Source organism: Ruegeria sp. THAF57 (assembly GCF_903914075.1).
Classification (GTDB): Bacteria; Pseudomonadota; Alphaproteobacteria; order Rhodobacterales; family Rhodobacteraceae; genus Ruegeria.
In genome coordinates, this window is the sequence record NZ_CAIWNQ010000002.1 from 560,706 (window position 1) to 673,063 (window position 112,358).

Consider the following 112,358-nt stretch of genomic DNA (forward strand, 5'->3'; position numbering starts at 1 on the left):
GAAACGCCTTTCCGATCACCGGGGTCGAAGGTTCGGCCATATCGCGCGCCTCGATCGGATCGGCCTCATGCGCCAGTTGCCCCGCCTCAATCGCCAACATCATGGCCCGCGCCATCGCCACCGGGTCTCCCGCCCGTGCCACCGCCGTGTTGAGAAGCACGGCATCATAGCCCAGTTCCATCGCGTGTGCCGCGTGACTTGGAAGGCCTATCCCCGCATCAATCACCAAAGGCACATCGGCAAATTCAGCCCGCATCGCGCGCAGTGCGTATTCATTGTTCAGCCCGCGGCCTGACCCAATCGGCGCGCCCCAGGGCATCAACACCTCGCACCCGGCCCCAAAAAGGCGTTCCGCCACAACCAGATCGTCAGTGGTGTACGGGAAGACCTGAAACCCATCGTCGGTCAGGATGCGGGCCGCCTCGACCAGTTGAAACACATCCGGCTGTAGGCTGTCGGTATGGCCTATCAGTTCAAGTTTGATCCACTTGGTGTCAAACACCTCGCGCGCCATATGCGCCGTAGTCACGGCCTCTTTAACGGTATGACAGCCAGCAGTATTGGGCAGAACCAAAACGCCAAGGTCGCGGATCATTTGCCAAAACGTCTGCCCGGCACCGGATTCGCGCCGCAAGGACACGGTGGCGACCCCGGCTCTACTTTCCCTGAATGCCTTCTCTAGCATCGCCGGGCTGGGATACTGCGCCGTCCCCAGCATCAATGGATTCGGCAGCTTGGTGCCATAGAACGTCTTCATCTTCAGCCCCCCTGCATCGGCGCGACAACTTCGACCCTGTCGCCGTCAGTCAGTTTATGGGCGACGCGTAGGGTCGACGGCACAAAGTCTTCATTCACCGCCGTCGCGACACGTCCGGTAAACCCACATTCCAGCAGCAGGTCCGACAAGGTTTCGGCACGCACCTCACGCGGTTCACCGTTAAGCACGATCTTCATCGACCATCTCCGAATGTTTGTTCTCAAGCGCCAGATCCGCCACACCCTGCGCAAGTGCCGGGGCCAACAGGTAACCATGACGATACAGGCCGTTCGCATAGATCACATGCCCCCGACGCCGGATGCGTGGCAGGTTGTCAGGGAAAGCCGGGCGCAAATCGACCCCGATTTCCAGCACCTCGGCTTCTCCGAAGGCTGGGTTCAGCGCGTATGCGGCGCTCAACAATTCCAACATGGACCGCGCGGTGATGCGGCTGCTGTCCTCAGATTCGATCATTGTCGCGCCTAACATGTAGACGCCATTGCCGCGCGGCACGATGTAAAGCGGCATCCGCGGGTGCAACAGGCGCACAGGTCGGGTCAGAGTAACGTCGGGACACCGGATCACCAACATCTCGCCCTTAACCCCGCGAAGATCATGCAATGTCTCGCGCGCGTGCAAACCTCGACAATCAATGGTGTTTTTCAAACCAGATGGGGCAAGTTTCTGATGAAATACCACACCCTCTGATTGCAACTGCTGATACAGGTCCAGCAGCGCACGACGCGGATCCAGATGCGCCTCGTTCGAAAAAAACAGACCCTTAGGAAATCCCATTAAATCAGGCTCTAATTCGGCTATTTCTGGCTGATCGACGTCCTTAAATCCATGCGTCCGACGCGAGAACCGGCGCAGATCAGGCAAATCTCTTGAATTGGCAACAACCAGAGTACCGCACCGATGTACCACGGTGCGCGTGCCCCACCAGTCCAAAGCGCCTTGCCCTAGGCGCAGCACTGGCTCCTCGGCATTTTCATACTCGCACCAAGGGGCCAACATACCACCGGCCCACCATGAACATCCATGCGCACCCGGAGGTCCACCGGGGTCAAAAACCTGCACCTTCGCGCCACGCGACACAAGCTCGCTGGCGATGGTTAAACCGGCAACACCGGCCCCTATGACCGACCATAGCGTCACGCCGTCCATACCCGATGAAAGTGATGAACCGGCCCATGGCCCTCTCCGATATTCAGCTCATCCGCTTTGGCGATTGCCCCCTGAAGATACTCATGCGCCTGCGCGACCGCATCGGGCAGCGCCAGACCTTTGGCCAATCCTGCTGCAATCGACGACGACAACGTGCAACCGGTGCCGTGTGTGTTGCGAGTATCGAGACGGGGGGCCGTGTATTCGCCAACAACGCCCGAAGCGTCCAACAAGATATCGTGGCAAGTATCCCCGGCACCATGCCCGCCTTTCATTAATACGGCCTTTGCCCCCATTTCACACAAGCTGCGCCCCTGTTCCGCCATTTCCGCAGGCGACGTAGCCAGGGTGCAGTCCAACAGACACGCAGCTTCCGGCATATTGGGCGTCAATACCGAGGCTCGGGGTAAGAGTACATCCCGCAAGGTCTGAACCGCGTCCTGCGCCAACAAGGCATCCCCCGACTTGGCGATCATCACGGGATCCAAAACAATCGGACCTTCAAAAGCTGCAATGCTGTCGGCCACGGTATGGATAATCTCAGGCGTCGCCAACATTCCAATCTTGATGGCACCAACCTTCAGATCAGTCAGAACGGCATCAATTTGCGCCGCGATAACCTCCAGCGGTATTCCATGCACGGCGGTGACCGCACGGGTGTTCTGCGCCGTAACCGCCGTAACAACACTCGCGCCAAACACACCCAAGGCCGACATCGCCTTCAGGTCGGCCTGTATTCCAGCCCCGCCACCGCTGTCCGATCCCGCAATTGTCAATGCAATAGGCACCATTTGGTTGCTCCGGTTCAGTAGGGGCAACAGTGGCGTGGATAACGTCAGTAAACTGTACGACCGTTCCCTCCGCCGGCATTGCCCGGATCAGGTTCGATGGGTTGGCGCATTTGCACCTCTCAGCCCCATGATCAGGGCACCCCAACGGTTGGCGCAGAACATCTCAGGCGCGGTCGGATTAATCAAGAGGATTCTGCGAGGCTCTGCCTCGCGCTCCGGGATATTTCTGGCCAGATGAAGAACGGATCCCCTGCTTCATCTGGCTAAAAATATCCCGGGGGAGTCGCCCGAATGGGCGGCGGGGGCAGAGCCCCCTGACTGAAGGCTTCAGCTCTTCATCCCGTCCCAGAACGATTTCACGGAAGAGAAGAAGCTTTTGGATTCGGGATGATTGTCTTCGCCCAAGTCGTCGAACTCTTTCAAAAGCTCTTTCTGACGGCTGGTCAAGTTCACCGGTGTTTCCACCGCCAATTCGATGAACATATCGCCGACACCGCCACCACGCAGCGCAGGCATACCCTTGCTGCGTAGACGCATCTGTCGGCCCGACTGACTTCCAGCCGGAATCTGCACGCGACCACGGCCACCGTCGATCGTCGGCACTTCGATCGACCCACCCAGCGCAGCCTTTGCCATGCTGACCGGTACGCGGCAATAAAGGTTTACGCTGTCACGTTCGAACAGTTTGTGGTCCGAAACCTCGACAAAGATATAGAGATCACCAGGAGGGCCACCACGCATCCCGGCCTCACCCTCGCCTGCCAGACGAATGCGAGTGCCGGTTTCAACACCGGCAGGGATGTTCACGGACAATGCGCGCTCTTTTTCGACGCGACCTGCGCCGCCGCAGGATTTACAGGGGTTCTTTATGATCTGGCCGAGGCCCGAACAGGTCGGGCAAGACCGTTCAACCGTGAAAAAGCCCTGTTGCGCGCGGACCTTGCCCATGCCGGAACAGGTGGGGCAGGTCGTAGGCTCGACGCCACTTTCCGCACCCGAACCGTCACAAGCAGAACAGGCAACCGCAGCGGGGACATTGATGGTTTTCTGAAGCCCCGAGAACGCCTCTTCCAGCGTCACGCGCAGGTTGTAGCGAAGGTCTGATCCACGCGCGGCACGGCGGCCACCACCAGCCCCGCCACGCTGACCACCCATGAAATCGCCAAACAGGTCGTCAAATACGTCAGAAAAGGCACTGGAAAAGTCGCCCTGACCAAACCCACCACCGGGACGGCCACCACCACCCATGCCGTTTTCAAACGCGGCATGGCCAAAGCGATCATAGGCGGCCTTTTTCTCGGCATCGCGCAGAACGTCATAGGCTTCGTTCGCTTCCTTGAACTGCGCCTCGGCATCCGGGTTGTCCTTGTTGCGGTCGGGATGCAATTCCTTGGCTTTCTTGCGAAAGCCTTTCTTGATCTCGTCCGCTGATGCGCCCTTTGATACGCCGAGCACATCATAGTAGTCGCGTTTTGACATCAGTATTTCCTTCTGCCTCAACGTAATCGGGCCGGCCCGACAACCGGACCGGCCCGAATTGGCCCGGTTACCCGTTAGTTACGCTTGTCGTCGTCCAGATCTTCGAACTCGGCGTCGACAATATCATCATCGCCCGGCGCTGCGTCTGCCGCTGCAGGCTCATCCTCACCTTCTTCGGCTTGCGCCTTGTAGATGGCCTCACCCAGCTTCATGGCCGCTTCGGTGACATTCTGGATGCCCGACTTGATCTTGTCGGCATTCTCGGTTTCCAGCTCGTCTTTCAGCGCGGCAATCGCCAGCTCGATCGCTTCGATGGTGGTCGGGTCGACCTTGTCGGCATGCTCTTCCATCGACTTCTCGGTCGAATGGATGAGGCTTTCCGCCTGGTTCTTGGCGTCCACCAGCTCGCGGCGTTCCTTGTCGGCCTCGGCATTTTCCTCGGCGTCCTTGACCATCTTTTCGATGTCCGCGTCGGAAAGACCGCCCGAAGCCTGGATAGTGATCTTTTGCTCTTTGCCGGTGCCTTTGTCTTTGGCCGAAACCGAGACAATGCCGTTGGCGTCGATGTCAAAAGTCACCTCGATCTGAGGCATACCGCGCGGTGCGGGCGGGATATCTTCCAGGTTGAACTGGCCCAGAATCTTATTGTCCGCAGCCATTTCACGCTCACCCTGGAACACGCGAATGGTCACGGCGTTCTGGTTGTCCTCGGCGGTCGAGAAGACCTGAGACTTTTTCGTCGGGATGGTCGTGTTGCGGTCGATCAGGCGGGTGAACACGCCACCCAGCGTTTCAATACCCAGCGACAGCGGGGTCACATCCAGCAGAACCACGTCTTTTACGTCGCCCTGCAAAACACCTGCCTGAATGGCAGCGCCCATGGCAACAACTTCGTCCGGGTTCACGCCTTTGTGCGGCTCTTTACCGAAGAACTTGGTGACCTCTTCGATCACTTTCGGCATCCGGGTCATACCACCGACCAGAACAACCTCATCCACATCGCCAGCCGACAGACCCGCATCTTTCAGTGCGGCCGCGCAAGGCTTCATCGACTTCTTGATCAGATCGCCCACCAGCGATTCCAGCTTGGCACGCGTCAGTTTCATGACCATGTGCAGCGGCTGGCCGTTTGCACCCATCGAGATGAACGGCTGGTTGATCTCGGTCTGCGAGGTCGAGCTGAGCTCGATCTTGGCTTTCTCAGCGGCTTCTTTCAGGCGCTGTAGGGCCATTTTGTCGCTGGACAGATCGACGCCGTGTTCCTTTTTGAACTCATCCGCCAGGTAGTTGACGATGCGCATGTCAAAGTCTTCACCACCCAGGAAGGTATCGCCATTGGTCGATTTGACCTCGAACAGGCCGTCGTCGATTTCCAGAATGGTCACGTCGAAGGTACCGCCGCCAAGGTCATAAACCGCGATGGTTTGGGTTTCTTCTTTATCCAGACCATAGGCCAGCGCAGCAGCCGTCGGTTCGTTGATGATCCGCAGCACTTCCAGACCGGCGATTTTACCTGCGTCTTTGGTCGCCTGACGCTGAGCGTCGTTGAAATAGGCCGGAACGGTGATAACGGCCTGCGTGACTTCCTCACCCAGATAGCTTTCTGCGGTTTCCTTCATCTTGCCCAGAGTGAAGGCTGAGATCTGGCTTGGGGAGTACTTTTCACCACGGGCTTCAACCCAAGCGTCACCATTGCCGCCATTGACGATGGCATACGGCACCATCTTCTTGTCTTTTTCGACTTCTGCATCATCCACACGACGGCCGATCAGACGCTTGACGCCAAAGATCGTGTTGTCGGGGTTGGTGACCGCCTGACGTTTTGCAGGCTGACCGACCAGTCGCTCATCTTCGGTGAAGGCGACGATCGAGGGCGTGGTCCGCGCCCCTTCGGCGTTTTCGATGACCTTCGGCTGCGAGCCGTCCATGATGGCCACGCACGAGTTGGTGGTTCCGAGGTCAATCCCGATTACTTTACTCATATGTTCAATCCCTTTCTCTTCAAGGCGATGTCCGAGGTCCGGACCCGTTATGGCACCCGCCCCCGATCTGATTTGCGCAATAGCTCTACACCATCACGCGTCCCGGCGTATATAAGGGCGGGACCAAAAGCCTGCAAGCGGTGTAAATCGCAGGTTTTGGGGATTTTGTGGCCTTTTTTCGCAAGGTTTTGGCAAGGATTGAGGATTCTGCGATGGCGCGGCTGGTTTTGCGCGATTTCGACATCAGAAAAGCCTATCTGGACAGCACTGAACAAACAGGGCTGGTCGAAGTATTGCGCCCGGTTCTGAAATCCGCGCCTTTGTTCCGGCCTGTTACGCCCTCGGGCAAGGAAATGTCCGTTCGTATGACCTCGGCCGGATCGTTGGGCTGGGTGACAGATCGCGCGGGCTACAGGTATCAGTCGCAGCATCCCAAAGGGGTCAGTTGGCCGTCAATCCCCGAACCCATTCTTGCTGTCTGGCGCGATCTGGCCAGCGCGGAACGTGACCCCGATTGCTGCCTGATCAACTATTACGGCGAAGATGCCCGAATGGGGCTGCATCAGGACAAGGACGAAGCAGATTTTTCCTGGCCGGTTCTGTCAATTTCGCTTGGTGATGACGCCTTGTTCCGCATTGGCAACAACACCCGAGGCGGCAAGACCGAGTCGATCTGGCTGAACTCGGGCGATGTCGTGATTATGGGTGGCCCTGCGCGCCTGACCTATCACGGCGTGGATCGCATCCGGTTCGGGTCATCCAAGCTGTTGCCGAAAAGCGGACGGATCAACCTGACCCTGCGCGTGGCCAGTTAGCGGCGCGCGTTCCAACTCTGCGAGATTTGCTGGCGCGTGTAGAATATTCCCAGCAGGCCGATCAGCAATAACGTCAAGCCAACCCAGATTGGATATTCCCAGTTGGTATTACGCGGAAAATAGTTCCGAAACACAAATCCGCGGCACTGGTCGATGATATGAAACAACGGGTTCCACGCAAACATCGTCAACATAAAACCGCCCAGCGCGTTTGCCACGAACATCTTTCCCGAAAAGACCATGTTCAATCTGCGATAAATCGTGCTCAGAATCGTCGAAGTCGTTGGAAACCACGGCTTCAGGGCCATGAATACCACACCTACAGAGCACCCCGTAAACCAGGCCAATATCAGCATGTAGAACGCACCGCCTGGATCTTGAATCTCCAACGGGGCAACAAGAACCACGTACCCGAATAGGATCACGAAAATGGATACCATTTGCGTGTAAAGCGTTCCAAACGCGGCAGCCAGCAGAACCACCATCATGTTCATCGGTGAATGCAGCATCATCGGGTTGTCGCCGGTACCAACACCGGACACAGCACCAACCGCTTTGACATGTGTGATGAACAAAAAGATGCCTGAGAGCAGAAACAGGATGAACTCACCCCGAACCTTGGCAACACGGGTCCCAAGGAAGGACATGATCAGATAAAAGACGGTGACCAGTGCCAGAACCTGAATGATATTCTTAACAATTGCGATAATTGCGTTGGAATGACCCGCGCGGATGTTGCGCACGACAGCGTGAAACACGAGTTCAGCCGTTGTGAACGCGCCACCCAAAAGAGTCTGATTTCGCTTAAAATAAAACACGCGTGCGTCGTTTCCTGCCCAATCGCTTCTAAATTGCCACGAAATTCTTGCCGATCCGTAACTGGCACATCATAAGGCCGGCAGAATATTCAATCAACAAATCACAGGAACGGAGCATTTTTGTGACTTACGACGCCCTTATCCCCGTCATCCGCCGATTGGCTTTGGAAGCTGGCGACAAAATCATGGAAATCTATAATTCGGATGATTTCGACGTGAAGGTCAAATCCGACTCCAGCCCAGTGACCGAAGCAGATGAGGCCGCAGACGTCCTGATCTCGGCGGGTTTGCGCGACGCTTTCCCGGATATTCTGCTGGTAACCGAGGAACAGGCAGACTCGCACTCGGAAAAAGGCGACACGTTCCTGATCGTCGACCCATTGGACGGGACCAAGGAATTCATCAACCGCCGAGGCGATTTCACCGTGAACATCGCACTTGTTGAAAATGGCACGCCGACCCATGGCGTTGTTTATGCCCCAGCCAAAGGGCGCATGTTCTACACGCAGCCTAACGGACAATCGGTTGAGGAAACCGGCGCGCTTGATAAGGACAATATCGGCGAAACGACTTCGATTTCAGTCTCTAAACCGGACAATTCCGCACTTTTGATCGTGGCTTCGAAATCACACCGGGATCAGGCGACCGAGGATTACATCAATAAGTATCAGGTGCAGGACAGCAAAAGCGCCGGCTCATCGCTGAAATTCTGTCTGGTGGCAACGGGTGAGGCCGATCTGTACCCCCGCGTCGGCCGCACGATGGAGTGGGACACAGCCGCAGGTCACGCCGTTCTGGCAGGCGCTGGCGGTAATGTGGTCCGCTTTGACGATCATACACCACTGACCTACGGCAAGGACGGCTATGCAAACCCGTTCTTCATCGCTTACGCTCCGGGTGTTGACCTGAAGGAGGCCTGATGTCCGTTCTGATCGCCATTCCCGCCCGCTATGCCTCGACCCGCTATCCGGGCAAACCCCTGGTTCCCCTGACCGGCGCAAGCGGCAAAGCAATGACCCTGATTGAACGGTCATGGCGCGCAGCCGGTTCCGTATCCGGTGTGGACAAGGTGGTTGTTGCCACCGATGACGACCGCATCCGTGACGCCGCCGAAGAATTCGGGGCCGAGGTTGTCATGACCTCGGAATCCTGTGGCAATGGGACCGAACGCTGCGCCGAAACCCACGCCAATCTGGGCATGGGCTTTGACATCGTGGTCAACTTGCAGGGCGACGCACCGCTGACCCCGCATTGGTTCGTCGAAGACCTGATCGAAGGGCTACGCGACGCACCAGATGCAGGTGTCGCCACACCGGTTCTGCGCTGTGATGGCGATGCGCTTAACAGCCTTCTGAATGATCGCAAGAACGGGCGCGTCGGCGGCACGACCGCCGTCTTCGCCGCAGATCACAGCGCCATGTATTTTTCGAAAGAAGTGGTTCCCTATACCGCCCAGACCTATGCGCCGGCGGACGACACCCCAGTTTTTCACCACGTCGGCGTTTATGCCTATCGTCCTGATGCTCTGGCCGCTTACCCCACATGGCCCGTTGGCCCGCTGGAACAATTGGAAGGTCTGGAACAACTACGCTTCATGGAAAACGGGCGCAAGGTTCTTTGCGTCGAGGTTGAAGCCAAGGGTCGTCAGTTCTGGGAACTGAACAACCCGCAGGACGTGCCGAAACTGGAACAGATGATGGCCACCATGGGGCTGGACTGACCGCAGTGTTTATCACAAGTAACCGACCTTTTTGGGCGGCAAGACAAATTGGACTATTAAATGACTAATATTCTTGTGACCGGCGGTGCCGGCTACATCGGGTCGCATGCCTGCAAAGCGTTGTCGCAAGCAGGATACACGCCTGTGACCTTTGACAACCTGATTACCGGTTGGCAGGACGCTGTTAAATTTGGCCCATTTGAACAAGGCGACCTATTGGACCGCGCCCGGCTAGACGAGGTTTTCGCCAAATACCAGCCCGCCGCCGTGATGCATTTCGCGGCCCTCAGCCAGGTGGGTGAGGCGATGTCGGAACCGGGCAAATACTGGACCAACAATGTCACCGGATCGCTGTCTCTGATCGAGGCCGCCGTTGCCGCCGGGTGCCTGAACTTCGTGTTTTCGTCGACCTGCGCTACCTATGGCGAACACGACAATGTCGTGCTGGACGAAAACACACCGCAGGAACCGCTTAACGCGTATGGCGCATCCAAACGGGCGATCGAAGACATTTTGCGCGACTTTCAGGCGGCGCATGGTCTGAACCACGTGATTTTCCGGTATTTCAACGTGGCGGGCGCGGACCCTGACGGTGAAGTTGGCGAATTCCACCGCCCCGAGACACATCTAATCCCGCTGATGCTGGATGCCATCGACGGCAAGCGCGACGGCCTGACGGTGTTTGGCACCGATTATGACACGCCGGACGGGACCTGCATCCGCGACTATGTCCACGTCTGCGATCTGGTCGATGCGCATGTTCTGGGTCTGAACTGGCTGGAACAGAACAAGGGCAGCCGCGTGTTCAACCTTGGGACAGGCAGTGGTTTTTCCGTGATGGAGGTTATCGGACACTCCAAGTCCGTCACCAATCGCGACGTGCCCTATTCCGTGGGGCCGCGCCGGGCCGGAGACTGCACCAAGCTGGTTTCGGGGTCGGTGCGCGCCGGTGATGAACTTGGCTGGGCACCGAATAGATCTACGTTAGAGACTATGATCGCGGATGCATGGCGCTGGCACCAAAACGGCCATTACGAGAAATGAGCTCCCTGTGACCGGTACCGAGGATACTCTGCCGCCCCTGTCATGGGTGCAGAAGTACCGGTTGCGCCTGAAACGACGGCGGCTGCTGTGGAGATCATTTCGCAGCCGCCATCAGCTGACCCCGCTACAGGATCGAACCCGCGCTATCAAACCGGGCGACATTCTGGCCTTTACCACCCTTCGGAACGAGATTACCCGCCTGCCCTGGTTTCTACGGCACTACCGTGCCTTGGGTGTGGATCAGTTCCTGATTGTGGATAACGGCAGCGATGATGGAACGGTCGCCTTTCTTCGCAACCAGCCGGACGTGTCGCTGTGGCAGACACACGACAGCTATCGCGATGCGCGGTACGGGCTGGACTGGCTGACATGGCTACAGATGCGGCATGGGCATGGGCACTGGACGCTGATGGTAGATGCCGATGAGCTGTTGATTTACCCAGAGCATGATACGCGATCGCTGCGCGATCTGACGTCCCTTCTGGACCGACAAGGCCGCAACGCCTTTGGCGCGTTGATGCTGGACCTTTATCCCAAAGACCCGCTAGGGGTTCAGGGATATGAACCCGACACTGACCCAACTGCCGTTCTGAGCTGGTTTGACCCCGGTCCTTACCGCGTAATACGGCAGTCTCCTCTGGGAAATCTATGGGTTCAAGGCGGGGCCCGCGAACGAATGTTCTTTGCCGACACGCCGCGACAGTCCCCAACGTTGAACAAGCTTCCTCTGGTTCGGTGGTCCCGGCGGTATGCCTTTGTAAATTCGTGCCATTCGGCCTTACCGCGAAAATTGAACGCGGCCTATGACGGTCCGGGGGACAGCAGGCCGTCGGGCGTTTTGCTGCACACCAAGTTTCTGCCCGAGGTGATCGAGAAATCGAAGGTCGAGAAAACCCGGCGACAGCATTTCCACAACCCCGATCAGTTCGCGGACTATTATGACGGGATAATTAATCGCCCCTTAATGTGGACACCTCAGTCGGAGCGTTACACAGGCTGGAGGCAACTGCAGCAGCTTGGGCTGATGGGCAATATTGAATGAAAATTCGGCCTCTTCGGCTAACGGCTTGTAAATGCGTTGCCTCGATAGATGGAAAAGTGGCATAACCCGATAATGACCCGGCACCACTCTGGCTGATCCAGGCCCCGGGTATGCTCGCGTATATCAAAAAGGTAGGGCAGTCACGTGAGCCTGTTGGATTCTTACCGAATGAGATTGCGGCGCAAGCGCCGTATTTTTCGCTGCGTTCGGAAACGGCGTGATCTTACGGCCGTTTCGACAAAAACACAGAACATAGAACGACGTGATGTTCTGTTGACGAGCGTCGTGCGAAACGAAAAAATTCGCCTGCCGTTCTTTCTGGAATATTACCGCCGCTTGGGGGTCAATCACTTTCTATTTGTCGACAATGGCAGCGATGACGGAACGGGCGCATTTCTGGCCGATCAACCGGATGTTTCGGTCTGGCGGGCTGATGCAAGCTATAAGCGGGCCACGTTCGGTATCGACTGGTCGAATTACCTGCTGCGCAAATACGCGCATGGTCACTGGGTTCTGACAGTCGACCCGGATGAGTTCTTTATTTACCCGTTCTGCGACACCCGCCCAGTGCGGGCATTGACCGATTGGCTGGACAGTTGCGCCGTGCGCAGTTTTGGGACGATGCTGATCGACATGTACCCGCGCGGCCCCGTTGAGGCCGAACCTTACACTGAGGGTCAGGACCCGTTCGAAATCGCCCGCTGGTTTGACTCGGGCAACTACATGATCACAAAGAACCACGACTACGGGAACTTGTGGATTCAGGGCGGACCCCGCGCGCGGGTGTTTTTCCGGGACAACCCATCCAAAGCCCCCGCGCTGAACAAGATACCGCTGGTCAAGTGGGACCGGCGTTATGTTTACGTCAGTTCAACCCATTCTTTGCTGCCGCGCGGCCTAAACCAGGTTTATGACGAATGGGGTGGCGAAAAAACCAGCGGAGCACTACTGCATGCCAAGCTGATCGACACTTTGGGAGATAAGGCCCGAGAGGAAATGGAGCGCGGCCAACACTATCGAAGATCGGGTGAATACCGCGCCTATGCCCAAGGATTGGACGACCAGCCCGTCTTTTGGTGCGACTGGTCCGAGAAATACATCAACTGGCGGCAGCTCGAAATTTTGGGGCTCATGTCCAAAGGAAACTGGGCATGAGCAAACTTGGCATCGTCATGCTTGTTCATTCTGCCCTGCACCGGGTCGAGCAGGTTGCGCGCCATTGGGCCACCGCCGGGTGCCCTGTTGTTATTCACGTCGATCAAAAAGTCTCGGACGAAGCATATTCAGAGCTGGCCGCATCCTGTGCGGACACGCCACTGATCCGATTTTCCGAGCGCCACACGTGCCAATGGGGTGGGTGGAGCATCGTGGCAGCCTCGCAATCCGCGGCCGAACTGATGCTAGACACGTTCCCGGATGTTCATCACGTCTATTTGTCGTCGGGTGCCTGCCTTCCACTGCGACCGGTTTCCGAACTCGTTGACTATCTTGCGGAACGTCCACGCGTGGATTTCATCGAAAGCGCGACCACTGCCGATGTTAGCTGGACCATCGGAGGGCTGGATCAGGAACGGTTTACGCTTAGGTTTCCGTTCTCATGGCGCAGGCACCGCAAGCTGTTCGACCTGTACGTCCGGCTGCAACGAGCGCTTGGGATGCGGCGTCGCATCCCCAAAGGATTGGTGCCGCACATGGGCAGCCAATGGTGGTGCCTGACCCGTCAGACGCTGTCCGCCATTTTGCAGGACCCCAAGCGCAAGGTGTATGATCGGTATTTTCGCCGGGTCTGGATACCCGACGAAAGCTATTTCCAGACATTGGCGCGCCTTTATTCGACCCATATCGAAAGCCGGTCGCTCACCCTGTCCAAATTCGACTATCAGGGGCGCCCGCATATCTTCTACGACGACCACCTGCAGCTTTTGCGCAGGTCTGATTGCTTTGTGGCCCGTAAGGTCTGGCGCGACGCGGATCGGCTGTATCAGTCCTTTCTGTCCGATCAGGCGGGCAAAATGAAACCGGCGGAACCCAATCCGGGGAAGATCGATCGCGTATTCTCGAAGGCGGTCGAGCGCCGCACGCGGGGACGGGATGGGCTGTATATGCAAAGCCGTTTTCCGCGTCATGGCAGCGAGAATGGCCTGACATGTTTCCCCTATTCCGTCTTTCAGGGTTTTGCCGAACTGTTTGAGGATTTTGAGCCTTGGCTGACTGAAACAACAGGCGGGCGCGTGCACGGCCACCTTTTCGCACCCAACCGGGCAGAGTTCTCGGGCGGTGAAACCATCATTAACGGCGCGTTGAGTGACTGTGCGAAGTTACGGGACTATAACCCGACCGCCTTTCTATCCAACTTGGTCTGGAATACCCGAGGCGAGCGGCAGTGTTTTCAGTTTGGGCCGCGTGACACGCAAAAGATCAACTGGTTTCTGGCGCGTGACAAGAATGCCCAAGTCTCGGTGATCACTGGCGCATGGGCCATCCCGCTGTTTCGGTCCAACCTGAATTTCTCGGACATTCGCAACGAGGCCGCCCGGCTTCAACAGATCGAAACCAAACAGCTTGAGGTTTTGAACTCGGTCTGGACCAAGGCACGGATTCGAACGTGGTCTCTTGCGGAATTTGTTGAAACACCGATGGAACCGCTTCAGGCGGTGGTCGGGGAAATAGGCATTCAAAACCAAAGCCATCTCACACAGACCCCGACCATGGTTGACCTTTCGGGATTTGGCCAATTCCTGCAAAACCTTAAGAACCAGGGGATGCATCCCTACCTGATGGGCGACTTTCCGTCAGACGACGTGTTCGGAAACCAGGTCAGGCCATATCCAAAACCTTACTTGGTGCGATAACCAGATATGAGCCAGAAATTCGACTATTTCGTTATTTTTGCCGCCATGCGCACGGGCTCAAACCTGCTAGAGGCCAACCTGAATGCCTTGGACGGGGTCACCAGCCACGGCGAAGCGTTCAACCCGCATTTCATAGGGCGATTGAAAACCGAAGAACTGCTGGGCATTTCGATTGAGCAGCGGGACCAGAATCCAACCAACCTGCTGGACGCAATCCGCAATGCACCCGGCGGGCTGAATGGATTCCGCTTTTTTGATGGCCACGATCCACGTGTGTTAGAGCCTGTACTAAGCGATCCCCGCTGCGCCAAGATCATCCTGACGCGAAACCCCTTGGACAGTTTCGTGTCATTACAAATTGCGCGGGAAACCAAACAATGGCAGCTAAAGAACGTAAAACGCCGGCGTGAGGCTCGTATTGAATTCGACGTGGTCGAATTTCAAAAATACCTGGACCAACAGCAGAACTTCCAACTTTTGCTGCTTCATCACCTGCACGGCACGGGTCAGACCCCATTCTACATCGCGTATGACGATCTAAATCGGCTGGAATCGCTGAATGGTCTGGCGGCCTGGTTGGGAATTGCGGAACGGCTTACGGAACTTGATGACACACTGAAACCGCAAAACCCCGAGGCGACCCTGTCCAAGGTCACAAACCCGGATCAGCTTGAGCATGACTTGCCTCAAGTCGACAGATTCAATCTGCATCGAACCCCCAATTTTGAGCCCCGGCGTGGTCCGACAGTAGCCAACTATGTGGCCGCGCCGACCACACCGCTGATGTATCTGCCTGTGCGCGGCGGGCTTGAAGCGCAGGTTTCTCAATGGCTGGCTGATCTGGATGGGGTGAAAACGGATGCCCTGATCACCAACCAAAACCGAAAACAGGCACGGACGTGGATGGTTTCCCATCCGGGCCATCGGAAATTTACTGTGCTGCGCCATCCGTTGGCCCGCGCGCATTCTGTCTTTTGTTCTAAAATTCTGAACACCGGACCGGGCTCTTTTCTTAAGATCCGCAACATGTTGCGCAATCGTTTCAAAATTCCCATTCCGGGGCAATTGCGCAAAGACAATTACCCGGTCGATCAGCATTTCGAGGCGTTTTCGGCTTTCTTGCGTTTTCTGCGCCAGAATCTTGCAGGGCAGACGCCGGTTCGCGTTGACGGAATGTGGTGCAGTCAGGCGCAGGTGTTGGAAGGAATGGCGTCATTTGCCGTGCCCGATATGATCCTGAGGGAAGAGGAACTGGCATCGACCCTTCCTGATCTGGCCCGGTCGCTGGGGCACAAAACCCCGCCGGTGGCAGCTATAACCGACCCTGACGGCCCTTACACACTGGGCGACATCTACAACGAAACGCTCGAAACGCTGGCGGCAGATGCCTACCAGCGCGACTATATGCAATTCGGATTTGGTGCGTGGGAACCTGTTAAGGGCGCAGAGTGATCAGCGTACCGCGGTTTACCATCGCGTAGATTTCTTCAATCTCTTCATTCTTGACCGCAATGCATCCGGCTGTCCAATCCGGCGTCTTTTTCGCGCGTTTGCGTTCAGATCGCTTGTTGGGCTGGCCGTGGATAAAGATATCACCACCGGGATCAACGCCTGCTGCCTTTGCCTGTGCAACGTCTTCCGAGTTCGGGTAAGAAATCCCAAGGGACAGGTGATAACTGCTGTTGGGATTGCGGCGGTCGATCAGGTACGTGCCTTCGGGCGTGCGACCATCACCGCGTTTGGTCTTGGTCCCCGCGGGCGCAAAACCCAGATCCACCTTGTATTCTTTTAGAACGTGTTCGTTGTGCAGAAGATACATCTTCCGCGCACTTTTGTTGATGACCAAAGATGTAACTTCGGGCCCATCATATGTCAGAAATCTGGGGTTTGCCGAGGCGCAGGCCGAAAGGCCCAGCGTTGCCATAGCACCCAATCCAAATGCTCGACGATCCATGTTTCACTGCCTGCCGTTTTGTTTTTTTCAGGATTATGCCAGAAATCCAAAAAACTGAAATCACTTTTTGATGTTCGACTGCTCAATTAAGCGACGTTCGATGGATTCAAGGCGCTCTAACACCTCATCGCGGTAGGCATCGGTCTTTACCTCATCCTCGGCGTGGTGGGCATCCTGCATCGAGTTCACGATCAAACCCACTAGCAAGTTCACAACGGCAAAGGTTGTGACCATGATGAAGGGCACAAAGAAAACCCACGCATAGGGATAAACCTGCATGACCGGGCGCACGATGCCCATCGACCAGCTTTCCAGCGTCATGATCTGGAACAGCGTATAGGCTGACAGGCCAAGATCGCCGAACCAGTCCGGGAAAGATTGCGAGAACAGCTTGGTCGAAATCACCGCGCCAATATAAAACAGGATCGCCATCAGAAGGAAAACACTGGCCATGCCCGGCAAGGCTGAAATGAACCCTTCGACCACTCGGCGCAAACGGGGCGCAACCGAAATCACGCGCAACACCCTGAGAATACGCAGTGCCCTCAGGACCGACAGGCTGCCTGCACTGGGCACAAGGGCGATGCCCACAATCAGGAAATCAAAGTTGTTCCACCCGTTCTTGAAAAAATTCCGCCCCGTTGCGATCAGCTTCATCGAGATTTCGGCAACAAAGATAGCCAGACATAGCTGATCCAATGTCACGATCACTGGACCTGCCAGCTCCATCAGGGTCGGAGACGTCTCCATCCCCAGCAAGACCGCGTTGAACAGGATGACTCCGGTGATGAAATGCCCAAAAGCCGGGGCGTCGATGATTGTCTGCAGGCGTTGGGTGATCCCCATTCGGGCGCTCTCCTGTCAGGGTTATGAGTTCAGAGTAAAACGGGCGGCAAGTTCGACATGTGACGACCACCGAAATTGGTCAACCACTTGTACCCATTCAAGGGTGTAACCCGCGTTAACCAGCGTTTTTGCATCACGTGCGAACGTAACCGGATTGCACGAGACATAGGCAATCACCGGGCGTTTTGACTGCGCCAGCTCGGACACCTGCGCCTCGGCCCCTGCGCGCGGCGGGTCCAGCACGATTGCATCAAAATGCCTGAGTTCATCCGGCATCAAAGGTCGGCGGAACAGGTCGCGCGCCTCGGTCGTTACTCGTTTCAGCCCTTTGGCCTTGCGCCACCCCTGATCCAGCGCAGCGGTCATGTCAGCCTCGCCTTCCACTGCGTGAACTTCGGCAGTCTGCGCCAGCGGCAGCGAAAAAGTACCGCTGCCTGCGAACAGGTCGACGACGCGCTTTGCACCCTCGGTTGCTTGCAAAACGGCCTGTAATAGAGCCTGTTCCCCATCCTTGGTGGCCTGAAGAAACGCACCGGGCGGAGGTACGACTTCGGCCGCCCCAAAGCGTTGAACCGGCTGCTGTCGTGTGGCGATAACCTCATCATCCCAACTCAGCCGTGCAAGTCCATGGTGTTCGGTCGCCTGCGCCAGGGCCAGCTCAAGCGGGCCGTCCAGAGGCTTGCCGCCTTTGACTGCCACGTCCAGGCCGCCCTCGGATTGGGTCAGCGTCACTGCCAGAACCCCTTTTCGACTGCCCCCCAGCAAGGCCAACGCCTCGGCCACCGGGATCGCTGCGATCAAGTCGGGATGCAGCAAGTGGCAATCCGGGATTTCGGTAATCGTATCGGATGCGCGGCCATGGAACCCAGCCAAAGTGCCCTTTTTTGTCCGCCGCACAGCAACGGTTGCCCGACGCCGGGACCGTTCGGGTGAAGTATGGGTCGGGCGCACGTCCGCTTCGATCCCCTGCGCATCCAGCGCCTTGCGCACAATTTCGACCTTCCAGTCGGCGACAAATGCGTCTGATGCGTGTTGTAATTGGCATCCGCCGCACGCCTTGTAATGGCGGCACGGTGCTTTGACCCTTTGATCCGAGGGGGTTTCGACGCGGACGTCCGTCAAAAGCTGCCCGACAACGGTGCCGCTGACCGCTTCGCCCGGCAAGGTGCGCGGCGCAAAAACGGGACCTTCGGCAATGCCATCCCCCTGATGGCCAAGGCGCGTTATGGTGAATGTCTGCGTCATGATCCGCCTGATAACGGGGCTTCGCTCGCAACAAAACCCCTTTGACACCGTCAAGGTCGGGTTGAACAAAAAAACGCCGCCGATCCCGCCGTACTGCCCGAGCTAATCAGCCCAAAGCTATTCCGCAGCCTCTGCTTGAATGAAGCCACCAGACTGACGATGCCAGAACCGTGCATAAAGGCCGCCCTGTTCCAGCAGACCGTCGTGAGTGCCGGATTCGACAATGCGCCCCTGATCCAGAACGATGATCCGGTCCATCTCTCGCAGCGTCGAAAGCCGGTGCGCAATCGCAAGGACGGTCTTGCCCCGCATTACGCGGTGCAGGGCGGCTTGGATCGAGGCTTCTACCTCGGAATCCAGCGCAGATGTCGCTTCATCCAAAACAAGGATCGGCGCGTCTTTCAGGATCGCACGCGCCAGGGCGATCCGCTGCCGCTGTCCCCCGCTGAGTTTTACGCCACGCTCACCCAGATGGGCATCATACCCTGTGCGCCCATGAGCGTCTTGCAAACCAAGGATAAACTCGTGCGCCTCTGCCTTTTGTGCCGCGGCGATCATCTCGGCTTCTGTGGCACCAGGACGGCCATACAGGATGTTTTCACGCGCCGAGCGGTTGAACATCGCAGTTTCCTGCGTGACCATCCCGATATGCCTGCGCAAGCTGTCCTGTGTCACTTGGCGGACATCCTGACCGTCGATGCGAATTGTGCCTTTTTCCCCGTCATAGAGCCTCAAAAGCAACGAAACCAAAGTTGATTTCCCCGCCCCGGATGCGCCGACGATGCCCAGCTTCTCACCTGGATATACGGTCATATTCACATCGCTCACACCGCCGACATCGCGCCCGTAAGCAAAGCTGACATGGTCAAACTCGATCCGACCGTCCTGCACCTGCAGATCGGACGCGTTTGCTGTGTCCACAATCCGGTCCCGTTTGGCGAGAGTCATCATTCCATTCTCAATCTCACCGACATTCGCATAGAGGCCCATCAGCGTAAAACTGACCCAGCCTGTCATCTGGGCAATACGGATCGAAACCGCGCCCGCCGCAACGATATCGCCGGCCGTTGCAGTTCCCGCCTGCCACAACCAGATCGTTGCGCCCATCAGCACAACCGGCAACACACCTGCCAGCGTCATCAGAATGAACCTGAAACTAGCGGAAAGACTGCCGAACTCCAGCGACCGTTCCCGTAGATCGACCATCGCAGTGCGTGCGGCCTGATCTTCGTAGGCAGAATGCGCAAACAGCTTGACGGTCTTGATATTCGTGATGGTGTCGACCACCTGCCCCGACACCATCGCCCGCGCCCCAGCCCGCGCCGCCGAGCGTTTGCGGATGCGCGGCAAATACCAGCGGATAAGCAGGAAATAGACGGCAAGCCAAGCCGTGAAGGGCAGCATGACCAGCGGATGAATAGACCCTAACAAGAGGAACGAACCCACAAGCGAGGCGAGGGCAAAGACGATTGCACTGATTGTCTCGGACACAACCGATGCCATCGCATTCGAAGTCTGCATCTGCTTCTGTGCGATCCGTCCGGCAAAGTCGTCGTCGAAATAGGTGACGGACTGCCCCAATGTCCAACGGTTCAGCTTGGCCAGAACCAGCGGCGTGATATTGGGCATAACGATGTAATTGTTCGACAGTGAGGACAGCCCGAACAAAGCCGGGCGCAACAGCATGAAAAAGGCAACTGCGCCAAGGATCATCCACATGTTGCCTGCGGTCAGAAAGTTCTCGGGCCCGCCCGAGGTTGCAACGTCGACCACCAATCCCAGAATCCAGGCAGTTCCGGCCTCCATCGCGCCTGCGGTTGCGGAAAAGAAGGCCGCGACGAACAGCATGGGCCACGCGCCGGACAAGCACCAGCGAATGAACGCCCCCAGCGTTTGCGGCGGGGGCGTTTCGATGTTTTTGAACGGGTTTATGAGGTCGGCGATCCTCATTCCGCGGCCTCCGGGTTCAGGAAGCCCCCAGATTGCCGCGCCCAGAACTGGGCGTAAAGCCCGCCATGGGACAACAGCTCGGCATGGCCGCCTTGCTCTACAATTCTTCCGTCGTCCATGACCAGAATGCGGTCCATCTGGGCAATGGTGCTCAGCCGGTGGGCAATGGCGATCACGGTTTTACCTAGCATCATGCCGTAAAGAGTTTCCTGTATCGAGGCTTCGACTTCGGAATCTAGGGCAGATGTCGCCTCGTCCAACAGCAGGATCGGCGCATCCTTCAGGATCACACGCGCCAAGGTCACCCGCTGACGTTGCCCACCAGACAGTTTCACGCCCCGCTCACCCACATGCGCGTCATAGCCCGTGCGCCCTTGTGGGTCTTGCAGATCAAGGATGAACTCATGCGCTTCGGCCTGTTTGGCGGCGGCGATCATCTGCGCCTCGGACGCGTCGGGACGACCGTACAGGATGTTGTCGCGGACCGAACGATGCAGCAAGGCACTGTCCTGCTGCACCATTCCGATATGGCTGCGCAAACTGTCTTGCGTGACCTGTGCGATGTTCTGATCGTCGATCAGGATCGCGCCCTGCTCGATGTCATAAAACCGCAATAGCAGCTTTACTAGGGTCGATTTCCCGGCCCCGGACCGCCCGATCAGGCCGATCTTTTCGCCCGGCTGAATGGTCAAGCTGATGTGATCCAAACCCCCGGTCTTGCGCCCGTAATGGTGGGACAAGTCTCGAATGTCGATCTGGCCATTGGACAATTGCAACGGCTTGGCACCCGGCACATCCAACAGATCAATGGGCTGCGCAATCGTCTGCATCCCTTCGGCCACAACACCAAGCTGACGGAAAAAGCTGGTCAGCGCCCACATGATCCACCCAGTCATCGCGTTCAGCCGCAGAGTCAAAGCGGTAGCCGCCGCAACCACCCCGACCGAGGCGCTGCCTTGCATCCACAGGGCAATTGCCCAACCGACAACGCCAACGATCAGCAGACCGTTCAGCGTGACCAGAACCGCATCCATGATGGTGAAGATCCGCATCTCGATCTGGAAGGTTCGGCGTGTTTCCTCGATGGCTTCGCGGGCATAGTCTAGCTCCTGCGCGTCGTGGGCGAACATCTTGACCGAATGGATGTTGGTGTAGCTGTCGACCACCCGCCCCGTCACGGCAGACCGCGCATCAGACGCAGCCTGCGACGCGGGACCCACCCGCGCAACCGTCCAACGCACCAGCAGGCCGTACAGAACGAACCAAACAAGCAATGGCAGCAAAAGGCGTGGATCAGCCGCCATCAGCAGCACCGCCGCCCCGATCAGATAAGCCAGCGAAAAGGAAATCGCGTCAAAGACCTGAAACACCGCCTCGCCTGCTGCTGGAGGCGTTTGCATGATCCGGTTGGCGATGCGGCCCGCAAAGTCATTCTCGAACCAGCCCACCGACTGACGCAGCACATGTTTATGCGCGCGCCAACGGATAAGGGTGCCAAAGTTCGGCAGGATCGTGTTGTTCAACAATAGCACATCAACGACATGCAACATGGGCCGCAGCAAAAGGACAAAAAGGGCCATCAGGATCAGTTCGGTCCCGTGGGTCTTCCACACCTCGGCCGGTGGTCCGGTCAACAGATCAACTACGCGGCCCATATAGTAGATCAGCCCGACCTCAACTGCCGCTACGATGACTGAAATCAGTCCCGCCCAGAAGAATACCCGATAGAACGGCTTGGAGTATTCCAGCATGAACGGCCACAACCGCGTGGGCGGCGTGTCAGATTCCTTGTAGGCGACAAAAGGGTCAACGAGGTTTTCGAAAAAGCGAAACATGGAGAGTGCTCCGATTGAGCAGAAAATTGGTCATGCGAAGAAAGATGGCGCCAGAACACCACCCCAACGGGTCAAGGTGTCCCGGCTTTAGCCGAACCAGATCCCGTAATACATTCGCATCCCTCCACTTAAGTGACAGGCGCACGTAAGCACAAAGACTGCGATTTGTCATCCCTTTTTGAGACTTCGCCTCAGCGGCTCAGCAAATCGTCGCGGGTCAGCCCGAAACCCGACGCAATCCAGCGGGCCTCAAGCTCGGCCAGTTTCTGGCCCAGCGCAGGGCCGGTGAATTCCGGGATCAGATCTGATGCGGTGACTGGAAATTGGGCTTTGGCCCCTGCGTGAAGGTCGGTGCGCATCCCCTCGGACCAGGGCTTTTCGAAAAAGGCGCATCGCAGAAGCACTTTGTGCAGACCGCTTTCCTCGCCATATCGGAACCCAAGCTCTGCGGTAGACGCAGTCCCGCTTGCCTCATCCCGCATCCGAGTAAGTCGCTGAAGCTGCGCCTTGCTCAGGCGCAGGGTCTTTGCAATTTCGGGCGTCGCAATCGCGGCGAGCCGCCGGATGGGATCTGGCGCGGCGCCAGCCTGCTGCTCGAACATAATCAGTGGCGCAAGGGCCCGATCATCTGCACCCGGCACAAGTTGCGCCAGAACGCCGACGCTGCGCATGGCCGCGACAGAGGGTGCAGGATCGGGGGCACCTAGCAATTTCAAAAGCTCGGCCCCGACACGTTCGCGGGACAAATCCGACAAACCGTCCAAATTGGACGCAATCGCCGCCAGAGCATCCGCGTCAAACCCAGCCTCTGCATCACCATACCAAGCATGGAACCGAAAATAGCGCAAAGACCGCAGGTAATCTTCACGGATGCGGTGTTCGGCGGTTCCGATGAAGCGCACCCGCCGTGCCCGCAAATCCGGCAGGCCATTCAGCGGATCCAATACCGTCCCGTCAGGCCGCGCATAAAGCGCGTTCATGGTGAAGTCTCGGCGTGCCGCGTCCTCTTGGATATTATCCGAGAACGCCACAACCGCGCGGCGGCCATCAGTTTCGATGTCACGGCGGAAGGTGGTGATCTCATGCGGGACGCCATCACAGACCACCGTGATCGTGCCATGATCAATCCCGGTTGGGATCGCTTTCAGCCCCGCGTTTTGCGCAAGCTCGACAACCTGCTGAGGGCGGGCGTCCGTCGCAATGTCGATATCGGACGCGGGCGCGCCCAAAAGCGCATTTCGCACACAGCCGCCGACAAACAGCGCCTGCGCTCTGCCGTCCGTCAACGCCGCGCAAACCTTTTGTGTCGCCGGATCGGAAGCCCAGCTTTCGGAAATTTGCGTCATTCGCTCACCCGCGCGGCCAGACCCCGTAGCATGCGGGCCGTTGCGCCCCAGATATAATAGGGACCGAACGGCACCGTGAAATAATACCGTTTCTGACCCCGCCAGCGGCGCGATTCAACAATATAATTTGCAGGATCAAGGACATGCGCCAGCGGGACTGAGAACACCTCATCCACTTCGCCCGGTTCCGGTACCGGTTGAAACCTGTCCCGCAGAATGGCGATTACCGGGGTGACCGTGAAGGATGTCACCGTCTCATGGGTCGGCAAATGGCCCAGAATGTCCGGCAGATTCGGGGGCAAACCGATCTCTTCCTGCGCCTCACGCAGGGCGGTGGCCGTGACATCGGCGTCACCTTCGTCCTGCTTGCCGCCCGGAAAGGCAATCTGACCCGGATGATGTTTCAGCGCTGACGAACGCTTTGTCAGGATCACACGCGGAGTGTTTCCGACAACGGAGACCAGAACCAGAACCCCCGCCGGGCGCAGCTTGCGACCCTCCGGCAATACAGTGTCGGGGTTCAGGTCAAAATCACTTGACCCGTCGCCGGGGCGGCTCAGCGCCGCCCGCAGCACATCTGTCGGATCAGGGCCGGTCAGCATCAAAACCAACGGTGGCGGGATCCAGCACGTAATGCGCGCCGCAGAACTGGCAGTCTGCGGTGACGTTGCCCTCGGGCGTCGTCATCTTTTCAATGTCCTTCGCCGAATAGATTGACAGGCTCTGCCGCACGCGATCCTCGGAACAGGTACATCCGAATTGCACCGGCTGGGCGTCATAGACGCGGGGCTGTTCTTCGTGAAACAAACGCACCAGCAAATCGGTCGGCGCGGTTGACGGGCCGATCAATTCCAGATCTTCAACCGTATCCAGCAGGATATTCACGCGGCCCCAGTTTTCACCTTCCTCGCCATCGACCAGATCGCTGGCGGTCAGAATGTCACCGGTGCCTTCGCCCGTTGCCGCAAAAGGTGAAGCTTTGGGCATATGCTGCAACATGATCCCGCCCGCGCGCCAATGTTCGCCAACGCCCGGTTCGGTCGATTTCCCGAAACTCAGCGAGAACCGGGTCGGCAACTGCTCGGACTGGGCGAAATAGGCTTCGGCACAGGCGCTGAGCGACCCGCCAGCCAAGGGGGTGATCCCCTGATAGGGATGCGTACCTTCGCCCTGGTCGATCATGATCGCAAAATACCCTTCGCCCACCTGATCGAACGGGCTGGCATCGGTCAGCCTGTCCCGATCAAAGCTGGCATAGGCCCGGATCCGCGCCGGCTCACCTTCTTCGGTGGGAGCATAGTAATCGGTGGCAATCATGCGAACGGCGCCCTTGGACTGAACCTGAAGGGACAGCTTCCAGCGCAACGAAACAGTTTGACCGATCAACGCGGTCAGCAGCGCCATCTCAGCGACCAGAGCCTCGACCTTTTCGGGATAGTCGTGTTGTTTCAGGATGCCATCCAGCACCCCGTCCAGACGGGCCACGCGGCCACGCATGTCTGATACATCGAGTTGAAAGGGCAGGACGGTATCGTCCCACGCGATTTTGGTTCCAAGAGACATGGGGTTTCCTTACACGCCACAGGTTGGCATACCGCCAGCATATAGGTCGAACAATTCGGGTTGTAAGGGGCCATACATGATCAGACGGTTCGGTGAAACCCCACAAGCGGGTCATAAATACAAACGAAGGGTCGGCGTTTACGCGTTGCTGCCCCGGGGTCGGCACCTTTTGCTGACCTGTCAAATGGAACCCGGCCCCGATCTGCAATTGCCCGGCGGTGGTATTGATCCCGGCGAATCGCCTATAACAGCCCTGCACCGAGAAGTTTTCGAAGAAACAGGCTGGTTGGTGGCCAATCCACGGCGCGTCGGCGCGTTTCGCCGGTTCACCTATATGCCGGAGTATGACTTATGGGCTGAAAAGGTCTGTCTGATCTACCGCGCGCGTCCCGTCCGCAATATCAGCGCGCCGACCGAACCGTTTCACGAAGCGTTGTGGATGGATACCGCCGACGCGGTTGAGATGTTGGGCAATGGCGGCGACCGTCATTTCGCCAGTTTGCATCTGGATACGCTCTAGGGTCCTCCGTATTCGAAAAATACAGCCGAGACATCGTCATCCATGCTGCTGCCAGGGGCCATGGCATGGGTCAGGTCTTGAAAGATGTTGTCAAGAAAATCGGACCCACCGGCATCCTTGGCGCATTCCGTCGCCATTTGACGCAACCCGTCTTCTTCAAGAAGTCGGCCATCCGCCATGGTGCATTCGGTAAAACCATCCGAATACAAAAGAAGCCTGTCGCCGGGTTTTAGATAAGTTTCGATCCGCTGAAATGTCACGTCCGGCAACAACCCGATGGGCAAACCACCTTCGCCCAGAAACGCGGTTCCTCCATCCTGACGAAGCACCAAGGGGTGGGGATGGCCAGCTTGCACCATTTTCAGGTGGCCGTTGCGCAAATCGATGATGCCATAGACCATGGTAAAGTACTCTTCGATCCCGGCATCCGCCATCAATCGGGAATTCAGGGTCTCGGCCACGATCTCAGGCTGCAACAGCGCATAGAATTTACCGAACCGCTTTTCCATCGCTACATTCTGGTCGAAATGCTTGCTGGACAGATACCCGCCCAGCCGCGCTGTCATCATGGCCGAAGTGATGCCGTGGCCCGACACATCAATGCTATAAAATCCCAACCTGTTCACACCAGGTGAGAACATCCCGACAAGATCGCCGCCGATGTGACCGCAGGGTTTCAGCAACAGGCTGACCCGGGAATTTCCGAAGCTGCGCGTCAGTTCCGGCACCAGAGATTCCTGAATCTTGCGGGCCTGCATCAGGTCTTTGTCGATCGCGTCATGCGCCAGCTTCAGGTCTTCCAGCGCTGATTCAATCAGGCGGTTTTTCTCGGACAACTCGCGCTGCATATCCAAAATTCGGGCGCCTGCCGAAATACGGGCGCGCAGTTCGTCCGCCTCAAGCGGTTTAATCAGAAAGTCGTCCGCGCCGGCGTCCAGCCCGCGCGCGACCTCCTGCTTTTCGCTCTTGGAGGTTAGCAGGATGAAATAGCTGTACACCTCTCGATTCAATGACCGAAATGCCCGACAGAATTCCAGGCCGCTCATCCCCGGCATGACCCAATCGCTCAGGACCAGGTCCGGCGATTCCTTTGCGCAGATTTCCAGCGCAGCATCGCCATTATCCGCCTCAAGAACCTGAAACCCCCATTTTTTGAGCGAGGCCACAAGAATGCGCCGCTGAAGTCGGCTGTCATCTACGACAAGCACCTTCTGGATCACTCCAAAATCCAACTCTGATCTGGCTTCTGCTTGACTGACCTCTGCCACCCGATTCCTCTGCTCCCTAGCTGCACCCCCCGCGCAATTAGACCGTAGGCTTGGGCTGTTTAACATCAGGTGAAGGTTGATTTTTACGTCGCTTAACCTGCCCTTTACCGGCACAACGTTACCAAAATCATGTCGCGGTTTTGTTTTGGAGATTTCGGACATGATCAACTGGTCCAGGGTCAATCAGTTGCGCAACGAAGTGGGCAGCGCCGAATTTGACGAGGTCGTTCAGATCTTTCTGGACGAAGTACAAGAAGCGATCGACCGACTGGAACAGGACACGTTGCGGAAAGACTTGGAACAAAACCTGCATTTTCTTAAAGGCAGCGCCCTGAGCCTTGGGTTTGACCACTTCTCAAGGCTGTGCCAGGACGGTGAGCGATCGGCGGCCTCTGGCCAAGCGGTCGAAGTCAACCTGCCTGAAATTCTGACCGCATTTGAAGAATCTCGCGCCCGTTTCCTGACCGAAAAGGCACAAAACCTGACTTAGATGACAAACTGCGCCAACGTTTCGTCGTCTGTGATATCGGTATAGGTGAACCCCGCCTCATCCAGATGCGCGAAAAGACGTGCAAAATTCTCGGGCTTGCGGGTCTCGATACCAATCAGGACCGAGCCGAAATTGCGCGCCGATTTCTTCATATATTCAAACCGGGCGATATCGTCATCCGGGCCGAGGATATTCAGAAATTCCTTCAACGCTCCGGGACGCTGGGGCAGGCGCAGAATAAAGTACTTCTTCACGCCCGAGTAGCGCTGCGCCCGCTCTTTCACTTCGGGCAGACGCTCAAAATCGAAATTCCCACCCGAGGTGACGCAAACCACGGTCTTGCCGCGAATGAAGCTTTGCACGTCGGCAACCGCCTCAACCGCAAGAGCACCCGCAGGTTCCAGAACAATGCCTTCGACATTCAGCATTTCAATCATCGTGGCACAGATGCGATCTTCGGACAGAACCAGCACATCCGAAAGATGGCGTGACTTGAGCAATTCAAACGGCTTGGCCCCAATTCGACCAACCGCAGCACCGTCAACGAAGTTGTCTACGTGATCCAGCGAAACGGGGTGGCCCGCCGCCATTGCCGCATGCAGGCACGCCCCACCTTTGGGTTCGACAAACAGGCAATGCGTTCGATCGCCGAACCACGTCGCCACACCCGATGACATTCCCCCGCCCCCGACCGGCAAGATGACGTGATCTGGTACGCAACCCAGTTGCTCTTCGATCTCAACCGCAAGGGACGCCTGCCCCTCGATCACGTCCTCATCATCGAAGGGCGACAGGAAATAACCGCCCTGCTGAGCACACCACTGTTGCGCCGCCGCCAAAGTGTCGTCGAAATAGTCCCCGGACAGATGAACCTCGATATTGTCCCCGCCGAAGATGCGGGTTTTCTGAATTTTCTGCTGCGGCGTTGTCACCGGCATGAAGATCACACCGCGCACGTTCAGGTGTTTGCACATGAACGCCACACCCTGCGCATGATTGCCGGCACTAGCGCAGACAAACAGGTCATGCCCCTTCTGCTTGCGCATGGCGTTAAACGCGCCCCGGATCTTGTAGGACCGCACCGGGCTTAGGTCTTCACGCTTGAGCCAGATATCGGCCCCATAGCGGTCGGACAGGTGGGCATTCCGCTGCAAGGGCGTCGGCGGAAAAACCGATCGCATTTCCTGCTCGGCGGCGCGGGCACGGGTCATGAAATCACTCATGACGGTTTCACTGCCGCATCACCGCCGAAAGCGCAAGGAATACATATGTGTACGAGCGGTTAGGTCAGTTCGCGCTTTTCTATAAACACACCGAACATCGTGGTCAGGATGCTGACGTTTATCAGCGGCAACACCAAAGTACCGAAGAACAGGGTCAGCAAGATGCCCAGCAGGGGAATAAACGCGAGCGCGGTGAACGCAAGCTGCACCAGAAACTGAAACAGGAAGTTCACGATCAGAAGCAAGATGATTGCACCACCCATTCCTTGTGTGCTGTTCCACGCATCCCCAAGCGTTACTGGATGGCCAATCGCAGCCGCTGGCAGGATGATCGAAAGGCGATAGAATGAAACGATCAGAAAAAAGGCGAAAACAACCGTTACCACCAAGGTCAGTGCGCCAGCTCCCATCGCGGCCATAACCATGCTTAGCGGCAAGAAGGCAAGGCCCATCAGTAGGCCCAACAGCAACACGCGCCCGAAATACGCGAGAATCCTGTCAAACCGGAAAGTCGGGAAAATACCGTGGGGGTATTCTTCCAGAAGGATAAAGCGATGCCAGGACACGGCGATCCAGAACATCGTGATTATTCCCACAATGGCCACACTTGCGACGAAGAACACCAGCGATCCGTATGACGTTCCCGGTGGCAAGGTACCGGTTTCCGGGTCAAGTTGATCCCAGGGTATATCCAGAACCATAAACAGCGCGACTATGGCGGCGGTTGCCGCAAGTGCCGGCCCAAATGTAATTTGCAGAACCTGCTTTATATTTCCAAAAACCATTCGCACGGAATGCACAAAAATCTGCCAGCCCAACATTGTAAAAAACTGCCCTTTCAACCAATCCTTGTTCTCTATCCGTCCGTTTCACCTGAAATCGCCGCCTGCGTCAACGCAGATAACTTGCCCCCGCATTCAAAACCCGTTAGGGGCCAATCGTTCTACGCATAAAGGGAAGTCAGATGTCCGCGCCCAAGAAAGTTGTTCTGGCCTATTCCGGTGGCCTTGATACCTCGATCATTCTGAAATGGTTGCAGACCGAGTATGGATGTGAGGTCGTCACCTTCACCGCCGATCTGGGTCAGGGTGAAGAGCTGGAGCCAGCACGACAAAAGGCCGAGATGCTGGGGATCAAGCCCGAGAACATCTATATCGAAGACATCCGCGAAGAATTCGTCCGCGACTTCGTCTTCCCCATGTTCCGCGCCAATGCGCAGTACGAAGGTCTGTACTTGCTGGGCACGTCGATTGCGCGCCCGCTGATCTCGAAACGTCTGGTTGAGATCGCGGCCGAAACCGGTGCCGATGCCGTGGCGCATGGCGCAACCGGCAAAGGCAACGACCAGGTGCGGTTCGAACTGGCGGCCTATGCGCTGAACCCCGATATCAAGGTCATCGCGCCGTGGCGGGAATGGGATCTGACCAGCCGGACCAAGCTGCTGGAATTTGCCGAGCAGAACCAGATTCCGATTGCCAAGGACAAGCGCGGTGAGGCTCCGTTCTCGGTCGATGCGAACCTGCTGCATACCTCGTCCGAGGGCAAGGTTCTGGAAGACCCCGCCGATATAGCGCCTGATTACGTCTATCAGCGCACCGTCCACCCTGAAGATGCACCGAATGAGCCTGAGTTCATCGAGATCGGCTTTGAAAAAGGCGACGCGGTCAGCATCAATGGTGAAGCAATGAGCCCGGCCACCATCCTGACCAAGCTGAACGAATATGGCGGCAAGCACGGCATTGGCCGTCTGGACCTGGTCGAAGGCCGGTTCGTTGGGATGAAATCACGCGGTATCTACGAAACGCCCGGCGGCACCATCCTGTTGGAAGCGCACCGTGGCATCGAGTCCATCACTATGGACCGCGGCGCGATGCATCTGAAAGACCAGTTGATGCCGCAATATGCCGAGCTGATCTACAACGGCTTCTGGTACTCGCCCGAACGCGAAATGCTGCAGGCCGCCATCGACAAGAGCCAAGAGCATGTCACCGGCACCGTGCGCGTGAAACTGTATAAAGGTCTGGCCTCGACCGTTGGCCGCTGGTCGGATCACTCGCTCTACTCCGAGGCACATGTGACGTTCGAGGAAGACGCGGGTGCATATGACCAGACAGATGCGGCGGGCTTTATCCAGTTGAACGCCCTGCGTCTTAAACTGCTGGCAGCCCGCGACAAGCGTTTGTCCAAGTGACCGAAGACGACGGCATCGGTGATGAGCTTGATCTGTTCATCGAAGCGCAGGACACGGTTTGGTCCGACGTCCTGCGCGAGCTGAAGCAGGGGCAGAAAACCAGCCACTGGATGTGGTTCGTCTTTCCGCAACTGGCCGCGCTTGGCCGGTCCGACATGGCGCAGCTCTACGGCATTGAAGATCTGGAAGAGGCGACAGCCTATCTGGATCACCCAGAACTGCGCAAACGCCTGACCGAAACAGCGCAGTTGATGCTGCTGCACAAGGGCCGCGACGCCACGGACATTCTGGGCGGGACAGATGGCAAGAAGTTGCGGTCTTGCATGACGCTGTTCTCATCCGTACCCGACGCCCCGCCCGAATTTCTGGCCGTTCTGGACGCATTCTATGACGGTCAGCGGTGCGAACGCACTGTCCAGCTTTTGCAGGAGTCGTAGGCAGTGGTTCTCGTGGGGTCATCCTTGCTTGGCTAACCGGTTTAGCCTTACGCACAGGTCAACCGAGGAGAGATACCATGTTGCAATCAATTGCGGACGACATTCAGAAAAACCTGGTTGGCAAAAGCTTCGAAGGCTCGTTGAAGTTCGATTGCGGCGATGACGGCGTGATCGTCCTGTCCGACAATCAGGCCACCACACAGGATCGGGAAACCGACTGCACCATCCGTATTTCACAGAAAAACCTGACCAAACTGCTGACCGGCAAGCTGAACCCGATGACAGGTGTGGCTTTGGGCAAGCTCAAGATTTCGGGAAATATGGGCGTTGCGATGAAACTGGGGCAGTTGCTGGGATAAACTCCTCTCACCAGCGCGTGACAAACGATGTCAGGTGATTGCGTCGGGCAAAAAGACAAGGCAGCCTAATCTCAGAAGGAGACCTGCCATGACCCGCATCGCTTATCTCGACTACGTCAAACCGACGCTTCTTTTTACTTTGATCGCAATTGCCGCTCTGTTGCGAGCGACCCCGGCACCCGCCGCGGGAACCGAAACCCTGACGGTAGCCGGCGGGTGTTTCTGGTGTGTCGAATCCGACTTTGAATCCGTGAAAGGTGTGACAGGGGCAGTTTCCGGATTTACCGGCGGTAAAACCGCAAGCCCTACGTATGATCAAGTCTCCAAAGGGGGCACTGGTCATTACGAAGCCGTCCAGATCACCTTTGACCCATCGGTCGTTTCCCGTGAAACGCTGTTGAACCTCTTTTTCCGGTCCGTAGACCCCACCGATGCCGGAGGGCAGTTCTGTGATCGGGGGGATAGTTATAGAACCGCCATTTTTGTCTCTAATGCAGGCGAAAAAGCTTCTGCTGAACGAGCCAAGGCAGATGCACAACGTGCGCTGGGGCAGACCGTGGTTACGCCGATCCTGCAGGCTGGCACGTTCTATCCTGCCGACGCATATCATCAGGATTACTACAAAGGGTCCAAGCTGGTTCTCACGCGGTTTGGCCCCAAACGCCAACACAGCGCATACAAGGCTTACCGCAAAGCTTGCGGCCGGGATGCCCGTGTCAAACAGCTTTGGGGCGGTGACGCGCCATTTGCCGGATCCTAATCGAGCTTCGCGTCCCGGACCTCTTTTAAATCCGGGATGACATCTGCTGTACCGTGCCGCGTGACCATCAAGGCCGCGGCACGATTTGCTTGTGAAATCGCCTGCGGGATCGGCATCCCGCGATCCATCCCGGCCAGAACATAGCCGGTAAAGGTATCCCCCGCGCCGGTCGTATCCACAGGCTGCACTTTATAGGCCGGGAAATCCGACGCTGCGGCGCGATGATGGTACCGCGCGCCTTTCGATCCCAAGGTGACAATCACATGCTCGACCTTCAAATCCAAGACTGATTGACCGGTGGCTTGACGCAGTTGATCGGCCTCAACCTCGTTCAAAATCAGGAAATCCAGATAGGGCAGCACGGCCTGCACTGCATCGGCCTGAAACGGTGCTGCGGCATAGCAGACGGTTAAACCCATCTCACGACCCATCTTCGCGGCCTCAACCTGAAGATTGGTTTCGTTCTGCATCACCAGCAAATCACCACGCGAAGCTGAAGACAGCGCCTGCCCCAACTGATCCTGCGAGATTGCGTGGTTCGCCCCCTGAAACAGAATGATGTTGTTCTCACCCTGCGCATCCACGGCAATGATGGCGTGGCCTGTCGGCACATCGACCTGGGCAATATGGCGCGTATCCACGCCGTATTCCGTCAAACGATCCAACGCCCAGCGCCCATCCGACCCCACGGCCCCGATATGCGCTACCCGCGCCCCGGCCCGTGCCGCCGCCACGGACATGTTCGCCCCCTTGCCGCCCAGAAAACGATCCAGACCACCGGCCGAGAGTGTCTCGCCCGGACCAGGAAGGTGCGGAACGTCATAAATCATGTCCGAGTTGATCGAGCCGAGGTTCCAGATCGTCATGGCTTATCCAATGTCACACGACGCCAGGATAGCCATGTTCAGGATGTCATTCGCGGTTGAAACGGTCGAACAGATCTGAATCGGCTTGTCGACACCTGACAGGATCGGACCAATAACCGTAGCTCCGCCCATTTCCTGCATCAGCTTGGTCGAAATCGACGCCGAATGGCGCGCGGGAACGATTAGGATATTCGCCGGGCCTGTCAGACGCTGGAACGGATAGCTGGCCTGTTGATCGACATTCAGCGCTACGTCCACGGTCATTTCGCCCTCATATTCGAAATCAACGCCGCGCTGGTCCAGAACCGCAGGCGCACGGTGCATTTTTTCAGCCCGCTCCGACATCGGATAGCCGAATGTCGAAAAGCTGACGAACGCCACGCGCGGCTCAAGCCCCATGTGGCGCGCAACGGCGGCCGAGCGTTCAGCGATATTGGCCAGATCATTCTCGTCAGGCCATTCGTGAACCAGTGTATCGCCGATCAGCACGATCCGACCCTTGTGCAACAGCGCCGTGACACCAGCCGCGCCATGCGCCGCGTCCGCGTCGAACACGTGATTGATCCGGTCCAGAACATGCGCCGACTTGCGTGTGGCCCCGGTTACAAGACCATCGCCATGCCCATGCGCAAGCATCAGCGAGGAAAACACGTGACGGTCCCGCGCGGCAAGGCGGTGAATGTCCTTGCGGTCGAAACCCTTACGTTGAAGCCGCTCGTACAGGAAGTTCGAGTAGGTCTCGAGATGCGTGGTATTGGCAGCGTTTACCACCTCAAGCTCACGCACTGCATCGCCCAGACCGGCCTCTTCCAGCTTGGCCTTCACGTCATCGGTACGCCCCACTACCAGCGCCTTGCCAAAGCCCGAGCGTTGATAGGTGACAGCCGCGCGCAGCACGCGAGGATCGTCGCCCTCGGCAAAAATCATCCGGCTTTGCGCCTGACGCGCGCGGGCGTTCAGACCGCGTAGAATGCTGGCGGTCGGGTCCATGCGGGACTTGAGGCTCAGCTCATAGGCATCCATGTCGATGATCGGACGCCGCGCGGCCCCGGTATCCATACCGGCCTTAGCGACGGCAGGTGGAATTCGGTGGATCAAGCGCGGATCAAACGGCGTAGGAATTATATAGTCGCGCCCGAAGGTCAGCGATTTTCCATAGGCCATCGCAACCTCATCCGGCACATCCTCGCGCGCCAGGTTGGCCAGCGCGTGGGCGCAGGCGATTTTCATCTCATCATTGATGGCGCGGGCATGGATATCCAGCGCGCCGCGGAACAGGTAGGGAAAGCCCAGAACGTTGTTCACCTGGTTCGGATAGTCGCTGCGGCCCGTGGCAACAATGGCATCAACACGAACTTCGTGCGCCTCTTCCGGGGTGATCTCGGGGTCGGGGTTGGCCATGGCGAAAATCACCGGGTTATCGGCCATCGACGCAACCATATCCTGCGTCACGGCCCCTTTGACCGACACGCCCAGAAACACATCCGCGCCCTTCATGGCTTCTTCCAGCGTGCGCAGTTCGGTCGTGATCGCATGAGCCGATTTCCACTGGTTCATACCTTCGGTCCGGCCCTGATAGATCACGCCCTTGGTGTCACAAACGATGCAGTTCTCGTGCCGCGCACCCATTGATTTGAGCAGTTCGATACAGGCGATCCCCGCCGCACCCGCACCGTTCAGAACAATCTTCACGTCTTCGATTTTCTTGCCCGAAATATGCAGCGCATTCAGCAAGCCCGCCGCACAGATCACCGCTGTACCATGCTGATCGTCGTGGAAGACGGGGATATCCATCTCTTCTTTGAGGCGCTGTTCAATGATGAAACACTCGGGCGCTTTGATGTCTTCAAGGTTGATGCCGCCAAATGTTGGCCCCATCAGGCGGACCGCGCGACAGAACTCATCCGGGTCTTCGGTGTCCAATTCGATGTCGATCGAGTTCACGTCGGCAAAACGCTTAAACAGGACGGCCTTGCCCTCCATCACCGGCTTGCCGCCCAGCGCGCCCAGATTGCCAAGGCCCAGAACAGCCGTCCCGTTCGAGATCACGGCGACCAGGTTGCCCTTGTTGGTATAGTCATAGGCAGTTTCGGGCGCTTCGGCGATGGCTTCACAGGGAACGGCCACGCCGGGGCTATAGGCCAACGACAGATCGCGCTGCGTGGTCATGGGAACGGTGGCCTGCACCTCCCACTTGCCGGGGGTGGGGTCCAGGTGAAAGGCCAGCGCCTCTTCTTTGGTGATCTTCGCTTTGGGCATCTTATCGGTCGTTTCCATGAATTCGGGGCTGTTGCGTCATAGCGCAGGCGGGGCTGCGCCTCAACGACAATACGTTTTCACCTTTCGTCGCGGTTGGGGGATTTGTAAGGTCGCGACCGGAAGACGCCAAAAGGGGGCCGCTTTTGTCCACAGTCACGCCAATGATGGCGCAATATCTTGAGATCAAAGAGGTCCATTCAGACGCCCTGCTGTTCTACCGCATGGGCGATTTCTACGAGATGTTTTTCCAGGACGCGGTGAATGCCGCCGAGGCGCTGGACATCGCCCTGACCAAGCGCGGCAAGCACAATGGCAAGGATATTCCCATGTGCGGCGTGCCCGTCCATGCGGCCGAGGGCTATCTGCTGACGCTGATCCGCAAAGGCTTTCGAGTGGCCGTGTGCGAGCAGATGGAAAGCCCAGCCGAGGCAAAGAAAAGAGGCTCTAAATCAGTGGTTCGGCGGGATGTTGTGCGTCTGGTAACGCCCGGCACACTGACCGAGGACGCCCTACTAGAGGCCCGTCGCCACAACTTTCTGGCCGCCTACGCCGAGGTTCGCGACGAAGCCGCGCTGGCCTGGGCCGATATTTCGACCGGAGCGTTCCACGTGATGCCTTTGACCTCGGTCAGGCTTAGCCCCGAACTGGCGCGGCTTGCCCCCTCCGAGCTGATCGTGGGCGACGGGATGGAACAGGAGTTGAATGAAACCGTTCGCGATCTGGGCATTTCGCTAACCCCGATCGGTCGCGCCAGTTTCGACAGCACTGCGGCGGAAAAACGCATCTGCGGGCTGTTTCACGTCGGTGCATTGGATGCGTTTGGGTCATTTGGCCGCGCTGAAGTGTCGGCCATGGGCGCGCTGATCGACTATCTTGAGATCACGCAAAAGGGCAAACTGCCCCTGCTGCAAACACCGTTGAAGGAATCCGAGGACCGCGTGGTGCAGATCGACGCCGCCACGCGCCGCAATCTGGAACTGACGCGGTCTCTCTCCGGTGGCCGCGCCGGATCGTTGCTGTCCGTGGTTGACCGTACTGTTACGCCGAGTGGTGCGCGGCTGCTGGAACAGCGTCTTTCCAGCCCGTCCCGCAATCTGGATGTGATCCACGCCCGGTTGGACGCGGTAAGTTTTGCCGCCGAAGACAGCCTGACCAACTCGGACCTGCGCGAGACCCTGCGCAAAACCCCTGATTTGGACCGCGCCCTGTCGCGCCTGTCGTTGGAGCGCGGAGGCCCCCGCGATCTGGCTGCCATTCGCAATGGGCTGACACAGGCATCGGCAATCGCTGAATTGTGCGAAGGTCAGGATCTTCCGGTCCTGCTGGCAACCGCAGTACAAAACCTTGTCGGCTTTGATGATCTATTGAACCTGCTGGACGAGGCGCTTGTTGCTGAACCACCCTTGCTTGCGCGCGATGGTGGCTTCATCGCTCCCGGTTTTGACGCCGAACTGGACGAAGCGCGCACGCTGCGCGACGAAGGTCGATCCGTCATAGCCGGGTTTCAGAAAAAATACGCAGAGCACACGGGCATCACGTCGTTGAAGATCAAGCACAACAACGTGCTGGGCTATTTCATCGAAACCACGGCTACCCATGCCGAGAAGATGCTGAACCCGCCGTTCAGTGAAACCTACATCCACCGCCAGACGACGGCCAATCAGGTGCGGTTCACAACCGTCGAACTCTCGGAAATCGAAACCCGCATCCTGAACGCCGGAAATCTGGCTTTGGAAATCGAAAAGCGGCTCTATCAAAGGCTTTCTGACGAAATTTTAGCCCTCGCCGCCCGCCTCAATCAAGCGGCCAGAGGGTTGGCCGAACTGGACCTGACCACAGCGCTAGCAGATCTGGCGCGGGCTGAGAATTGGTGCCGCCCAAAAATCGATACTTCCCGCGCCTTCAACATCCAAGGGGGCCGCCACCCCGTCGTTGAACACGCGCTACGCCAGCAATCGGGCGACGCGTTCATCGCCAATGATTGCGACCTGAGCGCCAATCAAGGGGCCGCGATCTGGCTGCTGACTGGTCCCAACATGGCCGGTAAATCAACCTTCCTGCGCCAGAACGCTCTGATCGCCCTACTCGCCCAAATGGGCAGTTACGTCCCCGCCGAACAGGCCCATATCGGCGTAGTCAGCCAGCTTTTCAGCCGGGTCGGCGCTTCAGATGATCTGGCCCGCGGCCGCTCGACTTTCATGGTCGAAATGGTGGAAACCGCCGCCATTCTCAATCAGGCCGACGATCGTGCGCTGGTGATACTCGACGAAATCGGGCGCGGCACCGCCACCTATGACGGCCTCTCAATCGCCTGGGCCACACTGGAACATCTGCACGCCGCAAACCAATGCCGCGCGCTGTTTGCCACCCACTACCACGAACTCACCGCCTTGGCCGGAAAACTCGAAGGCGTCGACAACGCCACTGTCGCCGTCAAAGAATGGGAGGGCGAAGTCATCTTCCTGCACGAGGTTCACAAAGGCGCCGCCGACCGATCCTATGGCGTGCAAGTCGCGCAATTGGCCGGACTTCCCGCATCCGTAGTCGACCGCGCCCGCGTCGTGCTGGACCAATTGGAAAAAACTGAACGTGAAGGCGGAAAGCAAAAGGCGTTGATCGACGATCTCCCCCTGTTCTCAGCCGCGCCACCCCCGCCGCTGCCCGCGCCAAAAACCTCACCAGTCGCCGATATGCTGGACGATATCCTGCCCGATGAACTGACACCCCGCGAAGCGCTCGACCTGATCTACAAACTGAAAGAGGCGGCCAAATCCTGACCGCCCCTTCTTCTGTTCAAAAATACTTCTGCCGGAGGCTTGGCCTTGCAGAGGCCAATCAGCTTGCAGGCGTTGAAGAAACGCCCACCTGAGCCGGACGCAGCAAACGGTCGTGCAGCATGAACCCCTCAGCCGAGACCTGAATGATATCACCAGCCTTGGTGCCCGGAACAGGAGCCTCGAACATAGCTTCGTGAAGATTGGGGTCAAACCGGTCGCCGACTTCGGGTGTGATCACTTCGATCCCGTGTTTCTGGAACACGTTGGTCAGCGCGCGCATAGTCAGCTCGACACCTTCGATCAAACCAGCAGCAACCTCTTTCTGCTCATCGGTGGCGGCCTCAAGCGCACGTTTCATGTTATCATAAACCGGCAGCATATCGCGCGCCAGCTTGGACCCGCCGTACTGCTCTGCATCCCGGCGCGCTTTGTCGCCCCGTTTGCGCGCATTTTCGGCATCAGCCAGTGCGCGCATGAACTTGTCCTTGAAATCATCACGCTCAGCGCGCAGGGCATCAATTTCCAGTGCCTCTTCACTGATTTCGGCAAACTCCTCGGCCAACTCTTCTGCCTCAGCTGTTGCGATATCGTCCAGAAAATCTTCGTTTTTGGGTTCTGCCATCTCTTACCCTCTAGCTCCGGTCGGAAATAAGCTTGCCGACCAGTTGCGCCGTATAATCCACGATCGGCACGATCCGTCCATAGTTCAGTCGTGTGGGTCCAATAACCCCGACCGCACCGATTATCTTTCGATCAGCGTTCATATATGGAGACACCACCAAAGAGGAACCCGAAAGTGAGAAAAGTTTGTTCTCAGAGCCGATAAAAATGCGCACACCCTCGCCTTCTTCGGTCAATTCGAGGAATTCGGCGATATCGCGCTTACGTTCCAGGTCATCAAACAAGGTGCGGATTCGATTCAACTCTTCTGTTTGACCGGGTTCATTCAGCAGATTCGCGCGTCCACGCACAATCAATCGCGCTGAATCGCCTCCGTCTCCGTCCCAGGCGGCCATGCCACTTTCGATCATCTCGCGCGCCAGTACGTCGATTTCCTGCTTACGCGCGTCGATCTGTGTCTGCATCTGACGGCGGACTTCGCTTAGCGTTCGCCCCTCGATCAGCGCATTCAGAAAATTCGCGGCCTCTCGCATGGAACTGGGTGTTTGCCCCGGCGGAGGAGTGAACAGCCGGTTCTCGACAGTTCCATCAGCAAAGACCAGCACGACAAGGGCGCGGTCCTGGGCCAGCGAAACAAACTCGATATGCTTGATCTCGGATTCCTGTTTAGGCGTCAAAACCAATGAGGCACCATGTGTCACGTGTGACAATGCCGATCCCACACGATCCAGCATTCCCCCCACATCACCTGCGTTAGAGCCTAAAGTCTCATCCAATTTCTGCCGATCATCTGCCCCCAGATCGCCGACCTCAAGCAGCCCGTCGACAAACATCCGCAGCCCCTGCTGCGTCGGAATCCGACCGGCGCTGACATGGGGGCTGTCCAACAGGCCCAGAAACTCCAGATCCTGCATCACATTGCGCACGGTCGCGGCGCTGACTTTTTCCGACAAGGTGCGGGTCAGTGTACGGCTGCCCACCGGTTCACCGCTATCCAAATAGCTTTCGACGATCAGCCGGAACACCTCACGCGACCGGTCGTTCATCTCGTTCAGAATTTTGCTCGCTTCGCTCATTGGCGGTCCCCTGCTGGATCGTCATTAAATCGCAGGCAAATGAAAGGTCAATCGGGGTTGCATCGTAACGCCACGGGACGGTATCCCCAACCCAGCAAACAAAGGATTTTCCATGCGACCCTCAGGACGTAATCTAGACGAAATGCGCGCTGTTTCCATCGAGACAGGTTTCACCAAACATGCCGAAGGTTCCTGCCTGATCAAAATGGGCGATACCCATGTGCTGTGTACCGCCACGATCGAGGATCGCGTGCCACCCTTTATCAAGGGTTCGGGCCTGGGTTGGGTGACGGCGGAATACGGGATGCTGCCGCGCGCAACCAACACGCGGATGCGGCGCGAGGCCGCCAGCGGCAAACAAGGCGGACGCACCGTGGAAATCCAGCGCCTGATCGGTCGTGCGCTGCGCGCTGGTGTCGACCGGGTTGCGCTGGGTGAACGTCAAATCACCGTCGACTGCGATGTCATTCAGGCCGATGGCGGCACCCGCTGCGCCTCGATCACCGGCGGCTGGGTCGCGCTGCGTCTGGCCGTGAACAAGCTGATGAAAGCCGGTGACGTCATTTCCGATCCGCTGGTTGATCCTGTCGCTGCTGTGTCCTGCGGTATCTACGCGGGTCAGCCTGTACTGGATCTGGACTACCCCGAAGACAGCGAAGCAGGCGTTGACGGTAACTTCATCATGACCGGCTCGGGCAAACTGATCGAAGTGCAGATGAGCGCCGAAGGTTCTGTCTTTAGCCGTGCGCAGATGGATCAGCTGATGGATCTGGCCGAAAAAGGCGTAAGTGAACTGGCCGCTGCCCAAAAGGCCGCCACCGCATGACCCGCAAGTTCGACGGCGACAGGCTACTGGTCGCCACGCATAACAAAGGCAAGCTTGAGGAGATGGCGCATCTGCTTGAGCCCTTTGGCGTGACAGTCATCGGCGCGGCTGAGATGAGCCTGCCTGAACCGGAAGAGACCGAGGATACTTTCATCGGCAACGCCCGGATTAAAGCCCATGCCGCCGCCAAGGCCACCGGACTGCCTGCCCTGTCGGATGATTCAGGGATTACGATCGATGCGCTGGATGGTGCACCCGGTGTCTACACTGCGGACTGGGCCGAAACCGAAAACGGCCGCGATTTCCTGATGGCCATGACCCGCGCGCATAAAGAACTGGAAGCAAAAGACGCCCCGCACCCCCGCACCGCTCAATTCCGGTGCACGCTGGTACTGGCCTGGCCTGACGGCCACGATGAAGTGTTCGAAGGCATTGCCCCCGGCCATCTGGTCTGGCCAATCCGGGGAAAAGACGGGTTCGGTTATGACCCGATGTTTGTCCCTGACGGCCACGATATTACCTTTGCCGAAATGGATCGCTGGGAAAAGAACAAGATCAGCCATCGCGGTCGCGCGGTGGAGATGTTCGTGAAGGGCTGTTTTGGCGGATGATTGGCGCAATGGGGGCTTTGGCCTATATGTGCATTGGCCCTTTTGCGAGGCCAAATGCCCCTATTGCGACTTCAACAGCCACGTTTCAATAAATATTGATCAAAAACAATGGCTTAATAGTTACTTAAGCGAATTGCGACGCTCCGCCCTGGAAACGCCAGATCGGGTGCTAAATACGATCTTTTTTGGCGGTGGTACGCCGTCCTTAATGCATCCAGACTCCGTAGCCGCCATCATTGATGAGGCCCGCAGCCTGTGGCGGCCTGCCAATGACATGGAAATCACACTTGAGGCTAATCCCGGTTCGGTTGAGGCTGGACGCTTTGCCGCCTATCGCGACGCTGGGATCAACCGGATCTCGATGGGTGTACAGGCGCTGAATGACGATGACCTACGCAGGCTAGGCCGAATTCATACGGTCGCTGAAGCACAAGCAGCGTTTGATATCGCCAGAGCTTGCTTTGACAGGGTTAGCTTTGACTTAATCTACGCCCGCCAGCACCAAACCCTGGCCGCTTGGCGCGCTGAACTGACCCAAGCTTTGTCCATGGCCGTTGACCACCTGTCCTTATACCAACTGACCATCGAAGACGGCACCGCTTTCGGCGACAGATATTCCGTTGGGAAATTGCGCGGCCTACCCGAGGATGACAGCGCAGCCGACATGTATCTTGCCACACAAGAGATTTGCGAAGCCCACGGCCTGCCTGCATACGAGGTTTCTAATCACGCCCGACCGGGGGCAGAATCCCGGCACAACCTGATTTATTGGCGCTATGGCGATTACGTTGGCATCGGTCCCGGTGCACATGGTCGAATTACGCTTGGCGATCGAAAACTGGCAACTGAAACCCACCTGATGCCGAACACTTGGCTAGACGCTGTTCAAAACGGCAGTGGAGAGCGGGAAAGAACCGAGCTTTCAAATCAGGATCAGGCAATTGAGTACCTTATGATGTGCTTAAGGCTAAAAGAAGGTCTATATATAGATCGCTATGAGGCCTTGTCTGGTTCTTCATTGCCGCAAGCAAAATTGGACGATCTGAATGCCATCGGTATGATCGAACAGGTAAACGGACGGGTCATCGCCACCAAGGATGGGCGTGCAGTATTGAATTCTATCATTCGCGAATTGTTGGGATAAGACATGCAATACGTCTGGGCGGCATTGGGATTGTTGAGCGTTGCACTTGCCGTCGTCGGCATCGCCCTTCCCTTGCTACCGACCGTTCCGTTCCTGCTGTTGGCCGCTTTTTTCTTTGCACGCTCGTCTTCCCGGCTTCACAACTGGCTGATCACGCACCGGGTCTTTGGCCCGATGATCCTGGATTGGCAGAATTCCGGTGCCATACGCCCCGCAGCAAAAAAGGCGGCAACCCTCTCGATTGCCGCCGTTTTTGGAATTTCGATTATTCTCTCGGTTCCGAATTACGTGTTGGCAATTCAAGCCATTGTCTTGGGAGGTGTTCTAACCTTTATTTGGACCCGGCCTAACGGCTGAGCTTTGCACAAAGATCGTCAAGCTGGTCCAGATTTTCATAAGTTAGAACGACCTGCCCGGTTTCTGTCCCAGACTTGTGGTTGATGGCAACCTTCATCGCCAAAATTGCAGAGAGGTCTTTTTCAAGCGCCCGCGTATCCGCGTCTTTTCCGGCATCCAGATTTCTGGATTTCGGCGTAGCTTTAACCGGGTCGGCCTGCTCTTTCTTAACAAGCGCCTCGGTCGCGCGAACCGACAATCCGTCGCGTACCACAATCTTCGCCAATTCAGAGGGGTTGCTTGACGTAATCAGCGCCCTCGCATGCCCGGCCGATAGCTTGCCTTCGACTACCAATTGCTGAACATCCATCGGCAAAGACAGCAAACGAAGAAGGTTTGCAATATGGCTGCGGCTTTTGCCAAGGGCCTCGGCCAGCTTTTCCTGCGTGTGCCCAAAACGATCCATAAGCTGCTTGTATCCGGCCGCTTCTTCGACAGCATTCAAGTCAGCCCGTTGAATATTCTCGATAATCGCGACTTCTAAAACTTCGGTATCATCGAAATCACGAACAATGACAGGAATATCATGCAGTTGCGCCATTTGCGCTGCCCGCCAGCGGCGCTCACCCGCAACGATCTCATAGTCGCCTTCAGCAATCTCGCGGACGATCAGCGGCTGAATAATACCCTTTTCCTTAACCGAAGCGGCAAGTTCATCCAGTTGCTCACGCGAAAAGGTACGACGCGGCTGGTTTGGGTTCGCATGAAGTTTTTCGATCGGAACCTTCATGTCCGCACGCCGTGGCTCAGATGGGCGCAACCCTTCTGTTTCCTGCGTTACATCGGCCATCAAAGCCGACAGACCTCGGCCCAATCCCCTAGGTTTTGTTTTTTTGGCTGCCACTGGACCCTCCTACTGCCACTTATGCGGCTTTCTTGTTCTTGTGCATGACTTCGCGCGCCAAATGCCGATATGCCATTGCCCCCAGAGATCCTGAATCATATTGAAGTACAGGCAATGCGTAAGACGGCGCCTCACTGACCCGCACATTTCTGGGTATTTTGGTTTTAAATACCATCTCGCCCAGATTGTCACGCGCGTCTTTTTCGACCTGACGGGACAAGTTGTTGCGGTTGTCATACATCGTCAACACAACACCTTCGATCCGCAGGTCCGGATTGGCGGTTTGGCGGACCTCGCGAATGGTCAGCATCAACTGGGATAAACCTTCCAAAGCAAAGAACTCACTCTGCAATGGAACAAGCACGGAATGGGCCGCGACCATCGCATTGACGGTCAACAAATTAAGGGACGGTGGACAATCTATTAGGACATAGTCCAGTTTGAACTGGTCAACTGAGGTTTGCCGCAGGGCATCGTGCAGCAGATAGCTTCGCTTTTCGTTGGAAATAAGCTCAATATCGGCTGAACTCAGGTCGACTGTGGCAGGAACCACGTACAAGCCGCCAATTTCAGTCTCCTGAATGACGGCTTCCAGAGGGGCATCGTCCAATATCAGGTCGTAGGTCGTCCAATCCCTGTCTTCTACGCCTAGACCTGTTGACGCGTTGCCCTGAGGATCCAAATCTACCACAAGAACGCGGCACCCTGCCTCCGCCAATCCCGCCGCAAGATTTATCGCAGTCGTCGTCTTCCCAACCCCGCCCTTCTGATTGGCTACCGCAATAATCCGGGGCCCTGAGGGACGAGACAGATCAACCACGTGATACTCCTTTGATTTTAAGGATAACGGCCTGAGGTTCAGTTAAACTTGTAATCGGCTCAGCATGGAAATTCCATTCCCTGCGCGCGTCTTCCAGTTCTTTTTTCCACGTTTCGCCTTTCGGCAACAGAGCTGTTCCAGAACTTCCTAAATGCCTATCACAAAAGGACAATAAGACCGACAGATCTGCCAAAGCACGGGCAGATACGACATCCGCATCCAAGGGATTCACGGTTTCGATTCGTTTGGAAACAACGGAACACTTTGCACCACATTCCCGTGCCACTGTTCGCAAAAAGGCGGATTTTCTTTGATCGCTTTCCACAAAAGTGAACTGCGCATTCGGATTCTCTTGTATTGCCATAATCGCGCAGACCATTCCGGGGAACCCTCCCCCGCTTCCTAAGTCTGCCCAATTTCGAAAGGATTCAGCGCAACGATACACCTGGACAGAATCCTTTATGTGTCGCGTCCAAATTTCGGCCAGACTGTTTCGGGAAACCAGGTTAATTTTCGGATTCCATCGCTTTACCAGCTCGACATACTTGGCCAGACGCTCAAATGTTTCACGTGAAACATCCAAGTCACCAAATTGCACGTCACTCATGCCTTGCGGACCTTTTCTTCACGACGCAGTTTCGCTAGAACAAGTGTCAAAGCGGCCGGAGTAACTCCTTCAACGCGACTGGCTTGCGCTATATTCTCTGGTCGCGCATTCGACAGCTTTTGCTTCATCTCCGAAGACAAGCCATCCAGAGCGAAATAGTCGAAATCCCTTGGAATCTCATGAGATTCGTCGCGCTTCATGGCTTCGACATCCCTTTGCTGGCGCGCAATGTAGTTTGCGTATAAGGCATCCCTTTCAACCTGCTTCTGGATTTCCGGATCTGTGTCCCCCAAGCTTGGAACCAGAGGTACAATATCCCCAAACGAAACATCCGGGAATGCGAGAATAGCCATCCCATTTCGCCGATTTCCGTCCTGATTGACGTTGATACCAACTGATCGCATGTCTTTTGGGGTATAGGTGCGGTCCGTCAATATGGACTTTACCGCCGTTAATTTTTCAAGTTTTTCAGAAAAGTGACGCTCTCTAGACTCCCCTACGCAACCGATTTTCAAGCCCAATGGTGTTAACCTTTGATCTGCATTATCAGCGCGCAACGAAAGTCTGAATTCCGCACGAGACGTAAACATACGATAAGGTTCCGCTACTCCGCGCGTCGTCAAATCATCTATCATCACGCCGATATAGCTATCAGCCCGCGTGAAATGAACCGGATCCCGATCAAATGAAAACAAAGCGGCATTCAAACCGGCGACCAAACCCTGTGCCGCAGCTTCCTCGTATCCGGTGGTACCGTTTATCTGCCCCGCAAGATATAGGCCCGAGATTTCCGGAACAGACAGGGATGAGGTTAGGATACGCGGATCTACATAATCATATTCAATCGCGTAACCCGGTTGCGTTATTTCAGCATTCTCCAGCCCCTTAATGGACCGGACATATTGAAGTTGAACATCATGGGGAAGCGAAGTCGATATCCCGTTCGGGTAGATCGTATGATCATTAACACCCTCAGGTTCAAGGAATATCTGATGAGAGTCCTTATCGGCGAACCGAACTATCTTATCCTCAATTGAAGGGCAGTACCTTGGGCCAACCCCGTCAATATGCCCCCCATACATTGCCGAACGGCTTAGGTTTTTCTCAATAATTTCATGCGTTCGCGCATTTGTATGCGTTATGCCACAAGAAATTTGGGGGGCCACAACAGACTTAGATAGAAATGAAAATAATGTGGGTTCATCATCTCCGTCCTGGCGCTCCAGATCGGTCCAGTCGATCGTACGACCATCAAGACGGGGCGGAGTCCCTGTTTTCAATCTTCCCAACGGAAGCTGAAAACTGTCTAAGCGTTGCGCCAACTTTACTGAAGGATTGTCCCCCATTCTTCCGCCAGGGCGGGAAACGTCCCCAATATGTATCACACCCCGAAGGAACGTACCGGATGTAAGAATGACTGCCTTGGCTTGAATCTCAGACCCATCTGCCAATCTGACTCCGCGCACACTCTGCCCATCCATCAGAAAATCGACAACTTCGCCTACCACAATCGAAAGACGTGGCTGGGCGTCGGTCTCTCTCTGCATCGCTGCGCGATATAACGCGCGGTCCGCCTGTGTCCTCGGCCCTTGAACTGCTGGTCCTTTGCGCCGATTCAACAGACGGAATTGAATTCCGGCTTGATCCGCAACACGGCCCATAACTCCGTCCAAGGCATCAATCTCTCTGACCAGGTGACCCTTTCCAAGGCCTCCAATCGCTGGATTGCAAGACATCACCCCAATGTCAGAAGCAGACAAAGTGACCAACGCCGTTTCCGCTCCCATGCGGGCAGATGCATGGGCAGCTTCGGTTCCGGCATGACCCGCGCCGATAACAACAACATCAAAGTCTGAATGTTTCACGTGAAACACTCCCTATTTTCCCAGACAGAAGCTTGCGAAGATTTCATCCAAAAGATCTTCCACGCCTATTCTACCGACCAATGCTTCTAGCGCACGAATGGCCGTGCGCAATTCTTCGGCAGCGATATCATACAAGTCCGGGCCTGATTCCAGAACAGACATTGCTGCACCCAACGCCGCCTGAGCATTATTGAGCGAGATACGGTGCCTTTCGCGGGTTGCAATACCATAACTTGTGGCACGGCCACCCAATATACGCGATATATCGGAGATCAACTGATCCAACCCCTTACCAGTTTTACCCGATATCCCACCTTCAATATCATCCCTGAGGTCGGCCTTCGGCAAAACCTGAATATCACCATCGCGCATTGAAACGCCTAAAGACGCCGGGTCTTCGGTCAGGAATACCCGTAAATCCGCGGCCTCTGCACGTTTTATAGCCAGTTCGATTCCAAGACTTTCAACATGATCCTCGGTTTCGCGCAGACCGGCTGTATCCAACAGCGTGACTGGCAACCCCTCTAGATCCATTCGCACCTCGATCACATCCCGGGTCGTTCCGGCATATTCCGATGTTATCGCCGCATCTCGCCCGGCAAGTGCATTCAACAAGGTGGACTTCCCCGCATTAGGAAGGCCGACAATTGCGACTTCGAACCCTGAGCGAATACGCTCTGCAATACGAACTCCGTCCGCTTCGCGTTGCACATCAGCCATGACACCAGTAACCAAAGAACGGACTTCAGGCGTAACATCCGTCGGAACCTCTTCGTCAGCGAAATCAATGACAGCTTCCAACAGGGATGCGGCGCGGATCAGATCACGACGCCAGCGTTCTGCAAGAGAACCCAGCTCACCGGCCAATATCGTCTGCGCCTGTTTTCGCTGCACTTCGGTTTCGGCATCAATCAGATCAGCCAGACCTTCGACCTGCGTCAAATCCATTTTACCGTTTTCAAGCGCACGGCGTGTGAATTCCCCCGGTTCGGCAAGCCGCAAACCTTCAGTATCGCCAAGACAACGCATCACCGCGTTCACGGATGCGGTACTTCCGTGAATCTGCAGCTCTGCCACATCTTCACCGGTAAAGCTTGCAGGGGCCTGGAATGTAAGTACCAGTCCCTCATCCAGAATTGAGCCGTCAGGCGCAAACAAAGCGCGCACACGCATACCGCGGGCTGGCAGAGTATCCCTGGTTAATGCAGCCACTGCGGATCGTGCCAAAGGACCAGAGAGGCGGATAACCGCCACCCCAGCTTTGCCCTGCGCGCTGGCCAAGGCGAATATCGTATCCATTCGAAGGCCTCGCGTCAGTTAAGACCTGTGTCAGGTGTTCATTGAATCGAAGAACTCACCGTTCGTCTTGGTCTGTTTCAACTTCGACAACAGGAATTCGATCGCATCGGTCGTGCCCATCGGGTTGAGGATACGGCGCAGAACGAAGGTTTTGGCCAAATCGCCCTTGTCGACCAACAGGTCCTCTTTCCGGGTCCCGGATTTGAGGATGTCGATGGCCGGGAACACGCGCTTGTCGGCAATTTTGCGATCCAGCACGATTTCCGAGTTACCGGTGCCTTTGAATTCTTCAAAGATCACCTCGTCCATCCGGCTGCCGGTGTCGATCAGCGCGGTGGCGATGATGGTCAGCGAGCCGCCCTCTTCGATATTCCGCGCCGCACCAAAGAAGCGCTTGGGCCGTTGCAGCGCGTTTGCATCAACACCACCGGTCAGAACTTTACCCGAGGATGGGACCACAGTGTTGAATGCCCTACCAAGTCTTGTGATCGAGTCGAGAAGAATAACAACATCTCGTTTATGCTCGACCAAACGCTTGGCTTTTTCGATCACCATTTCAGACACGGCCACATGGCGCGTTGCGGGTTCATCGAACGTCGAAGATACAACCTCACCCTTTACCGAACGCTGCATGTCGGTCACCTCTTCTGGGCGTTCGTCGATCAGCAGGACGATCAAGTAACACTCGGGATGGTTCTGCTCGATCGAGTGCGCGATGTTCTGCAGGATTACCGTCTTACCCGTCCGCGGGGGCGCCACGATCAGAGAACGCTGGCCCTTACCAATCGGGGCCACAAGGTCGATGACGCGAGCAGATTTATCCTTGATGGTAGGATCCTCGATCTCCATCTTCAGACGCTCTTCGGGGTACAAGGGCGTCAGGTTGTCGAACAGAATCTTGTGCTTGGCCTTCTCGGGCTCTTCAAAGTTAATCTTCGTAACCTTGATCAAAGCAAAATAGCGTTCGTTATCATCAGGTGCTTTGATCTCACCTTCAACCGTGTCGCCGGTCCGCAGCGAATGCTGGCGGATCATGTCGGGCGAGACGTAAATGTCGTCAGGACCCGGCAGATAGTTTGCCTCGGGCGAGCGCAGGAAACCGAACCCGTCCTGCAAGACTTCCAGAACACCGTCCCCGCCAACGGTCCAGCCCTCATCCGCGCGTTCGCGCAGAATCTGGAACATCATCTCGCCTTTACGCATGGTCGAGGCGTTTTCGATCTCCAGCTCTTCGGCCATAGCCAGAAGGTCTTTGGGGCTTTTGGCCTTTAGGTCAGCCAGATTCAGGGTTTCATTGGACATGATACAAACCTTCACCGCTGTCAGCGCGGCACGAAGTGGAATTTCAGTACGGAAGATACGCCGCCCGGACGGGCGTGTTGACCCCTACATAAGGGTGGCGTTTGGCGGAGTCAAACCACCGTTCTGACCCTTGCGCGCAAAAGTGCCCTCAGAACTTCAGAATGACCGCCAGAACGATGATCACCATCAAAACGGTCGGAACCTCGTTCATCATGCGATACTGCCGCCCAGTGAGCTTATTTCGCCCCTCAAGGAAGTCTGTGCGCCGAGCCATCAGCCAATGATGAAACCAGGTCATACCAATCACGGATATGCCTTTGACCCAAGGCCATGCAAAATTCCAACCGACGATACCCGGCGTAAACACCATGATCAGGCCACAGACCCAAGCCACAATCATTGCGGGGCGCATGATCACACGCAGCAGCTTTTCTTCCATTTCAAAGAAGATTGCCTCAGCCCCATCGACAGTCTGTGCTTTTTCGACGTGATAAACGAATAGTCTGGGTAAATAGAACAGGCCTGCCATCCACGAGATTACCGCCATGATGTGAAGAGACTTCACCCATGGGTAAATCGCGAAAAGAAAATCCGTCATCTTGGCTCCGAAGATTACTCAGAACCCTCCCTAATAAAAAAATAAGAAAAGAAAAAGGAAGATGGTTTTGTAGGGTGAACAAAATCAGTGGATTACTTTTTTACACAAGTATTTTCCCCAGGTGGATAGAAACCCTCTGAGAATAGGTGATTCTGTAGAGGGAATTTATTTCATAATAAAATCATGTACTTAAATCTTCATTAAGATGGTAAATCTGGGGATAACTCTTTGGGTAACATATGAAAAGTCGCTTATCCCCGCGTTCCAAGTTATCCTTGTCCCGTTTGGACAGGGTTCGGGCGAATCTGGGAAGTTTGGAGCAAAAATCCCGGGCTTGCGTGTCAACTGGAAAACCATACAAACCATCCCGGAACAGTTAACGGTTTACTCAAGGGGTTTTCCACATGTCTGTCCCCATCATTCTGGCCTCTGGGTCGTCGATACGAGCGCAGCTTCTCAGGAACGCGGGCGTGCCCTTCACCGTGCAAACTGCGCGCGTGGATGAAGAGACAGCCAAACGGGCATTGCTGGCCGAGGATGCAAGCCCGCGCGATATTGCGGATACGCTGGCCGAAATGAAAGCACGCAAGGTCAGTGACAAATCTCGCGGTGCGATGGTGCTGGGCTGCGATCAGGTGCTGGATTTCGACGGTCGACTGCTGTCCAAGCCCGAAACGCCAACGGATGCACTGGCGCAACTCAGGGCGATGCGTGGCAAGCGACATATGCTGCTGTCTGCCGCGGTGATCCATCAGGACGGGGAACCCATCTGGCGACATGTGGGTCAGGTTCGATTGCGGATGCGGATGAGCTCGGACGCATATCTGCGCGATTATGTTGATCGCAACTGGGACAGTATCCGGCACGCGGTCGGGGCATATAAATTGGAGGAAGAAGGCGTGCGCCTGTTCGCGACCATTGACGGAGACTATTTTAACGTCTTGGGTATGCCCCTATTGGAGCTGTTGAATTTTCTGGCGGTCAAAGGGGTGATTGATCAATGAGTGAAGACCGTATTCCTCTGGCGGGTGTGATTGGACACCCTGTCGCACATTCAAAATCCCCGACCCTTCATGGACATTGGTTGAAAACCTATGGGCTGGTTGGGCATTACATTCCAATGGATGTTGCCCCGGATGATCTTGAAGTTGTTCTGCGCAGTCTGCCCAAGGCCGGGTTCGTGGGGGCAAATGTAACGGTACCTCATAAAGAAGCGGCCTTGCAATTGGCGGATCACGTATCGGATCGAGCACGGAAAATAGGTGCCGCGAACACGCTGGTCTTTCGTGAGGATGGCACGATCTATGCCGACAATACTGATGGCTACGGATTCATGGAAAACCTGCGCAGCGGAGCACCGGATTGGACGCCGGGCGATGGACCGGCCGTGGTGTTTGGCGCTGGCGGAGCAGCGCGCGCCGTTTTGCAAGCATTGGTCGAGGCCGGAGTGCCCAAAATTATGCTGACCAACCGAACACGGACCCGGGCGGATAAGCTGAAAGAGGAATTCGGCCAAACCATCACCGTTGTCGATTGGGTGCAGGCCGGAAATGTGGTCGAAGATGCCGAGCTGGTGGTCAATACGACGTCACTTGGGATGCAAGGGCAGCTTGAGCTGCGGGTCCCTTTGGATGGGTTGCAGCCGGGCGCTGTTGTTACTGATTTGGTCTATGCACCTCTGAAAACCCACCTTTTGCAAACGGCCGAAGAAGCCGGATGCACGGTCGTTGACGGGTTGGGTATGCTGTTGCATCAGGCGGTTCCTGGATTTGAAAGCTGGTTTGGGATCCGGCCAGAGGTGAACCTTGACCTGCGCGCGGCTGTTTTGTCATGAGTTTCGCGCTGGGTCTGACCGGTTCGATCGGGATGGGAAAAAGTACGACGGCTCAGATGTTCGTCGATCAAGGCTGTGCGCTATGGGATGCGGATGCCGCCGTACATAGACTCTATTCAAGGGGTGGAGCGGCTGTCGAGCCGATGCAGGCGGCTTTTCCGGACGCGATTGTTGATGGGGCTGTCAGCCGTGTTGCGTTGAAACAGATCATTGCGCGGGACGTGTCCGCCTTAAAACAGATTGAGGCGATTGTTCACCCGCTGGTGGCGACGGATCGCGCTGCGTTTCGGCACAACGCGACTGCGGATATTCTGGTTTTTGACATCCCTTTGTTGTTTGAAACCGGGGGGCATATTGCAATGGACGCTGTGGCCTGTGTGTCGATACCTGCGGATGAACAAAAACGCCGCGTGATGGATCGCGGCACGATGTCTGAGGCGCAGTTTGAACAAATCCGCGCCAAGCAGATACCGAACGAAGAAAAATGCGCCCGGTCAGATTTTGTGATCGTGACAGACAGTCTGGACCATGCCCGCGCACAGGTGCAGGATGTGGTCAAACAGATACGAGCAGGGCTGGCAGATGCGTGAGATTGTACTCGACACCGAAACCACGGGGTTCGATCCCGAAAGCGGTGACCGGATCGTGGAAATCGGTGCGGTCGAACTGTGGAACCACGTTACCACAGGCGAAACCTATCACGTCTATATCAACCCCGAACGCTCCATGCCTGAAGAAGCTTTTGGTGTGCACGGCATTGGTCCTGACCTGCTCGAGAGCCCGCGTCCGCCGGAAAAAGGTGAGGTGACGCTGAGGGATAAACCGGTTTTCGCCAAGGTCGGTCAGGGATTTCGTGATTTCATCAAGGATTCGAAGCTGGTTATTCACAACGCCTCGTTCGATATGAAATTCCTGAACGCCGAGCTGAAATGGATGGGTCTGCCGCTGATCCCGATGGATCAGGCGCTGGATACGCTGGCCATTGCGCGCAAACGCTTTCCTGGTTCGCCTGCTTCTTTGGATGCATTGTGCCGCCGGTTTAATATCGACAACTCGAACCGAACGCTGCACGGGGCGCTGCTCGACTCTGAGATTTTGGCCGAGGTTTATCTGGAGTTGATTGGTGGGCGACAGCCGGACTTCGGATTGTCGACTGCGGCGTCATCCTCTGCGGGCGGCAGCGAAGAATGGCGTCCAACGGCGCGTCCAAATGCGCTTGCGTCCCGGATTACCGAGGACGAACGCGCCGCGCATGATGCTTTTGTGGAAAAACTGGGCGAAAACGCCTTGTGGACCCGCGCCTGAGAAACATCCCGGCGCGGGTCTAGAACTTTAGGCTTCGGTTTTCTGGACTTCGGCCTGACGACGCATCAGTTCGTTGCGGTACAGGCTGACAAAGTCGATATTGTCCAGATTTACCGGCGGGTAGCCACCGTCGCGGGTCACATCGCTGACGATGCGGCGCAGGAACGGGAACAGCATCCGGGGGCATTCGATCATCAGGAACGGATGTAGCTGATCTTCGGCAACACCTTCTACGTGGAACAGACCGCAATAGTCCAGCTCACACAGGAACAGGATGTCTTCCAGACCTTTGGCCTTGGACTTGAGGTTCAGCTTGATCGACACTTCGTACTGATGCTCGGTCGGGCGCTTTTTCGCGTCCAGATTGACCTGCACGGAAATCTCGGGCTGAACGTCGCCCGATACGCCCTTTTGGGCCATCACGTTTTCAAAAGACAGGTCACGAATGAATTGTCCCAGAACGCGCATCTGGATTTGCGGGGCGGCCTGGGCCGCGGTGTTTTCTTTGGCGTCTTCGTCGGCCATGGATCTACTCCGAAAATAAAATTCGTCACTGCTTAACAAGTTGGGGCAGACACCTCAATGCAGGTCACGGCCCTTCGACCCATTTCGAGGGCTTTGATGGGTCCTGACGTGGGCGAACTTCGGTAAATTCGCCGTCAATTACGTCGTCTTGTTGAAATGGATCAGCCCCCGAGCGAAATTGCGCGCCGGTTCCCATCTGAAACTGCGTGATGGTGGCTTTGGATTTAAGGTACCGGAATACAGCAATCCGGACGCCCGGAATTAGCATAGCAAAACCAACGGCATCGGTGAAAAACCCCGGCGTCAGCAGTAAAACGCCCGACAGCAGGATCATTGCGCCATGGGCCAGCGCCTCGGTCGGGTCGTCCATATCAGCAAAGGAACGCTGCAGGTTTTCCAGTGCCATGCGACCTTGTGTCCGCACCAAAACAGTGCCCAGAACGGCTGTCAGGACTACAATAGCAAGCGTTGGCCACAGGCCGATCAAGCCGCCAACCTGAATGAACAGAGCGATCTCTATGATCGGGACCAATAAAAAAGCCAAGAACAGATACATTTGCGCTATCCTTTACAGCAGGGCGGACTGTGGACTTGCCGCCTCGTGTCACCTACATAGTGGCTTGAGGCCGCGTACACAAAGTCCCGGCACTGAAAAGAGAATGAAATGAGCGACAACCCAATGATCCAGTTGCTGGTCCTGGCCGGAATTGCCGTTTTCCTGATCCTGCGCTTGAAAAGCGTTCTCGGCACGCGTGAAGGTTTTGAAAAACCTCCGGTTCAGCAGCAGCCAGAGGCGCACAAGTCGCGCCGTGACTTTGAGGTGATCGAAGGCGGCCCGGATCACGACATCACCGACCACGTCGCCGAAGACAGCGAACAGGCGCAAACCCTGACTGCGATGAAGCGGGTCGAGCCCAGCTTTTCCGTTAGTGAGTTCGTGCAGGGCGCGCGCGGTGCCTACGAGATGATCGTCATGGGGTTCGAAAAGGGTAATCTGGATGAGATCCAGCCCTTCTTGTCCGAAGAAGTGTTCGACACCTTCGTTTCGGTTGTCGCCGCCCGCGAAGATCAGGGTCTTACGATCGAGGCCGAGTTCATCGGCGTGCGCGAAACCTCTCTGGCAGACGTGAAGTTCGACAAGGATACCAATCAGGCCGAGATCACCATGAAATTTGTTGGTGAGCTGACCTCGGTTGTGCGAGATCGCGGCGGGGACATCATCGAAGGCAACCCCAATACCGTGAAACGCCAGAAGGACAGCTGGACCTTTGCCCGCGTCATGGGCGCGGACGATCCGAACTGGCTGCTTGTCGCCACGGACGCATGATTGCTGCGCTTCGGTCGTTTTTGCTGGGGGCTGTGATGGCAACCTCTGCTAGCGCCGAAGCGACGCGTTCCATACTGACCTTTGACGAGCTTGATGGCTGGGCCGAGGATGACCACGGCGCAGCCCTTTCGGTTTTTCTGAACACATGCGGTGATCTGGACGACCCTGACTGGCGCGCGTTGTGCGCTGTGGCTCGGGCCTATGAACCCGATGCCGCCCGATTGTTCTTCGAGCTGTTCTTCCGCCCTGTTCTGGTCGAAGACGGCAAAGATGCTTTATTTACCGGCTATTTTGAGCCTGAGCTGGATGGATCTCTGACCCGGTCCGAGCGATTCAGATATCCAATTTACAAGATGCCGCCAGAAGCACGCGCCGAAGGTCCGTGGCTAAGCCGCCGCGAAATTCTGACCGGCGACAGCATGGCTGGCCGCGGTCTGGAGATTGCGTGGGTCGATGACCCGGTTGAATTGTACTTTTTGCAGATTCAGGGCTCTGGCCGTATTCGTCTGCCAGATGGGGGCGCGGTGCGCGTTGGGTATGGCGGGGCGAACGGCCACCCCTATCGGTCCATCGGGTCGGAACTGATCCGCCGCGGAGCGTTGGGCGCGCATCAGGTTAGCGCGCAGATGATCCGGGCTTGGGTGCGAAAAAACCCCGAAGCGGGTGCCGAACTGCTGTTCCACAATCCGTCATATGTGTTCTTCCGCGAAGTGAACCGCGTCGCGCCAGAGCTAGGCCCGTTGGGCGCAATGAACCGGTCTGTCACCACACTGCGCAGCATTGCCGCTGATCCGGCCTATACGCCTTTGGGCGCGCCGGTCTGGGTTGAGAAAAACGGCAAGACGCCCTTACGTCGATTGATGATCGCACAGGACACTGGGGCTGCCATCAAAGGCGCGCAACGTGCAGACATCTTTTTTGGCACCGGGGATAAGGCCGGAGAAGCCGCCGGTCGATTAAAGGATTCGGGCCGAATGGTGCTTATGTTGCCGATTCAACGCGCCTATGCGCTGTTGCCGGATGAGTTCTGATGACACGCCGTAAACTGACAGCGGAAGAGATTGAGCTGTGGCGCAAGGTGACCAATCAGGCCGAACGCCTGCATCCCGAAGTGCCGCAAACTGTGCACCCGACGACGTTGCCCAAACCCAAGCCAACCAAAACACCCAAGGTGCGGATTGAACGGTTCGAGGTCGGGCAGAACGCCTTGGGAAAACTTGCGCGCAACGCGTTGAAGCCCACGGTGACAGAAAGCCTGCGCGCGACGCCGGTCCAGATGGATACCAAGGCTTTCAGCCGCATGAAACGGGGCAAGCTGAAGCCAGAGGGCAAACTGGACCTGCATGGAATGCGCGTGGATACGGCGCACCCAACATTGATCCGGTTTATTCTGTCAGCGCAGGCATCTGGCAAGCGTCTGGTTCTGGTCGTAACCGGTAAGGGCAAGGACCGTGATGAGCCCGGCCCCATTCCCACACCGCGCGGTGTGTTGCGCAATCAAGTGCCGCAATGGTTATCTTTGCCGCCTTTGGCGCAGGCTGTTCTGCAAGTGACACCTGCCCACATCAGCCATGGCGGTGACGGGGCTTACTACGTGTATTTGCGCCGCGTTCGTTAAAGAGTCTGAACGGCTCTGGCTATGCCAATGCGGGCAAGGACGCAGACCAGTACGAAAAAGCCTCCGATCCACAGAAACTGGATGTCCAGCGGCACACCCAGATCAATCATCACGCCGGTCAACCCTGGCCCGATGGCTGATCCCAGAACCATGACCGCCGTTGCCATCGCCTTGATCGCGCCGATATGCCGGGTGCCATAGAACTCGGCCCAGAACGCGCTGGGCAGGGTGCTGTTGGCGCCAACCGTCAGCGCCAGAAACATCAAGGCCAGCGTTGCGCCCCCGATCGACGATGTCAGCCCCACAATCCCAAACCCAACGGCCATAGGCAGTTGATAAAATGGCATGATCTTAGCCGTGCCCCATTTATCCAGCGCCCAACCCGCCGCAAACATCGACAACATGGAAACGCTGGTGAAAATCGGAAACAGGGCGACCAGCTCGATATGCTGCCAGCCCTTTGAGCCAGCCAGATGAACCTGATGAAAGAAAAAGGCGGTGATAAAAGCAGACGGGCCCAGCAAGGCCGGTGCCATGAACCAGAACAGCGGATGAAAGATCGCCTCTTTCCGGGTCCAATGGCGGCCTTCCATACCCGTTGCCGAATACTCGCTGGACAGACTTTGCGGTGTTCTTTCTTGACGAAGCAGCCGTAGCAGCGCAGGGATTCCCAAAAGGGTAATACAGGCGGCAATCACCCAAAGCCACCGCCAGTCCAAGAAGGCCATGGCAGCTACGAAAGTGACCGGCAGCAACGCTTCTCCCACCGAGAAACCCACCGACGCGATCGCCAGTGCCTTGCCCCGTGTGGCGGTGAACCATCTGGCCATCGCCACCAGCGCCAGATGGGTGCTCATCCCCTGCCCAAACAGACGCAACACAAATACCACAACAGGCAGCAGGACAAGCCAGGCGTTCGTCGCCATTGCCAACGCCGCCAATGCCAGACCGGCCAGAACCGCAGGGCCCAGAACCCTTACTCGAAAGATGTCGGTCAGCCCTCCGGCCCAGATCATCACGACGGCCGATATAGTGGTTCCAAGAGAATACAGACCGCCCCACGCGCCGTGGCTAAGACCAAAAGTGGAGCGGATTTCTCCGGAAAAGATCGAAATGAAAAAGGTCTGCCCAAAGCTGGACATGAAGGTCAGCAAGACTCCGGCACTTAACCATGTCGCGTTGTCCCGAAAGTACTGCCCCAACCGGAACCGCGTCACGGAGAGCTGACCCGCGCCTGCCCCGTTTCGCTTAGAACGATTTCAGTTGCCCCCGTCGGGTTGCGAACGCTGTTGGGGGCGATCACATCAAATCCGCGACCGTCCGGGTCGAAGGTTCGGCTCACCCTGCGGGCGGAATTGATGATGGCCAAAAGCGCCGGCGACGTCGCTGCCACGAAATGCGAGGAATCCGCATCCTTGTTAAACGCCGTCGTGTCCAGAATGCTGATCTTGTAATCCGCCAATGCATCAACGGAACTGATATTGCCCAGACGTTCGCCCTGAGTGGTGCCGCGCAGCCGGGCCGATATGTTCAACAGCTTGTCTTTCCGTGACACCATCACGATGAAAGGGTCCGGCGGCGTTATTATCGTATCCATTTGCGACCGGAACAGATCGACATCCAGGTCAGGGGCAATCAGTACGACACCTTCGATATTTTTGCTGGCCCAACCGGGTTCGCGCAATTCGGCCTGTCGCATCATCTCCATCGTCAGGGCTGTACCCATGGAATGCGCAACCAGAATAACGCGCCTTACACCCATTGCCTTAAGCTGTCGCACAGTCTGCTCTAATCCGTCGCGCGCAAACAGCATACTGTCCAGATCATAGGCATATCCGGCACCACGGGCCTGGCTGGGCCAGGAATATACCATGATTGCACCGGGGATGTTGATGTCACGGCTTAACTGGGCGGCGCGGAACGTGGTCTCGAACTGGGTCGTGTTGTAGCCATGGATAAAGATGGACACCTCATCCTTGCCCCCCAATCGCGCCTTCATCTCACTTGGCCCTTGCAACTCATCCACACCGGCCATGACGAATTGCTTCTCGGGGTTCGGATTGGCATAGGAAAAATCAAGAGTCCCGGGTGTGTGATTGGGCGGGATCGAAACCGTCATTTCCAGATATTGCAACGCCTCGCCCCGCTTAAATCCATAAGAACCGTCCGGCTCTCTCGCTCGTGTTGTCGTTGCAAAAACGGTTTCGGGGCTTCCGACGGACAGCGCCGTTGGCACCGTCTCGGATATCGTACGGTCGACACAGGCGGTCAGAGGCAACGCCAGCAGGAAAATGAAAAAATAGCGCAGCAAAGGATTGGTCCTCGGGACAATATGCGCCCACGCTATCTGATTTTCGCCTCAGGTCCAGCAGTGCCGTACAGATTGACCGGCGGAAACCGGCTGGACAATTTACAAGACGTAACGGCTAAGGTCTGTGGACTTGGTCAGTTCACCCAAATTGTCATCGACGAATTGCGCGTTCACTGTGATCTCGGCCCCGGCTTGATCTGGGGCGGTGAAGGACAGTTCTTCGAACACGCGCTCCATCACCGTGTACAAACGCCGCGCACCGATGTTTTCGACGCTTTGGTTCACGTCCGCCGCGATTTTAGCCAAGGCTGCGATGCCATCTTCGGTGAAGCTGACCGTGACCTCTTCGGTGCCCATCAGGGCGGTGTATTGGCGGGTCAGGGCGTTGTCTGTCTCGGTCAGGATACGCACGAAATCCTCTTCGGTCAGCGCGCGCAATTCAACGCGGATCGGCAGTCGACCCTGCAATTCAGGCAACAGGTCCGAGGGTTTGGCGATGTGAAACGCGCCCGAGGCAATGAACAGGATATGGTCGGTTTTGACCGGGCCGTGCTTTGTGCTGACAGTTGTCCCCTCGATCAGGGGAAGTAGGTCGCGCTGTACCCCTTCCCGGCTGACGTCACCGCCGCGTGCATCTGATCGCGCGCAGACCTTGTCGATCTCATCCAGAAACACGATGCCGTTCTGTTCGACCGATTCCAAAGCCACGCGGTTGACGGTTTCATCATCCAGCAGCTTGTCGGCCTCTTCCCCGATCAACGCGTCATAGCTTTCAGCGACAGTCATCTTCTTTTTGACCGTACGCCCGCCGAATGCCTTGCCGAAGATGTCACCCAGATTCATCATACCCATCTGGCTGCCGGGTTGACCGGGAATGTCGAACATCGGCATCGGGTTCGCGCTGTCGGACAATTCCAACTCGATCACCGTATCATCCAGCTCGCCCGCTTTCAGTTTCTTGCGGAACATCTCGCGCGTGCCTTCCCGGGCATCGGTACCGGCGATAGCTTCGATCACGCGATCTTCGGCGGCCTGATGCGCCTTGGCTTTGACGTCTTCACGCATGTATTCGCGGGTCTGGATAATTGCGGCATCAGCCAGATCACGTACGATCTGTTCCACGTCGCGCCCGACATATCCAACCTCGGTGAACTTGGTGGCTTCGACCTTGATGAATGGCGCGCGGGCGAGTTTCGCCAGTCGGCGGCTGATCTCGGTCTTACCAACACCGGTGGGGCCGATCATCAGGATGTTTTTCGGATACACCTCATCCCGAATGTCATCGGCCAGTTGCTTGCGCCGCCAGCGGTTGCGCAGCGCGACGGCGACCGCGCGTTTGGCATCCTTCTGCCCGATAATGAAACGGTCCAGTTCCGAGACAATCTCGCGCGGGGTCAGGTCGGTCAAGGCGCAGTCCTTTCGGTCGGCATATGTAAACTTGGGCTTAGGTAATCACCGCTGGATCGAAAACAACAGCGGCAGCGTTGGTTAGCAATGCCCTATCCGGTTTGCAAATGCTTTCCTTAGGTGAAACGCACCCCCTCTGATACAGTAATTTCAAGGTGTTGAGGGTCAGGAGCGCGCGGATGACGAAAATTGCCAAGATCACCCTTCTGTTCGTGGTGTTTGTGGACCTGCTTGGGCAGGGGCTGGTTTTCCCGATCATCAACTCGCTGATCATGGAGACGAAATCCAACTTCCTGCCGGAAAGCACGGCCATGGGTATGCGGCACCTGTACTATGGGCTGGTGATCGGTTGTTTCTTTCTGTCCTGGTTTCTGGGCGTTGTGTATGTCTCGAAAGTCTCGGACTCGATCGGGCGCAAGAATGCATTGCTGGTTTGTCTCGGCGGAGCGTTGGCAGGCTATGCGCTGACCATTACGGCGCTGTACCTCAACAGTCTGATCCTGTTGATTATCGGTAGGTCGATCACGGGCTTTACGGCTGGGAACCAACCTATTGCACAGGCGGCAATGATTGATGGCAGCTCGGACGCCGCCGACCGCGACCGCAATATGGGATATATCATCACCGGCGTTAGCTTTGGCCTTGTCGGAGGTCCGATCATTGGTGCCGTCCTGTCCGATGCCAACCTTCTGGGCAGTTATGCGACGCTGAAAACTCCATTCTACGGGGCCTTCGTTCTGGTGCTGATTGCGATTTTCCTTGTGACGTTCTTTTTCAAGGATACCCGCACGGAACGCGCAGCCTTTGTTTTTCGCCCCCGCGATATAACCGACAGCCTGATCGCGGTCCGCACGCATCCGTTGGTTCTGAAAATCCTGCCGGTTTATGCCTTGTTCATGATTGCGAATGTCACCTTCTATGTCTTCGTCGACAATTTCCTGACATCTGCATGGGGTTATGGCGTGATCGGCGGCAGCATGGCGATGGTGGTCATCGGCTTTGCGCTGGCGTTCTCAAGCACTTTTCTTGTGAAACCGGCGCAAGAAAGGTTCAGCAAACACCAGATTATCTATGCCTCGCTGGTGGTCATGGTGATCTGCGGCTTTGGCTTTGCCTTCAGTCCCAGCGGTGTGCTGAGTTACATCCCAGTCTTCTTCTTCTACTTCTTCTTCGGGGTGTCCTATCCAACCCTGTTGGGCCTGTTTTCCTCGGCCGTCAGCGAAACCGATCAGGGTTGGGTCATGGGCGTGACCACGGCTGTCTTCTGTCTGGCCGGAGGGGTCATGTCCCTGATCGGTGGCGGGTTGATGAGCATCGACATCCGCGTGCCCTATTACATCGTTATACTCGCCGCGATACTGGGCCTGATCGGGATGCACCTGCGGTGGAAAGGGAAAGAGATCAAGGGGCTACTGGCCTGAGATTTCCTCAACCGTCAGGTTGCCATTGGTGTAGACGCAGATATCGGCGGCAATCGCCATTGCTTCACGCGCCACCGTTTCGGCGGTTTTGTCGCTGTCCATCATCGCGCGGGCGGCGGCCAAGGCGAAATTGCCCCCCGATCCGATGGCGGCGACGTTGTGTTCCGGCTCCAGCACGTCCCCTGCCCCTGTGATCACCAGCAGATCCTTGCCGTCCGTGACGATCAGCATTGCCTCAAGCTTTTGCAGGTATTTGTCCGTCCGCCAGTCTTTTGCCAATTCGACCGAGGCACGAGCCAGTTGGCCTGGGGTGGCCTCCAATTTGGCCTCCAGCCGTTCCAGCAAAGTGAAGGCGTCGGCTGTTGATCCGGCGAAACCCGCGACAACCTCGAACCCGCCCGGCGACAGGCGGCGCACTTTTCTGGCGGTGCCTTTGATCACGGTTTGACCCAGACTGACCTGACCGTCCCCGGCAATCACCACTTGGCCGCCTTTCTTGACGCCAATAATTGTCGTGCCGTGCCATCCGGGAAAATCGCTGTCTGCCATGGAAGCCTCCGTTTTGTCTGGTCTCCTATATGGGCCGGGCGCGCGCGCAGCGCAACAGTTCACAAACCGCTTAAAAGATATGCATTAAATGCAATTCGGGGTTACCAGACTAGCAATTGTGAGTCTCAGGCAATGCTCCTACATGAGCCTTACAACCGACACGAGGTCGGCTGTTTCAGTCACAAGGAAATGCGCAAATGGCAACTACTGCAAATATCCATGCGCCGCTCGGAGCAGCTACCATCCTGCATGTAGTGGACGCGATCTACGGAACCTTCGAAAAAGCGGCTTTGTGGAATGAATCCCGCAAAACACGCAAGCTTTTGTCGAACCTGAGCGACGCCCAGTTGGAAGATGTTGGTTTGACCCGCGCAGAAATCGAGACGATCTGACCCGCACGATCATTACAAGAATAGTTGAGCCGCTCAGACTTGGGCGGCTTTTTCTTTTTCAGGATAATTTGTATTGGCCGGAAAGGTCTGGCAGAAATGCCTCGACCGCAGCCGTGGCCACCACATGCCGCGTCCCACCTTTGTCGTCGATATCCAGCCCACCCTTTACAGCACGCACCTCGGCCCGCCCGCGCGGAAGATCTGCTGCGACCAGATCGCAATCCACAGCTTCGGGTTCTTGAACACCGATTGTCACCTGAACGCGCATCTCTTGGTGATCCAAGCCCAGCTTGGAAAACAGCGTGATCGACGAGTGATGCAAGGCATCCTGCACGGCACGTCGTGCGGCCTTGGTGTAATCCTGCCCATACAGATCGTTGCCAGTACCCATTTCCAGAATGATACGTTTTTCGCTCATTTCGCAGGCTCCATGTCGAACGAGACAATAATGGCCGCGTTTGCGATGACGGTGCGGCCCTCGGCGTGAGGTTTGACGATATCCAGCCCTCCTTCGGTGACTGTCACATTCGGCTGGCCATAGGGAAATACGGCTTTCAGCGCCTCCCGGTCCACCTGATCAGGTTTCTGCACCCCGATTTCAGCATCAATGATCATTGCCTCTTTCGGGAAATCGAACAGCTCTGCCATGTTGACAGAGTTGTGCCAAAGCGCATCCTTGACCGCACGCAAAGCGGCCTCGGTATAATCCTCGCGGCGCAGCGAGGTTCCCATTCCAAATTCAACAAGAACCCGAGTTTTCGTCATGTGCCCTCCCGGCAGAAAAAAGGCGCCCCGGTTGGGACGCCTTTGAAAACAGTCTGTCCAACCAGATCAGATGGACTCGTCAATCCAGCTTTGCAGCGCGGCTTTTGGCGCGGCACCTGCGCGGTTCGAAACAACCTGACCGTCCTTGAAGATGAACAGCGCCGGAATACCGCGCACGCCCATGGCGGCGGCTGCGTTCGGGTTGCTGTCCACGTCTACCTTGGCAATCTTGACCTTGCCGCCATATTCAGTGGCCAGCTCTTCCAGAGCGGGGCCGATCTGTTTACAGGGGCCACACCATTCGGCCCAGAAATCGACAACAACGGGGATGTCGGAATTCTTGACTTCGGCGTCAAAGGTATCGTCAGTTACGGCTACGGTCGACATATTCTGTCTCCTGAATGGGGAATGCTTGGTCACTGAACCTAGGTGCGGGGTTTTCCAAGGTCAAGGCATCGGCGCACGAGCCAGGGCATCCGTCACAAGATCGTGTGGCAACCACATCAGCCCGGCGGTTCGAGTCCAAAGGATTGCAGTTCGGATATCCCGACCCGGATAGATCTGCGACAGGGCTTGTGCATAAGCGCCCATCTGACGCAACAGCCCCTCAGGGCAGGCGTTCGCATCCTCGGGGACAGTGGCATTAGATTTAAAATCAACAGCTTGCACAGTATTGGCCGTAACGAGCAGCCGATCTATGACCCCATGCATCCGGTGCCCGTTCAGGTCTGCGGTAACTGGAACCTCGGCCAGCGCGTCCGGGCTAAATATGTCCTGCAGGTGTTCTGTAGTCAGGACTGTATGGGCTTCGTCAAACAGCTCTTGTCGGTCCGATTCCTGCATATCGGGAAGAACGCGGGCGCAGAGCTGCGGCCAGTTGTCTCGTGGCGCCGATGGCAAATACTCAAGCAGCAGGTGCAGGCGCGTGCCGCGAAGTTTGGCCGCGTCTTCGTCCTGACCGCTGTCACCCGGCAACGCCTTTGCCCCACCCAGATCCGATGGGCTGATCGTTTGTTGCGCCGGGGACGGGGTTGCAGCCGCCGCTAGAAACGCGGCAGGCAAATCGGCGTCTTCAACGGATGTCTCCGCATGCGAGACAAGCGGCAAGCCGGTCCAGTCCCCATGTGACAGCCTTAATGTATCCGACCCCGGTTCTTGCGTGGCCCCTGCCCGGCCCATTGCGGCCTCAACCATCTGATACCAACTGGTTCCGTCCTTTCCGACGTCGCCCGCCGCTCCGATGATCAACCACTTTTCTGCCCGTGTCAGCGCCACGTAAAGCAGCCGGAGGCGTTCATTTTCCTCGCGCTTTCGCGCCTCAGTCCGGGCTTGCGCGATCAGACTGGGGGACGCATCTGAGGGAACTTTCCACAGTGGCGTGCCATCAGCCACCATGATTTCGGAATCGCGGGGGGCTTGCCGCTTGCCGGTGTCCGGCAGGATGACAATCGGTGCCTCAAGACCCTTGGACCCATGTACGGTCATCACGCGGATCATGTTGCCCACTCCGCTCATCTGCCGCTTGATTTCCAGATCATCTGTCTGCATCCAGACCAGAAAACCCGTCAGGCTGGGTATGTCCGTGCGCTCATAGGCAAGCGCCTGGGAAAGCAGCGCGTTGATGCCATCCTCAGCCTCGGCCCCCAACCTGCCCAGCAGGTTGCGCCGCCCGTGATGGCGGGTCAGGATGCGTTCGATCAAGTCATATGGGCGAAGAAAGTCGATCTGACTGCGCAGGTCATTCAGCACGGCCAGCGTTTCGGGAAACTCTTCGGCGCGGTTGCGTAGCGCTGCCCAAAGGAATTGTTCCTGCCGCCGATGTGCAAGGTCGAAAATCTGCTGCTCGCTCCAGCCGAATAGCGGAGATTTCAGCACGGTGGCCAGCGACAGGCTGTCTTCGGGTGTGGCCAGAAAACTCAGCAACGCAGCAAGGTCTTTCACGGCCAGCTCCGCGCCAACCTTCAACCGGTCGGCCCCGGCGATTGGCAGGCGCAATGCTTTGCAGGCACGGATGATCTCGGCAAACAGATCCGAGCGGCGCTGCACAAGGATCAGAAAATCCCCGGGCTGCACCTTGCGGCGAACGAACGTACCGGGGGTTTCACCATCCTCGGGGATCGTTTCGCCTGTGTCGATCATCGACTTGATCGAATGGGCTATCTTTTCCGCAAGAATGACAGTGTGATGCCGCGCACCGGGACGGTCTACCGGATCGGTCCAGTCGGCTTCGTCATCGTCGGCCACCTTTTCGATCGCAGGCCAAAGGTCTACGCGACCCGGCAGGCTGGACTTGAACGCGCGGTGCAGGGCTTTGTCCTGAAACCCCGCCTCGGCGTGGCCTTCAAACAGGATGTTCACCAAAGACAAGATCGCACTGGACGAGCGGAAGGAGTATTCAAGCTCCAAACTCTCCAATTTAGAGCCTGAATTGATCAATCTCCGCCCAAACTCCTGCTGCATCCGGTCGAAAGCAGCGGGATCAGCGCCCTGAAAGGAATAGATCGACTGTTTCTTATCCCCGACCACAAAGATCGTGCGTTCGACCCCGGATCGGGCCCCTTCCCCGCTGGTGAATTCCTGCGCCAGTTTTTCAACCACGTCCCATTGATCCGGGCTGGTATCTTGCGCTTCGTCCACAAGAATATGGTCGATGCCGCCATCCAGCCGATACAGCACCCATTCTGCCACCGCCGGGTCGTTCAGCACCCGCCGCGCGCGCAGGATCAGGTCATCGAAATCCAGCCAGCCGCGCAACTGTTTGCGGCGCTCATATTCCGGCAGGAAAGCGGCGCCAAAGCGATGCAGCACGTGGGTCTTGCGTGCGGCAACCAAGGCCAAACGCAACTCACGCGCGGCCTCGATACGTAACATCAGCGCCTCAAGCTGGGGCATCCGATCAGCCAACGCGCCTTCGCGCAGCGCCTTGGTCGAGAAGCTGTTGACCTTGGCCGAGAACGGCTCTTTGGCCCCTTTACCGGTCAAAAAGACGTTTTCCAACATAGGCAGACTGGTCAGCCGGGGCTCGGTGAATGCCGCCAGTTTCGCCGCTGTTTTGGTGTTGGTGCTTCCACTTTCAGAAAGCGCAGGCAGGATTGACTGAATTAATTCAACTTCACCACCCAGAAACACCTGTTTCAGCAGCGCGTCTTCGTCAAACCCTTCGGGCAGATCAAATCGCCTTTGAATTTCTGCCCAGTCCAGCGCCTTCGCAAACAAATTGCGTTTTTGGGTGATCGCGGCCGTCAGATTGTCGAACCCGGTATCTGTTACAAACCGAGCCACGTCTTCGATCAAATCGGCTTGCGGACCTTCTGCAAAATCCTCAACGATTTCCTCGCGCAAAAGGGCGGCGGCGCGGTCTTCCATTTCCGCGAACTGCGGGCTGACCCCGGCTTCAAGCGGAAATCGACGCAGCAATGAGGCGCAGAATGAGTGGATCGTCTGAATCTTCAGCCCGCCCGGTGTTTCAATCGCGCGCGCAAACAATGTTCGCGCCTGCGCCAGGCGACCGGAGTCAATTGCGCCTGGCACACCCAGTTCCGTCAGTTGCGCGCGCAAGGCGTCATCGCCCAGCATGGCCCATTCACCCAGTCGTTTGAACAGGCGGTTCTGCATCTCGCTGGCGGCGGCCTTGGTGTAGGTCAGGCACAGGATATGCTGCGGCTGCACGCCATCCAGCAGCAGGCGCGCAACCCGGTCCGTCAACACCCGCGTTTTGCCGGAGCCCGCATTCGCCGCAAGCCAGGTCGATGCATCGGGCCGTGCTGCTTGCACCTGCCGTTCGGTCGCGTCGTTGCGTTGGCTCATGTCAGAACCTCCGGCGCAGAGTCGCTGGTCCGATCCCATTCGCCGAAGCGGGCAAGATGATCATAGTCGCCGACATCCGTATCTTTGTGCAGCATCCTCCGCGCCGTGAATCCCTGATCAGGCTCTAAATATGCGGAAATCAGCTCTTTTAACTCTGCAATGACCTTAGCTGGCGGTTCTTTTGCCAAGGGCGCAAGGACCTCTTTATACGTTCCGCCCATCCCCACAAACACGGCCTCGGCCACGGGCAGAGGATTCAGCCCCTCGATCCCGCCTTGTTCGGTGATGGCTGCCTCGATCAACAGTTGTTTTTCAAATTTCGCCTGCTGGCTTTCGCTCGGAGGTGCGCCGGTCTTGTAATCTATCAGACGCACTGCACCCCTGCTGTTCAAGTCGACCCGGTCGGCGCGGCCCACGATGGCGAAGTCCAAAGGAGCAAGAACAAGGTTCATTTTGGCCTCAAACGAAACCGGCCCCCCATCCCCGTGCCGAGCAGTTTCTGCACTGAGAAAGTCATCCGCGATCCGGTCCAGCCGCGCCAGCCACAGTTTGCGCGCTGTCGGCCACGCAACATGTTGCGCAAGAAGGTTTTCGGCGCGTTTCAGGAAATTCTCGCGTGTCAGCAGGGCTGTATCAAGAACGCTGTCCTTGACGAAATGCTCCAGAATTTCATGTATCACGATCCCCCGTAGCAAGGCATCGGGGGCCTGAACCAACGGATCAAGGGGCCTCAGGCGCAGCACGTGCTTAGCGTAGATTGCGTACGGATCACGGATCAGCCGTTTGATTTCCGTAACACTCAGGCGGCGCGGTCGCGCAGCGACCGGCGGACGCGGAGAGGGACGCGGCGCGGGTTCAATCCGAGGTGCAGCTTCAAGCTGTTCCGACCAGCGCAGCCATTTCCTGCCGCGGGCGCGCATTTGGGACAGCGCCTCGCGGCCTCCTTGATCCGGCAATCCCTGCAACAAGTTCGTCAAACGGTTCAACCAGCGGGACGGTACGGTTTCAGCATCATCAGACCGGGTTGCGCGCGTCAGCCACACTTCGGGCGCGCCAATCGCCTGTTGGAAATCATGCGCCGACAGTCCAATCCTCCGTTCCGGAAGCAATAGACCGACCTTGTCGCGCATCTGCCGGTTCAGCCACGGGTCAGGCGCTGCGGCTTCAGGCCAACTGCCTTCGTTCAAGCCGCCCAAAATCAGCAGATCGGCCCCCTGCACACGCGCCTCGAGCGTGCCCCAGATCATGATATGCGGATGTGGTGCGTCCCTGTCGCGGACCTCTTCCCCTGACAGCAGAGCGCCAAGAAGATCCGCGAAATCACGTGCATTCATTGACCCGCCATGATGCGCTTCGGCCTCCAGCGCGCTTAGAACGGACAGTGCCTTTTGCCCGGCGTTCTTGTCCCACAGCGTACCTGCGTCCCCTGCACTTCCAGCGGAAATGCTTTCTGCCAGATCGCGCAGCCGCACCACCCAATCTGGCAATGCAAGCTCCCCACCGATCTGCTGATCGCAGAAATGGCGAACAAGCCACCGCATCCATGCGTCCGGCGCTTCTTTTCGGAAGGCAAAATCTGTCAGGCTGCGGCCATCGGGAAATGGCGGGCCATTGCGGCGAAGATCCAGTTCAAGATCCCGCGTATGCAGCAGATGCGCCCCCCGATCGCCACCGTCATGGCACAGGGGGTGTTTCAACAGGGTCAGCAGAGCTTCGCCGTCCAACCGCCGTGCAAACAGGTTCGCAACGTGCCGCAGGAATCGGCCGGGCGGCGATAATTGCAACGGTAGGCCCGCACTGTCATCGGGCAGGATGTCCCAGCGGTCCAGCGCGGCGCTGACCTGACGCGTCAGCATCCGGTCCGGGGTTATCAGGGCAGCGGCTTGGCCCGATTCCGCAGCCTCGCGCAGGCGCAGGGCAATCGCCAAAGCCTCGGCGCGCGGGGATTGGGCCTCGACCAGAGTCAGGTCTGCAGTCGCGCTGTCCAGATCGGTAAGCTGTGGGCCTTCGGACATCCACGCATCCGTGATCGGTGCGGGACGTAACGCCAATGAAACCAGCCGGTTACGGGCAGGGGAAGGCGGGGTATCCTGTGTCCATGGCCTAATCTGATCGGGATTTAACCCAAGTTGCGCCATCAGTTTGCGGAACCGGTATTGTGGGTGATCTTCTGATGTCAGCGCATCATCCAGATCCGCCCAGACATCGGTGGGCTGATCGAAGTCGAACCCGGGCAGGATCAGCGCGCCCTGCGGTAACCGCGCGACAGCCTCCATCAACATCAGGGTCGTTCCCCTTGATCCCGTGGACCCGGCAAGAATAACCGGATGTTGCGGCGGTTCCGCCGCCCAGCGGTCGATCAAGTTCAGGACGACGCGCCGTTGTCGGGCCTGCATGTCCAGCGCATCCGCCCCGGTGTCGATGAAACTATCCGCGATCCCGATAAACGCCTGTGCCCGCGCCCAGTGTCCGGACAGATCGCTGATGTCCAAATTCCGGATTGCGTCAGGTGACACGCCTTCGCCCTGCATTTCATCAATCAAAGCGGCCAAGCTGTCGGACAGGTCAAACACGGATGACCGCGCCGCCAAGTCCGGCTGCTGGTCCAGCAGCTTGGAAACCAGTTGCGTCAGTTCCAGACGCCGCCGCAGGGGCGGGATTGCGGGCGGAACCTGCGCCAGATCAACGCTTTCACCCAGATCGGTGACCAGCGACAGACGTGGCAAAAGGCAGGGCGGGCCTTGATCAAACAACTCTCGTACACGCCGGGCCATCCTTCGTGTGTTGACCACCAGTTGCACGCGGGCAAGGGCCTCGGGCGGGGTACCCTCGTGGCGGGCCTGCAGCCCCTGAACCAGCGCCTTAGGAAAGTCCGTACCGGGTGGAACCGCAAAAACGCGGGGTAGGGCGCTAGGCTCAAACACTTGCCAAAAGCTCCTCGGCGAGGGCGATCCCTTCGGGCCTTCCGACATCGCACCATTGCCCCGGATAAGACAGGGCAAACAGGCGGTCCTGGCTGTGCATCTGGTCCCATAACAAGTTTAAAGAAAAAGACTTTTGCTGAAAATTCATCAATCCATCTGTCTTGGTGATTTGAATTCCGCCATAGATCAACCCTGGCCCACGCGTAATCCGGCCTGACGCGTCGGCGGTGAAATCTCCTGTCCCCATATATCCAATGGTCCGAGCGACGGGCACACACATTAACAGGGCGTCCATTCTGTCCGGGTCCCATGCGTCGCGCAGCAGCGCAAGCGGGTTCGGGCCGGCCCAGATCGCATCCGAGTTTGCCGTATAAACGGGATCTGTGCCCAACAGCGGCAGGGCCGCGCGCAATCCGCCACCGGTTTCCAGAATCTCGGCGTCTTCGCGGGACAGCAATACACCCTTGGGGGCCAGGTGCGCCTCAAGCTGATCGGGCAGGTAATGCAGGTTTGCGACAATTCGTTTGGGGTGAACGTCGTTGATCAGGTCCAGCGCATAATCAATCAAGGGTCGACCCGCGACTTCAATCAGCGGTTTGGGCATAGTGCTGGTCAACGCGCCCATTCGGGTACCAAACCCGGCTGCGAACAGCATGGCGGCTTCGGGAGTTCGGGTCATGCCTGTCTGAGCCTTTCCAAAGCCTCGGATGTTGGTGCGGGTAGGGCGTGTCGCAGCAGATCGGCGACTGAAACCAGCGCCGGGTGTTCCAGATCGCGCATCAGGTGGGCCCAGGTTGCCGGGATCAGGTCAATATACTGGGGCTTGCCGTATTCTGTTGCCAGCCGCGCAAACACCCCCAGAATTCGCAGGTTTCGCTGGGCGCCCAAAACGGCATAGGCCGTGCGGAAATCGTGGTCGTTGACACCTGTTGCCGCGATGTACCGTGTGATCATCCGCATCTCGGTGCCGGGTGCCACGTCGCGACGAACGTCCTGCAGCAGGGACACCAGATCATACGCCGGATGCCCCAGCATAGCTGTTTGAAAGTCCAGAAGGCCGACGCGCTGAACCCCTGTGCGATCCGGCAGCCAGATCAGGTTTTCGGCATGATAATCGCGCTGGATGACTACCTTCTGGCCAGACGTTTCGGTGTGCAGGATGTCGGCGAACCGATTTTCGAAGCGGGCCCGCGTATCTTCGTCATAAGCCCCCTGCACGGCTTGCGCGTATTTTGTGAAGGACAGCGCGGCCAGCTCGGTCATCAGGGATGGGCCGTAAGACTGCAAAGACAAGGTCGGCGCGTCGTGCAATGTGATCAGAACATCCGTGGCGGCCTCGTAGAGTTCACGCTCTTGCTGCGGATGGTGTTCGAGAACGCGCGCAAACAGATCGTCGCCCAGATCCTCCAGCAATAAGAACCCGAACTCGGTGTCTTCTGCATAGATTCTGGGTGCGCTCAGGCCAACTGACCGCAGGTATTCGGCCATGCGCACAAAAGCCTCCACCGGTTCAGCCTGACCTGGGGGGGAATCCATCAACACAGCCGTATTTCCGGTATCAGGGTCCGTCAGGCGTTCGTACCTGCGGTTTGACGCATCGCCAGCCAAAGGCGCGCGCCGGGCGTTTGCCCATGGCGTTTGGGCAATCAGGGCTTCGGCCAGAACCGCCCGGTTCGTCATGAGCACGACTCCAGCTTTTCTGACCATCCTGGGTCCGACCACGTCAGGGTCAGCATTCGTTTTTCCATCATATTAGGGTCTGTTTCGAAATTTAGTGTGAGGGCATTTTTTGGCCGAAGCGGACCCAGCTTGTCGGGCCACTCGATCAGGCAGATCGACGTGTCGAAGGCTTCGGTCAGGCCGAGTTCCTCAACCTCTTCCACCGCGGACAGGCGATAGAGATCGCAGTGCCAAATTTCGGCAGCGGCCGTGTCGTACACCTGCACCAGCGTAAATGTTGGTGAGGGCACATCTTCCGGAATTGTCATCAATGACTGGATGAGGCTGCGCGCAAAATGCGTTTTACCGCTGCCAATCTCACCCTCAAGCAGCACAATGTCACCGGGCAACAGTTTTGCGCCCAATCGAGCAGCAAACCCGGTTGTTTCTTCTGGGGAATTCAGGTCAATCGTCAGCGGCGCAGTCGTCATGGCGCCACAATGGCCCTGTGTCCGGTTGGCTGCAACCCGGTTCAGGCGCTGAACTGTTGTATCTCGGCTGGACGGATAACCTGGGCATCCGTGGAAAAACGTATGATTGTGGCACCGTTGTGCAAAGGGCTGACAATGCAGGTCAATGAAGTGCCGTCACGCATCCTCAAATCACCACTCCATTCGGCGCGGTTGTCGCGCATTTCGACGAATTCGCGAATTTCACCCAGTATGGGCGTTGCGGCGCATTGTGTCTGCCATCCGCGCGTCACTTCCAACACAGAATCCGAGTCAAACCCGATATCCGAACTTTCCCCCCAAAGCCTTTGGTAAGCATAGTTGGTAAAGGCCAATGTTCCGTCATCGCCAAACACGGCGATCGCGTCGGCCAGTTTGTCCAGAATGGATTGCATCAGGTCCATTTCCGAGCGGAAGCGTCGGGTCAACGTGATCTCGGCCGTGATATCTTCGAACAAGAAGGCCACGGCCCCATCCGGGTGCGGGCGTCCGCTGACCGAGTAGACAGAGCCTGACGGCAATGACCATGTCTCTTGGTAATTTCCGTCTTCGGCTGCCTCAAGAAGATCGTTCATCTGACTGCGCCACGTCCGGTAGTTCTTGGGCTCGGGCATCATGTGCTGGTCGCGCAGCCTGTCAAAAAAGCTGGACAGGCTCGGGCGGCAACTCAGAAAATCGGGGGGCAGGGTGGTCAGGTCGATCAGGGCCGGATTGAACAACGCCAATTGACGGTTGCGATCAAATATCGCCAACCCGATTGAAAGCTGGGCAAATGTTTTGGTCATGGTTTGTACGAATTTGCGCTGGGCTGTCTCAGCATCAACAATTGCGTTGATGTCCACCGCATAGCACAGGTGCCCCTCGGGGTGGCCGACAAGGGTCAGGTCAAACCACAGCTTGTTTTCACTTTCCTCGGGTGAGATTGAAACCCGTGTCTTCGCGCTTAGTCGCGTGTCTTCGTCTGATCCGGGAAACAGCGACGCCGTGAGATCGGTATCGGGGCCGCGCACCTTGCGCACCAACGAAATATAGGCCGCATTGCACCACCGTACATTGTCCTGATGATCCAACAGCCAGACCGGGTAGGGCGCCCGATCCATTGCCTGACGGATGGGATCGCTTGCATCCCGGTGAATGGTTTCCGGGCGTTCGGCGTCGTCGCGCAACTGAACCCTGACGATACCGTCGATCCACTCACACAGAACATCGCGATTAACGGTGCAATCAATTGCCGGGACAACCAGATTTCCTTCCTTTTGAATTGGGTCCGGGGTTTCGGGAAAGGTTGGAAAGTCCCGTTTCAACAGGCGGCGCAGGTCGGGCCATTGCCGGACCTCTTCAAATCCGTCCAGCGCTATATCGGAATGGCTGATCAGGCGGTCTCCGTCGAACAGAAAGACCGTGTCAAACACGGAAGATGGCGACGAAAGACCAAAGTTGTCTCCGCGGTGTCTGCGGCGAGGTAACAACCAATGGACAGCGGCACTGGCAGAAACCAGGCTGATAATGGCCAGAATGATCCAGTCGACCATGGACGCTCCGCAACAGAAATGACTGTTCCAGATTATGGTTACCATTGGTTAACGGGGTCTTAATTCAGATCTGAAAGCGCTGGTTTGCACCGGACGGGACGGGCGTGTCACCGATCTGGGCGTCCACCAGTTTGCGGGGCCACGCGACTTTGACGATCGCGCCCCGGTGTTCGGGATTGCCGGACAGATTCTGATAGGGATCCGAGCCGTTGGCGAATTCCAGTTCAGCGCCGCTTCGCTCTAGCAGGGTTTTGGCGATGAACAGACCGAGGCCCATGCCTTCGTATTCTGGCCGCGCGCGTTGTTCGGTCTCGGCGCGGCGACGGCGCATGAAAGGGTCCCCGATTCGGCCGATCATGTGTGAAGGATAGCCGCGCCCATCATCCATGATACCGATCGAGATCTGATCGGGTGTCCATTCGGCCTCGACCCAGACATTTGCCCGAGAAAAATCCACGGCATTCTGGATCAGGTTTCTCAGCCCGTGGACGATCTCGGGTTTTCGCAGGATTGACGGCTGCTGGACGTCGCCTTCGCCCGCGGGGCCTTCAGCGAAATGAACGATCTTGCCGCGGTTGATATGGGGTTCGGCGGCTTCGTGAATGACGGTGGACAAAGGTGCCTGCCGAAGATGCAGGTCATCTTTGCCCGCGCGTCCCATGTCCCGCAGGATGTCCCTGCAGCGATTGGCCTGCTCGCGGATCAGGGCGGCGTCGTCCTTCAGATCGGGGCGGTCATCCAGTTCCTCGATCAGTTCCGAACTGGTCAGCTTGATCGTGGCCAGAGGCGTACCCAACTCGTGCGCGGCGGCGGCGACAACACCGCCCAGATCAGTCAGCTTTTGTTCCCGTGCCAGTGCCATATGGGTTGCGGCTAGCGCCTCGGACATGGATTGCACCTCGGAACTGACGCGGTGGGAATAGGCACCAATAAAGACAATGGCGATCACAACCGCAGCCCAGTTGCCGAACAGCAGCATGTCGGGGATTTCAAGCACCTGCCCGGTTTCTGTGCGCAGTGGCAGGTGGAACTCGGCCAGCAGCGAGGTCAGCGTAATGGCCACCGCCCCCACGATCAGGGTCGAGCGGGTGCTCATTACATTGGCCGAGATCGTCACCGGGCCCAAAAGCAGCAAGGCGAAGGGGTTGTTCAAACCGCCTGTCAGATACAGCAGGATCGCCAATTGCATCAGGTCGAACAGCACCATCAGGAAGTTCTCGAACTCGGTCAGACGCTTGTTTTGCGGGAACAGCAATATCGCGGTCATGTTGCCCAGAACCGACACGCCAATGGCGAGATAGCACAGCGTCAGCTCAAGCTGCAGGTCGAAATACTGCTGCGCCACCGTAATGGCGGTGAACTGGCCGATAATGGCGACCCATCGCAACAGAATAAGGGTACGCAGGCGAATCCAACTGCTGCGTTCCTGACCGCGCCATAATGTGATGTTGGAATTTGCCATTGGTCCATTATGTCCTGTTGCATAGGCTGTTCATCTTGATAGGTGTCCCGGCCGAAACGATCAACAACCCCTTCTCTTTCAGGAAGCCCGCCATGATCCGTCTGTATGCCATTCTTGCAACCGTGGTTCTGGCCATAGGCGTTGGTGCCATGTGGCTGCTGACAAGGGGTGGCGGATCGGATGACAAGTTTGCTCAATGCCGTTCCAGCCAGATCGCCGGCGGGTCGGCAGCAATCGGCGGACCGTTCGAGTTGATCAACGGTGCGGGTGAAACGGTTACTGACACGGACGTGATCACCGAGCCCACGCTGGTTTATTTCGGCTACACTTTCTGCCCGGATGTCTGTCCTTTTGACATGTCACGCAATGCCGAAGCCGTCGACATTCTGGCCGAACGCGGCCAGTCGGTGACGCCGTTGTTCATTTCAATTGATCCGGATCGCGACACGCCCGAAGTGATGAGCGACTATGCGTTCAATCTTGGCGGAAAAACCATCGCGCTGACCGGATCGCCTGAGCAGGTCAAGGCGGCCAGCCAAGCTTACAAGACCTATTACAAGGCGCACGACAAGAGTGATGAGTTTTATTTGGTCGACCACTCGACCTTTACCTATCTGGTGACGCCGGAAGACGGATTTATCGAGTTCTTTAACCGCAACGATACGGCTGAACAAATGGCGGATAAGGTTGGCTGCTTTCTGGACCAGCTATAGCCGACGACTCTGCGCCGTTGGAATTTGCTGTCTCTACATGCACATATTCGCATAAAAAACACGCATGGTTGCTTGCTTGATTGACAGTCGCCCTACTGTGCGACGAATATTGTATTAGTCTAAGAACGAGTGACTTGCCGAACCGAACGTGACGGCTGATCGGGAAATGTAGTGATATGGGTTTTGTAATAAATATCAGCGAGGTGACAGGGTTCACCGGTAGCGGCACAGAGAATCTGGATATCTGGACAACCTCCGCTGATTTAAGTGACCCCACTGTTACAACGGTCACTGGTGACTTTGATCTGGACAACGATCGCATGGGGGATGGGGGATCTGATCCGGCTGGCGGCTATGTTTTTAGTTCACTTGTAACCCCGTATGGTCAACTGGTTACTGATGAGGACACCGGGGAATTCACCTTCATAATCGACCGGGCTGCAGTAATTGCATCCGGGTCTGATCAGGTTGTAAGCTTCACAGTTACAGCCACCGGTACTTTGGGCAGCAGTGATACAGACACCGTTGTAATCAACCTGCTCATCTGCGTGACCCGAGGCACGCTGATTTCGACTCCGGCTGGCGAGCGTCCGGTTGAGGATTTGCTGATCGGGGACGACGTTCTGACGGCGGATGGCCGGACGGAACAAGTTCGTTGGATTGGCAGCCGCTGCATTGACGCGGCCGAACTGGACCGGAACGATAGCCTGTTTCCAGTAAGGATACAGGGCAACGCCTTTGGTCGCGATGCGCCTAGTACCGATCTTTTGGTTTCGCCTCAGCACCGAATTCAGGTTCAGGAACCCTTGGCAGAGATGTTGTTCGGGCATCCGGCAGTTCTGGCCCCCGCTAAAGGCCTGCTGAATGATTCAACCATAACCGTCGATCGTTCGGTATCCGAGGTCGAATACTTCCATCTGGCGTTCGATCAGCACGAAGTCATCATGACCAACGGGCTTGCAACCGAAAGCTTTCACCCCGGCCCGACCAGCCTGGACGGAATTGACCGGGATGCCGCCAATGAGCTGTACGAGATTTTTCCCGGCCTTAGGTCCAACGCCAATGAATTTGGCCCCTCAGCGTTGCCCGGCCTTAAGCCGTGGGAAGCGGCCTTGCTCAGTAAATCTTCGAAAGTGGCATGAAACAGATCCTCGATGCCTCTGGCAAACCTCTTCCGCGGGAAGAGGCACCCGACCCGAAACTTTTGCGCGCTTATGGCGACGCCATGTTTCTGGCCTTTCGCAGCAGCTATCACAATCGGATGAGTGTCGCGAACCTGAGGCTGGCGTTTGAACCGCCGCTTGTACTGGGTCAGTACAGAATTTTCCGGTTCGATGAGGTTCCCCGTGCGATCTTTACCTGGGCCTTTCTGTCGGAAGACGCGGAAAAGAAACACATTCGGGGCGAACCGCTGATGCCGGATGATTGGAAGTCGGATGGTGGGCGGATGTGGGTGATTGATCTGATTGCCCCATACCGCAAGCTGATGCCAAGCATATGGAGCTGGGCCATGGTCCCGGGAAATGTCAGCGATGAAGGGTTTCGTTTCTGTCGACATCAGACCGAAGACAGGAACCGCAAGATTGTAGACATCGACTTTGGCCGCGAGGATCGAAAGCAGCGTATTTTGACCGAACAGGATTTCGTCTGACTTTTCGAAATGGGATTGGTTGATAACGCCAAACGCCAACAGACAACGAAGGCCCCTGACACCAGAAAAGACACACTCGGAAACCGGAATTCAGCATGATTGAATATAAACCAGGTGAAGATGTCGGGTCGCTTGAGCCCTGGCCTTTCGACAACCCCGAAAGCGACTATGTCATCAAGTCGGGATCGCCCACTGTATTCGGACGCATGGATGCTGGTGGATCAGGCCACACAATGCGTGTCGGTATTTGGCGCTGTACGCCCGGCGTGTTCGAGTGCACCGAACAGGGTGATGAATTGATGACCATTTTGTCGGGCAAATGCCAGTTGACGGACAAGACCACAGGTGAGGTCAGCACCCTGTGCACCAGAGATAGCCTTTTCATCCGCGATGGCAGTCGCGTGGAATGGAATGTCATAGAAGAGATCACGAAGGTTTTCTTTGGGCAAAAGCGGGATGGTTACCAATAATTTGTGTGCCCGCTAAGGGGCCAAACTGGCAACAGTAAGGTGACATTGGGCCTATCGGATTGAGATTAGGCGCTAATAAAGCCCACTTGGGAGGGGCAGCGTTCCTGTCAGCCTATGCAGGTTCTAAGTGTGCTTTCAGGTTTGCCCATTCGCACCGTTCACTTATTAAGTCGATGAAAACACTGAAATTATCCAGGTCTAGGAAGGTAATGTCAATTCGCGTGGACTTACTTATCCTGTGCAGAATTTTGACTAAATGGCGAAATTGTGTTCACAATCTGTCTAACTTCGTTCTGTTCCAGTTCATTTTCGGGTAACTTTGCAGTAACGAATCGAAGATTTATCAGTGTTCTGGCTTCACCAATTCGTGTGAATGCGCCCAGAGTTTGTGAGTGTTGAAAATGGTTATGACGTATATTCAGATGCCCAAAGACTCCAACTCCGAGTCTAAATCAACAGAAAACTGCTCGGAAAAAAATAGCGCCGGTGATTTGTTCTCGCGGTTCCGTGACGAGTCGAGGGGCGCGGTTCTTATCCTGCTAGCGATATTCCTTGTCCCCATGATGGTGTTCATCGGGCTTGCAATGGAGCTTGCGCTGACGGAAGACATTCGGGTCAAGCTTCAAAACACGTCGGATTCGGCCAGTCTTGCGTCAGCGGACCTTGAACAGGTTCTGGAACCTGAGGATGTGGTAAACGACTTTTTTGCAAAAGCGGGATTAGCCGATAATCTTCGGAACGTCACAGTCGTAAACACCGCGACCGAAAGAACGGTGTCTGTTGAATCTGATGCCTTTGTTCCAGCTTTGCTGACCAGGTTGGCTGGGCGCACCGGTTGGGATGTGCCGGTTGTTGGCGCCGCAACCGAATCTCGTCGTGATCTTGAAATTGCAGTTGCACTTGATAATTCCGGTTCCATGTCCTGGGCACCCGGATCGACCAGTGGACCCGCGGCCAACCCGTCGCGCATGGACTTGCTTATTCCTGCAGCCGAAGCTTTCGTCGATGCGGTGCAACCGAAACCCGGACAGCCGGGCACGACAACGATATCCCTTATTCCATTTGCCACACAGGTCTCTGTGGGTGAGGATTTGCTGAACAACTTCACGGTGTCGGCTGAACATTCGACATCGCATTGCGTAACGTTCAATTCCACCGCCGACTACACCACGACGGCCGTTCCGACGAACACGTTGCTGAACCGGACGGCGCATCACGACCCCTCCAGCACCGGATGGGATCTGAATACATACAACACGGTTTGCCCGACGGATTCAGCGCGCCGCGACATCGTTGCATGGTCCGAAGACCCGGAAGTTCTAAAAGCTCGTATCCGGGCGATGCAGCCATATGGCTATACATCAATCGAAATGGCGGCCAAATGGGGCGCGGCCATGTTGGACCCGTCTCTGCGGCCTGTTTTGTCTGCTTTGTCCGGGACACCAGGGTATGAGCATTTGTCGGGCCCTGCCGGACGCGGCATGCCCTATGATTTCAATAACCCTGATGCCTTGAAATACCTGATCGTGATGTCTGATGGCGCGAATACTCAGAACTTCGATATCAGACCGCCGTATCGCGAAGGCAACTCGCCTCTGTTCCGTTTGCCGGGCACGAACAATTATAGCTACTATCGGAACCGCAGTGGTACGGGTCGGGATTTCTATAGGGTTTCGGGCGATTACTGGAGTTTTACACCTGGTAATGGCGCGGTACAAATGACATGGCCAGAGGTTTGGGCCGATATGCCAGTGGACAGGTTCGTGGACAGCATCCTTTCGGAAGCGGACACTAGCCGCAGCGCAAATGGTCACTATAACCGGATCGTACGGACCCGTACGGGTACGTGGAAAAACAACCGTACCTCTGCCATCTGCCAAGCTGCCAAGGATAATGACGTGATCGTCTTTACGATCGGAATGGATACGTACGGTCAGGGTGACGCTACATTAGCTGATTGCGCATCTTCACCCGCGTATTTCTACGACGTCAACGGATTGGATATCGAAGAAGCCTTTGCGTCGATCGCTCGTCAAATCAACAAGCTGCGGCTTACGCAGTAATCCGGCTGGGGATTTGATCTGATGACGCGATACCTGACAAAACCCGATTCAGCCAAAACGCTAGCAAGGCGCGACGGTAAAATTCACGGCTTGGTCCGGCGCGCGCGTCGCTGGTGGCAGGACGAAAACGGTACGACACTGGTCGAATTCTCTGTTTGCCTACCGTTGCTTCTGCTGTTTCTGTTCATAACGCTTGAATTCAGTTACTTGATCGTGCGCCAAGTTGCGTTGGATCGCGCAACGGATGAAACCTTCCGCGAGCTACGGCTGGGTCTGATCAGTGAACCAACCCACGAAAAGGTAAAGACCGCAATTTGTGCAAAGTCTTTGGCGCAAGTGTCCTTGTGGGATTGCGACGAGAATTTGCTGCTGGAAGTGCGCCAGGTCGAGAAGTCTGATTGGGAATTTAACCTAAATGGCCGTGCGAATTGCCTGAATACATCGCCACCGGATGGATATGAGCCACCGATCGATTTCGCGGAAGGGAATGAAAACCAGTTGATGATCGCCCGCGCGTGCCTGATCCAGAGGTCACTGTTCCCACCAATGCCGATGCTTGCATCTCTTCGGCGCTATGATGACCTGGGGAATTTCGCTCTTATTTCCCGGTCAGCCTTTGTGAATGAGCCATTTTGATATGTTTGTTTTGTATAACGAGTTTCAGTCCATGTTACGGCGCTCAATAGGCCGTTTTGCACGCGATACAAGCGGTGCGGCCCTTGTTGAAATGGGGTTTGCCTTGCCCATTTTGATCTTGCTGACGACGGGTGCGTTGGTGGTGCAGGATGCAGTTCGCATGTCTTATTTGCGCTCCAAGGCAACCTATACGGTTTCCGACATGGTCAGCCGCGAAGACACCTTTATCGATGCAGACTACTTTGATGGTTTGAACAGCGTTTTCCGGTATATCGTGGGACCGCAACATCCTACCGAATTGCGGATTTCAACGATTGAATGCACGGCGGATTGTGACGATGAGGCGCAGCGTGTGCTCGAGTTCTGCTGGTCGTATCCTTCTTCGGGATTGTCAGCCCTGACCAATGATCAGATCGCGAGTTACGAAGCGCAAACGCCACTCTTTTCGGAAGGCGACACGCTTCTTATGACCGAGGCGTTTTTGGATTATACGCCCTTGTTCGGCGACTTCATTATGTCGCCCCAAACCTATGAGACCGTCGCGTTTACCCGTCCACGGATTGCCGGGCAGATCAAGTTTGACACCGGATCATTGGACACAGATGGTAACACAATCGTCAGAGATTGCTTTAACAACTGACTCACAGAAAACTTAAAGTTGCGCGCGTCTTTGCAGGTGGAATTGCCGCAATGCGACGGGGGCGTTCGCCGCTGTTTGGCTTGCCGGCGAACGGGTCGTTTAGTGCGCAAACACGAATACAAGTAAGTCAACTCCCGCTGACGCGCTGATTTCAAAACAAAAATCGGATACTCATGCGCCACTTGGCTCACCGCATGGTGGGTATTGGCTTTACTTTTCGAATTTCCGCGAAAAAACTTTTGCGGGCGTGTGGACAGAAGCAAAATCAACCATTGATAAGGGGCGGATGACTTTCCGAGATTATCGACGAAGACCCGCGAGACTCTACTACTCAAGGCCTGTTTGACCTTTCTCATGGCGCTGCTATTACTCATAAACTAGCCAAAGGCGTGAAATAGCGGAAAGAACGGAATATGGCGGACAGCTCTAACCTGGATATCGGCCCGGATAAATCCCTGCTTCTGGTGGATGATGACGAGCCATTTCTGAGACGGCTCGCCAAGGCGATGGAAAAGCGCGGTTTCGAGGTTGAGACCGCAGGCTCGGTCGCCGCAGGCCGCGCAATTTCTACCGCCCGTCCACCGGCCTATGCGGTTGTGGATTTGCGGCTTGAGGATGGCAATGGGCTAGACGTGGTCGAAGTGCTGCGTGAAAAGCGCCCCGACAGCCGCGTTGTGGTTTTGACCGGCTACGGCGCCATTGCCACGGCTGTTGCCGCCGTCAAAATTGGCGCGACCGACTACCTGTCGAAACCCGCCGACGCCACTGACATTACCAACGCACTGCTGGCCAAGGGCGACGAACTGCCCCCGCCCCCCGAAAACCCCATGAGCGCGGATCGCGTACGGTGGGAGCATATTCAAAGGGTTTATGAACTGTGTGATCGAAATGTCAGCGAAACGGCCCGACGCCTCAACATGCACCGCCGGACTTTGCAGCGGATTCTGGCGAAGCGCAGTCCGCGGTAGTGGTCACAGTTTCTTGACTTGTTATCTTTCGTCCCGTTGGCAAAGTTCTCGCTTTGGGACATCAGTTGCTAGACAGGGACCTTACAAATGATCGGCTATGTGACCATCGGCGTGTCGGATATGGAGCGCGCAAAGAAATTCTATACCGACCTTTTCTCGGATCGTGACGCGAAGGTGATTATCGACGCGGGACGCATCGCCTTTATTGGCAGCAAGCCCGGTGAGCCGATGCTGGCCGTTTGCGAGCCCTATGACGGGGGCGAGTGTTCGGTGGGCAACGGCAGTATGGTCGCATTTGCCGCTCAGTCCAAAGAGGAAAGCAAGGCATTGTACGACAAGGCCATCAGCCTGGGTGCAACCGACGAAGGCGAGCCTGGACAGCGTGTGCCTGACCGTTTCTACGGGTCGTATGTCCGTGACCCGGATGGCAACAAGCTGTGTTTCTTCGTCTTCGGCTAAAGCTGACGTAGCAGGGCCGCGTGCCGTTCCGTGTACGCCCGCCGCACCTCTACCGGCGGGCGTAAGACGATCTCCAGCCCCTCCATTAAGGTCTTATCCGGGCGGCCAAAGAACTTGGTCGCCTCTGCCTCAGAAAACCCGGCGATCTGCGTGGCCTCCATCCAGGCGCTGATCTTGTCGGCTTTCTTGATCTGCCGCTTGATCGTTTTAGGCACAGCGGCGGGCAGTCCGAACCGGATGTGGATCGCCGCCGCCAGCCTATCGTCCAGCGCGCCATAATCCGGGCCGACCGCGGATTTGACCGGTGAAATCATGTCCCCAATCACATATTCAGGCGCATCATGTAACAAAGCGGCAAGCTGCCATTTAATGGGCGCTTTGGGGGCGATCCGGCGAAAAAGCGCCTCGACCAGTAGGGAATGTTCGGCAACCGAATAGGCAAAATCCCCTGCGGTTTGACCATTCCAGCGCGCCACAAACGCCAGGCCGTGCGCGATATCTTCGATTTCAATGTCAACTGGCGTCGGATCCAGCAGGTCCAGCCTGCGACCGGATAGCATTCTCTGCCACGCTCTGGGTTGTGTTGCCATTATACCATGCCCGATTTCAACAGCGGCGATTGCGCAGCACTTTTGTGGTATGGTTTACCTGTCAAGATCACCAGCTGCCAACTTTTTCTTGAGCGATCGTGCTTTGAACAAGTGCGCGGTGATACCGACATCTAGTACCGAGGGGGGCGCATGCTCCTCCCGGTGTGCCCCTCTCGATCGTAACACGTATCGAAAGGAGCTTGCTATGTTCAAGCGTTTGTTTGGAATTGCACTGGCTTTTGGAATGGCCGCCACTGCACCCCCTGTATTTGCCCAGCAGAACACCTGTGCACAGCGTGATCACGTGATCGCCAAGCTTCAAGACAGCTACTCGGAACAGCTGGCCTTTGGCGGATTGCAGAAATCGCGCGGCTCGCAATCGGTGATGGAGGTCTGGACCTCTGAGGAAACGGGAAGTTTTACCGTTCTGGTGACGCATGCAAATGGTATCAGTTGCATCGTCTCTGTTGGCACCGACTTTTTCGAAGCCATTCCCAAGATCAAGGTAGACGGCACGCCAAGCTGATTTAGGCGTTAATAATCCCGTTTCCGGCCATCTGCGTTGCCACGTCCCCAAAGGGATGTTAGGGGCAATCCGGACCAAGATTTACCGGAATGGAGTACTTGATGGCCGGGGACTATATCGTCAAAGACATTTCATTGGCCGGGTTCGGCCGCAAAGAGCTGGATATTGCCGAAACCGAGATGCCGGGTCTGATGGCTCTGCGCACGGAATACGGTGACAGCAAACCTTTGTCTGGTGCGCGTATCGTTGGCTCGCTGCACATGACCATCCAAACCGCTGTTCTGATTGAAACGCTGGTGGCGCTGGGCGCGGATGTACGCTGGGCGTCATGCAACATCTTCTCGACCCAGGATCACGCCGCTGCTGCGATCGCCGAGGCGGGTATCCCCGTTTTTGCCATCAAGGGTCAGACGCTGGAAGAGCATTGGGATTATCTGGACAAGTCCTTCTTGTTCGACGAAGGCCCCAACATGATCCTTGACGATGGCGGCGACGCAACGCTGTACATCCTGTTGGGCGCACGCGCTGAGGCCGGCGAAGACATCATCCCTGTTCCGGGTTCGGAAGAGGAAGAGGTGATCAAGAAACAGATCGCCAAACGCATGGCAGTCAGCCCCGGCTGGTTCACCAAGATGCGCGACCAGATCCAGGGCGTGTCCGAGGAAACCACCACCGGTGTGAACCGTCTGTATCAACTGGTCAAAGATGGCCACCTGCCGTTCCCGGCGATCAACGTGAACGACTCGGTCACCAAGTCGAAGTTTGACAACAAATACGGTTGTAAGGAATCGCTGGTCGACGGTATCCGCCGCGCCACCGACACCATGATGGCCGGTAAGGTTGCCGTTGTCTGCGGTTATGGCGACGTGGGCAAAGGCTCGGCGGCTTCGCTGCGTGGTGCGGGTGCCCGTGTTAAAGTGACCGAAGTTGACCCGATCTGCGCGCTGCAAGCTGCAATGGACGGGTTCGAAGTCACCCTGCTGGAAGACGAAGTCGCCAGCGCGGATATCTTCATCACCACAACTGGCAACAAAGACGTGATCCGCATCGAGCATATGCGCGAGATGAAGGACATGGCCATCGTCGGCAACATTGGTCACTTCGACAACGAAATTCAGGTGGCCAGCCTGAAGAACCACAAATGGACCAACATTAAGGAACAGGTGGACATGATCGAGATGCCTTCGGGCAATCGTCTGATCCTGCTGTCCGAAGGCCGTCTGCTGAACCTCGGCAACGCCACCGGTCACCCTTCGTTCGTGATGTCAGCGTCCTTCACCAATCAGGTGCTGGCCCAGATCGAACTGTTCACTAAGGGTGATGAGTACGAAAACAAGGTCTACATCCTGCCCAAGCACCTGGATGAAAAAGTTGCCCGCCTGCATCTGGACCGGATCGGCGTGAAGCTGACCCAGATGGACAGCGAGCAGGCCGCCTATATCGGTGTAAAACCCGAAGGCCCGTACAAGCCGGAACATTATCGCTATTGATTTTGGCGAAAAACGGAACTGAAACGGCGGCCCGTCAGGTCGCCGTTTTTTTTGTGACTGATATTCAGCGCAAGGACGGAAAGAAATCGCCGCGACCTTCGGGCGTCAGGTCCAGTATATTCCAAAGCGGCCACGCGGCATCTATGTGCCGTGGGTGCCAGTCGCTGGGCTGGAAGAAAAGCTCGGAACCCCAGAAATGGCAGATTCCGTCCTGTGTACGTCGAAAGACGTTCAGGATGGGCAATTGGCTTCCGTCTTCGGCTTCGGCGAGATAGTCGCGCTGATACTCGGTGCCCAGCGCGGACAATAGCGGTAGGTCATGCCAACCCATCTTTGCTTGTAGGGCTGTTAGCTTTTCCGGCGTATTCTGGGCAACCACGGCAAAGCTGATCTTCTTTGAAAGGTGTGCAATCTGCCCGTTCAAGCCGTCCAGAAAGGCCGAGCACATCGGGCAGGGCAACTCTGCGTTTGGGCCGTACATCAGCGAATAAATTGCAAACGTATCATGTGAACCAAAGAGCGAGGACAGAGGCGCATCATCGCCCTGAAGGTTTCGGAACGCGTAGTCCTGCGGAATCTGGCCACCCGATGGAAGTTGGCGGCGCAAATTGGCGACGTCTTCTATCTTGGCGCGCAATTCTACTTCGGCGGCCAGCAGTCGGTTTCGCGCCTCACGATATGCGGGGCTTTCATTGGGCAAGGAAACGGTCATGGCATCCTCCTGGTAAAATAATTTAACACAAATGTTAAATAAAGGGCGACTTGAAATCAAGGTCGGGTTTTCTTTGCGGGGAAAGCCGGTGATTTTTCCCTTTGTTCAATTCCATATGACCATTACCGTGATTGGGGTGATGGGGAATTTCAAATCTACCCAATTCAGGAGATGACTATGGGAAAACGCGATGAGCTGATTGCCAAGTATGCAGAGGACCTGAAATCCAAATGCGGCATGGACGCGGATATGGATTTGCTGACCAAAGTCACCATCGGTTGTGGGCCGGCGATTTATGACGCTGATGCGTCAACGGTTGCGGCCACTCAGGAAGGTGAGCTTGAAACGGTCAAGAACAACTTTTTGATCAAGAAACTAGGATTGTCCGATGGCCCGGAACTGATGGAAGGGATCAAAAAGGCCCTGGACACCTATGGCCAGTCCGAGCGCAACAAGTATCGCGCGGTCGTCTACTACATGCTGACCAAACATTTCGGGAAAGAGTCGGTTTACGGATAAGTTTCCGCGCCACGGTCGCGCCCGCCGTACTAAAAGGGCGACTCAAATTTTAGATACTTGAGGTTTGAACGGCACCCGAGCCTTCGGCTAATGTCAGGGTGTGACCAGGACGGTCAGAACCAGATAATTCCATACGCGTGTGGTGAGTAGGGAGCACGCGGGGTAGGGAAGGTTCTGCATCCGTCAGAGCCTTCCCTTTATTATTCCGCTTGCGTCTGCCCCAGATCGCAAATCACCTGCCATTCGGCCTCGGTGACCGGTTGCACGGACAGCCGAGAGTTCTTGACCAATACCATATCGCCCAGACGCTCATCCGCTTTGATATCGTCCAAGGTCACCTGTGTCGTGAATGGGCGCACCGCTTTGATGTCCACACATTCCCAGCGGTCGTCATCTGTGGTGCTATCGGGGTGGGCCTCGGCGCAGACTTCGACGATACCAACGATCGCCTTGTCTTTTTGCGAGTGGTAGAAGAACCCCCTGTCGCCAACCGCCATCTGGCGCATGAAGTTTCGCGCCTGATAGTTGCGCACGCCGTCCCATTCTTCACCTGCGTCCCCTTTGGAGACCTGCTGGTCCCAGCTCCAGGTCGAGGGTTCGGATTTGAACAGCCAATACGCCATCAGCCCACGACCTTTTTCCACGCGATCAGGTCAACCGACTGGAACAGACCGGCCTTGGCATATGGGTCATTGTCGGCCCAGGCCTGGGCGGCGGCCATGTCCTCGACCTCGAGAATGATCAATGAACCGATCATCGCGTCACCGTCCAGCAAGGGCCCAGCCTGTGCGACAACGCCGGTTTCCTCGATATAGCCGAGATGCGCGGCGCGGTTGTCCAGACGGGTTTGTAGGGCGCCGTCCTTGTCGCGGGCGATAAGGGCAATGAGCATATTATTCCTCCTTCAGGGGTCGGTTTAGCAGGGATTGAATGGCCTCGGTCACACTGTAGGCACCACGGCTCAGGTCCGCCACTGTTGCGCTTATGGGCATATCCAGCCCTTCTTGTGTCGCGATGTCGGACATCGCACGCGCAGTGGCGACGCCTTCGACTGTGGTCGCAGTGTCGAAAGGTAGATTTCGACCCAAAGATAGGCCAAAACGGTAATTTCTGGACAATTCGGACGAGCAGGTCAGGACCAGATCACCCAAACCAGACAGCCCCATCAGCGTGTCGACCTGCGCGCCTCGCATAAGCGCAAATCGCTGCATTTCAGCAAAGCCCCGCGTCAAAAGGGCGGCACGGGCGCTGTCACCCAGTCCCGCACCGATGGCGGCTCCGCATCCGATGGCCATCACGTTTTTCAATGCCCCGCCCAGTTCGGCACCGGTGACGTCTGTTGTGCGATACAGGCGCAAGTTGGACGTTGTCAGGGCGTGCTGCAGTTCTTGGCTCAGGTTCTGGTCGGCACAGGCCAGTGTCAGGGCGGTCGGCAACCCCCGCGCGATGTCGTCGGCGAAACTCGGTCCGGTCAAAAGGGCTGGGCACGCATCTGGTATGACCTGCTGAATGACCGAGATCGGCCCAAGCCCAGTCGACAGTTCAATTCCCTTGCAACAGGCGACCAAGGTCTTTCCCGATAACGCCGAGGCGTGATCCATGAGAGCGCTGCGCAGCTTCTGCATGGGCACGGAAACCAGCAGAATCTCGTTCGTTGCCGCCTCTGCGATGTCAGAGGTAATGGTGATCGCGCTGGGCATCGATACATTCGGCAACCGCGCCGCGTTTTCGCGGTCTCTTTGCATCAAACGCGCCTGATCCACGTCGCGCGCCCAAAGTGTGACTGGCCCGTTCCCGGCTAGCGAAATTGCCAGCGCTGTCCCAAAGGCACCGGAGCCCAGTACGGAAATACTCATGCCTTGGCACCTTTCTTGCCGCTGCCCAACATCGCGGGGCTGGTTCGGTCCAGAGGCCATCGCGGACGTGCTGTCAGGTCCAGCCCGTCGCGGGCACCGGTGCGAAACCGCTCGATCCCGGCATAGGCGATCATGGCGGCGTTGTCGGTGCAAAAGCGCAACGGAGGTGCGGTAAAGCGGGCCCCGTTTTCGGTCGCAACAGTCTCTAACGCGGATCGAATGGCAGAATTGGCCGCGACCCCACCCGCGACGGCGATAACGGGGTCAGGCGGGCTTTTTTGCAGATAAAGGTCGATGGCCCGTCGTGTTTTCTCAGCCAGAGTATCCACGATCGCCTGTTGAAACCCGGCGCACAGGTCCGCCCGATCCTGACGGGTGAACCCACCTTTTTCCGCAGCGATCTGGTCACGCATACGCATAAGGGCCGTTTTCAAGCCAGAAAAGGACAGGTCACAACCGGGCCGATCCAGCAAAGGCCGAGGAAAACGGAACCGTTTCGGGTCACCTTTCCGCGCTTCGGCTTCGACCGAAGGGCCGCCGGGCTGTGGCAGACCCAAAAGCCGCGCGGTTTTGTCGAATGCTTCGCCGGGGGCATCGTCTATCGTACCGCCCAGCCGCGTGAACTTTTCCGGGCCGTGGGCGATCAGGTACTGACAATGTCCACCCGACACGAGCAGCATCAGGTACGGAAACGCGATCCCGTCCGTCATCCGAGGAGTCAGCGCGTGACCGGCCAGATGGTTCACTCCGATCAGGGGCAGTCCGGTAGCGGCGCTGATGCCCTTGGCGCACATGACCCCGGACATGACGCCGCCGATCAGACCCGGACCGGCGGTCACGGCGATGGCATCGACGTCACCAAGGGTTACGCCTGCGGATTCGAGCGCCTGCATCACGCAGGTGTCCAGCTTTTCGGCGTGGGCACGGGCGGCGATTTCGGGGACGACACCGCCATATGCGCTGTGCAGATCTGTTTGGCCATAGACAACCGACGACAGCACTTCTGCCCCGGCGCCGTCACTTTGGCGCACGACTGCGGCGGCTGTGTCGTCACAACTGCTTTCCAGCCCGAGGACAGTAAGTGTTTGCACCATTGGCCTGATCCGTTACACCTTGATTGCAAAGCGGGGTATCACCCTGCGCGGATGCAAACAATCCCAAGGCCAGGGGCACCGCCGTTGTATTTGTTGATGACCCGCCCTCGCGCCGCCTCGGAAAGGTTCGTTGCGCAATTGCCAACCCGGGTCAGGTCACGGGTTCAGGTCATCTATTCCCCGATCCTCGAAATCAAGCCCTTGCCGGTTCAGGTAAACGACACGGATGTACGCGGTCTGATTTTTACGTCGGCCAATGCGGTTAATGCCGCGGCGTCAATGGGCGTGGATCGCGCTCTGCCTGCTTATTGTGTTGGCCCTGCAACCACTGGAACGGCCAAAGGTGCAGGATGGCAGGCACAGATGGTGGGCCAGACTGCCGAAGAACTGGTTGCCGCCCTGCTGCAAGCCAGGCCCGACAGCCCGCTTCTGCATCTGCGCGGAGAACACACGCGTGGAAGTGTCGCCGAACGGCTGACCGAATCCGGCCTGACTGTGCGCGAACTGCCCGTGTATCAGCAGCGATTGTTACCGCTGACATCCGAAGCCGAGGCCGCCGCGTTCGAAAAAGCGCCCGTAATTGCCCCTATTTTTTCCCCCCGAACGGCGCGACATTTTGCCGACATCTGGCATGGGACGGCACCCTTGATGCTGGCTGCAATCAGCGCCGCGACAGCCGAACCCCTTTATTCCTTGGGCTATGAGCGTCTGAAGATTGCCAAGGAACCGACTCCGAAGAAAATGAGGAAAGCCATTAAAAAGCTTGTGAAACATGCGTTGCGGGTTGAGGGCGACGAGGCCACAGATTAACTTAGTTGGGTCTGTAGTTCAGGTCATTTCGGATTCGATAAAGGGAATATTGCGTTGGCTGGTAGTAAGAAAACCGATCAAAAGCCGGTGGATGATCCCAAGGTCGACGACGTAGCCGATGCTGTTGCGGCGGCCGAGGAAACATCGGTTGACGAGGTTAAGCCCGTAGAAGAACCGGTTTCCGAAGCCGAAGCCGAAGCCGAAGCCGAAGCCGAAGCCGAAGCCGAAGCCGAAGCCGAAGCCGAAGCCGAAGCCGAAGCCGAAGCCGAAGCCGAAGCCGAAGCCTCATATAAGGTTGATGAAGAAAAACCCGGTGAACGCGTGGTCGAAAAACGCAGCGGATTCGTGCCCGCGCTGCTGGGCGGCGTATTGGCCGCAGCTATCGGGTTTACAGTTGGCGACAGTAACATGTTCTCATCCGACGGCTCAGATCAGATCGCGGCGTTGGAGGCCAAGCTAACCGAACAGGCCAGCCAAATTGAATCCCTGACCAAATCGGCATCCGGTGGCTCGGAACTGGCATCGAAAGTTGATGCGTTAACTGGTCAATTGGCACCCATCACCGCTGATCTGGATACCGTTAAGTCCAGCCTTGCCGAATTGGGCGAGAAGATTGAGCCGCTGACTGCCCGGTTGGGTGAGATTGAAAGCGGGGCCTTGACGCAGGGCGCGTCACCCGAAGCAACGGCTGCGTTTGAAGCAGAGTTGAAGAAATTACAGGATTCTCTGGCCGCCCAACGTGCAGAAGTTGAAAAGATGGTGGCAGACGCGCAGGCGCTTGAGGCGAAAGCCTCGGCCGAGGCGATGGCCGCAAAAAATGCCGCGATTCTGTCCAAGCTGCGCGGTGAGCTGGACTCGGGACAGCCTTACCCGGGCCTGATTGCCGACCTCTCGGCCGGCGGTGTTGACGTGCCCGAGGCTTTGAGCGCCCCGGCGGATAAGGGTGTCGCAACTCTTGCGGAGCTGCGCGAGTCGTTTGAACCGTCTGCGCGCGCGGCGCTTGCTGACGCACGAGAGGCTGACAAAGGCGTCGGGCTGGTTGCCTTCCTGCAGCGCCAGACAGGCGCGCGTTCTGTGACGCCTCAGGATGGGGATGGCCCGGATGCAGTTCTGTCCCGTGCGCAGGCCGCGTTGTCAGACGGTGACGTGTCCGGCGCGTTGAATGAACTCAAGTCCCTGCCAGAGGCGGCAAAAGCTGCGATGGCCGATTGGGAACAGGCGGCACAAACGCGGGTGGCCGCGGTCGACGCCGCAGATGCGCTATCCTCTGGCGCGAACTCGAACTGAAGGACCTGCCATGCTGTGGTCACTTTTTAAGATTCTTGTTTTTGTAGCGATTGTCGGTTTGCTGGCTGTGGGCGCGGGCTTCCTGATGGAAACCAGCGGTGGCGTACAGATCACTGCAGGTGGAATGGAATATACGCTGGGTCCGTTACAATCGGTTATTGCGCTGGGCGTGATGGTCTTTGCGATTTGGCTGTTCTTCAAATTGCTGACACTGCTGATTGCCACGCTGAAATTCCTCAACGGTGATGAAACCGCGTTGTCGCGGTATTTCGACCGCAGCCGGGAACAGCGCGGGTATCAGGCATTGGCCGACGGGTTGATGGCGTTGGCCTCGGGCGAAGGCCGCGTTGCCATGAACAAGGCGACCAAGGCTGAAAAACTGCTGAACAAACCTGAACTAACGAACCTGCTGGTGGCGCAGGCCGCCGAGATGAACGGCGACACCAAGAAAGCGTCCGAGACCTATCGCAAGCTGGTCACAAATAACGCCACGCGCTTTGTGGGTGTGCGCGGTATCCTGAAACAGAAGCTGGCCGAAGGCGATGATGACACCGCCCGTAAGCTTGCGGAAAAGGCGCTGGCGATCAAGCCGCGACATCAGGAAACACAGGATATTCTACTGGGTCTTCAGACCAAGTCGCAGGATTGGGCCGGGGCCCGATCTACCCTGACCGCCAAGCTGAAGGCCGGTCATTTGCCGCGCGACGTGTACAAGCGTCGCGATGCGGTGCTGGCACTGTCCGAAGCCAAAGGGATTCTGGACGAATCCGCAACGGTTGAACAACGCGAGCACGCGATTGAAGCTAACCGTCTGTCCCCTGATCTGGTGCCAGCGGCGGCAATGGCCGCGCGCGCCTATATTGAAAAGGGCAAGCCGCGTTCGGCAACCAAGATCCTGAAAAAGGCGTGGGAGGTTCAGCCCCATCCCGATCTGGCTCATGCCTTTGCCGAGATCGTTCCGGATGAAACTCCTGACGAGCGCATCAAGCGCTTTACCGCGCTGACCCGTGTGCATCCCGAAGATATTGAAACCCGCCTGATCCTGGCTGAATTGAACATCGTGGCCGAGGACTTTCCCGAAGCAAGGCGTGCGCTGGGTGATGTCGTCGAAAAGCAGGCGGATGCGCGGGCCTATACTCTGATGGCCGCAATTGAACGCGGCGAGGGTGCGTCGGACGCGGTTGTGCAGGGGTGGCTGGCCAAAGCTCTGAATGCGCCGCGCGGACCGCAATGGGTATGTGACAACTGCCATGACATTCAGCCCGAGTGGGCCCCTGTCTGTCAGAACTGCCACAGCTTTGACACGCTCAGTTGGCAAACACCGCAAACGCCCGAGATCGCCTCGGCCACCGGCGTGCACATGTTGCCGCTGATCGTCGGTGCGCTAGAGGACAAACCCGAGCCAGAGGTTGACGAGCCGGAAGAAGAGGCTGAGTCCGAGGTGATCGAAATGGAGGCCGAACCCGTGCGCCCCGATATCGAGCCTGCAATCGAAGAAAAGGTCTGAGGGCACGGTTCAAAAGGCCCTTTAGAACCTTATTGCCCTTCAAGTGCCGTTGGGCCGATACGTCCAGCGGTAGTTTGGCGGGGTCGGGCCCTTGTTTCGGCCACCCTGCTGAGTTTGCTCCCAAGCGTGTGCCAGAATGCCAACAGATCGGGACAGGCAAAAAAGGCCGCGCGCTAGTGGTGCATCAAAACCAAGCTCGGCATAGATCACCGCCGTAGCACCGTCGATATTCATCGGAACGGGCTTGCCTTTGCGCCGGGCCAGTTCCTCTTCGATGTCATGCGCTACGGATTTGTAGCGCCCGACACAGGCGCCCGCTTCAATCGCTTCGTCCACAAGGTGCATCAAACGCGGGGCGCGCGGATCGGTTGGGGTGTGAAAACGGTGGCCAAACCCGGGCAGAATTTTTCCCTGCGCGGTGATCCAGTCATCCAGTGCCGGGCCAACGGCGGATGGGTGCGCGTTGACGAACTGATACAGGGTTACCGCTTGTTCCCCAGCGCCGCCGTGGATGTCCCCCAGCATATTCACTGCGCTTGCCATGGCGTTGTTGAGCGGCAGGCCGCACGTCACCGCCATACGCGCCGTAGCAATCGAAGGGGCTTGCGGCCCGTGATCCACGGCTGCAACCAGCGCGGCCTCGAACAATTTCAACTGTGCAGGGGATGGTCTGTCTCCGCGCACCATGAACCAGATCATTTCCGCAAAACCAAGGGTGCCGATCAGGTCCTGAATAGGTGTGCCCCGCAGATCTATTCGTCCGGGTTCCATGTCGATGATGGATGTTGTCCACCAGTCGGCGACATCGCTCATATGACCCCCTCCTTCATCAACGCGTTGATTTCATCACGGGTCAGGCCAAGCTCTGACCAGATCGCCGCATTATCTGCACCCAAGTCCGGCGGGGCGGTACGGGGCATTCTGCGTTGACCGTCCATCACGACGGGGCTGCCGGTCAGTTTCAGCTCTTTGCTCTGAACTGGCAAAGTTCCAATCAACCCGCGGCCCGTAAGCTGTTCGTCAGCCAGCGCCTCAGGCACGGTCATCACCTGCCCGGTTGGGACGCCAATCGCGTTCAGCTCGCCAACCCATTCCCGGGCGGGTCGGGTGCGCAGGGTAGCTTCCAGTTCGTCCCTTAGGGTATGGCGGTTCCTCTTGCGATCTTCGCGCGTGGCATAGTCAGGGTTGTCCAGCAAATCGTCCCGCCCAAGGTGCCGGGCGAGCGCCTGCCATTGTTCGTCGCGGTTGGCCGCGATGTTGATCGAATTATCCGCTGTGGCAAAAGTTCCTGACGGGGCAGACGTCGTGTTTTCGTTTCCATGCGCCCCTGGCGTGACGCCCCCGATCAGGTAGTTCGATACCACCCAACCCATAGTGGAGACCACGGCCTCGGACATTGCGATATCCAAAAACGCGCCGCGCGGCTTGGCGTTCAGGGCGGCACTGATAGCGAAGGCGGCGGTTAGCCCACCGACGGTATCGGCCAGCGGGTAGCCGACGCGATAGGGCGCTGTATCGGCTGCTCCGGTGATCGACATGACACCACTGATACCCTGAACGATCTGGTCGTACGCCGGGTCTTTTTTGCGCGGACCGTCCTGCCCAAAACCGCTGATCGCGCAGTAGATCAGATTGGCATTTTCAGCGCGCAGCACATTATAGCCAAGGCCAAGGCGGTCCATGACACCGGGCCGGAAGTTTTCGACCAGCACGTCGGCGGTTTGCACCAGCTTCTTCAGCAAGGCTTTGCCCTTGGCGGATTTCATATCCAGCGTGACTGATTTCTTATCCGCGTTTTGTGCAAGAAAACTAATGCCCATCCCGGCTGTGTTTCGATCCGGGTCAGCCCCCAACACCCGAGCAAGGTCGCCGCCCTGGGGGCGTTCGACCTTGATCACTTCGGCCCCCATCAGGGCAAGCTGATAGCAACAATACGGGCCTGCCAGAACATTCGTCAGGTCAAGAACCCGTATCCCTGCCAGCGGCTCAGTCGCCATCGGCGATACCAGCAGCCCGCGCCCGTGCGCGGCGTGCGCGATAGCTGGGCAGCAGCACCAGCAGCGCGGCGATGACCAGCAGGCCCAGCGTCATGGGACGTTCCCAGATAAACGCGATCCCATCATAAAGCTGCATGGACCTTGCAAAGTTGTCTTCCATCATTCCGCCAAGGATGAACCCGATCAGAAGCGGGGCCAGCGGATAGTCGGCAAACTTCAAAGCCGTGGCGCATACGCCGAAGCCAACAAGGATCAACAGTTCGGTCGCATTGTTCTGCCCGATATAGGCCCCCATCAGGGTAAAGAACAAAATAAACGGGATCAGGTAGTTACGCGGAACCGACAGCACCTTGGCGATGTAGGGGATCAGCGGCAGGTTCAGGATCAGCAGGACAAGGTTACCGATGAACATCGACATAATCACCGCCCAGAAGATCTGCGGTTCGTCCAGCATCAAGCGCGGGCCGGGTGTCACGTTCAAGGCAATCAGAGCGCCCAGCAGGATCGCGGTTGTGCCGGAACCGGGAATGCCCAGCGTCAGCAGCGGAACGAATGATCCGGTACAGGCGGCGTTGTTCGCCGTTTCCGGGGCCGCCAGGCCCTTGATCGAGCCTTTGCCGAATTCTTCCTGTTCCTCTTTCGGGGCAATGTTGCGCTCAACAGCGTAGCCAAGGAAGCTGGCGATTGTCGCGCCCGCGCCCGGCAGAACACCGATAAAAAAGCCTTGCACGGATTGGCGACCCACGACAGGTGCGATAGCCTTGGCTTCTGCCTTGGTAATGCGCAGGTCTTTGATCTCACCATCGTCGCCTTTCAGGTCTTTTGGTTTCAGGACCAGAAACAACGCCTCGGGCAGGGCAAACATGGCCATGGCCAGCGTGATGAACCCAAAGCCGGATTGCAGGTCCATGATCCCCATGGTGAAACGGGGCAGGTTGAACAATGCGCCTTCGCCAACGGTTGCCATGATCAGCCCAAGGACCGTCATGATGACCGCTTTGGCGACCTGTCCGCTGCCGGCAAATGCAGCAATGGCGGATAGACCGACTACCATCAGCGCGAAATACTCGGCCGAATGGAACAACAGCGCTACTGATGAAAGGGCAGGGGCAAACACCATTAGCAGCACGGCACCCAGCGTGCCGCCTGCGAAACTGGCGATCGCGGCTATTGTCAACGCCTTGCCTGCTTTGCCTTGTCGCGCCATCGGGTAGCCATCGAAACTTGAGGCCACCGTCCCCGCGACCCCCGGCGCGTTCAGCAGGATCGAGGATGTCGAGCCACCAAAGATCGCGCCATAGTAAACCCCTGCCAGCAGGATCAGCGCCGCGGAAGGGTCGCCCATCGAGATTGCAACCGGGATCATGATAGCGATAATCGACATCGGTCCGAGACCGGGCAACATCCCGATGAATGTGCCGATCAGACATCCCGCGATGACCATCAGAAGGTTTTGGATTGAGAATGCCGTTTGCAGGCCGATCAGAAGTCCTTCAAGCATGTCAGCCTCCGAAAATGCCCGGCAACGGGCGCATGTAGATGCCAAGAACTTCCTGGACCAGATACCAGACCGCCCCCGTTGCGATGAAGGCAACAGGCAGCATGATGTGCCATTTGCGCTCGCCCAGAATGAAAGAGCCAAGGATCAGGAATGCCGACGTCGAAATCAGGAAACCGACGGGGCGCAGGCACAGGGCGTAGATCACCATCAAAGCCAGCAGCATCAGCGCCTGATCCAAGTGGTATTCGCCCAGACGCCGATAGTCGATATCGGCTTCTTTCACCTCGGACTTTTCAAAGCCCAGCAGGATGATCGTTGTGGTGATGATCCCCAGAATGGACAGCACTTTGGGGAAGGTGCTTGGCCAGATTGGATTTCGTTGCATGAAAGGGGGAAGGCTACTGTCCATCGTGAACCAGGCGGCGTAGCCATATGTTAAACAAACACCCAGCAGAACGAGCGCGATCCAGCGATCCAACGCCATGATGCCCCCTCCTTTTTGTTGTCTTTGGGGAAGGCAGAGCGGCGGACCGCTCTGCCAATTATCAATTAGAGGAAGCCCAGCTTCTTCATCAGATCACCGATCTGCTGTTCCTGCTGCTCAAGGAAGGTCTGGAAGTCAGCGCCCGAGTTGTGGATGTTCACCCAACCGTTGCGCGCCCGAACCTCTTCCCATTCCGGGGTGTCATACATCTTCGCAATGGCGTCCTGATAGGCGGCCAGCTTGTCTTCGGGCAGGCCGGGGGCTGCGAAGAAACCGCGCCAGTTGACAAAGGTGGTGTCGATGCCCTGTTCCATCATGGTCATCGCGTCAGGTGCGGCGTCCACACGCTCTTCCGAGGTGACGCCGATGATCTTGACCTCACCGGCATTTGCCAGATCGACGGCTTCCGAGAAACCGGTCGACAGCGCGGCGATCTCACCGGACAGCAGGGCTGCCATGGCTTTCCCGCCTGCGTCATAGGGGATGTATTTCACGGCCAGTGCGTCTTTGCCCGCCGCTTCCATCACCATGGCCGCAACCAGATGGTCCATACCGCCCGGAACCGAGCCACCGCCGATCGCTGTGCCTGCGGGGTCAGCGTCAAATGCGGCCAGCAGATCTTCCATCGAGTTGATGGGGCTGTCCTTGCCCACAACAATCGCCGCATAGTCGCCGATTGTGCCCGACACCAAAGTCAGGTCGCGGAAGTTATGCGGGAACACGCCGGTCAGCGAGCGGATCACGATGGGCGTCGAATTCACCATCAGCGTGCCGTGGTTGCTGTCGGCGTTTTCGATCAGAAAGCCGATGGCCTTGCCGCCGCCACCGCCGGACATGTTTTCGTAGGACGCGGTTCCGACAAGGCCCGCGTTGGTCAGTGCTTCGCCCGTGCCACGGGCCGTGCCGTCCCAACCGCCGCCAGCGCCGCCGGGAATCAGAAAGTGGATGCTGTCTACGACCTTATGGCCGTCGGCCAGCGCCGGACCGGTCAGGCCAATTGCGGCCACAGCTGCGATTAGGGCGCGACGGCCCAGTTTGAATGTCGTCATGGTTTCCTCCCGTTTGACAACCGGCCGCATGGCGGCTCAGATTGGACGGAACAAAAACACACCAACCTGACATCAACCTGTCACGCGGCAAAATACTGTTTGGGCCCGATGAAATTTCTGCTTGTCGAAGACAATCTGGATCTCGCGAATGCGGTCAGTTCGCGTATGCGGCTGGATGGCCATGTCATTGATCATGCAGCGAATTTGGAAGACGCCACCGCCTTTGTTGAAACCGAGGAATACGACCTGATCCTGCTGGACATCATGCTGCCGGATGGGGATGGCCGAGACTTTCTGAAACGGCATCGGGCCAGTCGTCTGGACACGCCGGTGATCGTTTTGACCGCGCGCAGCCAGGTTTCGGATCGAATCGGTTCACTTGATCTGGGGGCGGATGACTACGTGACCAAGCCATTTGATCATGCCGAGCTTGAGGCCCGCTGCCGCGCGGTCCTGCGCCGAAAATCCGGCAGCGCCAAATCCACGATCGAGATCGGCGGCGTCGTGTTTGATCCGGTGGCCGGCCATTTGACCGTGGCCGGGGAAACCCTTTCGCTGCGAAATCGGGAACTGCGCATGATGGAGCTGTTCATCAACGCGCCGGGCCACGTGTTTTCGAAACAAAAACTCGCTGACAGGCTGTTTTCCTATGATGACAGCGTGACGGATAACGCGATTGAGGTTTATGTCGGTCGCCTGCGCAAACATCTTGAGCCTTCGGACCTGAAAATAACCACGCTGCGTGGTCTGGGGTACAGGTTGGACCATGACCACTAATCCCAACGTTTCAGGGTCGCTGAGAAACAGGTTGGTCCTGACCCTGATTGGCGGAGCGGCGGTTCTGGCCGTGTTGTTGTTCTTTGCGGTTCGCAACTATGCCGCGCAGGTGGCTCAACAAGGTCAGGACAACATCCTTGAGGCGTCCGTGACGTCCATTCTTGATGCCGCCGCGTTGCGGGATGGGGTGCTGGAGGTGGATATCCCCTATGCCGCGTTCTCGATGCTGACCACCCCAACCGATGATCGTGTATTTTACGCCATTTATCAGGACGGGGTGTTTCTGTCCGGCTACGAAGATTTGCGGCTGGCAGCGGCCCCAGCCCAAAGCGATTGGTCCTTTACATCTGGTGAATTGCGCGGCGAACGCATTCGACAGGTCAGCGCAAGCCGAACGCTTGTGGGGCTGGGCCGGCAGACTGAAATCGAAGTTGTACTTGGTCAGACGCAGGACGCGCTTTCACGGACCCTCGACCAGATCTCGCGCAATGCCGCATTTCTGGGGCTGGGGTTCTTTCTTTTGACGGCGGCGCTGTCATTCTGGATCACGTCGACCACGATCGGACAGCTTAACAAGCTGACCACATCCGTCACGCGGCGGGGCCCTCAGGACCTCAGCCCATTCAAAAAGCCGGTCCCACGGGAAATGGCGCCTTTGGTGATGTCCCTGAACTCTCTGATGGGGCGCTTGGATCAATCGCTCAGCCAGTCCGAGGATTTCATCGCCGAGGCCGCGCATCGTGTGCGCACGCCATTGGCAACCGTGCGATCTTATGCCGAAGCAACGCTGCATCGTGTTGAGCGCAAGGAAAACCGCGAGGCGTTGCGGGCGATGGTGCGGGCAATCGACGAAAGCTCGCGCGCGGCGGGGCAGCTTTTGGATCATGCCATGATCACATTCCGCGCCGACCACCTTGTGCGTGAAGATGTGGATTTGGTTGAATTGATCCGCGACCTTGTTCAACGCCTGACGCCAATTGCGGAAATGAAGGAGCTGTCTTTGTCCATGACAGGTGATCCTACGGTTCCCTATTCCGGCGATCCCATCCTGATCCAGAACGCGGTGCGAAACATGATCGACAACGCGTTGAAATACGCTCCGTTGGACAGCACGGTCGAGATCGAGATTAACGGAAAACCCGAAATCAAGGTGAGCGATTCCGGCCCCGGTTTTCTTCCTGAAGAGGTCGAGACACTGACCCGCAGGTTCGAGCGCGGCAAGAACGCGGCTGGAACAATCGGCTCGGGTCTGGGGCTGACGATCGCTCAGGACGTGGCGATTGCACATGGCGGCACGCTTGTTCTGACAAATCAGCCATCGGGGGGCGCATGCGTTATCTTATCGCTTTAGTTCTGCTTGTCTTGCCCGGACTCGGATGGGCCGACGATTGGGAAGATCAATTGATCTTCAACGAAAGAGCAGACGGTCCGCGCCTGCGTGTCATTTCCAGCACCGACACGGTGTTGTTCGCCCCTTTGATCGATGGATTTGTCGCAAAAAATCCCAATATCAGTGTCGAATATCTTGTATCAGGGACTGCGGATATCAATCAGCGCGTCCGCGCCACGCCGGATGCCTTTGACATTGTTGTTTCAAGCGCGATGGACCTGCAGCTTAAGTTGGCAAATGACGGGTTTGCTCTGCCGCTAGAGGATATCGAGACACCATCGTGGGCGCAGTGGCACCAAAGCCTGTTTGCTTTTACGACCGAACCCGCGGCCATCGTGATCAACCGAGCAGCGTTCGAGGGTCAGGACGTTCCTCAGACTCGTCAGGGCCTGATCGAAGCGCTGCGCAAGCGGCCCGAAGAGTTTCGGGGCAGGATCGGAACCTATGATGTGCGCGACTCTGGTCTTGGCTACCTTTTTGCGACCCAAGACGCACGCGCGTCCGAGACATTTTGGCGTCTGATGGAGGTTATGGGCGGCCTTGATGTGCGCCTGTATTGCTGTTCCGGCGAGATGATCAACGATCTTGCCGATGGTACAATTCTGGTGGCCTACAATGTTCTTGGCAGCTACGCCGCCGTTCGCGCTGAGCGCAAGGACGCCCTTGAGGTGATTTTTCCGACCGATTTCCAAACGATCATGATGCGCACCGCGCTAGTGTCCAGGGCGACACAGCAACCGGACGCGGCCGAGGCTTTTGTCCAGTACCTTGTCGAAGAAAAGCCAGTGGTGCAGGGCAGCCAGCTATCTCTTCCCCCGCTCATGTCTCAGGGTGAGTCCACGGATCATGAGACAATCGGGTTGAATCCGGCCTTGCTGACATTTCTGGATGATTTGAAACGAAAAAAATTCCTGTCTGCGTGGGAAAACGCGGTCATCCAGTAAGCGCGCCGTTGTAACCATGACGTGCGCATGAATGGTTTGTTTTCCGCCTTTCAGCCAATTGTCCCAATCAAATCCGTTTGCTAACGTCGCCTCGCGTCGAGGAGGGCGCGCAAACCGAAATGCTGGACTATTCGCATAACGCCTGGCTTGTGGCGGCGTCGTTGGCCGTGGCACTGATGGCGGGCTTCACTGGCCTATACCTTACGCATGGCGCGTCCAAGCTGGATGATCAGAGGCGCAAGATTGTTGTCGCTCTGGCCGCAGTGGTCCTGGGCGGTGGGATTTGGTCGATGCATTTCGTGGCCATGCTGGGTCTGCAACTGCCGATCCTGTTCTATTATGATGCGCTGATCACGCTGATCTCGGCTTTGGTGGCGATCTTGATGGTCGGTCTGGCGCTGTTGCTGCTGCATTTCAGGCCACGTTCGGTACAGACGATTGTCGGCGCGGGCGTCATCGTCGGCCTTGGCATCGTGGTGATGCACTATATCGGGATGGCTGGGATGGAGCTATGCCGCCCGGTCTACAACACCTGGGATGTTGCGATCTCGACCTTGGCCTCGGTAGGGCTGTCGGTGGTGGCAATCTGGGTGGCTTATGACAACCGCACCCAGCGCAATATCCTGCTGGGTACGGCTTGTTTCGGGCTGGCCGTGTTTTCCATGCATTTCGTAGCCACCGGCCTGACGGATTTCGTTGCCAGTGACAGCGCTGGCGGTGCAGGTCCCGCGCTGAACAATCAGGTTCTGGCGATGGGCGTAACCGTCGCTGTGTTCCTGATCTGCGGTGCCTTCCTGCTGACCGGCGTCAGTTTCCTTGAGCCGGCCGTGGCGGCGCCTGCGCCTGCCCCAACACCGGAACCCGAGCCTGCGGTGCTTCGCGCGGGGGTTCCGTTTGAACGGGAAGGCCAGACCTTTTTTGCTGAACCCGCCCGTATCGCCGCTATCCGTGCCGAAGGGCATTACACCGTCTTGTACATGGGCGCGGAAAAGCTGTTCTGCCCGTGGTCGATCACTGAGGCAGAATCCCGACTTGCGCCCGACGGCTTTTTGCGCGCCCACCGCAGTTATCTGGTGAACCCCAAACATGTCTCGGGGTTTGAGCGGCACAAAGACAATGGCACCTGCTATTTTGACGATGTCGACGCTTTGACCAAGGTCCCCGTCAGCCGATCGCGCCTGTCTGATATTCGCGACGCGCTCGGCCTTTGATCGCAACTCGTGCAGCCCATTCGCATTTCGTGAAACAACCTGCGCGCCCCGTTCCCCGTGGCTGGAACGGCTGATGTGACCGTTCTTTCCTTAACCTAGGTCCCCCAAGGCATATCGCTTCGGACCCAGGGAGGAAAAACATGATACCAGCCGGTTTTGAGTATCACCGGCCAGGCGACATCGCCTCGGCCATCGGCATTCTACAGGAACACGGAGACGAGGCGCGCGTGATCGCGGGTGGGCACAGCCTGATCCCGATGATGAAGCTGCGCATGGCCGAGATGGGTCATCTGGTCGATCTGCAAGCTATTGACGAACTGAAGGGCATCCAGATCGGGTCCGACACCGTCACATTGGGCGCGATGGTCACGCAGCATGAGCTGATCACGCATGACGGTCTCGCCGCTGCCATTCCGTTGATCCGCGAAGCGGCGTTGCAGATCGCCGATCCGCAGGTGCGGTATATGGGCACCGTTGGTGGCAACGTGGCCAATGGCGATCCGGGCAACGATATGCCGGGGCTGATGCAATGCCTGAACGCGACGTTTGAACTGTCCGGCCCCGATGGCAACCGGAGCGTCGCTGCCCGCGAGTTCTATGAGGCCGCATATTTCACCGCGCGCGAGGATGAGGAAATCCTGACCCGCATCTCGATCCCGGTTCCCGGCGCGGGTGTTGGACAGGCGTATGAGAAGCAAAAGCGCAAGATCGGCGATTATGCGACGGCGGCGGCTGCGGTGATGGTGGGCAACGGGACCGCCTCAGTCGCGATGACCAACCTGGCCGACACGCCGATCTGGTCCGAAGGCGCCAGCGCGGCGTTGGCCGATGGCGATGTGAATGGGTGCGTCGCTGCGATGCTGGATGCGATTGAACCTGTGGCCGACAACCGCGGCCCCGTCGAATTCAAGAAACATGTGGCCGCCGTGATGCTGCGCCGCGCCATCGACCGCGCTCAAAGCCGCGCGGGTTGAGGGGAGGAAACCATGTCGAAAATGCACGTCAAACTCACCGTGAATGGCAAAGAGGTCGAAGGTCTGGCCGAGCCGCGCACGCTGCTGATCCACTTCCTGCGGGAAGATCTGAAAATCACCGGCCCTCACATTGGTTGCGAAACCAGCCATTGCGGGGCCTGCACCGTGGATATCGACGGCAAGTCCGTCAAATCCTGCACCACCTTTGTGGCGCAGGTGAATGGGGCCGATATCACCACCGTCGAAGGGCTGACCAATGACGATGGCAGCCTTGGTGTCTTGCAGGAAATGTTCCGCGAACATCATGGTCTGCAATGCGGCTTCTGCACGCCGGGCATGATCACCCGCGCGCATCGCTTGTTACAGGAAAATCCCAACCCAACCGAAGAAGAAATTCGTTTCGGGATGGCCGGGAACCTGTGCCGTTGCACAGGCTACCAGAATATCGTCAAGGCAATCTCGGCCTCGGCTGACATGCTGAACGCTCAGAAGGAGGCCGCGGAATGAACGACCAAACAATGACCCCCGAAGAACGCGCCGCCAACCTCAAAGGTATGGGCAGCTCGCGCAAACGCGTCGAGGATGTGCGCTTTACCCAAGGCAAGGGCAATTATGTCGATGACATCAAGCTGGACGGCATGCTGTTCGGCGACTTTGTGCGCTCCCCCTACGCACATGCCCGCGTTGTCAGCGTGAACAAAGAGGCTGCCTTGGCGCAGCCCGGTGTGATCGCTGTTCTGACAGCCGAGGATCTGGCCCCGCTGGGTCTGCACTGGATGCCGACCTTGGCGGGTGACAAACAGATGGTTCTGGCTGATGGCAAGGTGCTGTTCCAAGGACAGGAAGTGGCCTTTGTCGTCGCCGAAGACCGCTATATCGCGGCCGATGCGGCGGAACTGGTTGAGGTCGAGTACGAAGAACTGCCCGTTCTGACCGACCCGTTCGAGGCGCTGAAATCCGATGTGGTCCTGCGTGAAGACATCGCGGATCAAACCGAGGGCGCACACGGGCCACGCAAGCATCACAACCACATCTTCACTTGGGAACAGGGCGACAAAGACGCGACCGAGGCTATTCTGGCCGAGGCTGACGTGGTCGCCGAAGAGATGGTGTATTACCACCGCACCCATCCGTGCCCGCTTGAGACCTGTGGGTCCGTGGCCAGCATGGACAAAGTGACTGGGAAACTGACGCTCTATGGCACGTTTCAGGCCCCGCACGCGATCCGGACGGTTGTGTCGCTGATCTCGGGCATTGCCGAGCACAATATCCGTGTCATCAGCCCCGATATCGGCGGCGGGTTCGGCAATAAGGTGGGGGCCTATGCGGGCTATGTCTGTTCGGTCGTGGCCTCGATTGTCACAGGCAAACCAGTGAAATGGGTCGAGGATCGGATGGAGAACCTGATGTCCACCGCCTTTGCCCGCGACTACTGGATGCAGGGCAAGATCGCGGCCACCAAGGACGGCAAGATCACCGGTCTGTGGTGTCATACCACGGCGGATCACGGCGGCTTTGACGCTTGTGCTGATCCCACCAAGTTCCCGGCGGGGTTCATGAATATCTGCACTGGATCGTATGACATCCCGACCGCCTATCTGGCCGTGGATGGGGTCTATACCAACAAGGCTCCGGGCGGGGTGGCTTATCGCTGTTCCTTCCGTGTGACCGAGGCGGCCTATTTCATCGAACGCATGATCGAGGTTCTGGCCATCAAGCTGAACATGGATGCGGCCGAGTTGCGCCGGATCAACTTTATCAAGGCCGATCAGTTCCCGTATCAGTCGGCGCTGGGCTGGGAATACGACTCGGGCGACTATCACACCGCTTGGGACAAAGCCCTGAAGGCCGTGGACTATGACGGCCTGCGCGCGGAACAGGCGCAGCGGGTTGAGGAGTTCAAAGCCGGGAAGACCCGTAAACTGCTTGGTATTGGTCTGACGCACTTTACCGAAATCGTCGGCGCTGGCCCGGTGAAGAACTGCGATATCCTCGGGCTTGGCATGTTCGATAGCTGCGAAATCCGCATCCATCCGACCGGGTCTGCCATCGCGCGGCTGGGGACGATTTCTCAGGGTCAGGGTCATGCCACGACCTTTGCCCAGATCATCGCCAGTGAGATCGGCCTGCCCGCTGATGACATCACACTGGAGGAAGGCGACACAGATACCGCGCCTTACGGGTTGGGGACCTACGGGTCTCGGTCCACGCCTGTGGCCGGGGCGGCGACCGCCATGGCCGCACGCAAGATCCGTGCCAAGGCGCAGATGATTGCGGCCTATCTGCTTGAGGTCCATGACGACGACGTTGAGTGGGATGTGGATCGGTTCTCGGTCAAGGGCGCGCCTGAGCGGTTCAAGACGATGAAGGAAATCGCCTTTGCCGCATACAATCAGGCGATCCCAGGGTTGGAGCCTGGTCTGGAGGCCGTCAGCTACTATGACCCGCCGAACATGACTTACCCGTTCGGGGCCTATATCTGCGTCATGGAGATCGACGTGGACACCGGCGAATGGGATGTTCGCAAGTTCTATGCGCTGGATGATTGCGGCACCCGGATCAACCCGATGATCATCGACGGGCAGGTTCATGGCGGCGTAACCGAGGCGTTGGCTATCGCGATGGGACAAGAGATTGCCTATGACGAGATGGGCAATGTGAAGACCGGAACGCTGATGGACTTCTTCCTGCCAACCGCATGGGAGACGCCGAACTATATCACCGACTACACGGTCACGCCGTCCCCGCATCATCCGATTGGGGCGAAAGGTGTTGGCGAAAGCCCGAATGTTGGGGGCGTGCCTTGTTTCTCGAACGCGGTGCATGATGCGTTCCGGCCTTTTGGGTTGGTGCAGAGCCATATGCCGCATGACCATTGGCGGATCTGGAAGATTGCCAATGGGTTGGGGATGCATGGGTGATTGGATTCGGTCCGGCCTGGGCCGGTCCGACCGAACGGAGGGGGCCAGCCCCCTCCGAACCTCCCCCGGGATATTATTAGCCAGATGAAGAATGGATCCTGGTTTTGACTTTGAGTGATGTGCAGAACGGATTGGCCGCGCAGGGCTATGTTGCTGATGATCGGTTGGCAATGGCGCTGCACTTGGCGCAGGCGTTGGGGCGACCATTATTGCTGGAAGGGCCGGCAGGGGTTGGCAAGACCGAAGTCGCCAAGGCGATGGCCGCATGGCGCGACACGCGTCTTATTCGGTTGCAGTGTTACGAAGGGCTAGACGCAAGTCATGCCATCTATGAATGGAACTATCAGCGTCAGTTATTGGCCATTCGCGCGAGTGAAGCGCAGGGCGGAGCCAGCGAAGCGCAATTATTTTCAGACGAATATCTGCTGAAACGACCTTTGTTAGAGGCTATTGGGGAAGAAAAACCCCCGGTATTGCTGATTGATGAGATTGACCGGGCGGATGAGGAATTCGAAGCTTATCTATTGGAAATCCTATCTGACTTTCAGATCACGATTCCGGAATTGGGAACGATTAAGGCGCGGGTTCGGCCAATCGTAATCCTGACGGCAAACGGCACGCGCGACTTGTCGGACGCGTTGCGTCGGAGGTGCCTATACAGCTTTCTGGACTATCCGTCACGCGAGACGGAACTGGCGATTTTGCAGGCTCGGATGCCTGAGATCGAGGGCGCTTTGGCCCGGCAGATCATTGGTGTGGTGCAGGCGCTTCGGAAAGAAGACCTTGAGAAGACGCCTGGCATTGCTGAAATGCTGGATTGGTCTGCGGCTTTGGCCGGATTGGGCGTGAATGATCTGGCCCAGGCGCGTGATGAGGTTCAGGCAACGCTTGTCTGCCTGCTGAAAACAGCCGCTGACTATGATGCGGCCCCGCCCGAGGTAATGGATCGCTTGATTGGAAAGGTTGCGTAATGCAGGTCACGCGGTTTCCTTCCCGTGCTTCTGGATTTGCGGATCGCATGTCCGGTTTTGTGGCGCATCTGAGGATGAATGGGATGCGGGTAGGGCCAAAGGAAACAGCGGGCGCTTTGAACGCGTTGTCTTTGATTGACGCGACGGATGCGGGTCAGGCCCGGCGTGCTTTGTGCGCCGTACTTGCAGGAGATGCCGAAGACTGGCGTCGGTTTGATGACTTGTTTGACTCGTATTGGTTCAACGCCGGGAAGCAACGGGAAGGGTCGGCCAAGTCTGCTCATGTTCGCGTCCAGTCGGCCAAACCGATGATCTGGCAGCAACAGGACAAGGCGCAGGACGACGTGCAATCCGGAACAGATCAACCCACCACGCCGGATCCGGGTGAGGGAGAGGCAGAGGGTCTAGACGGCAGGCTGATCGCGACCCGAACCGCCAACCTGTCGCGCCGGGATTTGCGAGAGTTGATGGATGATGAGGCTCTGAATAAGGCCGAAAGGGCCGCAACGTCGCTTGCCTGTGCCATCCGTGACCGCCGGTCGCGCAGGCGCAAGCAGGCGTCGAAGGGGCCGGCGCTGGACCTGCGGCGCATACAGCGCGCCAGTCTTGCACGGGGCGGAGAGCCGATTGACCTGTACCGTCGCACCCGCCCACCGCGTCCGATGCGCATTGTTGCGTTATGCGATGTCAGCGGGTCCATGACTGTCTATTCCCGCGTGTTCCTGGCCTTTTTGAAGGGATTGATTGGTAGCGGCACGGAAGCGGACGCCTATTTGTTTCACACGCGTCTGATGCGCGTCACCGATGCGCTGCGCGATCACGATAGCCTGCGTGCGGCGGGGCGGCTTTCGCTGATGGCCGAGGGGTTCGGGGGCGGTACCGATATCTCGGGCAGCTTGGAGCAGTTCGTGTCAGGCTATGGTGCACGCGCGCTGAATGGTCGAACGATCGTGCTGATCCTGTCTGACGGGTATTGCAGTTCGGACCCGCAGGCGCTGGGCGCGGCTCTGGCGCGCATCCGGCGAAAGGCGCGGCGGATCGTCTGGCTGAACCCGTTGAAAGGGTGGGAAAACTACCAACCCATCGCGGCTTCCATGCAGGCGGCCGAGCCTTATCTAGACGCCCACCTCCCGGCCAATACGCTTGCAGCGCTTGCAGCGCTTGAACCGCAATTCCGGAAATTGTGAAAGGAGCCCCATGGCAAATTTCGACATATTCGACACGATAGAAGAGCTTCGCCGGACAGGTGACGCGTTTTGCGTGGCAACGGTTTTACGAACGGCGGATGCGACTTCGGCCAAGGCGGGCGGTAAGGCGGCGATCACGCGGGATGGACAGATACTGGGCCATTTGGGTGGCGCCTGCGTTCAGCGGGCCGTCAGGGTATCGGCGCAGGATGCACTGTCCAGTGGTGCGCCCCAGATGATCCGTATCAAACCTTCAGACAAGGTGGTGAGCATGACGGACCCGGATGGTGTGCAGACTTTCAAAAGCGGCTGCCCTTCGGGTGGAACCGTTGATCTGTTGGTGGAGCCTTATCAGCATGCGCCGCGTTTGGTGATATTCGGAGGGTCGCCAATTGCGTCCGCTCTTGCCGATCACGCGGCGCTGGCCGGGTTTCGGGTTTGCGTTACCGAAACGGACGGGGCGCACGCACAGTTCGAACCGGATTCTGTCGGCGATCTTGGATTGGAGGCGCGGGATTTTGTTGTTGTGGCGTCTCAGGGCCGCGGTGACGCTGTGGCACTTGAGGCCGCCCTGAACACACCGGCGCGGCGCGTTTCCATGGTGGCCAGCCGTCGCAAAGCGGACACGCTGATCGACAAGCTGGTGGCAAATGGTCTGGATCCGGCGCGTGCAGGGCAACTGAAGTCTCCGGCCGGTTTGGATATTCACGCCATTGATCCGCATGAGATCGCCCTGTCGATCCTGGCCGAAGTCGTGATGTGGCGGAACACGGACAAGACAAGAGAGGTGTCTGAGGATGAAAAGCTTGCTTAAACGCGTGCGGTCCCTGTGGCCGGCACGCATCGAACAAACCCCCAAACAAGCGACGGAAACCGCACTTTTGGTTTTCCCGAGATGTTGTTGAACAAAGGAAGAATAAATGGAACTGTCTGATGAAATCCGCATCGCGGCCCCACGGGATGTTGTATACAAGGCATTGAACACGCCCGAGATTTTGCAGGAATGTATTCCCGGTTGCGAAGAACTGATCCAGCACTCCCCCGAGGAACTTGAGGCCAAAGTGGTCCTGAAAATCGGCCCGGTCAAAGCGCGCTTTGCCGGACAGGTCACGTTGGATAACTCGAACGCGCCCGGTGGGTTTTCGTTGACCGGTGAAGGCAAAGGGGGCGCTGCTGGCTTTGCCAAGGGCGGGGCCGAAGTGACGCTGACCGAAGACGGGGCCGAAACTGTGCTGGCTTATACCGCCAAGGTCGATGTTGGTGGCAAGATCGCCCAGCTTGGCAGCCGGTTGATTGCTGGCACGGCCAAAAAGCTATCAGGCAAGTTCTTCACCAAGTTTGGTGAGGTCGTGTCGGAACAGGCCGTTTCCTGATTGAATTGGGTTGGTCGGGCCAATTGCCCGGCCCATTCGGACGCAATTCAGTTGACGGCAAAGGCATTCGGCGCAATCACCGTAGTCATGGACGTGATGCCCGTGGCAGGAGGCTTCGGTGAAAAACAGCGCGGTGCTGGAACAACTGGAAAACTGGATTGCAGTCCGCCCGAATGACTTGCAGGCGATCCGCCGTCTGGTCACACTTTTGGACATGTCAAATAGCGCGCAGGGTGTTTCCGGTGCGTTTGGACGGGCCCAGTCCAAGCTTGCGTCTACACTGCCCAAAGACTGGCAACAGGCGTTCTTGGCTCCGTCGGAGTGCGCTGTGGCGTACAAGGGATGGCTGAATGTCCTGAAATCCGCAGGCATCAAGCATGCGGTGCCGGTCGCACAGGTGTTTTCAGGGCAGGTCCTGAAGGTGCAGGGCAAAGTTCCTTATTGCGACGCGCGTTTGAAGTTTTTTTCAGAGACCAAGGTGATACCGGCGCTGTGCCACGGTTGTTACAAGGTGCAGATTTTGCCCGAAACGCTGGAAAAGATGATCCAGGCGTATCTGGTGCTGCTGAAGCTCGACCTTCCCGGTAACAACACCAGAAAGTGCATGATTGAACTGCGCGATGGGATCAAATACCCGTATAAAGGCTACATCTATTGCAACAGCGCGGATGAGGCCAAAGCCTGCCTTGCCGCCTTTGAGGGCAAGTTGGCAGAGTTCGGTGTGTCGGGCCTTCATCTGAAGATCTCTCACGGCTGTTCGGAATACGGGCTTGAGTATCCGGCGTTCAAGTATTCAGTAAACGCGGAGCAGACCGAATTTGAAGCGCCGAAGGATTGGGCCGGAATCGAAGAACAGTACTTCAAGGGCACGAAGTTCCCCAAGCCGCAAATCAAAGCCCACACAAAGCCTTTTATCAGTTTGCGTGACGTGTTCGTCTTTCGAACCTGGGCTAAATATGCCCAGTTGATCGGGGACGAAACGGCAACCCCCTTCATCGCGCAGGGCGGTCCTGATTTGCCAGCTCAGTTCGTGAAACGGGTCAAGGCGCAAGCGGCGCAACGAAACGCCGAACTGACAGAGCTTGCCGCGATGTCTCAAGGGGCGGCCGGCTGATCCAGAAAGGCAAAAAGCCGTCTAATACAGTGGATTTTTCAAATTTCGGGGGATTTGGTGCCCAGGAGAGGCACTGAACAAAATAACCACCAAGCGTCACTATGCTTCACAAAGTCAGAAAATTACACTCAATAACAAAATATTTTAAGGCCTATCCCGTCATATTGCGCCAAGATACATCTTGATACCGCAGGAAAAAGAGGGGATAAAACGGGGGATAGGAAGTGCCAAGAGGGGATATGGCGGGAAGTCTCTACAAGCTGAGCGCCGCAAAGGTTCGGAGCGCGGGCATTGGCAAACACAGCGACGGTGGCGGGTTGTACCTGTACCGGTTGGCCACAGGCAACCAATGGGTTTTTCGCTTCACTATCTCAGGAAAGCGCAAGGAAATGGGTCTGGGTGGCTTCCCTGGCGTGTCATTGGCGCAGGCCCGTGAAATGGCTGATGCCTATCGCTGGATCGTTAAAAGTGGGGACAACCCGATAGAGGTACGTAAAGCAGAGAAAGAACAGGCTGCGGCTGACCAGATAGCCAATGATCCGAAGGCCCGCGAAGAGCGACTGCTGAAGAATATCGCCCCCTTGGCCTATGAGGCGCGCAAAGCGCAGCTAAAAGGTGATGGGGAGGCTGGCCGCTGGTACAGCCCGATTAAAACTCATGTACTGCCCGCGCTGGGCGATACGCCGGTCGAATATATCACCGGCACCGCGATAGCCGATGCACTACGCCCGATTTGGCACACCAAGACTGACGTGGCCAGAA

Annotated in this window: 112 protein-coding genes and 1 riboswitch (2 of these 113 cut by a window edge); of the genes, 56 read left to right on the top strand and 56 right to left on the bottom strand. The window is 57.2% G+C overall.

Annotated elements, in window-relative coordinates:
• The 6 genes from RUESEDTHA_RS06790 to dnaK form a co-directional block, all read right to left on the bottom strand.
• A protein-coding gene (locus tag RUESEDTHA_RS06790) for a thiazole synthase (RefSeq protein WP_180885517.1) crosses the window boundary here: on the bottom strand, positions 1-757 show its 5' portion. Its footprint begins 8 nt before the window's first position; the window shows 757 of its 765 coding nt (coding positions 1-757); it begins with the start codon at positions 755-757; its stop codon lies off the left edge, out of view.
• Positions 758-759: 2 nt separating this feature from the next.
• The gene (thiS, locus tag RUESEDTHA_RS06795; RefSeq protein WP_171123862.1) at positions 760-954 is read right to left on the bottom strand and encodes a sulfur carrier protein ThiS; all 195 of its coding nucleotides are present in this window, start codon (positions 952-954) and stop codon (positions 760-762) included.
• Positions 938-1,915, bottom strand: coding sequence for an FAD-dependent oxidoreductase (locus tag RUESEDTHA_RS06800; RefSeq protein WP_180885520.1), 978 nt, complete (start codon positions 1,913-1,915; stop codon positions 938-940). Before RUESEDTHA_RS06800 ends, thiS begins: the two co-directional genes overlap by 17 nt.
• Complete coding sequence (gene thiD / locus RUESEDTHA_RS06805) at positions 1,912-2,715, bottom strand: bifunctional hydroxymethylpyrimidine kinase/phosphomethylpyrimidine kinase (RefSeq protein ID WP_180885523.1); 804 nt, start codon at positions 2,713-2,715, stop codon at positions 1,912-1,914. The genes RUESEDTHA_RS06800 and thiD overlap by 4 nt, the downstream gene beginning before the upstream one ends.
• A gap of 47 nt (positions 2,716-2,762) precedes the next feature.
• A riboswitch (TPP riboswitch) is annotated at positions 2,763-2,869 on the bottom strand.
• A gap of 173 nt (positions 2,870-3,042) precedes the next feature.
• Positions 3,043-4,194, bottom strand: a complete 1,152-nt coding sequence (gene dnaJ / locus RUESEDTHA_RS06810) for a molecular chaperone DnaJ (protein WP_180885526.1) — start codon at positions 4,192-4,194, stop codon at positions 3,043-3,045.
• 74 nt (positions 4,195-4,268) lie between these two features.
• Entirely contained in the window at positions 4,269-6,176 is a 1,908-nt protein-coding gene (gene dnaK, locus RUESEDTHA_RS06815; protein WP_171212102.1) for a molecular chaperone DnaK, read from the bottom strand.
• A 212-nt stretch (positions 6,177-6,388) separates the two neighbouring features.
• Between dnaK and RUESEDTHA_RS06820 the strand changes: the two genes are divergently transcribed.
• Positions 6,389-6,991, top strand: coding sequence for an alpha-ketoglutarate-dependent dioxygenase AlkB (locus tag RUESEDTHA_RS06820; protein ID WP_180885528.1), 603 nt, complete (start codon positions 6,389-6,391; stop codon positions 6,989-6,991).
• Here the strand turns inward: RUESEDTHA_RS06820 and RUESEDTHA_RS06825 are convergent.
• Complete coding sequence (locus tag RUESEDTHA_RS06825) at positions 6,988-7,809, bottom strand: ABC transporter permease (protein WP_180885531.1); 822 nt, start codon at positions 7,807-7,809, stop codon at positions 6,988-6,990. The two genes, RUESEDTHA_RS06820 and RUESEDTHA_RS06825, sit on opposite strands and share 4 nt — an antisense overlap.
• A gap of 122 nt (positions 7,810-7,931) precedes the next feature.
• Here RUESEDTHA_RS06825 and cysQ point away from each other — a divergent pair, with 122 nt between their 5' ends.
• From cysQ to RUESEDTHA_RS06860, 7 genes are all read left to right on the top strand, one after another.
• Entirely contained in the window at positions 7,932-8,729 is a 798-nt protein-coding gene (cysQ, locus tag RUESEDTHA_RS06830; protein ID WP_180885533.1) for a 3'(2'),5'-bisphosphate nucleotidase CysQ, read from the top strand.
• Complete coding sequence (locus RUESEDTHA_RS06835; protein WP_180885536.1) at positions 8,729-9,529, top strand: manno-octulosonate cytidylyltransferase; 801 nt, start codon at positions 8,729-8,731, stop codon at positions 9,527-9,529. Before cysQ ends, RUESEDTHA_RS06835 begins: the two co-directional genes overlap by 1 nt.
• A 60-nt stretch (positions 9,530-9,589) precedes the next feature.
• Positions 9,590-10,573 carry a UDP-glucose 4-epimerase GalE gene (gene galE, locus RUESEDTHA_RS06840; RefSeq protein ID WP_180885538.1) on the top strand — a complete coding sequence of 328 codons (984 nt, stop codon included), beginning with the start codon at positions 9,590-9,592 and terminating at the stop codon, positions 10,571-10,573.
• A 7-nt stretch (positions 10,574-10,580) separates the two neighbouring features.
• On the top strand, positions 10,581-11,615 hold the full coding sequence (locus tag RUESEDTHA_RS06845; RefSeq protein WP_255431639.1) for a glycosyltransferase family 2 protein: 1,035 nt from the start codon (positions 10,581-10,583) through the stop codon (positions 11,613-11,615).
• Positions 11,616-11,783: 168 nt separating this feature from the next.
• Positions 11,784-12,770: a glycosyltransferase family 2 protein gene (locus RUESEDTHA_RS06850; protein ID WP_180885943.1), complete on the top strand. Its 987-nt coding sequence runs from the start codon at positions 11,784-11,786 to the stop codon at positions 12,768-12,770.
• Entirely contained in the window at positions 12,767-14,467 is a 1,701-nt protein-coding gene (locus RUESEDTHA_RS06855; RefSeq protein ID WP_180885543.1) for a beta-1,6-N-acetylglucosaminyltransferase, read from the top strand. Before RUESEDTHA_RS06850 ends, RUESEDTHA_RS06855 begins: the two co-directional genes overlap by 4 nt.
• 6 nt (positions 14,468-14,473) lie before the next feature.
• Positions 14,474-15,919, top strand: a complete 1,446-nt coding sequence (locus RUESEDTHA_RS06860) for a nodulation protein NodH (protein WP_180885545.1) — start codon at positions 14,474-14,476, stop codon at positions 15,917-15,919.
• On the opposite strand, the gene RUESEDTHA_RS06865 is transcribed toward RUESEDTHA_RS06860, so the two are convergent.
• The 8 genes from RUESEDTHA_RS06865 to RUESEDTHA_RS06900 all read right to left on the bottom strand — a co-directional run bounded on the left by RUESEDTHA_RS06865 (position 15,903) and on the right by RUESEDTHA_RS06900 (position 25,206).
• On the bottom strand, positions 15,903-16,421 hold the full coding sequence (locus RUESEDTHA_RS06865) for a murein L,D-transpeptidase family protein (RefSeq protein WP_180885547.1): 519 nt from the start codon (positions 16,419-16,421) through the stop codon (positions 15,903-15,905). The two genes, RUESEDTHA_RS06860 and RUESEDTHA_RS06865, sit on opposite strands and share 17 nt — an antisense overlap.
• A 60-nt stretch (positions 16,422-16,481) precedes the next feature.
• Complete coding sequence (locus RUESEDTHA_RS06870; RefSeq protein WP_180885548.1) at positions 16,482-17,267, bottom strand: ion transporter; 786 nt, start codon at positions 17,265-17,267, stop codon at positions 16,482-16,484.
• A gap of 21 nt (positions 17,268-17,288) precedes the next feature.
• On the bottom strand, positions 17,289-18,512 hold the full coding sequence (locus RUESEDTHA_RS06875) for a class I SAM-dependent RNA methyltransferase (protein WP_180885549.1): 1,224 nt from the start codon (positions 18,510-18,512) through the stop codon (positions 17,289-17,291).
• Positions 18,513-18,629: 117 nt separating this feature from the next.
• Positions 18,630-20,462 (bottom strand): ABC transporter ATP-binding protein, encoded by a 1,833-nt coding sequence (locus RUESEDTHA_RS06880; protein ID WP_180885550.1) that lies wholly within the window; start codon positions 20,460-20,462, stop codon positions 18,630-18,632.
• A complete protein-coding gene (locus RUESEDTHA_RS06885; protein WP_180885551.1) occupies positions 20,459-22,297 on the bottom strand; it encodes an ABC transporter ATP-binding protein in 1,839 nt (612 codons plus the stop codon). Before RUESEDTHA_RS06885 ends, RUESEDTHA_RS06880 begins: the two co-directional genes overlap by 4 nt.
• A gap of 191 nt (positions 22,298-22,488) precedes the next feature.
• On the bottom strand, positions 22,489-23,643 hold the full coding sequence (locus tag RUESEDTHA_RS06890; protein WP_180885552.1) for a CCA tRNA nucleotidyltransferase: 1,155 nt from the start codon (positions 23,641-23,643) through the stop codon (positions 22,489-22,491).
• Complete coding sequence (locus RUESEDTHA_RS06895) at positions 23,640-24,245, bottom strand: CoA pyrophosphatase (RefSeq protein WP_180885553.1); 606 nt, start codon at positions 24,243-24,245, stop codon at positions 23,640-23,642. Before RUESEDTHA_RS06895 ends, RUESEDTHA_RS06890 begins: the two co-directional genes overlap by 4 nt.
• Positions 24,229-25,206, bottom strand: coding sequence for an Hsp33 family molecular chaperone HslO (locus RUESEDTHA_RS06900; RefSeq protein ID WP_180885555.1), 978 nt, complete (start codon positions 25,204-25,206; stop codon positions 24,229-24,231). Before RUESEDTHA_RS06900 ends, RUESEDTHA_RS06895 begins: the two co-directional genes overlap by 17 nt.
• A gap of 76 nt (positions 25,207-25,282) precedes the next feature.
• On the opposite strand from RUESEDTHA_RS06900, the gene RUESEDTHA_RS06905 reads away from it, so the two are divergent.
• A complete protein-coding gene (locus RUESEDTHA_RS06905) occupies positions 25,283-25,726 on the top strand; it encodes an NUDIX hydrolase (protein ID WP_180885557.1) in 444 nt (147 codons plus the stop codon).
• On the opposite strand, the gene RUESEDTHA_RS06910 is transcribed toward RUESEDTHA_RS06905, so the two are convergent.
• Positions 25,723-26,946, bottom strand: a complete 1,224-nt coding sequence (locus RUESEDTHA_RS06910) for a PP2C family protein-serine/threonine phosphatase (protein ID WP_370456766.1) — start codon at positions 26,944-26,946, stop codon at positions 25,723-25,725. The genes RUESEDTHA_RS06905 and RUESEDTHA_RS06910 overlap by 4 nt on opposite strands.
• A 208-nt stretch (positions 26,947-27,154) precedes the next feature.
• Here RUESEDTHA_RS06910 and RUESEDTHA_RS06915 point away from each other — a divergent pair, with 208 nt between their 5' ends.
• On the top strand, positions 27,155-27,484 hold the full coding sequence (locus RUESEDTHA_RS06915; RefSeq protein WP_171240443.1) for an Hpt domain-containing protein: 330 nt from the start codon (positions 27,155-27,157) through the stop codon (positions 27,482-27,484).
• On the opposite strand, the gene ilvA is transcribed toward RUESEDTHA_RS06915, so the two are convergent.
• The gene (gene ilvA, locus RUESEDTHA_RS06920) at positions 27,481-28,707 is read right to left on the bottom strand and encodes a threonine ammonia-lyase IlvA (protein ID WP_180885559.1); all 1,227 of its coding nucleotides are present in this window, start codon (positions 28,705-28,707) and stop codon (positions 27,481-27,483) included. The two genes, RUESEDTHA_RS06915 and ilvA, sit on opposite strands and share 4 nt — an antisense overlap.
• Positions 28,708-28,766: 59 nt before the next feature.
• Positions 28,767-29,492, bottom strand: a complete 726-nt coding sequence (locus RUESEDTHA_RS06925; RefSeq protein WP_255431641.1) for a hypothetical protein — start codon at positions 29,490-29,492, stop codon at positions 28,767-28,769.
• Between the two features lie 179 nt (positions 29,493-29,671).
• Between RUESEDTHA_RS06925 and RUESEDTHA_RS06930 the strand changes: the two genes are divergently transcribed.
• The 4 genes from RUESEDTHA_RS06930 (at position 29,672) to msrA (ending at position 32,454) form a co-directional block, all read left to right on the top strand.
• The gene (locus RUESEDTHA_RS06930) at positions 29,672-30,898 is read left to right on the top strand and encodes an argininosuccinate synthase (protein WP_180885562.1); all 1,227 of its coding nucleotides are present in this window, start codon (positions 29,672-29,674) and stop codon (positions 30,896-30,898) included.
• Positions 30,895-31,335: a DUF1810 domain-containing protein gene (locus RUESEDTHA_RS06935; RefSeq protein WP_180885564.1), complete on the top strand. Its 441-nt coding sequence runs from the start codon at positions 30,895-30,897 to the stop codon at positions 31,333-31,335. The genes RUESEDTHA_RS06930 and RUESEDTHA_RS06935 overlap by 4 nt, the downstream gene beginning before the upstream one ends.
• A gap of 77 nt (positions 31,336-31,412) precedes the next feature.
• A complete protein-coding gene (locus RUESEDTHA_RS06940) occupies positions 31,413-31,694 on the top strand; it encodes an SCP2 sterol-binding domain-containing protein (RefSeq protein ID WP_171123810.1) in 282 nt (93 codons plus the stop codon).
• Positions 31,695-31,782: 88 nt separating this feature from the next.
• Positions 31,783-32,454 carry a peptide-methionine (S)-S-oxide reductase MsrA gene (gene msrA, locus RUESEDTHA_RS06945; RefSeq protein WP_180885566.1) on the top strand — a complete coding sequence of 224 codons (672 nt, stop codon included), beginning with the start codon at positions 31,783-31,785 and terminating at the stop codon, positions 32,452-32,454.
• On the opposite strand, the gene RUESEDTHA_RS06950 is transcribed toward msrA, so the two are convergent.
• The gene (locus RUESEDTHA_RS06950; RefSeq protein ID WP_180885568.1) at positions 32,451-33,320 is read right to left on the bottom strand and encodes a ribokinase; all 870 of its coding nucleotides are present in this window, start codon (positions 33,318-33,320) and stop codon (positions 32,451-32,453) included. The genes msrA and RUESEDTHA_RS06950 overlap by 4 nt on opposite strands.
• 3 nt (positions 33,321-33,323) lie before the next feature.
• Complete coding sequence (locus tag RUESEDTHA_RS06955) at positions 33,324-35,579, bottom strand: NADP-dependent malic enzyme (protein ID WP_180885571.1); 2,256 nt, start codon at positions 35,577-35,579, stop codon at positions 33,324-33,326.
• A gap of 161 nt (positions 35,580-35,740) precedes the next feature.
• On the opposite strand from RUESEDTHA_RS06955, the gene mutS reads away from it, so the two are divergent.
• Positions 35,741-38,356, top strand: coding sequence for a DNA mismatch repair protein MutS (mutS, locus tag RUESEDTHA_RS06960; RefSeq protein ID WP_180885947.1), 2,616 nt, complete (start codon positions 35,741-35,743; stop codon positions 38,354-38,356).
• A gap of 58 nt (positions 38,357-38,414) precedes the next feature.
• Here the strand turns inward: mutS and RUESEDTHA_RS06965 are convergent, their stop codons facing one another.
• Complete coding sequence (locus RUESEDTHA_RS06965) at positions 38,415-38,978, bottom strand: nucleotide exchange factor GrpE (RefSeq protein WP_171123804.1); 564 nt, start codon at positions 38,976-38,978, stop codon at positions 38,415-38,417.
• A 10-nt stretch (positions 38,979-38,988) separates the two neighbouring features.
• Positions 38,989-40,053, bottom strand: coding sequence for a heat-inducible transcriptional repressor HrcA (hrcA, locus tag RUESEDTHA_RS06970; RefSeq protein ID WP_180885573.1), 1,065 nt, complete (start codon positions 40,051-40,053; stop codon positions 38,989-38,991).
• Positions 40,054-40,165: 112 nt separating this feature from the next.
• On the opposite strand from hrcA, the gene rph reads away from it, so the two are divergent.
• Genes rph through RUESEDTHA_RS06990 form a run of 4 tightly spaced genes read left to right on the top strand, consistent with a single transcriptional unit; the run spans position 40,166 to position 42,991 of the window.
• The gene (rph, locus tag RUESEDTHA_RS06975; RefSeq protein ID WP_180885575.1) at positions 40,166-40,879 is read left to right on the top strand and encodes a ribonuclease PH; all 714 of its coding nucleotides are present in this window, start codon (positions 40,166-40,168) and stop codon (positions 40,877-40,879) included.
• Entirely contained in the window at positions 40,876-41,490 is a 615-nt protein-coding gene (gene rdgB, locus RUESEDTHA_RS06980; RefSeq protein WP_180885577.1) for an RdgB/HAM1 family non-canonical purine NTP pyrophosphatase, read from the top strand. Before rph ends, rdgB begins: the two co-directional genes overlap by 4 nt.
• Positions 41,480-42,634 (top strand): radical SAM family heme chaperone HemW, encoded by a 1,155-nt coding sequence (hemW, locus tag RUESEDTHA_RS06985; RefSeq protein ID WP_180885579.1) that lies wholly within the window; start codon positions 41,480-41,482, stop codon positions 42,632-42,634. The genes rdgB and hemW overlap by 11 nt, the downstream gene beginning before the upstream one ends.
• Positions 42,635-42,637: 3 nt before the next feature.
• Positions 42,638-42,991, top strand: coding sequence for a YbaN family protein (locus RUESEDTHA_RS06990; RefSeq protein ID WP_180885581.1), 354 nt, complete (start codon positions 42,638-42,640; stop codon positions 42,989-42,991).
• On the opposite strand, the gene RUESEDTHA_RS06995 is transcribed toward RUESEDTHA_RS06990, so the two are convergent.
• From RUESEDTHA_RS06995 to RUESEDTHA_RS07025, 7 genes are all read right to left on the bottom strand, one after another.
• Entirely contained in the window at positions 42,981-43,874 is an 894-nt protein-coding gene (locus RUESEDTHA_RS06995; protein ID WP_171240450.1) for a ParB/RepB/Spo0J family partition protein, read from the bottom strand. The two genes, RUESEDTHA_RS06990 and RUESEDTHA_RS06995, sit on opposite strands and share 11 nt — an antisense overlap.
• 19 nt (positions 43,875-43,893) lie before the next feature.
• A complete protein-coding gene (locus RUESEDTHA_RS07000) occupies positions 43,894-44,694 on the bottom strand; it encodes a ParA family protein (protein ID WP_171123791.1) in 801 nt (266 codons plus the stop codon).
• Positions 44,687-45,301, bottom strand: a complete 615-nt coding sequence (gene rsmG / locus RUESEDTHA_RS07005; protein WP_180885583.1) for a 16S rRNA (guanine(527)-N(7))-methyltransferase RsmG — start codon at positions 45,299-45,301, stop codon at positions 44,687-44,689. Before rsmG ends, RUESEDTHA_RS07000 begins: the two co-directional genes overlap by 8 nt.
• Complete coding sequence (mnmG, locus tag RUESEDTHA_RS07010) at positions 45,298-47,166, bottom strand: tRNA uridine-5-carboxymethylaminomethyl(34) synthesis enzyme MnmG (protein WP_180885585.1); 1,869 nt, start codon at positions 47,164-47,166, stop codon at positions 45,298-45,300. Before mnmG ends, rsmG begins: the two co-directional genes overlap by 4 nt.
• 12 nt (positions 47,167-47,178) lie before the next feature.
• Entirely contained in the window at positions 47,179-48,465 is a 1,287-nt protein-coding gene (gene mnmE / locus RUESEDTHA_RS07015) for a tRNA uridine-5-carboxymethylaminomethyl(34) synthesis GTPase MnmE (RefSeq protein WP_180885587.1), read from the bottom strand.
• A gap of 30 nt (positions 48,466-48,495) precedes the next feature.
• Positions 48,496-49,767, bottom strand: coding sequence for a transcription termination factor Rho (gene rho, locus RUESEDTHA_RS07020; RefSeq protein ID WP_171123784.1), 1,272 nt, complete (start codon positions 49,765-49,767; stop codon positions 48,496-48,498).
• Between the two features lie 148 nt (positions 49,768-49,915).
• Positions 49,916-50,365, bottom strand: coding sequence for a CopD family protein (locus RUESEDTHA_RS07025; protein WP_180885589.1), 450 nt, complete (start codon positions 50,363-50,365; stop codon positions 49,916-49,918).
• A gap of 404 nt (positions 50,366-50,769) precedes the next feature.
• On the opposite strand from RUESEDTHA_RS07025, the gene RUESEDTHA_RS07030 reads away from it, so the two are divergent.
• The 4 genes from RUESEDTHA_RS07030 to dnaQ are packed head-to-tail and all read left to right on the top strand — an operon-like array spanning position 50,770 to position 53,504.
• On the top strand, positions 50,770-51,369 hold the full coding sequence (locus tag RUESEDTHA_RS07030; RefSeq protein ID WP_180885591.1) for a nucleoside triphosphate pyrophosphatase: 600 nt from the start codon (positions 50,770-50,772) through the stop codon (positions 51,367-51,369).
• Positions 51,366-52,199, top strand: coding sequence for a shikimate dehydrogenase (locus tag RUESEDTHA_RS07035; RefSeq protein ID WP_180885593.1), 834 nt, complete (start codon positions 51,366-51,368; stop codon positions 52,197-52,199). The genes RUESEDTHA_RS07030 and RUESEDTHA_RS07035 overlap by 4 nt, the downstream gene beginning before the upstream one ends.
• Entirely contained in the window at positions 52,196-52,789 is a 594-nt protein-coding gene (gene coaE, locus RUESEDTHA_RS07040; protein ID WP_180885595.1) for a dephospho-CoA kinase, read from the top strand. Before RUESEDTHA_RS07035 ends, coaE begins: the two co-directional genes overlap by 4 nt.
• Positions 52,782-53,504, top strand: coding sequence for a DNA polymerase III subunit epsilon (gene dnaQ, locus RUESEDTHA_RS07045; RefSeq protein ID WP_180885597.1), 723 nt, complete (start codon positions 52,782-52,784; stop codon positions 53,502-53,504). The genes coaE and dnaQ overlap by 8 nt, the downstream gene beginning before the upstream one ends.
• A 27-nt stretch (positions 53,505-53,531) precedes the next feature.
• Here dnaQ and secB read toward each other — a convergent pair whose 3' ends face one another.
• Complete coding sequence (gene secB, locus RUESEDTHA_RS07050; RefSeq protein WP_180885599.1) at positions 53,532-54,029, bottom strand: protein-export chaperone SecB; 498 nt, start codon at positions 54,027-54,029, stop codon at positions 53,532-53,534.
• 64 nt (positions 54,030-54,093) lie between these two features.
• Positions 54,094-54,585: an FxsA family protein gene (locus RUESEDTHA_RS07055; RefSeq protein WP_180885601.1), complete on the bottom strand. Its 492-nt coding sequence runs from the start codon at positions 54,583-54,585 to the stop codon at positions 54,094-54,096.
• Positions 54,586-54,693: 108 nt separating this feature from the next.
• On the opposite strand from RUESEDTHA_RS07055, the gene RUESEDTHA_RS07060 reads away from it, so the two are divergent.
• From RUESEDTHA_RS07060 to RUESEDTHA_RS07070, 3 genes are read left to right on the top strand one after another with little or no spacing between them, the layout of a single operon-like run.
• Positions 54,694-55,356: a Tim44/TimA family putative adaptor protein gene (locus tag RUESEDTHA_RS07060; RefSeq protein ID WP_171123768.1), complete on the top strand. Its 663-nt coding sequence runs from the start codon at positions 54,694-54,696 to the stop codon at positions 55,354-55,356.
• Positions 55,353-56,387, top strand: a complete 1,035-nt coding sequence (locus RUESEDTHA_RS07065; RefSeq protein ID WP_180885603.1) for a murein transglycosylase A — start codon at positions 55,353-55,355, stop codon at positions 56,385-56,387. The genes RUESEDTHA_RS07060 and RUESEDTHA_RS07065 overlap by 4 nt, the downstream gene beginning before the upstream one ends.
• Positions 56,387-56,974 carry a Smr/MutS family protein gene (locus RUESEDTHA_RS07070; RefSeq protein ID WP_180885605.1) on the top strand — a complete coding sequence of 196 codons (588 nt, stop codon included), beginning with the start codon at positions 56,387-56,389 and terminating at the stop codon, positions 56,972-56,974. Before RUESEDTHA_RS07065 ends, RUESEDTHA_RS07070 begins: the two co-directional genes overlap by 1 nt.
• On the opposite strand, the gene RUESEDTHA_RS07075 is transcribed toward RUESEDTHA_RS07070, so the two are convergent.
• From RUESEDTHA_RS07075 to hslU, 3 genes are all read right to left on the bottom strand, one after another.
• Positions 56,971-58,191, bottom strand: a complete 1,221-nt coding sequence (locus RUESEDTHA_RS07075; protein ID WP_255431642.1) for an MFS transporter — start codon at positions 58,189-58,191, stop codon at positions 56,971-56,973. The two genes, RUESEDTHA_RS07070 and RUESEDTHA_RS07075, sit on opposite strands and share 4 nt — an antisense overlap.
• Complete coding sequence (locus tag RUESEDTHA_RS07080; protein ID WP_180885608.1) at positions 58,188-59,285, bottom strand: alpha/beta hydrolase; 1,098 nt, start codon at positions 59,283-59,285, stop codon at positions 58,188-58,190. The genes RUESEDTHA_RS07075 and RUESEDTHA_RS07080 overlap by 4 nt, the downstream gene beginning before the upstream one ends.
• Before the next feature lie 99 nt (positions 59,286-59,384).
• Complete coding sequence (gene hslU / locus RUESEDTHA_RS07085) at positions 59,385-60,692, bottom strand: ATP-dependent protease ATPase subunit HslU (RefSeq protein WP_180885610.1); 1,308 nt, start codon at positions 60,690-60,692, stop codon at positions 59,385-59,387.
• Between the two features lie 179 nt (positions 60,693-60,871).
• Here hslU and RUESEDTHA_RS07090 point away from each other — a divergent pair, with 179 nt between their 5' ends.
• Positions 60,872-62,113, top strand: coding sequence for an MFS transporter (locus RUESEDTHA_RS07090; RefSeq protein ID WP_180885612.1), 1,242 nt, complete (start codon positions 60,872-60,874; stop codon positions 62,111-62,113).
• Here RUESEDTHA_RS07090 and hslV read toward each other — a convergent pair.
• Positions 62,102-62,662 (bottom strand): ATP-dependent protease subunit HslV, encoded by a 561-nt coding sequence (hslV, locus tag RUESEDTHA_RS07095; protein ID WP_180885614.1) that lies wholly within the window; start codon positions 62,660-62,662, stop codon positions 62,102-62,104. The two genes, RUESEDTHA_RS07090 and hslV, sit on opposite strands and share 12 nt — an antisense overlap.
• Positions 62,663-62,859: 197 nt before the next feature.
• Here hslV and RUESEDTHA_RS07100 point away from each other — a divergent pair, with 197 nt between their 5' ends.
• Complete coding sequence (locus RUESEDTHA_RS07100) at positions 62,860-63,054, top strand: DUF1127 domain-containing protein (protein WP_171123756.1); 195 nt, start codon at positions 62,860-62,862, stop codon at positions 63,052-63,054.
• Between the two features lie 58 nt (positions 63,055-63,112).
• On the opposite strand, the gene RUESEDTHA_RS07105 is transcribed toward RUESEDTHA_RS07100, so the two are convergent.
• The 10 genes from RUESEDTHA_RS07105 to regB form a co-directional block, all read right to left on the bottom strand.
• On the bottom strand, positions 63,113-63,472 hold the full coding sequence (locus tag RUESEDTHA_RS07105; RefSeq protein ID WP_180885616.1) for a Lin0512 family protein: 360 nt from the start codon (positions 63,470-63,472) through the stop codon (positions 63,113-63,115).
• The gene (locus RUESEDTHA_RS07110) at positions 63,469-63,819 is read right to left on the bottom strand and encodes a Lin0512 family protein (protein WP_180885618.1); all 351 of its coding nucleotides are present in this window, start codon (positions 63,817-63,819) and stop codon (positions 63,469-63,471) included. Before RUESEDTHA_RS07110 ends, RUESEDTHA_RS07105 begins: the two co-directional genes overlap by 4 nt.
• 66 nt (positions 63,820-63,885) lie before the next feature.
• A complete protein-coding gene (gene trxA / locus RUESEDTHA_RS07115; protein WP_039542610.1) occupies positions 63,886-64,206 on the bottom strand; it encodes a thioredoxin in 321 nt (106 codons plus the stop codon).
• A gap of 60 nt (positions 64,207-64,266) precedes the next feature.
• A complete protein-coding gene (gene addA, locus RUESEDTHA_RS07120; protein WP_180885620.1) occupies positions 64,267-67,626 on the bottom strand; it encodes a double-strand break repair helicase AddA in 3,360 nt (1,119 codons plus the stop codon).
• Positions 67,623-70,550: a double-strand break repair protein AddB gene (addB, locus tag RUESEDTHA_RS07125; RefSeq protein WP_180885622.1), complete on the bottom strand. Its 2,928-nt coding sequence runs from the start codon at positions 70,548-70,550 to the stop codon at positions 67,623-67,625. Before addB ends, addA begins: the two co-directional genes overlap by 4 nt.
• Complete coding sequence (locus tag RUESEDTHA_RS07130) at positions 70,543-71,229, bottom strand: nucleotidyltransferase family protein (protein ID WP_180885624.1); 687 nt, start codon at positions 71,227-71,229, stop codon at positions 70,543-70,545. Before RUESEDTHA_RS07130 ends, addB begins: the two co-directional genes overlap by 8 nt.
• On the bottom strand, positions 71,226-72,230 hold the full coding sequence (locus RUESEDTHA_RS07135) for an aminoglycoside phosphotransferase family protein (RefSeq protein ID WP_180885626.1): 1,005 nt from the start codon (positions 72,228-72,230) through the stop codon (positions 71,226-71,228). The genes RUESEDTHA_RS07130 and RUESEDTHA_RS07135 overlap by 4 nt, the downstream gene beginning before the upstream one ends.
• The gene (tsaE, locus tag RUESEDTHA_RS07140) at positions 72,227-72,700 is read right to left on the bottom strand and encodes a tRNA (adenosine(37)-N6)-threonylcarbamoyltransferase complex ATPase subunit type 1 TsaE (protein WP_180885628.1); all 474 of its coding nucleotides are present in this window, start codon (positions 72,698-72,700) and stop codon (positions 72,227-72,229) included. The genes RUESEDTHA_RS07135 and tsaE overlap by 4 nt, the downstream gene beginning before the upstream one ends.
• Before the next feature lie 41 nt (positions 72,701-72,741).
• Complete coding sequence (locus RUESEDTHA_RS07145) at positions 72,742-74,250, bottom strand: PAS-domain containing protein (protein WP_180885631.1); 1,509 nt, start codon at positions 74,248-74,250, stop codon at positions 72,742-72,744.
• Between the two features lie 64 nt (positions 74,251-74,314).
• On the bottom strand, positions 74,315-75,712 hold the full coding sequence (gene regB / locus RUESEDTHA_RS07150) for a sensor histidine kinase RegB (protein WP_180885633.1): 1,398 nt from the start codon (positions 75,710-75,712) through the stop codon (positions 74,315-74,317).
• Positions 75,713-75,804: 92 nt separating this feature from the next.
• Between regB and RUESEDTHA_RS07155 the strand changes: the two genes are divergently transcribed.
• From RUESEDTHA_RS07155 to RUESEDTHA_RS07195, 9 genes are all read left to right on the top strand, one after another.
• Positions 75,805-76,425, top strand: coding sequence for an SCO family protein (locus RUESEDTHA_RS07155; RefSeq protein WP_180885635.1), 621 nt, complete (start codon positions 75,805-75,807; stop codon positions 76,423-76,425).
• Between the two features lie 176 nt (positions 76,426-76,601).
• Positions 76,602-77,567 carry a Hint domain-containing protein gene (locus tag RUESEDTHA_RS07160; protein ID WP_180885637.1) on the top strand — a complete coding sequence of 322 codons (966 nt, stop codon included), beginning with the start codon at positions 76,602-76,604 and terminating at the stop codon, positions 77,565-77,567.
• Positions 77,564-78,076, top strand: a complete 513-nt coding sequence (locus RUESEDTHA_RS07165; protein ID WP_180885639.1) for a toxin-activating lysine-acyltransferase — start codon at positions 77,564-77,566, stop codon at positions 78,074-78,076. Before RUESEDTHA_RS07160 ends, RUESEDTHA_RS07165 begins: the two co-directional genes overlap by 4 nt.
• 95 nt (positions 78,077-78,171) lie before the next feature.
• Entirely contained in the window at positions 78,172-78,546 is a 375-nt protein-coding gene (locus RUESEDTHA_RS07170) for a cupin domain-containing protein (protein ID WP_180885641.1), read from the top strand.
• Positions 78,547-78,953: 407 nt separating this feature from the next.
• Positions 78,954-80,609 carry a TadE/TadG family type IV pilus assembly protein gene (locus RUESEDTHA_RS07175; protein WP_180885643.1) on the top strand — a complete coding sequence of 552 codons (1,656 nt, stop codon included), beginning with the start codon at positions 78,954-78,956 and terminating at the stop codon, positions 80,607-80,609.
• A gap of 21 nt (positions 80,610-80,630) precedes the next feature.
• Complete coding sequence (locus RUESEDTHA_RS07180; RefSeq protein WP_180885645.1) at positions 80,631-81,245, top strand: TadE/TadG family type IV pilus assembly protein; 615 nt, start codon at positions 80,631-80,633, stop codon at positions 81,243-81,245.
• Positions 81,232-81,885, top strand: coding sequence for a TadE/TadG family type IV pilus assembly protein (locus RUESEDTHA_RS07185; RefSeq protein ID WP_180885647.1), 654 nt, complete (start codon positions 81,232-81,234; stop codon positions 81,883-81,885). Before RUESEDTHA_RS07180 ends, RUESEDTHA_RS07185 begins: the two co-directional genes overlap by 14 nt.
• Positions 81,886-82,298: 413 nt before the next feature.
• A complete protein-coding gene (locus RUESEDTHA_RS07190; protein WP_180885649.1) occupies positions 82,299-82,853 on the top strand; it encodes an ActR/PrrA/RegA family redox response regulator transcription factor in 555 nt (184 codons plus the stop codon).
• Positions 82,854-82,940: 87 nt separating this feature from the next.
• Complete coding sequence (locus tag RUESEDTHA_RS07195; protein WP_171124018.1) at positions 82,941-83,312, top strand: VOC family protein; 372 nt, start codon at positions 82,941-82,943, stop codon at positions 83,310-83,312.
• Here the strand turns inward: RUESEDTHA_RS07195 and RUESEDTHA_RS07200 are convergent.
• Positions 83,309-83,902, bottom strand: coding sequence for an HD domain-containing protein (locus RUESEDTHA_RS07200; protein ID WP_180885651.1), 594 nt, complete (start codon positions 83,900-83,902; stop codon positions 83,309-83,311). The genes RUESEDTHA_RS07195 and RUESEDTHA_RS07200 overlap by 4 nt on opposite strands.
• 205 nt (positions 83,903-84,107) lie before the next feature.
• Between RUESEDTHA_RS07200 and RUESEDTHA_RS07205 the strand changes: the two genes are divergently transcribed.
• The gene (locus tag RUESEDTHA_RS07205; RefSeq protein ID WP_180885653.1) at positions 84,108-84,428 is read left to right on the top strand and encodes a hypothetical protein; all 321 of its coding nucleotides are present in this window, start codon (positions 84,108-84,110) and stop codon (positions 84,426-84,428) included.
• Positions 84,429-84,529: 101 nt separating this feature from the next.
• Positions 84,530-85,918 (top strand): adenosylhomocysteinase, encoded by a 1,389-nt coding sequence (ahcY, locus tag RUESEDTHA_RS07210; RefSeq protein ID WP_180885655.1) that lies wholly within the window; start codon positions 84,530-84,532, stop codon positions 85,916-85,918.
• Between the two features lie 64 nt (positions 85,919-85,982).
• Here the strand turns inward: ahcY and RUESEDTHA_RS07215 are convergent, their stop codons facing one another.
• On the bottom strand, positions 85,983-86,630 hold the full coding sequence (locus RUESEDTHA_RS07215; RefSeq protein WP_180885657.1) for a DUF899 family protein: 648 nt from the start codon (positions 86,628-86,630) through the stop codon (positions 85,983-85,985).
• A gap of 177 nt (positions 86,631-86,807) precedes the next feature.
• Between RUESEDTHA_RS07215 and RUESEDTHA_RS07220 the strand changes: the two genes are divergently transcribed.
• Positions 86,808-87,149, top strand: coding sequence for a DUF2853 family protein (locus tag RUESEDTHA_RS07220; RefSeq protein WP_180885659.1), 342 nt, complete (start codon positions 86,808-86,810; stop codon positions 87,147-87,149).
• A 200-nt stretch (positions 87,150-87,349) separates the two neighbouring features.
• Here the strand turns inward: RUESEDTHA_RS07220 and RUESEDTHA_RS07225 are convergent, their stop codons facing one another.
• From RUESEDTHA_RS07225 to tsaD, 4 genes are read right to left on the bottom strand one after another with little or no spacing between them, the layout of a single operon-like run.
• Positions 87,350-87,772, bottom strand: coding sequence for an EVE domain-containing protein (locus RUESEDTHA_RS07225; protein WP_180885661.1), 423 nt, complete (start codon positions 87,770-87,772; stop codon positions 87,350-87,352).
• The gene (locus RUESEDTHA_RS07230; protein ID WP_170386865.1) at positions 87,772-88,041 is read right to left on the bottom strand and encodes a YciI family protein; all 270 of its coding nucleotides are present in this window, start codon (positions 88,039-88,041) and stop codon (positions 87,772-87,774) included. The genes RUESEDTHA_RS07225 and RUESEDTHA_RS07230 overlap by 1 nt, the downstream gene beginning before the upstream one ends.
• 1 nt (position 88,042) lies before the next feature.
• Positions 88,043-89,005, bottom strand: coding sequence for an NAD(P)H-dependent glycerol-3-phosphate dehydrogenase (locus tag RUESEDTHA_RS07235; RefSeq protein ID WP_180885663.1), 963 nt, complete (start codon positions 89,003-89,005; stop codon positions 88,043-88,045).
• Positions 89,002-90,099 carry a tRNA (adenosine(37)-N6)-threonylcarbamoyltransferase complex transferase subunit TsaD gene (tsaD, locus tag RUESEDTHA_RS07240; protein ID WP_180885665.1) on the bottom strand — a complete coding sequence of 366 codons (1,098 nt, stop codon included), beginning with the start codon at positions 90,097-90,099 and terminating at the stop codon, positions 89,002-89,004. The genes RUESEDTHA_RS07235 and tsaD overlap by 4 nt, the downstream gene beginning before the upstream one ends.
• A gap of 96 nt (positions 90,100-90,195) precedes the next feature.
• Here tsaD and RUESEDTHA_RS07245 point away from each other — a divergent pair, with 96 nt between their 5' ends.
• Genes RUESEDTHA_RS07245 through RUESEDTHA_RS07255 form a run of 3 tightly spaced genes read left to right on the top strand, consistent with a single transcriptional unit; the run spans position 90,196 to position 93,703 of the window.
• Positions 90,196-90,909: a uroporphyrinogen-III synthase gene (locus RUESEDTHA_RS07245; RefSeq protein ID WP_180885667.1), complete on the top strand. Its 714-nt coding sequence runs from the start codon at positions 90,196-90,198 to the stop codon at positions 90,907-90,909.
• Between the two features lie 54 nt (positions 90,910-90,963).
• Positions 90,964-92,196 (top strand): COG4223 family protein, encoded by a 1,233-nt coding sequence (locus RUESEDTHA_RS07250; RefSeq protein WP_180885669.1) that lies wholly within the window; start codon positions 90,964-90,966, stop codon positions 92,194-92,196.
• Positions 92,197-92,206: 10 nt separating this feature from the next.
• Positions 92,207-93,703 carry a heme biosynthesis protein HemY gene (locus tag RUESEDTHA_RS07255; protein ID WP_180885671.1) on the top strand — a complete coding sequence of 499 codons (1,497 nt, stop codon included), beginning with the start codon at positions 92,207-92,209 and terminating at the stop codon, positions 93,701-93,703.
• A gap of 39 nt (positions 93,704-93,742) precedes the next feature.
• On the opposite strand, the gene RUESEDTHA_RS07260 is transcribed toward RUESEDTHA_RS07255, so the two are convergent.
• From RUESEDTHA_RS07260 to RUESEDTHA_RS07280, 5 genes are all read right to left on the bottom strand, one after another.
• Complete coding sequence (locus RUESEDTHA_RS07260) at positions 93,743-94,516, bottom strand: citryl-CoA lyase (RefSeq protein ID WP_180885672.1); 774 nt, start codon at positions 94,514-94,516, stop codon at positions 93,743-93,745.
• Positions 94,513-95,700 carry a CaiB/BaiF CoA-transferase family protein gene (locus RUESEDTHA_RS07265; RefSeq protein WP_180885673.1) on the bottom strand — a complete coding sequence of 396 codons (1,188 nt, stop codon included), beginning with the start codon at positions 95,698-95,700 and terminating at the stop codon, positions 94,513-94,515. Before RUESEDTHA_RS07265 ends, RUESEDTHA_RS07260 begins: the two co-directional genes overlap by 4 nt.
• Positions 95,690-97,201, bottom strand: a complete 1,512-nt coding sequence (locus RUESEDTHA_RS07270) for a tripartite tricarboxylate transporter permease (RefSeq protein WP_171123686.1) — start codon at positions 97,199-97,201, stop codon at positions 95,690-95,692. Before RUESEDTHA_RS07270 ends, RUESEDTHA_RS07265 begins: the two co-directional genes overlap by 11 nt.
• A 1-nt stretch (position 97,202) precedes the next feature.
• Positions 97,203-97,685, bottom strand: coding sequence for a tripartite tricarboxylate transporter TctB family protein (locus RUESEDTHA_RS07275; protein ID WP_180885674.1), 483 nt, complete (start codon positions 97,683-97,685; stop codon positions 97,203-97,205).
• Positions 97,686-97,750: 65 nt separating this feature from the next.
• On the bottom strand, positions 97,751-98,734 hold the full coding sequence (locus RUESEDTHA_RS07280; protein ID WP_180885675.1) for a tripartite tricarboxylate transporter substrate binding protein: 984 nt from the start codon (positions 98,732-98,734) through the stop codon (positions 97,751-97,753).
• Between the two features lie 108 nt (positions 98,735-98,842).
• Between RUESEDTHA_RS07280 and RUESEDTHA_RS07285 the strand changes: the two genes are divergently transcribed.
• The 13 genes from RUESEDTHA_RS07285 to RUESEDTHA_RS07345 all read left to right on the top strand — a co-directional run.
• Complete coding sequence (locus RUESEDTHA_RS07285) at positions 98,843-99,511, top strand: response regulator transcription factor (protein ID WP_171123996.1); 669 nt, start codon at positions 98,843-98,845, stop codon at positions 99,509-99,511.
• Entirely contained in the window at positions 99,501-100,862 is a 1,362-nt protein-coding gene (locus RUESEDTHA_RS07290) for a sensor histidine kinase (protein WP_180885677.1), read from the top strand. Before RUESEDTHA_RS07285 ends, RUESEDTHA_RS07290 begins: the two co-directional genes overlap by 11 nt.
• Entirely contained in the window at positions 100,841-101,845 is a 1,005-nt protein-coding gene (locus RUESEDTHA_RS07295; RefSeq protein ID WP_180885678.1) for an ABC transporter substrate-binding protein, read from the top strand. The genes RUESEDTHA_RS07290 and RUESEDTHA_RS07295 overlap by 22 nt, the downstream gene beginning before the upstream one ends.
• A gap of 119 nt (positions 101,846-101,964) precedes the next feature.
• Positions 101,965-103,056, top strand: a complete 1,092-nt coding sequence (locus RUESEDTHA_RS07300) for an MHYT domain-containing protein (protein ID WP_180885680.1) — start codon at positions 101,965-101,967, stop codon at positions 103,054-103,056.
• Between the two features lie 140 nt (positions 103,057-103,196).
• Positions 103,197-104,030, top strand: coding sequence for a xanthine dehydrogenase family protein subunit M (locus RUESEDTHA_RS07305; RefSeq protein WP_180885682.1), 834 nt, complete (start codon positions 103,197-103,199; stop codon positions 104,028-104,030).
• 12 nt (positions 104,031-104,042) lie between these two features.
• Positions 104,043-104,537: a (2Fe-2S)-binding protein gene (locus tag RUESEDTHA_RS07310; RefSeq protein ID WP_170355562.1), complete on the top strand. Its 495-nt coding sequence runs from the start codon at positions 104,043-104,045 to the stop codon at positions 104,535-104,537.
• Complete coding sequence (locus RUESEDTHA_RS07315) at positions 104,534-106,951, top strand: aerobic carbon-monoxide dehydrogenase large subunit (RefSeq protein WP_180885684.1); 2,418 nt, start codon at positions 104,534-104,536, stop codon at positions 106,949-106,951. Before RUESEDTHA_RS07310 ends, RUESEDTHA_RS07315 begins: the two co-directional genes overlap by 4 nt.
• Before the next feature lie 170 nt (positions 106,952-107,121).
• Positions 107,122-107,922, top strand: a complete 801-nt coding sequence (locus RUESEDTHA_RS07320) for an AAA family ATPase (RefSeq protein ID WP_370456771.1) — start codon at positions 107,122-107,124, stop codon at positions 107,920-107,922.
• 83 nt (positions 107,923-108,005) lie between these two features.
• Positions 108,006-109,109, top strand: a complete 1,104-nt coding sequence (locus tag RUESEDTHA_RS07325; protein WP_370456767.1) for a VWA domain-containing protein — start codon at positions 108,006-108,008, stop codon at positions 109,107-109,109.
• A 10-nt stretch (positions 109,110-109,119) separates the two neighbouring features.
• On the top strand, positions 109,120-109,923 hold the full coding sequence (locus RUESEDTHA_RS07330) for an XdhC family protein (protein WP_180885694.1): 804 nt from the start codon (positions 109,120-109,122) through the stop codon (positions 109,921-109,923).
• A gap of 106 nt (positions 109,924-110,029) precedes the next feature.
• Positions 110,030-110,482 (top strand): CoxG family protein, encoded by a 453-nt coding sequence (locus tag RUESEDTHA_RS07335; RefSeq protein ID WP_171123979.1) that lies wholly within the window; start codon positions 110,030-110,032, stop codon positions 110,480-110,482.
• A 118-nt stretch (positions 110,483-110,600) separates the two neighbouring features.
• Positions 110,601-111,596: a hypothetical protein gene (locus RUESEDTHA_RS07340; protein ID WP_180885698.1), complete on the top strand. Its 996-nt coding sequence runs from the start codon at positions 110,601-110,603 to the stop codon at positions 111,594-111,596.
• 239 nt (positions 111,597-111,835) lie between these two features.
• Positions 111,836-112,358 carry the beginning of a site-specific integrase gene (locus RUESEDTHA_RS07345; RefSeq protein ID WP_180885700.1) on the top strand. 701 nt of this gene lie beyond the right edge of the window, so the window shows 523 of its 1,224 coding nt (coding positions 1-523); the start codon lies at positions 111,836-111,838; its stop codon lies beyond the right edge, outside the window.

Excerpts from the sequence above, each read along its gene's own strand:
- RUESEDTHA_RS06835 (WP_180885536.1), top strand. The coding sequence starts at position 8,729 with ATGTCCGTTCTGATCGCCATTCCCGCCCGCTATGCCTCGACCCGCTAT.
- RUESEDTHA_RS07205 (WP_180885653.1), top strand. The coding sequence starts at position 84,108 with ATGTTCAAGCGTTTGTTTGGAATTGCACTGGCTTTTGGAATGGCCGCC.
- RUESEDTHA_RS07295 (WP_180885678.1), top strand. The coding sequence starts at position 100,841 with ATGCGTTATCTTATCGCTTTAGTTCTGCTTGTCTTGCCCGGACTCGGA.
- ilvA (WP_180885559.1), bottom strand. The coding sequence starts at position 28,707 with ATGAGTGATTTCATGACCCGTGCCCGCGCCGCCGAGCAGGAAATGCGA.
- RUESEDTHA_RS07145 (WP_180885631.1), bottom strand. The coding sequence starts at position 74,250 with ATGGTCGACTGGATCATTCTGGCCATTATCAGCCTGGTTTCTGCCAGT.
- RUESEDTHA_RS06860 (WP_180885545.1), top strand. The coding sequence starts at position 14,474 with ATGAGCCAGAAATTCGACTATTTCGTTATTTTTGCCGCCATGCGCACG.
- RUESEDTHA_RS06905 (WP_180885557.1), top strand. The coding sequence starts at position 25,283 with ATGATCAGACGGTTCGGTGAAACCCCACAAGCGGGTCATAAATACAAA.
- RUESEDTHA_RS07335 (WP_171123979.1), top strand. The coding sequence starts at position 110,030 with ATGGAACTGTCTGATGAAATCCGCATCGCGGCCCCACGGGATGTTGTA.
- galE (WP_180885538.1), top strand. The coding sequence starts at position 9,590 with ATGACTAATATTCTTGTGACCGGCGGTGCCGGCTACATCGGGTCGCAT.
- mnmE (WP_180885587.1), bottom strand. The coding sequence starts at position 48,465 with ATGGATACGATATTCGCCTTGGCCAGCGCGCAGGGCAAAGCTGGGGTG.
- RUESEDTHA_RS06870 (WP_180885548.1), bottom strand. The coding sequence starts at position 17,267 with ATGGGGATCACCCAACGCCTGCAGACAATCATCGACGCCCCGGCTTTT.
- trxA (WP_039542610.1), bottom strand. The coding sequence starts at position 64,206 with ATGTCGACCGTAGCCGTAACTGACGATACCTTTGACGCCGAAGTCAAG.
- RUESEDTHA_RS07325 (WP_370456767.1), top strand. The coding sequence starts at position 108,006 with ATGCGGGTAGGGCCAAAGGAAACAGCGGGCGCTTTGAACGCGTTGTCT.
- msrA (WP_180885566.1), top strand. The coding sequence starts at position 31,783 with ATGACCCGCATCGCTTATCTCGACTACGTCAAACCGACGCTTCTTTTT.
- RUESEDTHA_RS07070 (WP_180885605.1), top strand. The coding sequence starts at position 56,387 with ATGACACGCCGTAAACTGACAGCGGAAGAGATTGAGCTGTGGCGCAAG.
- RUESEDTHA_RS06865 (WP_180885547.1), bottom strand. The coding sequence starts at position 16,421 with ATGGATCGTCGAGCATTTGGATTGGGTGCTATGGCAACGCTGGGCCTT.
- hrcA (WP_180885573.1), bottom strand. The coding sequence starts at position 40,053 with ATGAGCGAAGCGAGCAAAATTCTGAACGAGATGAACGACCGGTCGCGT.
- RUESEDTHA_RS06895 (WP_180885553.1), bottom strand. The coding sequence starts at position 24,245 with ATGCTGACCGGCCCTGATCCGACAGATGTGCTGCGGGCGGCGCTGAGC.
- RUESEDTHA_RS06850 (WP_180885943.1), top strand. The coding sequence starts at position 11,784 with ATGAGATTGCGGCGCAAGCGCCGTATTTTTCGCTGCGTTCGGAAACGG.
- RUESEDTHA_RS07200 (WP_180885651.1), bottom strand. The coding sequence starts at position 83,902 with ATGGCAACACAACCCAGAGCGTGGCAGAGAATGCTATCCGGTCGCAGG.
- tsaD (WP_180885665.1), bottom strand. The coding sequence starts at position 90,099 with ATGGTGCAAACACTTACTGTCCTCGGGCTGGAAAGCAGTTGTGACGAC.
- thiS (WP_171123862.1), bottom strand. The coding sequence starts at position 954 with ATGAAGATCGTGCTTAACGGTGAACCGCGTGAGGTGCGTGCCGAAACC.
- RUESEDTHA_RS07035 (WP_180885593.1), top strand. The coding sequence starts at position 51,366 with ATGAGTGAAGACCGTATTCCTCTGGCGGGTGTGATTGGACACCCTGTC.
- tsaE (WP_180885628.1), bottom strand. The coding sequence starts at position 72,700 with ATGACGACTGCGCCGCTGACGATTGACCTGAATTCCCCAGAAGAAACA.
- RUESEDTHA_RS07165 (WP_180885639.1), top strand. The coding sequence starts at position 77,564 with ATGAAACAGATCCTCGATGCCTCTGGCAAACCTCTTCCGCGGGAAGAG.
- RUESEDTHA_RS06950 (WP_180885568.1), bottom strand. The coding sequence starts at position 33,320 with ATGACGATCTGGAACCTCGGCTCGATCAACTCGGACATGATTTATGAC.
- rph (WP_180885575.1), top strand. The coding sequence starts at position 40,166 with ATGCGACCCTCAGGACGTAATCTAGACGAAATGCGCGCTGTTTCCATC.
- RUESEDTHA_RS07215 (WP_180885657.1), bottom strand. The coding sequence starts at position 86,630 with ATGACCGTTTCCTTGCCCAATGAAAGCCCCGCATATCGTGAGGCGCGA.
- RUESEDTHA_RS07255 (WP_180885671.1), top strand. The coding sequence starts at position 92,207 with ATGCTGTGGTCACTTTTTAAGATTCTTGTTTTTGTAGCGATTGTCGGT.
- RUESEDTHA_RS07280 (WP_180885675.1), bottom strand. The coding sequence starts at position 98,734 with ATGACGACATTCAAACTGGGCCGTCGCGCCCTAATCGCAGCTGTGGCC.
- RUESEDTHA_RS06940 (WP_171123810.1), top strand. The coding sequence starts at position 31,413 with ATGTTGCAATCAATTGCGGACGACATTCAGAAAAACCTGGTTGGCAAA.
- dnaQ (WP_180885597.1), top strand. The coding sequence starts at position 52,782 with ATGCGTGAGATTGTACTCGACACCGAAACCACGGGGTTCGATCCCGAA.
- secB (WP_180885599.1), bottom strand. The coding sequence starts at position 54,029 with ATGGCCGACGAAGACGCCAAAGAAAACACCGCGGCCCAGGCCGCCCCG.
- coaE (WP_180885595.1), top strand. The coding sequence starts at position 52,196 with ATGAGTTTCGCGCTGGGTCTGACCGGTTCGATCGGGATGGGAAAAAGT.
- RUESEDTHA_RS06915 (WP_171240443.1), top strand. The coding sequence starts at position 27,155 with ATGATCAACTGGTCCAGGGTCAATCAGTTGCGCAACGAAGTGGGCAGC.
- RUESEDTHA_RS07180 (WP_180885645.1), top strand. The coding sequence starts at position 80,631 with ATGACGCGATACCTGACAAAACCCGATTCAGCCAAAACGCTAGCAAGG.
- RUESEDTHA_RS07060 (WP_171123768.1), top strand. The coding sequence starts at position 54,694 with ATGAGCGACAACCCAATGATCCAGTTGCTGGTCCTGGCCGGAATTGCC.
- RUESEDTHA_RS07315 (WP_180885684.1), top strand. The coding sequence starts at position 104,534 with ATGAACGACCAAACAATGACCCCCGAAGAACGCGCCGCCAACCTCAAA.
- RUESEDTHA_RS07025 (WP_180885589.1), bottom strand. The coding sequence starts at position 50,365 with ATGACGGATTTTCTTTTCGCGATTTACCCATGGGTGAAGTCTCTTCAC.
- rho (WP_171123784.1), bottom strand. The coding sequence starts at position 49,767 with ATGTCCAATGAAACCCTGAATCTGGCTGACCTAAAGGCCAAAAGCCCC.
- RUESEDTHA_RS07220 (WP_180885659.1), top strand. The coding sequence starts at position 86,808 with ATGGGAAAACGCGATGAGCTGATTGCCAAGTATGCAGAGGACCTGAAA.
- RUESEDTHA_RS07110 (WP_180885618.1), bottom strand. The coding sequence starts at position 63,819 with ATGACGAAAACTCGGGTTCTTGTTGAATTTGGAATGGGAACCTCGCTG.
- RUESEDTHA_RS06855 (WP_180885543.1), top strand. The coding sequence starts at position 12,767 with ATGAGCAAACTTGGCATCGTCATGCTTGTTCATTCTGCCCTGCACCGG.
- RUESEDTHA_RS07105 (WP_180885616.1), bottom strand. The coding sequence starts at position 63,472 with ATGAGCGAAAAACGTATCATTCTGGAAATGGGTACTGGCAACGATCTG.
- RUESEDTHA_RS06925 (WP_255431641.1), bottom strand. The coding sequence starts at position 29,492 with ATGGTTTTTGGAAATATAAAGCAGGTTCTGCAAATTACATTTGGGCCG.
- RUESEDTHA_RS07310 (WP_170355562.1), top strand. The coding sequence starts at position 104,043 with ATGTCGAAAATGCACGTCAAACTCACCGTGAATGGCAAAGAGGTCGAA.
- RUESEDTHA_RS07235 (WP_180885663.1), bottom strand. The coding sequence starts at position 89,005 with ATGAGTATTTCCGTACTGGGCTCCGGTGCCTTTGGGACAGCGCTGGCA.
- RUESEDTHA_RS06820 (WP_180885528.1), top strand. The coding sequence starts at position 6,389 with ATGGCGCGGCTGGTTTTGCGCGATTTCGACATCAGAAAAGCCTATCTG.
- RUESEDTHA_RS06965 (WP_171123804.1), bottom strand. The coding sequence starts at position 38,978 with ATGGCAGAACCCAAAAACGAAGATTTTCTGGACGATATCGCAACAGCT.
- RUESEDTHA_RS07135 (WP_180885626.1), bottom strand. The coding sequence starts at position 72,230 with ATGACGAACCGGGCGGTTCTGGCCGAAGCCCTGATTGCCCAAACGCCA.
- RUESEDTHA_RS06930 (WP_180885562.1), top strand. The coding sequence starts at position 29,672 with ATGTCCGCGCCCAAGAAAGTTGTTCTGGCCTATTCCGGTGGCCTTGAT.
- addA (WP_180885620.1), bottom strand. The coding sequence starts at position 67,626 with ATGAGCCAACGCAACGACGCGACCGAACGGCAGGTGCAAGCAGCACGG.
- RUESEDTHA_RS07090 (WP_180885612.1), top strand. The coding sequence starts at position 60,872 with ATGACGAAAATTGCCAAGATCACCCTTCTGTTCGTGGTGTTTGTGGAC.
- ahcY (WP_180885655.1), top strand. The coding sequence starts at position 84,530 with ATGGCCGGGGACTATATCGTCAAAGACATTTCATTGGCCGGGTTCGGC.
- RUESEDTHA_RS07100 (WP_171123756.1), top strand. The coding sequence starts at position 62,860 with ATGGCAACTACTGCAAATATCCATGCGCCGCTCGGAGCAGCTACCATC.
- RUESEDTHA_RS06990 (WP_180885581.1), top strand. The coding sequence starts at position 42,638 with ATGCAATACGTCTGGGCGGCATTGGGATTGTTGAGCGTTGCACTTGCC.
- RUESEDTHA_RS07270 (WP_171123686.1), bottom strand. The coding sequence starts at position 97,201 with ATGCTTGAAGGACTTCTGATCGGCCTGCAAACGGCATTCTCAATCCAA.
- RUESEDTHA_RS07160 (WP_180885637.1), top strand. The coding sequence starts at position 76,602 with ATGGGTTTTGTAATAAATATCAGCGAGGTGACAGGGTTCACCGGTAGC.
- RUESEDTHA_RS07230 (WP_170386865.1), bottom strand. The coding sequence starts at position 88,041 with ATGCTCATTGCCCTTATCGCCCGCGACAAGGACGGCGCCCTACAAACC.
- thiD (WP_180885523.1), bottom strand. The coding sequence starts at position 2,715 with ATGGTGCCTATTGCATTGACAATTGCGGGATCGGACAGCGGTGGCGGG.
- RUESEDTHA_RS06890 (WP_180885552.1), bottom strand. The coding sequence starts at position 23,643 with ATGACGCAAATTTCCGAAAGCTGGGCTTCCGATCCGGCGACACAAAAG.
- RUESEDTHA_RS07175 (WP_180885643.1), top strand. The coding sequence starts at position 78,954 with ATGACGTATATTCAGATGCCCAAAGACTCCAACTCCGAGTCTAAATCA.
- RUESEDTHA_RS07285 (WP_171123996.1), top strand. The coding sequence starts at position 98,843 with ATGAAATTTCTGCTTGTCGAAGACAATCTGGATCTCGCGAATGCGGTC.
- dnaJ (WP_180885526.1), bottom strand. The coding sequence starts at position 4,194 with ATGTCAAAACGCGACTACTATGATGTGCTCGGCGTATCAAAGGGCGCA.
- RUESEDTHA_RS07330 (WP_180885694.1), top strand. The coding sequence starts at position 109,120 with ATGGCAAATTTCGACATATTCGACACGATAGAAGAGCTTCGCCGGACA.
- rsmG (WP_180885583.1), bottom strand. The coding sequence starts at position 45,301 with ATGAGTGACGTGCAATTTGGTGACTTGGATGTTTCACGTGAAACATTT.
- RUESEDTHA_RS07195 (WP_171124018.1), top strand. The coding sequence starts at position 82,941 with ATGATCGGCTATGTGACCATCGGCGTGTCGGATATGGAGCGCGCAAAG.
- RUESEDTHA_RS07170 (WP_180885641.1), top strand. The coding sequence starts at position 78,172 with ATGATTGAATATAAACCAGGTGAAGATGTCGGGTCGCTTGAGCCCTGG.
- RUESEDTHA_RS06880 (WP_180885550.1), bottom strand. The coding sequence starts at position 20,462 with ATGAGGATCGCCGACCTCATAAACCCGTTCAAAAACATCGAAACGCCC.
- RUESEDTHA_RS06875 (WP_180885549.1), bottom strand. The coding sequence starts at position 18,512 with ATGACGCAGACATTCACCATAACGCGCCTTGGCCATCAGGGGGATGGC.
- RUESEDTHA_RS07065 (WP_180885603.1), top strand. The coding sequence starts at position 55,353 with ATGATTGCTGCGCTTCGGTCGTTTTTGCTGGGGGCTGTGATGGCAACC.
- RUESEDTHA_RS06885 (WP_180885551.1), bottom strand. The coding sequence starts at position 22,297 with ATGTTTCGCTTTTTCGAAAACCTCGTTGACCCTTTTGTCGCCTACAAG.
- RUESEDTHA_RS07305 (WP_180885682.1), top strand. The coding sequence starts at position 103,197 with ATGATACCAGCCGGTTTTGAGTATCACCGGCCAGGCGACATCGCCTCG.
- RUESEDTHA_RS07275 (WP_180885674.1), bottom strand. The coding sequence starts at position 97,685 with ATGGCGTTGGATCGCTGGATCGCGCTCGTTCTGCTGGGTGTTTGTTTA.
- RUESEDTHA_RS07155 (WP_180885635.1), top strand. The coding sequence starts at position 75,805 with ATGATCCGTCTGTATGCCATTCTTGCAACCGTGGTTCTGGCCATAGGC.
- RUESEDTHA_RS07185 (WP_180885647.1), top strand. The coding sequence starts at position 81,232 with ATGAGCCATTTTGATATGTTTGTTTTGTATAACGAGTTTCAGTCCATG.
- RUESEDTHA_RS07290 (WP_180885677.1), top strand. The coding sequence starts at position 99,501 with ATGACCACTAATCCCAACGTTTCAGGGTCGCTGAGAAACAGGTTGGTC.
- RUESEDTHA_RS07300 (WP_180885680.1), top strand. The coding sequence starts at position 101,965 with ATGCTGGACTATTCGCATAACGCCTGGCTTGTGGCGGCGTCGTTGGCC.
- RUESEDTHA_RS06955 (WP_180885571.1), bottom strand. The coding sequence starts at position 35,579 with ATGCCCAAAGCGAAGATCACCAAAGAAGAGGCGCTGGCCTTTCACCTG.
- RUESEDTHA_RS07260 (WP_180885672.1), bottom strand. The coding sequence starts at position 94,516 with ATGAGCGATGTCGCCGACTGGTGGACAACATCCATCATCGACATGGAA.
- RUESEDTHA_RS07130 (WP_180885624.1), bottom strand. The coding sequence starts at position 71,229 with ATGACCCGAACTCCCGAAGCCGCCATGCTGTTCGCAGCCGGGTTTGGT.
- RUESEDTHA_RS07265 (WP_180885673.1), bottom strand. The coding sequence starts at position 95,700 with ATGGCGACTGAGCCGCTGGCAGGGATACGGGTTCTTGACCTGACGAAT.
- RUESEDTHA_RS06900 (WP_180885555.1), bottom strand. The coding sequence starts at position 25,206 with ATGTCTCTTGGAACCAAAATCGCGTGGGACGATACCGTCCTGCCCTTT.
- RUESEDTHA_RS07245 (WP_180885667.1), top strand. The coding sequence starts at position 90,196 with ATGACCCGCCCTCGCGCCGCCTCGGAAAGGTTCGTTGCGCAATTGCCA.
- RUESEDTHA_RS07320 (WP_370456771.1), top strand. The coding sequence starts at position 107,122 with ATGGCGCTGCACTTGGCGCAGGCGTTGGGGCGACCATTATTGCTGGAA.
- rdgB (WP_180885577.1), top strand. The coding sequence starts at position 40,876 with ATGACCCGCAAGTTCGACGGCGACAGGCTACTGGTCGCCACGCATAAC.
- mutS (WP_180885947.1), top strand. The coding sequence starts at position 35,741 with ATGATGGCGCAATATCTTGAGATCAAAGAGGTCCATTCAGACGCCCTG.
- hslV (WP_180885614.1), bottom strand. The coding sequence starts at position 62,662 with ATGGCAGACAGCGATTTTCCCGGATGGCACGGCACGACAATTATTGGC.
- dnaK (WP_171212102.1), bottom strand. The coding sequence starts at position 6,176 with ATGAGTAAAGTAATCGGGATTGACCTCGGAACCACCAACTCGTGCGTG.
- regB (WP_180885633.1), bottom strand. The coding sequence starts at position 75,712 with ATGGCAAATTCCAACATCACATTATGGCGCGGTCAGGAACGCAGCAGT.
- RUESEDTHA_RS07225 (WP_180885661.1), bottom strand. The coding sequence starts at position 87,772 with ATGGCGTATTGGCTGTTCAAATCCGAACCCTCGACCTGGAGCTGGGAC.
- RUESEDTHA_RS07190 (WP_180885649.1), top strand. The coding sequence starts at position 82,299 with ATGGCGGACAGCTCTAACCTGGATATCGGCCCGGATAAATCCCTGCTT.
- RUESEDTHA_RS07055 (WP_180885601.1), bottom strand. The coding sequence starts at position 54,585 with ATGTATCTGTTCTTGGCTTTTTTATTGGTCCCGATCATAGAGATCGCT.
- RUESEDTHA_RS07030 (WP_180885591.1), top strand. The coding sequence starts at position 50,770 with ATGTCTGTCCCCATCATTCTGGCCTCTGGGTCGTCGATACGAGCGCAG.